This window comes from Paraburkholderia sp. MM5477-R1 (genome assembly GCF_050436385.1).
GTDB lineage: Bacteria > Pseudomonadota > Gammaproteobacteria > Burkholderiales > Burkholderiaceae > Paraburkholderia > Paraburkholderia tuberum.
In genome coordinates this window covers 1023165-1138256 of the sequence record NZ_JBNDMC010000007.1, presented here as the reverse complement: position 1 = coordinate 1138256, position 115092 = coordinate 1023165, and the positions used below count along the sequence as shown (strand labels likewise).

General features: G+C 64.3%; 97 protein-coding genes, 2 tRNA genes, 7 pseudogenes and 1 riboswitch (2 of these 107 running past the window's edge). Of the genes and pseudogenes, 46 read left to right on the top strand and 60 right to left on the bottom strand.

Features of this window, described 5'->3' with window-relative positions; translation table 11 throughout:
- The 7 genes from OKW35_RS34185 to OKW35_RS34155 all read right to left on the bottom strand — a co-directional run.
- Positions 1-1192 carry the 5' portion of an ABC transporter ATP-binding protein gene (locus OKW35_RS34185; RefSeq protein ID WP_429554405.1) on the bottom strand. Its footprint begins 455 nt before the window's first position, so 1192 of the gene's 1647 nt are visible here — the first part of the coding sequence; its start codon is at positions 1190-1192; its stop codon lies off the left edge, out of view.
- Positions 1192-2304 (bottom strand): ABC transporter permease, encoded by a 1113-nt coding sequence (locus OKW35_RS34180; RefSeq protein ID WP_184067482.1) that lies wholly within the window; start codon positions 2302-2304, stop codon positions 1192-1194. Before OKW35_RS34180 ends, OKW35_RS34185 begins: the two co-directional genes overlap by 1 nt.
- On the bottom strand, positions 2258-3310 hold the full coding sequence (locus OKW35_RS34175; protein ID WP_429405175.1) for a microcin C ABC transporter permease YejB: 1053 nt from the start codon (positions 3308-3310) through the stop codon (positions 2258-2260). Before OKW35_RS34175 ends, OKW35_RS34180 begins: the two co-directional genes overlap by 47 nt.
- A gap of 7 nt (positions 3311-3317) precedes the next feature.
- Positions 3318-5216, bottom strand: coding sequence for an extracellular solute-binding protein (locus tag OKW35_RS34170; RefSeq protein WP_184064147.1), 1899 nt, complete (start codon positions 5214-5216; stop codon positions 3318-3320).
- 175 nt (positions 5217-5391) lie between these two features.
- On the bottom strand, positions 5392-6135 hold the full coding sequence (locus OKW35_RS34165; protein ID WP_429405173.1) for an energy transducer TonB: 744 nt from the start codon (positions 6133-6135) through the stop codon (positions 5392-5394).
- The gene (locus OKW35_RS34160; protein WP_090800842.1) at positions 6132-6551 is read right to left on the bottom strand and encodes an ExbD/TolR family protein; all 420 of its coding nucleotides are present in this window, start codon (positions 6549-6551) and stop codon (positions 6132-6134) included. The genes OKW35_RS34165 and OKW35_RS34160 overlap by 4 nt, the downstream gene beginning before the upstream one ends.
- 24 nt (positions 6552-6575) lie before the next feature.
- Positions 6576-7187, bottom strand: coding sequence for a MotA/TolQ/ExbB proton channel family protein (locus tag OKW35_RS34155; protein ID WP_184063922.1), 612 nt, complete (start codon positions 7185-7187; stop codon positions 6576-6578).
- Between the two features lie 276 nt (positions 7188-7463).
- On the opposite strand from OKW35_RS34155, the pseudogene OKW35_RS34150 reads away from it, so the two are divergent.
- The 7 genes and pseudogenes from OKW35_RS34150 to xth all read left to right on the top strand — a co-directional run.
- Positions 7464-9194, top strand: a pseudogene (locus OKW35_RS34150) (TonB-dependent receptor); the annotation flags it as partial.
- 130 nt (positions 9195-9324) lie between these two features.
- On the top strand, positions 9325-10941 hold the full coding sequence (locus tag OKW35_RS34145) for a peptide ABC transporter substrate-binding protein (RefSeq protein WP_429554404.1): 1617 nt from the start codon (positions 9325-9327) through the stop codon (positions 10939-10941).
- Positions 10942-10958: 17 nt separating this feature from the next.
- Positions 10959-11894, top strand: a complete 936-nt coding sequence (locus tag OKW35_RS34140) for an ABC transporter permease subunit (protein ID WP_429489490.1) — start codon at positions 10959-10961, stop codon at positions 11892-11894.
- A 1-nt stretch (position 11895) separates the two neighbouring features.
- Positions 11896-12846, top strand: a complete 951-nt coding sequence (locus OKW35_RS34135) for an ABC transporter permease (RefSeq protein WP_409340029.1) — start codon at positions 11896-11898, stop codon at positions 12844-12846.
- A gap of 1 nt (position 12847) precedes the next feature.
- Positions 12848-13849 carry an ABC transporter ATP-binding protein gene (locus tag OKW35_RS34130; RefSeq protein ID WP_429554403.1) on the top strand — a complete coding sequence of 334 codons (1002 nt, stop codon included), beginning with the start codon at positions 12848-12850 and terminating at the stop codon, positions 13847-13849.
- Entirely contained in the window at positions 13846-14865 is a 1020-nt protein-coding gene (locus OKW35_RS34125) for an ABC transporter ATP-binding protein (protein ID WP_429554402.1), read from the top strand. The genes OKW35_RS34130 and OKW35_RS34125 overlap by 4 nt, the downstream gene beginning before the upstream one ends.
- Before the next feature lie 341 nt (positions 14866-15206).
- Positions 15207-15983 (top strand): exodeoxyribonuclease III, encoded by a 777-nt coding sequence (xth, locus tag OKW35_RS34120; protein WP_090800854.1) that lies wholly within the window; start codon positions 15207-15209, stop codon positions 15981-15983.
- Positions 15984-16034: 51 nt separating this feature from the next.
- On the opposite strand, the gene OKW35_RS34115 is transcribed toward xth, so the two are convergent.
- The 4 genes from OKW35_RS34115 to glnA all read right to left on the bottom strand — a co-directional run bounded on the left by OKW35_RS34115 (position 16035) and on the right by glnA (position 22637).
- Positions 16035-18152: a prolyl oligopeptidase family serine peptidase gene (locus OKW35_RS34115; RefSeq protein ID WP_429554401.1), complete on the bottom strand. Its 2118-nt coding sequence runs from the start codon at positions 18150-18152 to the stop codon at positions 16035-16037.
- Positions 18153-18304: 152 nt separating this feature from the next.
- Positions 18305-19843 carry a nitrogen regulation protein NR(I) gene (gene ntrC, locus OKW35_RS34110; protein ID WP_429489497.1) on the bottom strand — a complete coding sequence of 513 codons (1539 nt, stop codon included), beginning with the start codon at positions 19841-19843 and terminating at the stop codon, positions 18305-18307.
- A gap of 36 nt (positions 19844-19879) precedes the next feature.
- Positions 19880-21022, bottom strand: coding sequence for a nitrogen regulation protein NR(II) (glnL, locus tag OKW35_RS34105; protein ID WP_184048104.1), 1143 nt, complete (start codon positions 21020-21022; stop codon positions 19880-19882).
- 199 nt (positions 21023-21221) lie between these two features.
- Complete coding sequence (glnA, locus tag OKW35_RS34100; protein WP_184063875.1) at positions 21222-22637, bottom strand: type I glutamate--ammonia ligase; 1416 nt, start codon at positions 22635-22637, stop codon at positions 21222-21224.
- Positions 22638-23091: 454 nt separating this feature from the next.
- On the opposite strand from glnA, the gene OKW35_RS34095 reads away from it, so the two are divergent.
- Entirely contained in the window at positions 23092-23556 is a 465-nt protein-coding gene (locus tag OKW35_RS34095; RefSeq protein WP_184022229.1) for a rhodanese-like domain-containing protein, read from the top strand.
- A gap of 312 nt (positions 23557-23868) precedes the next feature.
- Here the strand turns inward: OKW35_RS34095 and OKW35_RS34090 are convergent.
- The 5 genes and pseudogenes from OKW35_RS34090 to OKW35_RS34070 all read right to left on the bottom strand — a co-directional run.
- Positions 23869-24816: pseudogene (locus OKW35_RS34090) on the bottom strand (glycoside hydrolase domain-containing protein); the annotation flags it as partial.
- A gap of 13 nt (positions 24817-24829) precedes the next feature.
- Positions 24830-25675 (bottom strand): competence/damage-inducible protein A, encoded by an 846-nt coding sequence (locus OKW35_RS34085; protein ID WP_429554400.1) that lies wholly within the window; start codon positions 25673-25675, stop codon positions 24830-24832.
- Between the two features lie 19 nt (positions 25676-25694).
- Positions 25695-26528 (bottom strand): EI24 domain-containing protein, encoded by an 834-nt coding sequence (locus OKW35_RS34080; RefSeq protein WP_184048089.1) that lies wholly within the window; start codon positions 26526-26528, stop codon positions 25695-25697.
- Positions 26529-26725: 197 nt separating this feature from the next.
- Positions 26726-27724 carry a sterol desaturase family protein gene (locus OKW35_RS34075; protein ID WP_429405155.1) on the bottom strand — a complete coding sequence of 333 codons (999 nt, stop codon included), beginning with the start codon at positions 27722-27724 and terminating at the stop codon, positions 26726-26728.
- Positions 27725-27814: 90 nt separating this feature from the next.
- Entirely contained in the window at positions 27815-28834 is a 1020-nt protein-coding gene (locus tag OKW35_RS34070; protein WP_184063866.1) for a beta-propeller fold lactonase family protein, read from the bottom strand.
- A 594-nt stretch (positions 28835-29428) separates the two neighbouring features.
- Between OKW35_RS34070 and OKW35_RS34065 the strand changes: the two genes are divergently transcribed.
- A complete protein-coding gene (locus OKW35_RS34065; protein ID WP_429554399.1) occupies positions 29429-31939 on the top strand; it encodes a YadA family autotransporter adhesin in 2511 nt (836 codons plus the stop codon).
- Positions 31940-32088: 149 nt separating this feature from the next.
- On the opposite strand, the gene hrpA is transcribed toward OKW35_RS34065, so the two are convergent.
- Positions 32089-36510 carry an ATP-dependent RNA helicase HrpA gene (hrpA, locus tag OKW35_RS34060; protein ID WP_429554398.1) on the bottom strand — a complete coding sequence of 1474 codons (4422 nt, stop codon included), beginning with the start codon at positions 36508-36510 and terminating at the stop codon, positions 32089-32091.
- 23 nt (positions 36511-36533) lie between these two features.
- Between hrpA and argA the strand changes: the two genes are divergently transcribed.
- The 3 genes from argA (at position 36534) to proP (ending at position 40481) form a co-directional block, all read left to right on the top strand.
- Positions 36534-37922, top strand: a complete 1389-nt coding sequence (gene argA, locus OKW35_RS34055) for an amino-acid N-acetyltransferase (protein WP_090800877.1) — start codon at positions 36534-36536, stop codon at positions 37920-37922.
- Positions 37923-37996: 74 nt separating this feature from the next.
- Complete coding sequence (locus OKW35_RS34050; RefSeq protein WP_026225286.1) at positions 37997-38269, top strand: oxidative damage protection protein; 273 nt, start codon at positions 37997-37999, stop codon at positions 38267-38269.
- A 742-nt stretch (positions 38270-39011) separates the two neighbouring features.
- Complete coding sequence (gene proP, locus OKW35_RS34045; protein ID WP_090800879.1) at positions 39012-40481, top strand: glycine betaine/L-proline transporter ProP; 1470 nt, start codon at positions 39012-39014, stop codon at positions 40479-40481.
- A 68-nt stretch (positions 40482-40549) separates the two neighbouring features.
- Here proP and OKW35_RS34040 read toward each other — a convergent pair whose 3' ends face one another.
- The 8 genes and pseudogenes from OKW35_RS34040 to OKW35_RS34005 all read right to left on the bottom strand — a co-directional run.
- Positions 40550-41038 (bottom strand): metallophosphoesterase family protein, encoded by a 489-nt coding sequence (locus OKW35_RS34040; RefSeq protein ID WP_184022172.1) that lies wholly within the window; start codon positions 41036-41038, stop codon positions 40550-40552.
- A gap of 8 nt (positions 41039-41046) precedes the next feature.
- Complete coding sequence (locus OKW35_RS34035; RefSeq protein WP_429554397.1) at positions 41047-41853, bottom strand: hypothetical protein; 807 nt, start codon at positions 41851-41853, stop codon at positions 41047-41049.
- A gap of 2 nt (positions 41854-41855) precedes the next feature.
- The gene (locus tag OKW35_RS34030) at positions 41856-42431 is read right to left on the bottom strand and encodes a TMEM175 family protein (protein WP_184022166.1); all 576 of its coding nucleotides are present in this window, start codon (positions 42429-42431) and stop codon (positions 41856-41858) included.
- A 144-nt stretch (positions 42432-42575) separates the two neighbouring features.
- Positions 42576-42929, bottom strand: coding sequence for a cupin domain-containing protein (locus tag OKW35_RS34025; RefSeq protein WP_429554396.1), 354 nt, complete (start codon positions 42927-42929; stop codon positions 42576-42578).
- Positions 42930-42957: 28 nt separating this feature from the next.
- The gene (locus OKW35_RS34020) at positions 42958-44355 is read right to left on the bottom strand and encodes an FAD-containing oxidoreductase (RefSeq protein WP_429554395.1); all 1398 of its coding nucleotides are present in this window, start codon (positions 44353-44355) and stop codon (positions 42958-42960) included.
- Between the two features lie 169 nt (positions 44356-44524).
- A complete protein-coding gene (locus OKW35_RS34015; RefSeq protein ID WP_184063847.1) occupies positions 44525-44713 on the bottom strand; it encodes a hypothetical protein in 189 nt (62 codons plus the stop codon).
- Positions 44714-44849: 136 nt separating this feature from the next.
- Positions 44850-47165, bottom strand: a complete 2316-nt coding sequence (locus OKW35_RS34010) for a putative bifunctional diguanylate cyclase/phosphodiesterase (protein ID WP_429554394.1) — start codon at positions 47163-47165, stop codon at positions 44850-44852.
- Positions 47166-47374: 209 nt separating this feature from the next.
- Positions 47375-47527 (bottom strand): annotated as a pseudogene (locus OKW35_RS34005) (SH3 domain-containing protein); the annotation flags it as partial.
- Positions 47528-47771: 244 nt separating this feature from the next.
- Here OKW35_RS34005 and OKW35_RS34000 point away from each other — a divergent pair.
- Positions 47772-48341 carry a lysozyme inhibitor LprI family protein gene (locus tag OKW35_RS34000; RefSeq protein ID WP_429554393.1) on the top strand — a complete coding sequence of 190 codons (570 nt, stop codon included), beginning with the start codon at positions 47772-47774 and terminating at the stop codon, positions 48339-48341.
- Positions 48342-48423: 82 nt separating this feature from the next.
- Here OKW35_RS34000 and OKW35_RS33995 read toward each other — a convergent pair whose 3' ends face one another.
- Positions 48424-48714 carry an ArsR family transcriptional regulator gene (locus OKW35_RS33995; RefSeq protein WP_429554392.1) on the bottom strand — a complete coding sequence of 97 codons (291 nt, stop codon included), beginning with the start codon at positions 48712-48714 and terminating at the stop codon, positions 48424-48426.
- Between the two features lie 48 nt (positions 48715-48762).
- A complete protein-coding gene (locus OKW35_RS33990) occupies positions 48763-50196 on the bottom strand; it encodes a PLP-dependent aminotransferase family protein (RefSeq protein ID WP_429554391.1) in 1434 nt (477 codons plus the stop codon).
- A gap of 151 nt (positions 50197-50347) precedes the next feature.
- Between OKW35_RS33990 and OKW35_RS33985 the strand changes: the two genes are divergently transcribed.
- Positions 50348-52684 carry an FdhF/YdeP family oxidoreductase gene (locus tag OKW35_RS33985; protein WP_429554390.1) on the top strand — a complete coding sequence of 779 codons (2337 nt, stop codon included), beginning with the start codon at positions 50348-50350 and terminating at the stop codon, positions 52682-52684.
- A gap of 47 nt (positions 52685-52731) precedes the next feature.
- On the opposite strand, the gene OKW35_RS33980 is transcribed toward OKW35_RS33985, so the two are convergent.
- The 4 genes from OKW35_RS33980 to OKW35_RS33965 form a co-directional block, all read right to left on the bottom strand.
- Entirely contained in the window at positions 52732-53235 is a 504-nt protein-coding gene (locus OKW35_RS33980; RefSeq protein ID WP_184063827.1) for a M48 metallopeptidase family protein, read from the bottom strand.
- Between the two features lie 77 nt (positions 53236-53312).
- Positions 53313-53435 (bottom strand): hypothetical protein, encoded by a 123-nt coding sequence (locus OKW35_RS33975; protein ID WP_429554389.1) that lies wholly within the window; start codon positions 53433-53435, stop codon positions 53313-53315.
- Positions 53436-53471: 36 nt separating this feature from the next.
- Positions 53472-53768: a hypothetical protein gene (locus OKW35_RS33970; RefSeq protein WP_429554388.1), complete on the bottom strand. Its 297-nt coding sequence runs from the start codon at positions 53766-53768 to the stop codon at positions 53472-53474.
- Complete coding sequence (locus OKW35_RS33965; RefSeq protein WP_184063821.1) at positions 53768-54211, bottom strand: hypothetical protein; 444 nt, start codon at positions 54209-54211, stop codon at positions 53768-53770. Before OKW35_RS33965 ends, OKW35_RS33970 begins: the two co-directional genes overlap by 1 nt.
- 352 nt (positions 54212-54563) lie before the next feature.
- Here OKW35_RS33965 and OKW35_RS33960 point away from each other — a divergent pair.
- Positions 54564-55565: pseudogene (locus tag OKW35_RS33960) on the top strand (DUF2515 family protein).
- Between the two features lie 40 nt (positions 55566-55605).
- On the opposite strand, the gene OKW35_RS33955 reads toward OKW35_RS33960, so the two are convergent.
- Positions 55606-56952 carry an IS4 family transposase gene (locus OKW35_RS33955; protein WP_090812277.1) on the bottom strand — a complete coding sequence of 449 codons (1347 nt, stop codon included), beginning with the start codon at positions 56950-56952 and terminating at the stop codon, positions 55606-55608.
- Positions 56953-57131: 179 nt separating this feature from the next.
- On the opposite strand from OKW35_RS33955, the gene OKW35_RS33950 reads away from it, so the two are divergent.
- Positions 57132-57677, top strand: coding sequence for a flagellar biosynthesis sigma factor (locus OKW35_RS33950; RefSeq protein ID WP_260321354.1), 546 nt, complete (start codon positions 57132-57134; stop codon positions 57675-57677).
- A gap of 152 nt (positions 57678-57829) precedes the next feature.
- Here OKW35_RS33950 and OKW35_RS33945 read toward each other — a convergent pair.
- Both OKW35_RS33945 and OKW35_RS33940 read right to left on the bottom strand, forming a co-directional pair.
- Positions 57830-58891, bottom strand: a pseudogene (locus tag OKW35_RS33945) (tyrosine-type recombinase/integrase).
- Positions 58892-59105: 214 nt separating this feature from the next.
- A tRNA-Leu gene (locus tag OKW35_RS33940) sits at positions 59106-59190 on the bottom strand.
- Between the two features lie 144 nt (positions 59191-59334).
- Between OKW35_RS33940 and OKW35_RS33935 the strand changes: the two genes are divergently transcribed.
- The 7 genes from OKW35_RS33935 to OKW35_RS33905 all read left to right on the top strand — a co-directional run bounded on the left by OKW35_RS33935 (position 59335) and on the right by OKW35_RS33905 (position 66654).
- Positions 59335-60429 (top strand): LacI family DNA-binding transcriptional regulator, encoded by a 1095-nt coding sequence (locus OKW35_RS33935; RefSeq protein ID WP_184063815.1) that lies wholly within the window; start codon positions 59335-59337, stop codon positions 60427-60429.
- Between the two features lie 84 nt (positions 60430-60513).
- Positions 60514-61596, top strand: a complete 1083-nt coding sequence (locus tag OKW35_RS33930; protein WP_429554387.1) for an ABC transporter substrate-binding protein — start codon at positions 60514-60516, stop codon at positions 61594-61596.
- Positions 61593-62417 (top strand): ABC transporter permease, encoded by an 825-nt coding sequence (locus tag OKW35_RS33925; protein ID WP_429334916.1) that lies wholly within the window; start codon positions 61593-61595, stop codon positions 62415-62417. Before OKW35_RS33930 ends, OKW35_RS33925 begins: the two co-directional genes overlap by 4 nt.
- A 50-nt stretch (positions 62418-62467) precedes the next feature.
- Positions 62468-63388, top strand: a complete 921-nt coding sequence (locus OKW35_RS33920; RefSeq protein WP_429334917.1) for an ABC transporter permease — start codon at positions 62468-62470, stop codon at positions 63386-63388.
- Positions 63385-64431 carry an ABC transporter ATP-binding protein gene (locus tag OKW35_RS33915; protein WP_184048017.1) on the top strand — a complete coding sequence of 349 codons (1047 nt, stop codon included), beginning with the start codon at positions 63385-63387 and terminating at the stop codon, positions 64429-64431. Before OKW35_RS33920 ends, OKW35_RS33915 begins: the two co-directional genes overlap by 4 nt.
- A 57-nt stretch (positions 64432-64488) precedes the next feature.
- Positions 64489-65313: a phosphodiesterase gene (locus OKW35_RS33910; RefSeq protein ID WP_429554386.1), complete on the top strand. Its 825-nt coding sequence runs from the start codon at positions 64489-64491 to the stop codon at positions 65311-65313.
- 141 nt (positions 65314-65454) lie between these two features.
- Entirely contained in the window at positions 65455-66654 is a 1200-nt protein-coding gene (locus tag OKW35_RS33905) for an MFS transporter (RefSeq protein ID WP_429355806.1), read from the top strand.
- A gap of 73 nt (positions 66655-66727) precedes the next feature.
- Here the strand turns inward: OKW35_RS33905 and OKW35_RS33900 are convergent, their stop codons facing one another.
- The 5 genes from OKW35_RS33900 to OKW35_RS33880 all read right to left on the bottom strand — a co-directional run bounded on the left by OKW35_RS33900 (position 66728) and on the right by OKW35_RS33880 (position 69159).
- Positions 66728-67159 (bottom strand): response regulator, encoded by a 432-nt coding sequence (locus OKW35_RS33900; RefSeq protein ID WP_090800917.1) that lies wholly within the window; start codon positions 67157-67159, stop codon positions 66728-66730.
- Positions 67160-67179: 20 nt separating this feature from the next.
- A complete protein-coding gene (locus tag OKW35_RS33895; protein WP_184063791.1) occupies positions 67180-67812 on the bottom strand; it encodes a response regulator in 633 nt (210 codons plus the stop codon).
- Positions 67813-67974: 162 nt separating this feature from the next.
- Positions 67975-68520 (bottom strand): ferritin-like domain-containing protein, encoded by a 546-nt coding sequence (locus tag OKW35_RS33890; protein ID WP_429363554.1) that lies wholly within the window; start codon positions 68518-68520, stop codon positions 67975-67977.
- A gap of 207 nt (positions 68521-68727) precedes the next feature.
- Positions 68728-68889: a DUF1328 domain-containing protein gene (locus OKW35_RS33885; protein WP_006052455.1), complete on the bottom strand. Its 162-nt coding sequence runs from the start codon at positions 68887-68889 to the stop codon at positions 68728-68730.
- A gap of 93 nt (positions 68890-68982) precedes the next feature.
- Complete coding sequence (locus OKW35_RS33880; protein WP_090805380.1) at positions 68983-69159, bottom strand: DUF1328 family protein; 177 nt, start codon at positions 69157-69159, stop codon at positions 68983-68985.
- A 24-nt stretch (positions 69160-69183) separates the two neighbouring features.
- On the opposite strand from OKW35_RS33880, the gene OKW35_RS33875 reads away from it, so the two are divergent.
- Both OKW35_RS33875 and OKW35_RS33870 read left to right on the top strand, forming a co-directional pair.
- Positions 69184-70839, top strand: a complete 1656-nt coding sequence (locus tag OKW35_RS33875) for a sensor histidine kinase (RefSeq protein ID WP_429554385.1) — start codon at positions 69184-69186, stop codon at positions 70837-70839.
- Between the two features lie 218 nt (positions 70840-71057).
- Entirely contained in the window at positions 71058-71195 is a 138-nt protein-coding gene (locus OKW35_RS33870; RefSeq protein ID WP_018421109.1) for an entericidin A/B family lipoprotein, read from the top strand.
- Between the two features lie 203 nt (positions 71196-71398).
- Here OKW35_RS33870 and OKW35_RS33865 read toward each other — a convergent pair whose 3' ends face one another.
- From OKW35_RS33865 to OKW35_RS33840, 6 genes are all read right to left on the bottom strand, one after another.
- Positions 71399-72328 carry an EamA family transporter gene (locus OKW35_RS33865; RefSeq protein WP_429554384.1) on the bottom strand — a complete coding sequence of 310 codons (930 nt, stop codon included), beginning with the start codon at positions 72326-72328 and terminating at the stop codon, positions 71399-71401.
- Positions 72329-72760: 432 nt separating this feature from the next.
- Complete coding sequence (locus tag OKW35_RS33860) at positions 72761-73003, bottom strand: pentapeptide MXKDX repeat protein (protein ID WP_184063782.1); 243 nt, start codon at positions 73001-73003, stop codon at positions 72761-72763.
- Positions 73004-73095: 92 nt separating this feature from the next.
- The gene (locus OKW35_RS33855; RefSeq protein ID WP_184063779.1) at positions 73096-73899 is read right to left on the bottom strand and encodes a molybdopterin-dependent oxidoreductase; all 804 of its coding nucleotides are present in this window, start codon (positions 73897-73899) and stop codon (positions 73096-73098) included.
- A gap of 70 nt (positions 73900-73969) precedes the next feature.
- The gene (locus tag OKW35_RS33850; RefSeq protein WP_184063776.1) at positions 73970-74614 is read right to left on the bottom strand and encodes a cytochrome b/b6 domain-containing protein; all 645 of its coding nucleotides are present in this window, start codon (positions 74612-74614) and stop codon (positions 73970-73972) included.
- Between the two features lie 48 nt (positions 74615-74662).
- Positions 74663-75526 (bottom strand): DUF1223 domain-containing protein, encoded by an 864-nt coding sequence (locus OKW35_RS33845; protein ID WP_184063773.1) that lies wholly within the window; start codon positions 75524-75526, stop codon positions 74663-74665.
- A gap of 111 nt (positions 75527-75637) precedes the next feature.
- A complete protein-coding gene (locus tag OKW35_RS33840) occupies positions 75638-76096 on the bottom strand; it encodes a hypothetical protein (RefSeq protein ID WP_429554383.1) in 459 nt (152 codons plus the stop codon).
- A 594-nt stretch (positions 76097-76690) separates the two neighbouring features.
- Here OKW35_RS33840 and OKW35_RS33835 point away from each other — a divergent pair.
- The 6 genes from OKW35_RS33835 (at position 76691) to OKW35_RS33810 (ending at position 83558) form a co-directional block, all read left to right on the top strand.
- Complete coding sequence (locus OKW35_RS33835; RefSeq protein WP_184071150.1) at positions 76691-77092, top strand: GreA/GreB family elongation factor; 402 nt, start codon at positions 76691-76693, stop codon at positions 77090-77092.
- Between the two features lie 142 nt (positions 77093-77234).
- Positions 77235-77352, top strand: a riboswitch (TPP riboswitch).
- Between the two features lie 88 nt (positions 77353-77440).
- On the top strand, positions 77441-79372 hold the full coding sequence (thiC, locus tag OKW35_RS33830) for a phosphomethylpyrimidine synthase ThiC (RefSeq protein ID WP_429405107.1): 1932 nt from the start codon (positions 77441-77443) through the stop codon (positions 79370-79372).
- 145 nt (positions 79373-79517) lie between these two features.
- Positions 79518-79742: a glycine zipper 2TM domain-containing protein gene (locus tag OKW35_RS33825; RefSeq protein WP_090800937.1), complete on the top strand. Its 225-nt coding sequence runs from the start codon at positions 79518-79520 to the stop codon at positions 79740-79742.
- A 234-nt stretch (positions 79743-79976) separates the two neighbouring features.
- Positions 79977-80447, top strand: coding sequence for a hypothetical protein (locus tag OKW35_RS33820; protein WP_429554382.1), 471 nt, complete (start codon positions 79977-79979; stop codon positions 80445-80447).
- A 294-nt stretch (positions 80448-80741) separates the two neighbouring features.
- Complete coding sequence (locus OKW35_RS33815; protein ID WP_429554381.1) at positions 80742-82340, top strand: L-lactate permease; 1599 nt, start codon at positions 80742-80744, stop codon at positions 82338-82340.
- A gap of 291 nt (positions 82341-82631) precedes the next feature.
- The gene (locus OKW35_RS33810) at positions 82632-83558 is read left to right on the top strand and encodes a DMT family transporter (RefSeq protein ID WP_260321352.1); all 927 of its coding nucleotides are present in this window, start codon (positions 82632-82634) and stop codon (positions 83556-83558) included.
- 170 nt (positions 83559-83728) lie between these two features.
- Here OKW35_RS33810 and bamC read toward each other — a convergent pair whose 3' ends face one another.
- Complete coding sequence (gene bamC / locus OKW35_RS33805; RefSeq protein ID WP_429554380.1) at positions 83729-84964, bottom strand: outer membrane protein assembly factor BamC; 1236 nt, start codon at positions 84962-84964, stop codon at positions 83729-83731.
- On the opposite strand from bamC, the gene OKW35_RS33800 reads away from it, so the two are divergent.
- From OKW35_RS33800 to OKW35_RS33790, 3 genes are all read left to right on the top strand, one after another.
- Positions 84963-85142, top strand: coding sequence for a hypothetical protein (locus OKW35_RS33800; protein ID WP_429554379.1), 180 nt, complete (start codon positions 84963-84965; stop codon positions 85140-85142). The two genes, bamC and OKW35_RS33800, sit on opposite strands and share 2 nt — an antisense overlap.
- Positions 85143-85363: 221 nt before the next feature.
- Positions 85364-85828 (top strand): DUF2844 domain-containing protein, encoded by a 465-nt coding sequence (locus OKW35_RS33795; RefSeq protein ID WP_429554378.1) that lies wholly within the window; start codon positions 85364-85366, stop codon positions 85826-85828.
- A 68-nt stretch (positions 85829-85896) separates the two neighbouring features.
- Complete coding sequence (locus OKW35_RS33790) at positions 85897-87165, top strand: DUF3443 domain-containing protein (RefSeq protein WP_429554377.1); 1269 nt, start codon at positions 85897-85899, stop codon at positions 87163-87165.
- Between the two features lie 49 nt (positions 87166-87214).
- Here OKW35_RS33790 and OKW35_RS33785 read toward each other — a convergent pair whose 3' ends face one another.
- Positions 87215-87658 (bottom strand): hypothetical protein, encoded by a 444-nt coding sequence (locus OKW35_RS33785; RefSeq protein WP_429554376.1) that lies wholly within the window; start codon positions 87656-87658, stop codon positions 87215-87217.
- 206 nt (positions 87659-87864) lie between these two features.
- Here OKW35_RS33785 and OKW35_RS33780 point away from each other — a divergent pair, with 206 nt between their 5' ends.
- Positions 87865-88491: a cadmium resistance transporter gene (locus OKW35_RS33780; RefSeq protein ID WP_429554375.1), complete on the top strand. Its 627-nt coding sequence runs from the start codon at positions 87865-87867 to the stop codon at positions 88489-88491.
- 99 nt (positions 88492-88590) lie between these two features.
- Here the strand turns inward: OKW35_RS33780 and OKW35_RS33775 are convergent, their stop codons facing one another.
- On the bottom strand, positions 88591-88923 hold the full coding sequence (locus OKW35_RS33775) for a hypothetical protein (protein WP_429554374.1): 333 nt from the start codon (positions 88921-88923) through the stop codon (positions 88591-88593).
- A 397-nt stretch (positions 88924-89320) separates the two neighbouring features.
- On the opposite strand from OKW35_RS33775, the gene leuA reads away from it, so the two are divergent.
- The gene (gene leuA, locus OKW35_RS33770) at positions 89321-91027 is read left to right on the top strand and encodes a 2-isopropylmalate synthase (RefSeq protein WP_429554373.1); all 1707 of its coding nucleotides are present in this window, start codon (positions 89321-89323) and stop codon (positions 91025-91027) included.
- 130 nt (positions 91028-91157) lie between these two features.
- On the opposite strand, the gene OKW35_RS33765 is transcribed toward leuA, so the two are convergent.
- From OKW35_RS33765 to OKW35_RS33745, 5 genes and pseudogenes are all read right to left on the bottom strand, one after another.
- Entirely contained in the window at positions 91158-91937 is a 780-nt protein-coding gene (locus OKW35_RS33765; protein WP_429554372.1) for an amino acid ABC transporter substrate-binding protein, read from the bottom strand.
- A gap of 278 nt (positions 91938-92215) precedes the next feature.
- Complete coding sequence (gene boxA / locus OKW35_RS33760; RefSeq protein WP_429554371.1) at positions 92216-93454, bottom strand: benzoyl-CoA 2,3-epoxidase subunit BoxA; 1239 nt, start codon at positions 93452-93454, stop codon at positions 92216-92218.
- 16 nt (positions 93455-93470) lie between these two features.
- Positions 93471-94899, bottom strand: a pseudogene (gene boxB, locus OKW35_RS33755) (benzoyl-CoA 2,3-epoxidase subunit BoxB).
- A gap of 98 nt (positions 94900-94997) precedes the next feature.
- Positions 94998-96677, bottom strand: a complete 1680-nt coding sequence (gene boxC, locus OKW35_RS33750; RefSeq protein WP_429554370.1) for a 2,3-epoxybenzoyl-CoA dihydrolase — start codon at positions 96675-96677, stop codon at positions 94998-95000.
- 115 nt (positions 96678-96792) lie between these two features.
- Entirely contained in the window at positions 96793-97794 is a 1002-nt protein-coding gene (locus OKW35_RS33745) for a helix-turn-helix transcriptional regulator (RefSeq protein WP_429554369.1), read from the bottom strand.
- 239 nt (positions 97795-98033) lie between these two features.
- Between OKW35_RS33745 and OKW35_RS33740 the strand changes: the two genes are divergently transcribed.
- The 5 genes from OKW35_RS33740 to OKW35_RS33720 all read left to right on the top strand — a co-directional run bounded on the left by OKW35_RS33740 (position 98034) and on the right by OKW35_RS33720 (position 103701).
- Positions 98034-98501 carry a DUF4863 family protein gene (locus tag OKW35_RS33740; protein ID WP_429554368.1) on the top strand — a complete coding sequence of 156 codons (468 nt, stop codon included), beginning with the start codon at positions 98034-98036 and terminating at the stop codon, positions 98499-98501.
- 59 nt (positions 98502-98560) lie between these two features.
- Entirely contained in the window at positions 98561-100150 is a 1590-nt protein-coding gene (locus OKW35_RS33735) for a benzoate-CoA ligase family protein (RefSeq protein WP_429554367.1), read from the top strand.
- Between the two features lie 11 nt (positions 100151-100161).
- The gene (locus OKW35_RS33730; protein ID WP_184063718.1) at positions 100162-101022 is read left to right on the top strand and encodes an alpha/beta fold hydrolase; all 861 of its coding nucleotides are present in this window, start codon (positions 100162-100164) and stop codon (positions 101020-101022) included.
- 120 nt (positions 101023-101142) lie between these two features.
- Positions 101143-101454, top strand: a complete 312-nt coding sequence (locus OKW35_RS33725) for a hypothetical protein (protein WP_184063715.1) — start codon at positions 101143-101145, stop codon at positions 101452-101454.
- 129 nt (positions 101455-101583) lie between these two features.
- Positions 101584-103701, top strand: coding sequence for a phosphocholine-specific phospholipase C (locus OKW35_RS33720; protein WP_429554366.1), 2118 nt, complete (start codon positions 101584-101586; stop codon positions 103699-103701).
- A gap of 108 nt (positions 103702-103809) precedes the next feature.
- Here OKW35_RS33720 and OKW35_RS33715 read toward each other — a convergent pair whose 3' ends face one another.
- Together OKW35_RS33715 and OKW35_RS33710 are read right to left on the bottom strand one after the other, a co-directional pair.
- A complete protein-coding gene (locus tag OKW35_RS33715) occupies positions 103810-104190 on the bottom strand; it encodes a DUF5594 family protein (protein WP_429554365.1) in 381 nt (126 codons plus the stop codon).
- A 49-nt stretch (positions 104191-104239) separates the two neighbouring features.
- Complete coding sequence (locus OKW35_RS33710) at positions 104240-105904, bottom strand: acyl-CoA synthetase (RefSeq protein ID WP_429554364.1); 1665 nt, start codon at positions 105902-105904, stop codon at positions 104240-104242.
- 321 nt (positions 105905-106225) lie between these two features.
- Here OKW35_RS33710 and OKW35_RS33705 point away from each other — a divergent pair, with 321 nt between their 5' ends.
- Positions 106226-107092, top strand: a complete 867-nt coding sequence (locus OKW35_RS33705) for a hypothetical protein (protein ID WP_429554363.1) — start codon at positions 106226-106228, stop codon at positions 107090-107092.
- A gap of 10 nt (positions 107093-107102) precedes the next feature.
- Here the strand turns inward: OKW35_RS33705 and OKW35_RS33700 are convergent, their stop codons facing one another.
- Positions 107103-108011 carry a LysR family transcriptional regulator gene (locus OKW35_RS33700; RefSeq protein WP_429554362.1) on the bottom strand — a complete coding sequence of 303 codons (909 nt, stop codon included), beginning with the start codon at positions 108009-108011 and terminating at the stop codon, positions 107103-107105.
- Between the two features lie 126 nt (positions 108012-108137).
- On the opposite strand from OKW35_RS33700, the pseudogene OKW35_RS33695 reads away from it, so the two are divergent.
- From OKW35_RS33695 to OKW35_RS33680, 4 genes and pseudogenes are all read left to right on the top strand, one after another.
- Positions 108138-110247: pseudogene (locus OKW35_RS33695) on the top strand (3-hydroxyacyl-CoA dehydrogenase NAD-binding domain-containing protein).
- A 30-nt stretch (positions 110248-110277) separates the two neighbouring features.
- Positions 110278-111486: an acyl-CoA dehydrogenase family protein gene (locus tag OKW35_RS33690; protein ID WP_429355837.1), complete on the top strand. Its 1209-nt coding sequence runs from the start codon at positions 110278-110280 to the stop codon at positions 111484-111486.
- A gap of 12 nt (positions 111487-111498) precedes the next feature.
- Positions 111499-112650: an acyl-CoA dehydrogenase family protein gene (locus tag OKW35_RS33685; RefSeq protein ID WP_429554361.1), complete on the top strand. Its 1152-nt coding sequence runs from the start codon at positions 111499-111501 to the stop codon at positions 112648-112650.
- Between the two features lie 17 nt (positions 112651-112667).
- Positions 112668-113303 carry a lysozyme inhibitor LprI family protein gene (locus OKW35_RS33680; protein WP_429554360.1) on the top strand — a complete coding sequence of 212 codons (636 nt, stop codon included), beginning with the start codon at positions 112668-112670 and terminating at the stop codon, positions 113301-113303.
- 95 nt (positions 113304-113398) lie between these two features.
- On the opposite strand, the gene OKW35_RS33675 is transcribed toward OKW35_RS33680, so the two are convergent.
- The 4 genes from OKW35_RS33675 to pheT form a co-directional block, all read right to left on the bottom strand.
- Positions 113399-113475, bottom strand: a tRNA-Pro gene (locus OKW35_RS33675).
- Between the two features lie 75 nt (positions 113476-113550).
- Complete coding sequence (locus tag OKW35_RS33670; protein ID WP_429554359.1) at positions 113551-113967, bottom strand: MerR family transcriptional regulator; 417 nt, start codon at positions 113965-113967, stop codon at positions 113551-113553.
- A 39-nt stretch (positions 113968-114006) separates the two neighbouring features.
- Entirely contained in the window at positions 114007-114423 is a 417-nt protein-coding gene (locus OKW35_RS33665) for an integration host factor subunit alpha (RefSeq protein WP_090800976.1), read from the bottom strand.
- Positions 114424-114492: 69 nt separating this feature from the next.
- Positions 114493-115092, bottom strand: the 3' portion of a protein-coding gene (gene pheT, locus OKW35_RS33660; RefSeq protein ID WP_429554358.1) for a phenylalanine--tRNA ligase subunit beta. 1836 nt of this gene lie beyond the right edge of the window; only the last 600 of its 2436 coding nucleotides appear in the window; its start codon lies beyond the right edge, outside the window — the gene reads right to left on this strand; its stop codon occupies positions 114493-114495.

The window sequence follows — 115092 nt, the reverse complement described above, 5'->3', positions numbered from 1 at the left end:
GCACCTCGATCCATTCCCCGACGATCTGCTCGACCGTCATACGCGGCGATAGCGACCCGAACGGGTCCTGAAACACCACCTGCATCCGCGAGTACAACGCGCGGCGCGAGTTCGCGCCACGCAAAGCCGACAACGGCGCGCCGTCGATATGGATATGACCGGCGGCGGGCCGTTGCAGACCGAGCAGCGTCGCCGCCAGCGTCGATTTTCCGGAGCCCGATTCGCCGACCACGCCGAGCGTCTCACCGCGACGCAGCGTCAGATCGACGTCGTGCACTGCGCGAAACGTCGAACCGCTGAACAGCGAGCGCCAGCCTTTCGCGGCCGTCCGGTAATCGACCGCGAGGCCTTGCACCTCGAGCACCCGACGCGCGTGCGGTTCGATCGGCCCGATCTCGCGATGCGGTTCGCTGTCGAGCAAGCGCTGCGTGTAAGGATGCTGCGGCGCTGCGAACAGCGCCTGGGTCGTATTGGTTTCGACCAGCACACCCTTTTCCATTACCGCCACGCGTTGGGCGAAGCGGCGCACGAGATTCAGGTCGTGCGTGATCAGCAGCACCGCCATGCCGCGATCGGCGGCTTCCTGTTCCTGCAACTCGATCAGCAGATCGACGATCTGCTGACGCACGGTGACGTCGAGCGCGGTAGTGGGTTCGTCGGCGAGCAGCAGGCGGGGACGGCACGCGAGCGCCATCGCGATCATCGCGCGCTGGCGTTGTCCGCCGGATAGTTGATGCGGGTAGCTGTCGATCCGCCGTTCCGGCTCGGGAATGCCGGTACGGCGCAGCAGTTCGATGCCGCGGGCGCGCGCCGCGTTCGACCACAAACCCTCGTGCAGACGCAGGCTTTCGGCGATCTGCTGACCGATCGTGAACAGCGGATTGAGCGCGGTCATCGGCTCCTGAAACACCATCGCGACGTCGGCGCCGCGAATCCCGCGCATCTGCTGCTCGGTTTTCTGTAATAGATCGACGCCGTCGAGACGGATCTGGCCGCTGGTCTGCGCATGTTCAACGAGGCGCAGGATCGACAGCGCCGTGACGCTCTTGCCCGAACCGGATTCGCCGACCAGCGCAACCCGCTCGCCGCGCCCGATCGTCAGATTCAGTTCGCGAACCGCGACCTTGTCGCCGAAACGGATCGAGAACGTGTCGATTTCCAGCAAAGGCTTGTGCAACGTTGCGTCGCCCATCACTTCCTCCCGCCGAACGCCGACCCGCGCGAACGCGTGTCGAGCGCATTGCGCAACGCGTCGCCCATGAACGTCAGCAGCAACAACGTGATCACCAGCGCGGCAAACGCAGATACCGAAATCCACCATGCGTCGAGGTTGTTCTTGCCTTCCTGAAGCAGTTCGCCCAGGCTCGGCGTGGGCGGTGCGACACCCAACCCCAGAAAGTCCAGACTCGTCAGCGACAGAATCGCGGCGCTCATCCGGAACGGCAGGAAGGTGATCACCGGCGTCATGCTGTTCGGCAGCAGATGACGCCAGATGATCTGCCAGTTGCTCAAACCCATCGTGCGCGCGGCGCGAACGTAATCGAGCGAACGGTTGCGCAGGAATTCGGCGCGCACATAGTCGGACAGCACCAGCCAGCCGAACATCGACAGCAGGATAAACAGCAGCCACAAACTCGGCTCGAAGATCGACGCGAAGATGATCAGCAGATACAGGTCCGGCATCGAACTCCATACTTCGATCAGGCGCTGCCCGATCAGGTCGGTGCGGCCGCCGTAAAAGCCTTGCAACGCACCCGCCAGCACGCCCAGCACGATACCCGACACCGTCAGCGCAAGCGCCATCAACACCGACAGCCTGAAGCCGTACAGCAATCGCGACAGCACGTCGCGGCCGTATTGATCGGTGCCGAGCCAGTTGGTCGCGGACGGCGACGCCGGAAACGGCCGCGTCGCGAAGTAATCGATCGTGTCGTAGTGGTAGTGATTCGGCGGGTAGATCGCGAAGTTGCCTTTCTCCGTCAACTGCTTGCGGATAAACGGATCGAGATAGTTCGCGCGGGTCGGAAAATCGCCGCCGAACATCGTTTCCGGATAGTCCTTCACGATCGGAAAATAGTCATGGCCGTCGTAACGGACCATGAGCGGCCGGTCATTCGCGAGCACTTCGCCGAGCAGGCTCAGCACGAACAGCGTCGCGAACACGATCAGGCTCCAGTAACCGAGCTTCTGCCGGCGGAAACGCTGCCACACGCGTCGCCCAGGCGACACGGACACCGGCAACGCGCCGGGCGGCAGCTTATCGGTCCAGGCTGTTGAACTGGATGCGGGGGTCGACGAGGACATAGCAGACGTCAGCAATGAGTTTGGTCACGAGACCAATCAGCGTGAACAGGAACAGCGAACCCAGCACGACCGGATAGTCGCGGCGGATCACCGAGTCATAAGACAGTTGGCCCATGCCGTCGAGCGAAAACAGCGTTTCGATCAGCAGGTTGCCGTTCAGGAAGGCGCCGATAAACGCGGCGGGCAACCCGGTCAGCAGCGGAATCGCGGCGTTGCGCAATACGTGCTTCCACAGCACGTCACGCTTGGGCGCGCCTTTCGCCCGCGCGGTCAGCACGTATTGACGACCAATCTCTTCGAGAAACGTATTCTTGGTCAGGATCGTGACGATCGCGAAGTTGCCAACCACCGACGCCGTCACCGGCAACACGATGTGCCATAGATAATCGAGCACCTTGCCGAACGCACTGAGTTCGTCGAAGTTATCGGACGTGAGGCCGCGCATCGGGAAGATCTGCCAGAACGTGCCGCCGCCAAACAGCATCAGCAGCAGCACGCCGAACACGAAGCCCGGAATCGCGTAGCCGGTCAGCACCATTACGCTGGTGGCGGTGTCGAAGCGCGAGCCATTGCGCACCGCTTTCGCGATCCCGAGCGGCACCGACACGATGTAGGTCAGCACGACCGTCCATAACCCGAGCGTGATCGACACCGGCAGTTTCGAGCGGATCACCGCCCACACGCTCTGATGGTGATAGTAGGACTGGCCGAGATCGAAACGCGCGTAGTCCCTCAGCATCTTCAGATAGCGCGTCAGCGGCGGTTTGTCGAAGCCGAACTGCTTCTTGATCTGCTCGATCTGCTGCGGATCGACGCCCTGGCTGCCGTGATACGCGTTGCCGCCGCCTCCGCCTTCGCCGCCGCGCTGCTGGCCGTGACGCAACTGCGTCATCATCTGTTCGACCGGGCCGCCCGGCACGAACTGCGTCACGAAGAAAGTCAGCGTAACGACGCCGATCAGCGTCGGGATCATCAGCAGCAGACGTTTGACGATGTAGATAAACATAAGCCCCTCACTTCGCCTCGGCGGTGTTGGCCGCAGCGGACGGCGGCTTGCGATACCAGTAGCTGACGATCCAGTCCTCGCCCTGGAAACTGACCGGCGTCACCGACGGGTAGCCGAGGGCGCTTTTGTACGCTATGCGCGTATCCGGCGCGAAATATTCGGGCACCAGGTAATAGCCGTTGATCAGCACGCGGTCGAGCGCATGGGTCGCGGTTTCGAGTTCGTTCAGCGTGCTCGCGCGCATCACCGCGCGCACCAGCGCGTCGACCGCCGGCGACCTCACGCCCGGATAGTTCTCCGAGCCGACCTGCGATGCCGATGCGCTGCTGAAACGACGCTCCAGTTCTGAACCGGGAATCGTCACGCGCAGATAGATGAACGTCGTCATATCGAACTCGAAGTTGTCGATCCGCTTCTGATACAACGCACTATCGATCTCGCGCATATGCGCATCGATGCCGAGCAGTTGCAGGTTGCGCATATACGCCAGCAGTACGCGATCCATGCCCGGCTGATCGTCGATGATTTCGATCGACATCGGGTTGCCGTGCGCGTCGCGCAACTGGCCGTCGCGCACCGTCCAACCCGCTTCGGCGAGCAGGCCGCGCGCTTCGCGCAGGTTCTCGCGCAACGTGTGCGGCGCAATCGTGTCGGCCTGCCTGACCATTGGACCGAACACGGCCGCCGGCAAACTCGCGCGATACGGGTCGAGCAGCGCGAGTTCGGCATCGGTCGGCGCGCCTTGCGCGGCGAACGGGCTATCGTCGAAGTAGCTGTTGGTGCGCCGGTACTGGCCGTAGAAGGTCATCCGGTTCAGCCAGTCGTAGTCGAACGCGAGTGCAAGGGCATGCCGCACCCGCACATCCGAAAACATCGGCCTGCGCGTGTTGAACATCAGCCCCTGCATCTGCGCGCCGTGATCCGGAAAGAGTTTGCGCTGTAACGCGCCGTTATCGAAGTTCTTGCCGATATAACGGCGCGCCCATTGCATCGAACTGTATTCGACCATCACGTCGGTATCGAGCGCTTTCAGCGATTCGAGCTGCGTGTAATGATCGTGATAGAGCTTGAACGCGACGCGCGCGAAATGGTACATGCCGCGCCGCGATGGCAAATCGGCCGCCCAGTAAGCCGGATTGCGACGGTAGACGATCTGCGTGTCGTTCTTGCGCTGCTCGATCAGATACGGGCCGCTCGACACCGGCGGCACGTTGGTCAACTGATCGAACGCGATGCGCGTGCCGTTGGCTTGCATTGCCCACTTGCGCGAGAAAACCGGCAGGTCGCCTGCGATCAACGGCGCGTCGCGTTCCACGTGCCTGAAGTCGAAGCGCACCCGCGATGGGTCGAGCACCGTGGCGCGGCTGATCACCGCGAACTGCGAGTTGAACAGCGGCGATGCCTGCGGGCTGGTCAGCGTATCGAACGAATACTTGACGTCGTCGGCGGTGATCGGATCGCCGTTCGAAAAGCGCGCTCGCGGGTCGATATGAAACACCGCTGATTTGCCATCCGGCGCCACCTCGACGTCGTCGGCGATCAATGCGTATTCCGACGCGAGCTCGTCCCAGCTGCGCTGCATCAGCGTATCGAACATCAGATGCAGGATGTCCGGCGCCGGCGCACCACGCGTCAGGAACGGATTCAGCGAATCGTAGCTTTGCCTTTCGTCGTAGTTCTGGAAAACCAGTGTGCCATCGGTCGGCGCATTCGGGTCCGCGTAATCGAAATGCGTGAACCCGGACGGATACTTCGGCGCGTCGTACTGCGCGATCGACGCCCTCGCCAACGCGGGCGCGGTCGTCAACGGCACGACCAGCAGCCCCGCGACGAGCGTCATCGCAACCCGCGCCGCGAACGCCGTAACGACGCGCGCGCGCGGGCCTCGAAACCTGTCGGTTGTCATCATGCGTGTCTGGACGCAATCGGCTCGTAGCCGATGCGCGATGCTTCGAAACCGCGCGGGCGGCGGCGGGTAGCCACCGCTCGCGCGGTTCCGGGTTGAAGGCCGGATGGGTATATTGCGAAGGCCGGAAGTTCGCGTCGAAGCTGAGCTTATTCGTCGTCGTTACTCGTCGTGGTTACTCGTCGTCGGACGGTGTGGTCTTGAACGAGAACTGAACTTCGCCGACATACGGCTCGGCATTCTTCTCGCACTTGTACGCCTTGCCTGCGGCAATCACGGCTTCGTTGAACACCGACGTCGGCGGCGTGACGCGCATGATCTTCACGTCGCTGACCTTGCCGTCCGTACCGATCGTCAGATGCGCGATCACGTCCGCCGAAATACCGTCCGTCAATGCCTTGCGCGGAATCACCGGCTGCACCGACTGACAATGACCGCGGCCGTCCACCACGCCATGCAGCGCGGGCGGCGCCGGCGGTGCGGCCGGTGCCGGAGCGGGTGCCGGCGCAGGCGTCGGCGAGGCGATCGCCGGAGCGTTCGGAGCCGGATTCGCCGTGGGCTGGATCACCGGCTGCGGCGTCGGTCGCGGCGGCGGCGGCGTCGGGGTCGGCTTCGGTATTTCGTGCTTCGGCTGCGCTTTGGGCGGCGCCGGCGGCGGCTCCAGCTTCTTCACCTCGGGCGGCGGCGGTGGCGGAGGCGGCGGCGCAATCTGCACGCGCATCTCCTTCGGCGGCGGAGGCGGCGGCGGCTGGAACTTCATGTGCGACACGCCCAGAATCACCAGCGCCTCGACCAGCACCGCAACGCCGATCGCCAGCTTCATGGGCATGCGACCGTGATGCGCCGGCGTCGTCGATGCCCAGAGTGCACCGTGCAGGCGGTTTTGCGGATCTTTCATGTCGATGGCCGGTGAACTCATGTCGTCGGGTTCGTGGCCAATGCAACCGAACTGATGCCCGCCGCGCGCACCAGGTCCATCACCTTGACGATATTCTTGTAGCTCGTGCCTTCGTCGCCGGCAATCGCGACATCTACTTTCTTCGAGTCGTGAACCAGACCTTGCAGACGCGCGGTCAGTTCGTCGGGCGTCACGGGCTTCGAATCCAGATAGATTTCATCCGTCTTCGTCACGCCGATCGATAGCTTGACGGTCTGCTGCAACTGCTCGGCGGTGCTCGATTGCGGCAGGTCGAGCTTGATGCCTGTGCCCTGGATCATCTTCAGCGTCGCGAGCATGAAGAACACCAGCAGGAACATCATGATGTCGATCATGGGGATGATCTCGATGCGCGCTTTCTCTTCACCGCCGAGGTAATGGCTGCGATGGTTTCGCATGGTCCGTCTCCTTGAGTGCGGGCGTCAGACTGCGAAGCGCGATACGAGCAGCGACTTGATGAGGTCGAACTGGTTGACCGTCATCCGGATACGCTTGTTGAAGTAGTTCAGGAAGATCACGCAGATGATCGCGATGGTCAGCCCGCACGCGGTGGCCGTCAGCGCGTGACCGATGCCGCCCGTCACACCGTTCGGGTTCGCGGTGCCGCTGGTGCCGAGCACGTTGAACGATTCGACCATGCCGATGATCGTGCCAAGCAGACCCAGCAACGGGCCGAGCGTCACGGCCGTATCGAGAATCCACAGGTTACGGTCGAGACGCGGCAACTGGAACATGATCGTTTCCTCGATCTCGCGTTCGACCACGGCTTCGCTCTTGCCCTTCACTTTCATCGCCGACTTCACGAGTTCGCCTTGCACGGTCTGCTTGTAGTGCTCGGCCACTTTGGCGGCATCGTCGGGATTGGCTGCATCGACGAGTTTCAGGTCATGTTCGAGGGTCTTGCCGGCACGCACGGCACGCGAGAAGAACATGAATCGTTCGATGATGATCGCGATGCCGAGCAGGAAGATGAACGCGAGGAGAGGGATCAGACCCATCGACTGGATCGAGTAGTTAATGAGGGTATTCAGCACTGCGGACTCCGGTTAGTACAGGCTCAAGCGGCCGTTGAATAACGGTGGGTATCGAGATGCCGGCTGCCTTATGGGTCGCCAGCTAAAAAGGCCTGTCACCCATGCAAAGCCCGTACCAGATCGAGCGCCTGATTGCTCCGTAAAGACGTCGCCAATCCCTTACATGGAACGCTTTGCCTTTTATTTCATAGCCTTACGTAGCGTAACAAAAACTCGCATCCCGAAGGCTTGCGTCGCGCTCGCGCACGCGTATAGCAAAACAAATTGATTTCGGTAATGAACGCGAAGGTGCGCGGCACCTTCAAGATCAACGACGACATACAGGCTTACGCCGACCTGTGGGCGAGCCGCAACGAGACGGTCCAGTATTTCGGCAGCCCGGCCATCAGCAGCACGTCGAACGTGTTCAATCCGCTGACCGGCTCGGTGTCGCAACTCGACCGCACGGTGTCGGCGCTGAATCCGTACAACCCGTACGGTGTCGATACGCCGATCAACCTGACCTTCCCGGGCGTTGCGCAGCGCGCAGACACGGTATCGACGTTCTGGAAGGCCTCGACGGGCGTGAAAGGTTCGTTCACCACGCCGAAGGTCGGCGACTGGGACTGGTCGGTGGACTATGGTCATTCGCAGAGCACGGTCGACACGACGTACTCGAACATGATCAACACGGCCGCGCTTGAAAACATCCTCGGCCCGAACGGCGGCTACAACTTCGCGAACCCGGCATCGACACCGAACGGTCTGAACGGCCTGTTCCAGGACGACAACCAGCAGGCGATCTCGAAGCTCGACAGCGTGACGGCGAAGACCTCGACCGGCAATCTGTTCAACCTTCCGGCTGGCCCGGTCGGCATTGGTTTCGGTACGGAATTCCGTCACGAAAGCTCGCTGATCAACCCGCGCACGTACTCGTCGCAAGGGATCGTCGTGCCGGCGAACGTTCAGTCCGTCGACGGCGAACGCAACATCGCGGCCGTGTATTACCAGATCGATATTCCGATCATCCACAACCTGACGTTCACGCAAGCGGGCCGCTACGACCACTATAGCGACTTCGGCGGCGCGTTCTCGCCGAACTTCGCACTGCGCTTCCAACCGGTCCAGATGCTGACGACGTACGCGTCGTACAGCCGCGGTTTCCGCGCGCCGACGCTGGTCGAAAACTCGCAGGCAACCTACCTCGCTCACCAGAACCTCGTCGATCCGAACGACCCGAGCGGCGTGCCGACCAAGCACTTCACGACGGAACAGATCAACGGCAATCCGAACCTCCAACCGGAGCACACCAAGAACTACAACATCGGCTTCGAACTGTCGCCGGATGCGTCGACCGATATCGGTGCAGCGTTCTACAAGATTCATATCGACGGCGTGATCGGTACCGACGATCCGAATGCCGTGCTGGATGCCAACGACCCGTCGAAGGTCGTGCGCAATCCTGACGGCACGATCCGCTACATCGCGCAACAGTTCGTCAACCTCGGCTCGCTGGATACCGACGGCTTCGACATGAACTTCCGCAAGTCGGTCGGCACGAAGTACGGCACGTTCACGCTGTCGGGCGACTGGGCGTACGTGTGGCACTTCAAGCTGAATAGCCCGGGCGCTGCAACGCAGGACTTCGCGGGTAACAACCTCGCGCTGCTGCAACCGTTCGGTGCGTCGAATCCCCGCTGGAAGGGCAACACGAGCCTGACCTGGGATTACCGCAAGATGACCACGACGCTGAGCTGGCAGTACACGGGTCCGTACACCAACGCAGTGGCAGCCGAGTTCGGCGACGGTGGCACGGGTTCGGTGGCGTCGTATAGCCAGTTCAACCTGATGATGACGTATCGCGGCTTCAAGAACTGGACGATCTATGGCGGCATCCAGAACATCTTCGACAGGGAGCCGCCGTTCGACGTCGAGTGGCAATCAACGCCGGACATCACCGGCTACGACCAGTCGCTGTACACGAATCTGGGCCGCTTCTTCCAGATCGGTGCGACCTACCGCTTCTGATCGTCGCAGCGGGCTTTATCGCAGGACCGTAGGTCTCCTCTTGCCTCTTCTTCGTTGTTGAAGAGGATTGGCGGCGGTGCCTCGCGCACCGCCAGCTTTTTTGCTATTCGGATGCCACTTGAAATACGCAATGAAACCGATTCACGCCACTCGGGCGGCGTTGGCCGCGTTGGCGCTCGCCCTTCTCTCTCCCGCCCACGCCGTGACGATTCCGCCCGGCGTCACGCTCGCAGCCACCCAGGAACTCACGCGGCAAACACCCGTCGAGGCAGAATCGATCGACCCCGCGCATATCGAATCCTGGGCCGCTAATACGATCGGCCTCGACCTGTTCGAAGGCTTGACGCGAATCGCCGCCGACGGTGCGGTCGTGCCGGGCGTCGCGCAATCGTGGAGCCGCAGCGCGCCCGATACATGGATCTTCAAGCTGCGCCACAATGCGCGCTGGAGTAACGGCGAGCCGGTCACGGCCGCCGATTTCGTCTATTCATGGCAACGCGTGGTCGATCCGAAGACCGGCTCGAAATACACGATCCTGGTCGAGTTCGTGAAGAACGCGAAGGCGATTCTGGCGGGCAAGGCGCCGCTCTCCAGTCTCGGCGTGCGCGCGGTCGATCCGTACACGGTAGAGGTCAAGACCGAAGACCCGACCGCGTTCTTTCCGCAACTGACCGCCATGTCGACGATGGCGCCGGTGAACCGCGCGACGGTCGCGAAGTACGGCGACGAATGGACCCGTCCCGGCCACATGGTCAGCGACGGTGCGTATGCGTTGAGCGACTGGCAACCGGGCAACCGTCTCGTGATGGTGAAGAACGACAAGTACTGGGATGCGAGCAAGGTCGCGATCACGAAAGTCACCTATCTGCCGATCGAAAGCGACGAAACGGCAATGCGGATGTATCAGGCCGGCCAGTTCGATTACACGTATTCGATTCCGTCCGGCATCTATAACCAGGTCAGCAAGCAGTTCGGCTCCGAACTGAAGACCGGGATGTTTATCGCCACCTACTACTACTCGCTGAACAACGCCGACCCGGCCTTCAGGGACAAGCGCGTGCGCGAGGCGCTGTCCATGGTGATCGACCGCAACCTGCTGACGTCCAAACTGACCGCAAGCGGCGAGTTGCCGCTGTACGGCCTGATTGCAAAAGGCACGCAAGGCGCGGCGCAATTCCAGCCCGACTGGGCCGCGTGGCCGATGGCGAAACGCATCGAAACCGCGCGAGACCTGCTGAAACAGGCGGGCTATTCCGCTGCCAAGCCGTTGACGTTCACGCTGACATACAACACCAACGACCTGCACAAGAAGGTCGCGCTATTCACGACGTCGGAATGGCGCACCAAGCTCGGCGTCAACGTGAAGCTCGAAAACGTCGAGAACCGCGTGCTGCTGAAAATGCGCCACGACGGCAAGGTGCAGGCGTCGCGCGACGGCTGGTTCGTCGACTACAACGACGCGATGTCGTTCTTCGACCTGATCCGCTGCAACAGCGTGCAGAACGACCAGCACTACTGCAATCCGAAGGTCGATGCGTTGATCGATCAGGCGAACCAGCAGATGGACGAAGCGAAGCGCACCGCGATGCTAACGCAGGCGCACGACATCGCGATGAACGACTATCCGCTGATTCCGATGTTCCAGTACTCGGCGGTGCGGCTCGTGAAATCGTATGTGGGCGGCTATTCGCCGACCAACTACGTCGATCAGCGGCAGTCGCAGGACATGTACATCATCAAGCACTGAGCGCAAGGAGCCTTGCCATGCTGGCTTATACATTGCGCCGCGCGTTATGGGCGATCCCGACGATTCTCGCCGTGATCACCGCGTGCTACCTGCTGCTGCACCTGACGCCCGGCGGCCCGTTCGATTCGGAGAAGCATCTGTCGGCGGCCGTGCTTGCCAATCTCGACGCGAAATACCACATCGATCAGCCGCTGTGGAAGCAGTATTTGCTGTACATCGACTCGCTGCTGCACGGCGATCTCGGCGCGTCGTTCCGTTACACGGACTGGTCGGTCAGCGAACTGGTGTGGAAAGCCCTACCGGTCAGCCTCGGCGTCGGCGGCATTTCGGTGCCGATCGCGCTGGTGATCGGTGTGGCGCTCGGCACGGTTGCGGCGGTGCGCCGCAATGGGGTGATCGACCACGGCGTGATGTTGCTCGGCAATCTCGGCAGTGTGGTGCCGCCATTCATCCTCGGCCCCGTGCTGGTGTGGGTCTTCGCGATCCTGATCAAGCGCGGCGAGCATGGTCTGCTGCCCGCTGGCGGTTGGGGTGATGGCGACTGGCACTACCGCGTATTGCCGATCGTACTGCTCGTGATCATCAACGTATCGACGATTGCGCGCGTGATGCGCGGCAGCATGATCGAAGTGCTGTCCGGCAACTTCATCCGGACCGCGCGCGCGAAAGGTCTGGCCGGCCGCACCATCGTCTTGCGTCATGCGCTGAAACCGGCGCTGATGCCGGTCGTATCGCTACTCGGCTCGCTGTGCATTTCGTCGATCACCGCTGCGGTCGTCACCGAATCCGTATTCGCGCTGCCCGGTCTCGGGCAACTGGTCGTGAACGGCGCGATCAATCGCGACTACACGCTGGTGCTCGGTCTGGTCGCATTGATCACGGCATTCGCGGTCCTGTTCAATCTGCTGGTCGATCTTGCTTACGCATGGCTCGATCCGCGCATCCGGTACTGACATGAAGATTCGTCGATTCAACCTGGCCGCGCGTGCGTTCGTCGCGCCGCCGGCCGATGCGGCGTCCGCAGGCGGCTGTCTGTCCGGCGGCATCGTCACGAAGGCTTCGCGCGGACCGTTCGCGATTGCCGGCATGCGCTTTTTGCGTAATCGCGCGGCATTTGCAAGTCTCGTGATCCTGCTGCTGATCGTCGTCGCATGCTTTGCGGGGCCGCTGTTTCTGCCCAACAATCCGGTCGACAGCGACTGGGGATCGATCAGTCTGCCGCCGTCGTGGCTCGGCATGCATCTGTTCGGTACCGACGAACTCGGTCGCGACCTGCTCGCGCGCACGCTGGTGGGCGGGCGCGTATCGCTCGAAGTCGGGTTGCTCGGCACGCTGGTGTCCGGACTGATCGGCGTCGCGTGGGGCGCGACAGCCGGCTTCATGGGCGGACGCGTCGATGCCGTTATGATGCGCGTCGTCGACGTGATGTACGCGATTCCGTACATGCTGATCGCGATCATGATGATGACGCTGTTCGGCCGCGCGTTCTATCTGGTCGTGCTGACCATCAGCGCGTTTTCGTGGCTCGATATGGCGCGCGTGGTGCGCGGTCAGACGCTGTCGCTGCGTTCGCGCGAATTCGTCGACGCGGCGCGTGCGACTGGCGTCAGCACCCGCGCCATCATCGCGCGGCATATCGTGCCGAACCTGATCGGCGTGGTGGTCGTGTATGCCACGGTCACAGTGCCGTCGATCGTGCTGACGGAATCGGTGCTGTCGTTTCTCGGACTCGGCGTCCAGGAGCCGATGACGAGTTGGGGCGTGCTGATCGAAGACGGCGCCCAAAAACTCGAATCGATGCCGTGGCTGCTGCTCTGCCCTGCCGTCATGCTGTGCGTGACGCTGTATTGCGTGAACTTCGTCGGCGACGGTTTGCGCGACGCTCTCGACCCCAAGGATCATTGACATGGCGCTACTCGAAGTGAAGGACCTGAGTGTGCGCTTCACACGCCGCGAAGGACCGCCGGTCGATGCGGTCCAACGCGTGTCGTTTTCGCTCGACGCGGGCAGCACGCTGGGCATCGTCGGCGAATCGGGGTCGGGCAAGAGTCAGACCGTGATGGCGCTGCTCGGTTTGCTGTCGTCGAACGGCAGCGTGTCGGGCACCGCACTGTATCGTGGCAAAGACGGCGGCGATCTGCTGACGATGAACAACGCAGCGCTGAACAGGATTCGCGGCAACCGGATCGGCATGGTGTTTCAGGACCCGATGACGGCGCTCAATCCGTTTTTGACCATTGAACGGCAGATGACGGAATCGCTGCAATTGCACAAGAAGCTGTCGCGTCGCGAAGCGCGTCGGCGTGCCATCGAGGTGCTCGACACGGTGCGGATTCCCGATGCCGCACGCCGCATCGGCATGTATCCGCATGAGTTTTCCGGTGGTATGCGGCAGCGCGTGATGATTGCGATGGCGTTGCTGTCCGAACCGGAAATTTTGATTGCCGACGAACCGACTACCGCGCTCGACGTCACCGTTCAGGCGCAAATCATCGAATTGCTGCGCGAACTGAATCGCGAGCGCGGCACGGCAATCGTCCTCATCACGCACGACATGGGCGTGGTCGCCGGTTTGTGCGATACGGTGATGGTGATGTATGCAGGGCGCACGGTCGAGCAGGCAGACGCACGTGCGCTGTTCGCCGCGCCGACCCATCCGTACACGATCGGCCTGCTGAACGCGCTGCCACGCATCACCGACGACGACGACCGCCCGTTGCAAACCATTCCGGGCAATCCGCCTTTGCCGGGGCAAATCGGCGCGGGTTGCGCGTTCGCACCGCGTTGTTCGTTTGCAGACGATACTTGCCGCACCACAGTGCCGTCGCTCGATGCGCGTAGCGATCTGGCGGGTGCATTGCGCGCGTGCCACCGTCCGGTTTCAGCCATTCTGGAGGCCGTTCGATGAACCAGCATTCCGCTTGCAACAGTACCGAACCGCTGCTGTCGGTGAACGAACTGAAGGTGCATTTCAGCGTGCCGCGCGGCAAATTACCGTGGTCCGGCAAGGCCACGCTGCGCGCTGTCGACGGCGTGTCGTTCGATGTACGGCGCGGCGAAACCGTCGGGCTGGTGGGTGAATCCGGCTGCGGCAAGTCCACGCTCGCGCGCGCGATCGTCGGTCTTGCGCCTGCGTCGGGCGGCAGCGTCAAGCTTCATGGCGTCGAAACCGTGCAAGGCGCGAAGCGCGATCTCGGCATCTTGCGGCGCGACGTGCAGATGATCTTTCAGGACCCGCTGGCGTCGCTCGATCCGCGCATGACGATCGAGCAGATCGTCGCGGAGCCGTTGATCACGCATCGGCCCGATGTCGCGCGCGCCGATGTGCGCGCTCGCGTGCTGGCCATCCTCGAACGCGTCGGCCTGAATGCGCAGCATCTGCGGCGCTATCCGCATGAGTTTTCGGGCGGGCAATGTCAGCGCGTCGGAATTGCACGGGCATTGATCAGCGAGCCGCAACTCGTGATCTGCGATGAACCGGTGTCCGCGCTCGACGTGTCGATTCAAGCGCAAATCGTTAATCTATTGCGCGACTTGCAACGCGAACTGGCGTTGTCGCTGCTGTTCGTCGCACACGATCTGGCCGTGGTGAAAGCAATCAGCCATCGCGTGATGGTGATGTATATGGGGCGCGTGATAGAGTTCGGCGAAAAACGCGCGCTGTACGCGGCACCTGCGCATCCCTATACCCGTGCATTGCTGTCGGCCGTACCGGTTCCCGACCCGACCGTCGAGCGCGCGCGACGGCATCTGCTGCTTCAAGGCGAGATTCCGTCGCCCTTGCAACCGCCGTCGGGATGCGCGTTCCGCACGCGCTGCCCCGCCGCGATCGACGCATGCGGCGATGCGCAACCGCAAGCGGTTTCCCAGCAAGGTGATGCACGGCGAGTTGCGTGCATCCTGGTTCCCGTTCCTACCGAATAGCGCCTGTTTCATGGGCGGGAGGGAGTTCAACAACCGGGACAGCGGCGAAAGCCCACGCTCGACCGGCCCGAGCTGATGGTCTGGTGATGGTCCAAAAGCAACAAGCCCGTTCAAGTTCCCATGAACGGGCTTTGTCTGGCGGAGTGGACGGGACACGAACCCGCGCCCCCCGGCGTGACAGGCCGTATCATATAGGCTGCGACGCCGGACTGGCATGGCGTGTGACTCCTGAGTAACGGAACACCACTCGCGGAACACCACTCGCGAAATGGTATATCGATACGTATATCACGACCACATCAAGTCAAATATTTATTGAAAATCAACAATTTGTGCAACTGATGAAAATCGCCACCTGGAACGTCAACTCCCTCAAAGTTCGCCAGCAACACGTCATCGACTGGCTCGCGAGCAGCGGCACCGACGTGCTGTGCCTGCAGGAACTGAAGCTTCCCGACGAAAAATTTCCGCGCGCCGAACTCGAGGCGGTCGGCTATCGAAGCTGGTACGCGGGTCAGAAAACCTATAACGGTGTCGGCATTCTGGTGCGCGAAGGTTTGAACGTCGACGAAAGCAGCATCGTGCGCAACATCCCCGGTTTCGAGGACCCGCAGCAACGCGTGATCGCGGCGACCATCGATGGCGTGCGCATCATCTCCGCGTATTTCCCCAACGGCCAGGCGCCCGGCACCGACAAGTTCGCGTACAAGCTGCGCTGGCTCGACGCGCTGCACGACTGGCTCGCAACCGAGATGACGCTGCATCCGAAGCTCGCCTTGCTCGGCGACTACAACATCGCGCCCGACGATCGCGACGTGCACGATCCAAAGGCATGGGAAGGTCAGAATCTGGTGTCGCCCGAGGAACGCGCGGCGTTCGTGCGACTGATCGGCCTCGGCCTGCTCGACGCGTTCCGCCAGTTCGAGCAGCAGGAAAAAATCTATTCGTGGTGGGACTACCGGATGATGGCGTTCCGTCGCAACGCGGGACTGCGCATCGATCACATCCTGCTGTCGAAGGCATTGGCCGACATCTGCTCAGCGTGCGACATCGACAAGGTGCCGCGCAAGTGGGAGCAGCCGTCGGATCACGCGCCAGTGTTCGCGCAGCTGGGCTGATCCGGAATACAGCGACGAAACGAGGCAGCGCTGCCTCGCGTCCCTATTGCTTCAAGCGCCGCCCAGCACACCCCACAGGAACCCGAACACCATCGCATCATGCTCGGCCTGCTCCAGCTCATCGGAGCCGCCGTGGCCGCCTTCCGTATTCTCCCGATACCACACGTGCTGCGCGCCCAGCGCCTGCATGCGCGCGGCCATTTTGCGCGCGTGGCCGGGATGCACGCGATCGTCGGCGGTCGACGTCGTGAATAGCACCGGCGGATACGCGACACCCGCCGCGAGGTTGTGATACGGCGAATACGCGGCGAGCGCACGCGCTTCATCGGGTTCGTCGGGGTCGCCGTACTCGTCGATCCACGAGGCGCCCGCATGCAGCAAGTGATAGCGGCTCATATCGAGCAACGGCACCTCGCAGACGACCGCGCCGAATAGCTGCGGCCACTGCACCATGCAGGCGGCCACGAGCAAACCGCCGTTGCTGCCGCCCTGAATGCCGAGCTGTGCGGCGCTCGTCACGCCGGTCGCGATCAGCGCCTCGGCGACCGCGATGAAATCATCGAACGCGCGCTGGCGATACTCGCCTTGCGCCGCCGTGTGCCAGCGCGTGCCGAACTCGCCGCCGCCGCGAATATGCGCGACCACGTACACGCCGCCGCGTTCGAGCCAGCCGATGCCCTGCCCCGTCAGATAGCTCGGCAGCAGCGGAATCGCGAAGCCGCCGTAGCCGCTCAGCAGACAGGGGCGCGTCGGGCTTTCATCGCCCGGCGATGATTGCGCTTCCTTCGGCCCAATCACCGTGTAGGGTACGCGCGTGCCATCGGCCGATACCGCATGTCCGCGCGTCACCGCAACGCGCGTCGCGTCGAACTGCGTCGGCCAACGGTCGAGCAACTCCCATTCGCCGGGCTCCTCGAGCGCGAGATCGGAGAGCCAGTAGGCGGGCGGTTGCAGATAATCGTCGGTGTCGACGAACACTTCGTCGTTCAATGTCGACTCGACGGGCGACACGTCGACCTGCGCATCGCCGCGCGACGCGAACACGCGCTCACGCCACTGCCAGGTGCCGTCCTCGCGCTGCGACGGCGTCCAGATCAGCGTCTTGCCGCGCACGTCGTCGAGATACGACACGATCAGATGATGGCGCGTATGCGACCACTCGCAGGCCGAGGTCAGCGGCGTCGGCGTGAAGAGCGGCGTCACGTCGCGCTCGCCGCGCAAAAACGCGTCCTCGCGAATCGCGAGCAGCGCGCCGCCCGGATAGCGCGCGAGATTGCCGTCCCACTCGCATTCCCAATCGAGCCGCGGCTCGAGCAACAGCCAGCCCTGCCAAGCCCCCACCGCGACGTGCGACGGCACTTCGTAACGATGCCAGGCGTCGCTAGCGTCGTCGAGGTAATACGTGTGCGAATCGAAAAAGTCGACGCTGCTCGTCACCGTATGCCGGCGATCGACCGGATCGTAATGCGCCTCCACGCCGATGTCGCCAAACTCGCCGCGAAACACGACGGGCGCATCGGCGAGCGCCGTACCGCGGGTCCAGCGCCGCACGTCGCGCGGATAACCGGAGCGCGTCAGCGTCTTGCGCCCATTGTCCCAGCCGACGTACAGCGTATCGCGATCGATCCACGACACCGTGTGCTTGCCCGCCTTCGCAATCGCGAAGCCATCGTCGACGAAACGCCGCGCGTCGAGATCGAACTCGCGCACGACGAGCGCATCCGAACCGCCCGGCGACATCGTGATCAGCGCGCGGTCGCCGTCCGGATAAAGGATGTCGAGATCGACGCAGACCCACGGCGTGCCGTCGGCCGCGCCGAGCGCGTCGAAGTCGAGCAGGTTCTGCCACACCGGCGCGCCGTTGCGCCATGCGGCCCACGAAGTGCGTCGCCAGATACCGCGCGGATTGCGCTCGTCCTGCCACAAATCGTAGGCCCAGTCCTTCCAGCGATCCGGAATCACCGGACGCTCGCGCGGCAGATAGGCATCGGCGAGCCGCCGTCTGAGCGTGTCGAACGACTCGCCGCTGCACCACGCCACGCGGGTGCGCGCATTCTGCGCGTCGACCCATGCGAGTGCGTCAGCGTCGTACAGCTCTTCGAGCGACAGGAAAGGATCGGGGGAAAGCGGCCACTCGAACGGGGCGGGAGAAGCTGAAGAAGCTGGCATCGTCGGCTGTTGGATCGGAACAGCGTTGATTATGCCTCGTGCGCGGTGGTTGACGGTTTGCCGCGGGGCGCGATGCAACAACGACGAAGGCGGCCTGAGCCGCCCCCGCCTGCCATGGAGCATCGCTCAGAACGAGCGCGTCAAGGCTCCAGTCAAGGCTCCAGATTGAGCTCCTGAATCTTGCGCGTAATCGTATTGCGCCCGATGCCGAGCCGCTCGGCCGCCTCGACCTTGCGGCCGCGCGTGAAGTCGAGCGCTTCGCGGATCACGGCCGCTTCGAAGCGGCGCGCGAGTTCGTCCATCACGTCGGCCGCGTTTTCGCGCAGCATACGCGCGACTTCGGTGCGCAAGCCGCCTTCCCATGCGCTCAGCGCGGTGGCGACCGACGCGCCGGCCGCCCCACCCGGATGCACGAGCGCGCCGCCGTTCGTGCCAGCGAGCGGCACGCCGCCCGCGATTCCCGCATTGGTCGCCACGGTGCCATCCGTCGTCGCGCCGGCAGCGGCGCCCGCACCAAGCTCGCTCCCGGCGCCGTGCGCGGGACCGAGATCGGGCGGCAGATCCTTGGTTTCGATCGTCTGCGCGGGCGCCATCACCGTGAGCCAGTTCGCGAGGTTCTCGAGTTGCCGCACGTTGCCCGGAAACGGCAGCGACGCGAGATACGCGAGCGCCTCCTCGGACACGCGCTTCGGTTCGACGCCGAGATCGCGCGCACTCTTTTGCAGGAAATGCCGCGTCAGCAGCGGGATATCCTCGTTGCGCTCGCGCAACGCGGGCAAACGCAGACGGATCACGTTCAGACGGTGATACAGGTCCTCGCGAAACAGTCCCTGCCGCACGCGCGATTCGAGATTCTGGTGCGTCGCCGCGATCACCCGCACATTCGCGCGCAACGGATTGTGGCCGCCCACGCGATAGAACTGCCCGTCCGACAGCACGCGCAACAGACGCGTCTGCAGATCGAACGGCATGTCGCCGATTTCGTCGAGAAACAGCGTGCCGTTCTCGGCCTGCTCGAAGCGTCCCTGGCGCATCGCCTGCGCGCCGGTGAACGCCCCGCGCTCATGACCGAACAGTTCGGACTCCAGCAAATCCTTCGGAATCGCGGCCGTGTTCAACGCGATGAAGGGGCCGTTCGCGCGTGGGCTATGTCGGTGCAGCGCACGCGCGACCAGTTCCTTCCCGGTGCCTGATTCGCCGGTAATGAGCACGGTGGCCGCCGAATGCGACAGGCGGCCGATCGCGCGAAACATGTCCTGCATCGCGGGCGCCTGGCCGAGCATCTCGGGCGCTTCGGCGACGCGGTCGTCCCACGTCTGCTCGCCGCGCATGCTTTCGTCGACCGCGCGGCGAATCAGCTCGACGGCCTTGTCGACGTCGAACGGCTTCGCCAGATACTCGAACGCGCCGCCCTGGAATGCGGCGACCGCGCTATCGAGATCCGAGAACGCAGTCATGATGATGACCGGCAAGCCCGGCACCTTGTCGCGTACGGTTTGCAGCAGCTCCAGCCCGGAGCCGCCAGGCATGCGGATATCGGAGACCAGCACCTGCGGGCTGTCGTGATCGAGCGCGGCCGACGCTTCGCGCACGTTCGCGAAGCTGCGCGTCGCGAAGTTCTCGCGCGCCAGCGCTTTCTCGAGCACCCAGCGAATTGATTGATCGTCGTCTACTATCCAGATCGGCTTCATATAGGTCGGTCAGAAGTCTTGAGGTGCTTGTGTTATCTAGAGGTCGAGCGGCAGCAGAATCTGAAACTCGGTATGGCCCGGCCGGCTGTCCACCTCGATCAGACCTTCGTGCTGCTGCACGAAGGTCTGCGCTAGCGTGAGACCGAGACCGCTGCCGTCCTCGCGCCCCGACACGAGCGGATAGAAAATGCGGTCGCGAATCTCTTCGGGAATGCCTGGGCCGTTGTCGATGATATGCAAGTCCAATGCCAGCTTGCACAGGCGTTTTGAAATCGTGACCTTGCGCGCGATGCGCGTGCGCAATTCGATGCGCGCATCGCCCTGCGAGATCCGCTCGCGCAACGCCTCGGCCGCATTGCGCACGATGTTCAGCAGCGCCTGGATCAGTTGCTCCTTGTCGCCGCGCAGATCCGGCACGCTGACGTCGTAGTCGCGCTCGATCGTCAGGCCGCGCGGAAACTCCGCGAGAATCACCTGACGCACGCGCTCGCACACCTCGTGAACATTCACGTCGCCGACGATATGCGGATGCCGGTGCGGTTCGAGCAAGCGGTCGACCAGCGTCTGCAGACGGTCCGACTCCTTGATGATGACCTGGGTGTACTCGCGCAACTCGTCGCGCTCACGTTCGCCGAGTTCGAACTCGAGCAGTTGCGCGGCGCCGCGAATGCCGCCCAGCGGATTCTTGATTTCGTGCGCGAGATTGCGGATCAGATGCTTGTTGACGGCGGTCAGGTCGTTGATGCGCTCTTCGCGGTCGGTGCGCAGATGCCGCTCGTTCTCGAACAGTTCGAGCAACACGTAGTCCTGCGCGCTTTCCAGAAAACCGACGATCGCATGCACGTGCAGCGGCTCGTGGCCGGGACGCTCGAGCACGGCGTCCAGATGCGTCGCGTGAAAGCGGTGCGCGGCGATCGCGGTGATCGTCGCGACCAGTTCGTCCGCGTTCGAGAAGATGTCTGGCCACGCCATCTGCGTGAGTTGCTTGCGAGACATCTCCAGCATCGACTCCGCCGACGGATTCGCGAACGCGACGCGCAGCGTGCGCTTCTCGAGCACCAGCAAGACGGTCGGCAGCGCCTCGAAGCCTGGCAGCAAGCCGGAACTCACGAGTTGCATGTCGTCCGACAGCGTCTGTTCGTGTCCTTTCCTTGCCTTGATCAGATTCTTGAGAACCATCTTGCAGTCTGGCCGGTAGGAGATGGTGATAAATCAGGAGTGCTGCTTTATTGTGCTTCACCGAATGCCGTGTTGCCCGCGCGCGGCCGGCCGTGCGTACGGCCTAACGAAAAAGGGACGGCGCCGCCGTCCCTTTGTGACCGATCGCGAGCGTCGGGCAAAGCGCTTCGCCGGGTGAAGGGCGAAGCGCCATGGCCGCTTACAGCGAGTAATACATTTCGAATTCGATCGGGTGCACCGCCTGACGATAACGCTGCAGTTCCGTCGTCTTCAGTTCGATGTACGCGTCGAGCATCGCATCCGTGAACACGCCGCCGCGCGTCAGGAACTCGCGGTCCGCGTCGAGCGAGTCGAGAGCCTGGTCGAGGCCCGCGCACACGGTCGGGATCTTTGCATCCTCTTCCGGCGGCAGGTCGTACAGGTTCTTGTCGGCGGCTTCGCCCGGGTGAATCTTGTTCTGCACGCCGTCCAGACCCGCCATCATCAGCGCGGAGAAGCACAGGTACGGATTCGCCAGCGGATCCGGGAAGCGCGTTTCGATACGGCGGCCCTTCGGGTTCGACACGTGCGGAATTCGGATCGATGCCGAACGGTTGCGAGCCGAGTAAGCGAGCTTGACCGGCGCTTCGAAGTGCGGCACGAGACGCTTGTACGAGTTCGTACCCGGGTTCGTGATCGCGTTCAGCGCGCGAGCGTGCTTGATGATGCCGCCGATGTAGAAGAGCGCGAATTCCGACAGACCTGCGTAGCCGTTGCCTGCGAACAGGTTCGTGCCGTCCTTCCAGATCGACTGGTGAACGTGCATGCCCGAACCGTTATCGCCGACGACCGGCTTCGGCATGAACGTTGCCGTCTTGCCGTACGTGTGCGCGACGTTTTGGATGATGTACTTCAGTTGCTGCGTCCAGTCGGCGCGCTGCACCAGCGTCGAGAACTTCGTGCCGATTTCATTCTGGCCCATGCCCCCCACTTCGTGGTGATGCACTTCGACCGGAATGCCGATCTGTTCGAGCAGCAGACACATTTCCGAACGGATGTCCTGGAAGGAATCGACCGGCGCGACCGGGAAGTAGCCGCCCTTGGTGCCCGGACGGTGGCCGGTGTTGCCGCCTTCGAATTCCTTCGCCGACGACCACGGTGCTTCTTCCGAACCGATCTTCACGAAGCAGCCCGACTGGTCCGTGTTCCACTGGACCGAGTCGAAAATGAAGAATTCCGGTTCCGGACCGAAGTACGCGGTGTCGCCGAGCCCCGAGCTCTTCAGGTACGCTTCGGCGCGCTTCGCGAGCGAGCGCGGGTCGCGCTCGTAGCCCTTGCCGTCAGCCGGTTCGACGACGTCACAGGTCAGCACGAGGGTCGATTCTTCGTAGAACGGGTCGATGAAGGCCGTGTTCGCGTCCGGGACCAGCAACATGTCCGATGCTTCGATGCCCTTCCAGCCGGCAATCGACGATCCGTCAAACGCATGGCCGCTTTCGAACTTGTCTTCATCGAATGCCGACACCGGCACCGAAACGTGTTGTTCCTTGCCGCGCGTGTCGGTGAAACGGAAGTCGACAAACTTGACGTCTTCGTCCTTGACGAGTTGAATGACGTCGGCCACGGATTTACTCATAACCTATCTCCTGATTAACAATTTCGGCGGATTCAGCCGCCGCCCAATCTAGCTGACCCATCCCGGAACGTCCACTTATATGGCGTCGCGGGCGGAAAATTCTGCCGGGATAAATCGATCGGCACCAATAAAGCAGATAGTGTGCCACCTCTGGGCCTCGCATGGGCAAATCCGGCGCACACCATTACGCCGCTTACGTTTGCCGGCCACGCACGAGGCGCGAGCAGACTCGCAAACAAACGTGCGGGCATTGCAACGCACCAATTTCGCGCATTCACCGCTTTGGAAACGACGGTCCCTACCATTGTGGTGCATTCAGCAGGAAATGCACCAAATTTGCGCATCGAGGTTGGGACGGCGCCCGCGACTGCCCGGCGTCGTCCAGTCTACACAGGTCTGTGCGCTGCCTGCAGCGCGCTAGAATGATCATTTGGTCCGAAGGAGATTGACGCTCATGAGCACGCTCGAACAGCTTTACGCGAAGGCGGACGCCCGCCGCACCGAGAACCAACTGCCCTACGCGGGCGCGGTATCGCCGGCCGAGGCGTTCGAACTGCTGGAACTCGATCCGCGCACGCGTCTCGTCGACGTGCGTACCCGCGCCGAGCTCGACTGGGTCGGCCGGCCGGTGATCGGTGATGGCCAATACGCGCATGTCGAATGGACGCGCTATCCGGGCGCGGTGCCCAATCAGGAGTTCGTGCAGCAACTCGCGCAGGTCGCCTCGCCCGACACGCCGGTGCTGTTCCTGTGCCGCAGCGCCGCACGCTCGAAGCTCGCCGCGATCGCCGCGACCCAGGCCGGCTTCACGAAGGCGTATGACCTGCTGGAAGGCTTCGAAGGCGACAAGGACGGCCAGGGGCATCGGAAGACGGTGTCGGGATGGTGTTTTCGCGGCTTGCCGTGGATCGGAGCCTGATGGCGCGTGGCGCACTGCCCGCATCTGCGGAAGCCCGTGGCGCGGCGCTGAAGCACGCCGATTGAAACGGTTCGCGCCGACCACGGATTGATTGCATCGTCGGCGCGGGTTGTGACACTGCGATGTCGCGGTTCGCGCCAACCTGACCCTCAGGCGCGGACCGCTTGTTTTGTCGAGCGCCGCGCGCGCGCGGCGCTCCATTGTGTTCAGGGCGCGGCCGAAATCCCGAACACGTGCAACTTGCCCGCGCTGACCTGTTTCGGCAGCGTGACGCTCGCCACGAGCTCGCCCGGCGGCATCGCCATGGTCTGCCCCACCGCCATCGCTCGCCCAGTTATATAGCCATGGCACCTCGAAGGTCGGTTCGTCGCCCATATAGAAATTGGGCAGGCTCATCCCCGCGTTCAACACCGTAAAGAACGCGTTCAGGCGCGACACCGCCGCCGCGTTGCCGCCCAGTTGCGCAAACAGTCCGACCGGGTTGAACGGCACCATCCACGTGTACTGCCCGGCATTGCCTTCGACGTAGTTGTCGGTGCTGCTCTGCGTCTGCGCAATCCAGCTTCCGTCCGAGTTGCGCGCGGCGATCAGAGGCGGCGGCAGCGACGTGTTGAGCAGGTTCTGCCAATAGGCCGAGCGGCTCAGCAGCATCTTCTGGATCGTTGAATTGCCCAGTTGGCCGGCAAACTGCGAAATGGCGAAATCGCTGCTCGCGTATTCGAGCGTCGACGATGCCTGCCCCCATTCGCCATTCGTGATGTAGCCGAACTGCAGATAACTGGCGCGGCCGCCGTTCGTGGTCACGCCATTGCACGCCGTTCCGGGAACGTTGGCCATCTTGATCATGTGCTTCAGCGCGCCCGAGGTATCGAACGCTCGCGCGCCGAATGCATAGGCGCCCGCCACGATCAGCGAGCCGGCGTCGCCGGGCATCACGCCATCCTCGACGTTGTCGTTGACCCAATGCGGAATCGCGCCGCACTGATCCGCATCGTTGACTAGCGACTGCACCATATCGCTGGTTTCCTGAGGAAACAGCGTGGCTTTGAGCGCAATCAGCGAGCGATAGATGTCCCAGCCCGAAAAGCTGGTGTACTGCGCCGCGTGGCCCGCGCTAACCGTATGGACCTGCTGGTCGAAGCCGATATATTGGCCGTTGGAATCGCTGAATACGCTCGGCGCCCACAGCGCGTGATAGAACGCCGTATAAAACTTCGTCAGCGCAGTCGTGTCCTGACTACTTACCTGAATCGTATTGAGGGCCCGCTCAGCTTCACGGCTTACCCGTGGCCGCTGCCGAAGCCGCTGCCGCCGCTTCAGGCTCGACGATATCGCCACCGAGCAGATGCACCCCCTCTCGCAGCTTCACGAACGCCGCGGCGACGGCTTCCGGTTCACCCTTCACACCCAGATCGATGTGATGCCGCGCATACACGCCGCCGCGCTCCGCATCCCCGACGCTCGGCAGGCTGAACACCCGCACGCCCGGAAAATCGCGCTCGATTTTCTCCATCAGCGGCGTCACGCGCGACTCCGGCAACTCGAACACCAGCAGCGATTTTTCAGCGTGCGGCGTCGTGTGATGCAGATGCGCGTACCGCGTGTCGAGCACCCACTCGATCATCGGCCAGGCCATCACCGGGAAACCCGGCACGAAATGGTGTTGGCGGATCGAAAAGCCCGGAATCTTGTTGTAGCCGTTCGGAATGATGTCGGCGCCCTGCGGGTACGTGCCCATATTCAGGCGATGCCGGTTCTCGGGCGAGTTCAGATCGAGCGGCGCCGGCGAGTTCGCCGGATACATGTCGCGGATACGCTCCTGAATCAGCTTCGCGGCTTCCGGATGCAGCTCGAGCGGCACGCCGAGCGCGGCCGCCGCGCACTGGCGCGTGTGGTCGTCCGGTGTCGCACCGATACCGCCCGTCGAGAACACGACGTCGCCCGACGCGAACGTGCGCCGCAGCGTCGCCGTGATGCGCTCCGGATCGTCGCCGATGTACTCCGCCCAGCCGAGCGACAGCCCGCGCCCGCGGAGCAACTCGATGACCTTCGGCAGATGCTTGTCGACGCGTCTGCCCGAGAGGATTTCATCGCCGATGATGATGACGCCAAATGCCATTGCCGCCTCTTTCGTTTGATCAATAGGGAACCGGCGCGACCTCGCGCGCGCCACCAGGCGCTTCCGCCCGCATGCGCTGCAGCGCGCGCAGGCAGTAGTTGCCGAACCATAGCGCCGAGAACACGAGGATGAACGCGTAAATCCAGATCGTCACCGTCGTGATCACCGGGAACAGCACAATCAGCCATACCGACGACGCCCACAACAGCGTCGGCAGCGAACCTAGCAGGCCGCTCACGATACCGATCAGCAGCAACGGCAGCCGGTGGCGCCGCACCAGTTCGCGCCGCTCGTCGCGCGTCGCATGCAACGAGAGCGCGTCGTAGGTCATCACGCGATACGTGAGCCATCCCCACAGCAGCGGCGGAATCAACGCGAAGAACGGCGGCACGAGCCACAGCGGCAACGTGACGATCAGCAGCGCCAGACACAGCAGCGTGGTCCAGAGCGCCTGACCGAGGCTACCGTACCACGTTCCGCCGTGGCGCATCTCCAGCCCGGCGAACTGGCGGGCCGCGAGAAAGCGGATCACGGCCGGCATCGACAGCATGGCGATCAGCAGCAGCACCGTGACGACGATCAGCGGGATCGCCATCGCAATCACGATGAACGGCGCGATGACCGCGTGCAGCGTCGAAAAACCGAGCACGTCGAACAGATGATAAAGCGTGGCGGTGAAAGACCAGTCGTCGAGCCAGGTGCGGGTCGCGCCGGTCAGCGTCTGCCAGAAGAACCACAGGAGTACGCCCCAGCCGACCGTCGCGACGATAAACGGTTTGAAGGTCAGCCAGAGCATGCGCGGATGCAACGCGCTTGCGAGTGCGCGCCCAAACGAGCGCAACAGATCATTCATGCGAGCCAGTGCCTGCGAACGAAACGATGGACGGGAGAATCGCGCCGCGCCCGGGCCAGGCATGCTGGGGCACTGGAGGGTGCGCTCGAACGTGCACAGCATAAACCAAGGAACGCGCCGCCGGCGGAAGCGAGCAGCGCGGCGGAGTGCGCGCTCGAATGGATCCGCAATGGACTCAGAACGGACTCTGAACCGACTCAAACGGCAGCGGTGTCGTTGCCGGGTGCGCGGCGCTTCGATACGAGGCGATGCGCGATGCGCACGAAGGCGAACCAGTGCTGCGCCCAGAATCCATCGCCATAGCGGCGGCCTTCGAGCTGATCGCTGATACCGGTCGGCTCCATATCGCGGCTCCACGACACGCTGCGGAACAACATGTCCCACCACGGGAACAGCACGCCGAAATTGCAACCGTAATTGAGCCCTTCATGACCGTACCCGATCGCGTGGTGACGGCGGTGGAACGCCGGGCTGACGAGCAGCCGCTCGCCGAGCCAGCCGTAATACAGGCGGATGTTCGCGTGCTGCACGCTTTGCGCGAGATTCGTGATCGCAACCAGCACGACGAACTGCGACGGCGGCACACCGATCGCGAGCGCGATCATCGCGAAGAACGACGCCTGCAGCAGATCGTCGAGCAGATGGTTGCGATCGTCGGACCACAGCGACATCTGCCGCTGACTATGGTGTACCGCATGCAGCTCCCACCACACGCCGACGCGGTGCTGCCAGCGGTGATACCAGTAGCCGGCGAAATCGAGTACGAGCAGATACATGACGAACGTGACGAGCGGCTGCGTGGTCACGCCGGGCCACAGGTTGTCGAAGTTCAGGTTCGCGATGCCGTGCAGCCGCAGCCAGCCTTGCACGTTGTCGAAGAACGGTTGCAGCGCGAAGAAAAAGAACAGGTTCAGAATGCCGAGCTTGGCGATCCACGTGTACAGCACGTCGACGCGCACGGCCTTGCGGTTCTCCCATTGCTCGACCGGGCGCAGCGCCTCGAGCGGACGCAGGATCGCGTACATCGCGAGCACCTCGAGCACACCGACGATGACCCAGTACAGGCTGTCGTAGGTGTCCTCGTCGTAGTCCATCAGATCGAACCGGAACAGCAGCGGCTGCACCACGTCGACGTACAGCCACGTCTGCGCGGCTGAAACGAAGCTGTCGAGTGAGGAGAAAATCAGATGGAACATGATGCTGGCCTGTTACTTCATCCTTGGTGGCTCGTGGCGTCCTGGCTCTGCCCTGTTGCCCTCAGGCACTGTCGGGCGCCCTCAGGCCCCTCAAGCGCCGTTCGGCGCCGTCACCGGCGCGCGGTCGAAGAAATAGATGCCGTGCGGCGAGCGGCCCACCGCAATGGTCTGGATCAGCTTGCGCGTGTTGAGATCGATGATGCCAACATGCTTCGCGAAGCGGAAGGTCACCCACAGATAGCGTTTGTCGGCGGAAAGTTCCATATCGTCCGGTCCCGGCATCAGGCCGGTGATGTCGCCGACGTTGGTGAGCGTGTCTTCGTCGATGATGCTGATCGTGCTAGCGACGCGGTTCGACACCGCGACATGCTTGCCGTCGGCGAGCGAGCGGAAATTGTGAGCGCCCTTGCCCGTGTGAATTGTCTTGACGACCTTCTGGTTGCGCCAGTCCACCACGGCGACGCAGTCCTCGCCGGTCATGCCGACGAGCAGGTACTTTTCCCCCGGCGTCATCCACAGACCCGCGGGCACCTTGCCGACCTTCATCTTCCATTTGACGGTTTGCGTGGGCAGGTCGATGGCGGCGAGCTCGCCCGAGATCTGCAGCGAGACGAACACCGTCTTGCTGTCATTCGAGAACGCCATGTGGCTCGGCATCACCGCGAGCGGCAGCCGTGAAGCCAGCGTCATCTGGTTTTTCTGGTTGTCGTAGTGATAGATGTCGAGTCGATCGAGCCGCAGTCCCGTAGTGACGAGCCACTTGCGATCAGGCGAAAAACCGATCTGATAGGGATCTTCGATGTTCTCGACCCAGCGCTGTAACTGCCCCGTTTTCGGATCGACGAACATCAGGCTGTTCGACACCGAATTGGCGACGATCAGCGAGGAATTGTCCGGCGTGGCCATCAGGTGATGCGGTTCCTTGCCCGTGGGCACGGTGCCGATGACCTGGTGGCTGTTCTCGTCGATCAGGCTCAGCGTGGCCTCGCCAGAATTGAGCACGATCACGTTATTGGCGTGCGCCGCTGGAGAAAAAAAGCCTGCGGCGGCGACCAGCACCGCGGTCGCGGCGAACGTGGCACTCAAGCCGGGAAGAAAAAATTGACGCATGAAAACTCGCTTCGGAGAACAACGGTCATTGTAGAACGTTTGCCGGTCCGGGCGGTTGACGTAAGTCACTGGCGACGACCGAAAAATGACGGGTGCGATGAAGCGCGGCCGCGTGCGGGAGGTTTCGTCTGCCACGTCCGGTTTGATGCTCGCGCCGCGGGTTTTCGAGTGAGGAATCAATGTGCTCTCCCTGTCAGGGTCAATCATGCATCAGCCACACGTTAAAATCGCGCAAATGATTAGCGGGAACAATAAGAATACTCCTCTTTCCTTATCAATAAAAACCTAGCCGTATTAATATATTTTTTAGCCCGATTGAATTTCGGAGTTTGCTGATATCTGAATTGCACGCGGACATCGGAGAATTCTCCATACGCGCCGCCCCGGTAGCGCCTCCCCCATGAATCCCGAGCGTACATCGCCGGGCTGACGCGCGCTCGGCCAAATAACGCAAGCCTTACCAATGACCGGCGTTTTTGTATTTTCAATATTTTCAAACCCACCAGGCAATAACTTCACGTCAAAGTCGGAATACGCGCTGCGCGCCACTAACTACGTGCCACTAACTACAATAATGCGGAGGATTTTTAATTGATGAACAAGAATATTTCGATAATTCGCCATACCACGTCTCAAATAAAAGTCGCAGCGCCGCGAACTGCCTGCCTGCAAACACACCGTGCTTCCGCGCGCCAGAAAAGCATCGCACGGGCGGTTCGAAGTACCGCGGGTGTTGCAATAGCGGCGGCGGCCCTTTACGTCACGGAAGCGACAGGCGCCGGCGTCGATTCCGTCGAGGTAGGCACGGCCAGCGCGCCCGGCGACATCGCGGTCGCGATAGGCGCACAGGCCACCGCAAGCGGCGACTCATCGCTGGCGGTCGGCTCGCAGGCGAACGCGCAAAACGACGGCACGATCGCGTTAGGGGCGAACGCCACGGCGCACGGCGATAGCGCCGTCGCCATGGGCCTCTCCTCTTCCGCACAAGGCGAAGGCGCGAGCGCCTTCGGGCCTTATGCGAATGCGCAAGCGGAACGCGCGACCGCGCTCGGTCTGAACGCGTCGGCGCTTGGCGTCGACTCGGTCGCAGCGGGCTCCGGTTCAATAGCGGCGGACTCGGCCGCCTCCGCGTTTGGCTCCCTATCCACGGCAACCAGCGTCGGATCGACCGCGCTCGGCTATGTCGCGCAGGCCGGAGGCGCCAACTCGCTCGCCGCCGGAGCATGGGCCTCGGCGCTCGCGGACTCGAGCGTCGCGCTTGGCAGTAATGCCGTCGTCAGCGGCGTCGGCGCCATCGCCCTCGGCGTTGCCGCGCAGGCACGCGGCGCCTACGCCAGCGCAATCGGCTTCGGCGCAACGGCCGCGGGAGCCGGCGCGATCGCGCTCGGCAGCAACGCAAACGCGAGCGCCGACAATAGCGTCGCGCTAGGCGCCAACGCCAGCACCACGACGGATCTGTCGCAAAGCGCGTTTGTGCCCGTGGGAACGGGCGCCACCCCGATCGCGGCCTCCAGCGCGACGGGCGAAGTCTCGCTCGGCTCGGCGAACAACGAGCGTCGCCTGACCAACGTCGCCGCGGGCGCCGCGCCCACCGACGCGGTCAACGTGAGCCAGTTGAGCGCGGTCGACAACAAGGTCGATGCACTCGCTCAAAGCAGCGCGCTGCATTACTTCAGCGCCGCTGACCCGGTCGACGGCTCCAACGAGGCGCTCGCAGACGGCACGCACGCGCTTGCCGCGGGCAGCAACGCCAGCGCTATGGGCAGCAACGCAACCGCATTCGGCACCAGCGCCCGCGCCAGCGCAACCGACTCGACCGCGATCGGCGCGGGCGCCGTCGCCGGCACGGCCGACGCGACCTCGCTGGGCGCCTCAGCGTCGGCCTACGGCTCCGGTGCGACGGCGCTCGGCTCCAACGCCACGGCGAACGGCGCCGGCGCCCTCGCGCTCGGCTCCGGTGCCAGCGCAGCCGCCGACAACGCACTTTCGCTCGGATCTAACTCGAGCGCGCTAGTTGCAAACTCCGTCGCGCTCGGCCAGGGCTCGATCGCCGATCGCGCGGGTACCGTGTCGGTCGGTTCAACGGGCAACGAGCGCCAGATCACCAACGTCGCGGCTGGCACCGCCGACACCGATGCGGTCAACGTCGCCCAGCTGAAAGCGGTGAGCGACCAGAGCAGCGCGACCGCAGCGAAGCTCGACGGCGCGGTCATGTACGACACGAACGCCGACGGCAGCATCAACCGGAACAGCGTTACGCTCGGCGGCGATACCACGGAGGGCACCGTCATCCACAACGTCGCGGACGGCGTACAGGCGTCCGACGCGGTCAACCTCGGTCAGCTGAACGCGGCGCTCGAAGGCGCGATCAATAACGCGACGATCGGCACGGCCGACGCGTTGTTCAGCGCGGCAGGCGATAGCGCGACTGAGAGCGCGCATGCGTCCGGCGCGCACGCGATTGCGGCCGGGGCGAACGCGCGGGCGAGCGGCGTCAACACGGTCGCCGAGGGTGCGAACGCAGAGGCGGCCGGCACGAACGCGATTGCCGTCGGAGCGAATGCACAAGCAAGCGGCGCCAACGCGGCAAGCATCGGAGCGAACGCCATCGCCAGCGGCAACAACGCGACGGCGGTCGGTGCCGCAGCCAGCGCGAGCGCCGACAACTCGGTGGCGTTAGGCCAGGGCTCCGTCGCCGACCGAGCGAACACGGTATCGGTTGGCGCGGCGGGCCAGGAACGCCAGATCGCCAACGTCGCGGCCGGCGTGCGAGGCACCGACGCGGTCAACGTCAATCAGTTGCAGCAAAGCGTGAGCGGCGCGATCAGCGCGTCGAATCGCTATACCGACGACCAGATCCGCTCCGCCCGTCGGGACAGCTACGGGGGCACGGCATCGGCGCTCGCGATGGCAGCTTTGCCGCAAGCGGTGCTGCCGGGACACGGCATGGTCGCCATGGCGGGTGGCACGTACGGCGGTCAATCTGCGCTCGCAATCAGCGTGTCGCAGTTGTCGGACACCGGCAAATGGATCTACAAGGTCCAAGGCAGCACCGACTCTCGCCGACAGTTCGGCGCATCGATCGGCGCGGGGATGCATTGGTGAAATCAGCTCGAGTGAACGTATCGGACCGAGTCCGGCCGCGACGGCGCTCAGAGGACGCTCGGTGTACCCCGCGCGCACCGGTGCGCGGGCCCGCTCATCGGCCGCGGTGCACACCCAGTGTCCAGCGTCCGCGAGCGAGCGCCCAGGCTTTAGCGCTGCATCGACTCCCACACCTTGTGCAGGCGCTTCACCGAAACCGGCATCGGGGTGCGCAACTCCTGCGCAAACAGCGAGATGCGCAATTCTTCGAGGAGCCAGCGGAATTCCGCAAGCCGCGGATCCACGACGCCGCCGCGCTGCGACACCGCGCGCTGATAGTGCTGCAGCAGCGGCTGGAATTCGGCGAACTGGCGCGCGTCGCGTATGGCGTCCGCGCGCAGCTTGTCGATACGCAGCGCCATCCCCTTCAGATAACGCGGGAAATGTGCGAGTTGGGCATACGGCGTATCGACGACAAAACGCTTGCCGATCAGCGCATCGAGCTGATTCTGCAGATCGGTGTACGCGGCCACGAATGGCTTCGCCTGCAGGAGCTTCTTCGTCAGGCTCGCGTATTCGCCAAGAATCTGACCGACCAGCCGCGAAATTTCCTGCGCGAGCAACGTGAGGCGGCTACGCCCTTCGTCGCGGCGGACATGGAAGCTCGCATCGTCGTCGGGCAGCGGATCCTGCAGACACGCGCGGTCGAGTGCGGTGTCGATCAGCTGATCGCGCAGTTCCTCCTGCGTGCCGCGCGGCATGAACTGCATGGCCATTTCGCGCAGGCCGGGCAGATTCTTCTCCAGATACTTGATCGGCTCCTTCAACTGCAGCGCGAAGAGCCGACGCAAGCCCGCCCGATGAATCCGCGCGGCTTCTTCCGGCGAATCGAACACCTCGACGTCGCAATGGGTGCCACGGTCCACGAGCGCCGGGTAGCCAAACAGAGTCTGACCACCACGGCGAATTTCGAGCAACTCGGGCAACTTGCCGAAATTCCACGTGGTCAGGTTTTCATACAGTGCGGTGGCTGGTGCGCCTTCGGGTGTCGCGGGTTGCGGCGTGGCCGCGCCCTTGCCGCGCGACGCGCCGCTCTGAGCCAAATCTGGAGAGCGTGCAGGTGCCGCAACACCGCCGCCGCCCGCGTCGGCCAAGGCGGCGCCCGCCGCGCCCGAAACGAGCTTCTGGAAATGCTGCTGCGCCTGAGCGCCGAGCTCGGCGCGCAGTTGCGACAAATTGCGCCCCATCGCGAGCTGCCGGCCATGTTCGTCGATGACCTTGAAGTTCATGAACAGATGCGCGGGCAGCGTCTCGAGCTTGAAGTCGGACTGCTTCATCGTGACCTGGGTCTGCTCGCGCAGGTCGGCGATCAGCGCCTCGAGCAAGCCTCCTCCTCCGAAGCGCTGTGCGCCGTGCCGTTCGGCGAAGCCCGCCGCGTACTCGGGGAGCGGCACGCAATGCCGACGCAGCTTTTGCGGCAGCGACTTCAGCAGCAACTGCGCCTTTTCTTTCAGCATCCCGGGCACGAGCCACTCACAGCGGCGCGCGTCGACCTGGTTCAGCGCGTACAGCGGTACTGCGAGCGTCACGCCGTCGCGCGGCGTGCCCGGCTCGAAGTGGTAGGTCAGCGCCATCTCGATGCCCGCCATCGTCAGCCGCTTAGGGAACAGATCCGTCGTGACACCCGCCGCCTCGTGCCGCATCAGATCGTCTCGGGACAAATACAACAGCCGCAGCTTGTCCTCCGCCTGGCCGCTCTTTTCGACCTCGTCGCGATACCAGCGCTCGAACGCGGCGCCGGTATGGATGCCGTCCGGCAGCGCCTGATCGTAGAACGCGTAGATCAATTCGTCGTCGACCAACACGTCCTGGCGGCGCGACTTGTGCTCGAGCTGCTCGATGTCGGCGAGCAGCTTGCGGTTGTGCGCGAAGAACGCAAGCTTCGTGTCGAACTCGCCTTCGACGAGCGCACCGCGAATGAACAGCTCGCGCGCCCGCGCCGGGTCCTGCTTGCCGAATGCAACGCGCCGCCGGTGATAGATCGGCAGGCCGTACAGCATCGCGCGCTCGAACGCGGACACCTGCGCCGCGCGCTTTTCCCAATGCGGCTCGGACAACGACTTCTTGAGCAGATGCGCGCCGACCTTCTCGACCCACTCCGGCTCGATTTTCGCGATACAGCGCGCGTACAGACGGCTCGTTTCAACGAGCTCGGCGGCCATCACCCACTTGCCTGCTTTTTTCACGAGCGCCGAGCCGGGCCACAAATAGAACTTGATGCCGCGCGCGCCGAGGTAGTACGGCTCGTCGTCGGCTTTCAGGCCGATGTTGCCGAGCAGACCGGTCAGCAGCGCCAGATGGATCTGCTCGAATGTCGCCTCCGCTTCGTTCAGCCGCCAGCCGTGCTCGCGCACCACCGTCAGCAGCTGCGAGTGGACGTCGCGCCATTCGCGCAGCCGCAGTTGCGACAGGAAGTTCTTGCGGCACTCGTCCTGCAGCTGCCGGTTCGATTTCTTGTGCGCGATCGCTTCGTCGAACCAGTTCCAGATCTTCAGCCACTGCAGGAATTCGGAGCGCTCGTCGGCGAACCGGCGATGCGCCTGGTCCGCCTGCTCCTGCGCTTCGATCGGGCGATCGCGCGGGTCCTGCACGGACAGCGCACTCGCGATGATCAGCACTTCCTTCAGCGCCTGCTGGTCGCGCGCGGCGAGGATCATGCGGCCAACGCGCGGATCGAGCGGCAGTCGCGCGAGTTCGCGGCCGAGCGGCGTCAGGTGGGTGTCGTCGTCGACGGCGCCGAGCTCGTTGAGCAACTGGTAGCCATCGGAAATCGCACGGCCCGGCGGCGGTTCGATAAACGGGAAGGTTTCGATCGCCGTCAGATGCAGCGACTTCATGCGCAGAATCACCGAAGCAAGCGACGAGCGCAGAATTTCCGGATCGGTGAAGCGCGCGCGGCCCTGGAAGTCGCTGTCCTCATACAGACGAATGCAGATGCCATCGGCGACCCGGCCGCAACGCCCTGCGCGCTGGTTCGCGGCGGCCTGCGAAATCGACTCGACCTGCAACTGCTCGACCTTGTTGCGATACGAGTAGCGCTTCACGCGCGCAAGGCCGGTGTCGACCACGTAGCGGATGCCGGGTACCGTCAGCGAAGTTTCGGCGACGTTGGTCGCGAGCACGATGCGGCGCGCGTTCGACGCGCGGAACACGCGCTCCTGCTCGGCGGCCGAGAGCCGCGCGAACAGCGGCAGGATCTCCGTGTGGGGCGGATGATGTTTGCGCAGCGCCTCGGCGGCGTCGCGAATCTCGCGCTCGCCGGGCAGGAACACCAGTACGTCGCCGGGGCCTTCGCGGCACAGTTCGTCGACAGCGTCGACGATCGCCTCCATCAGATCACGATCAGTCTCGCGCTGCGTCTTCGGGCGCTCGCGGCCAGACGAGGTTGCACCCGAGGTCCCTTGCGCCGCCTTGACCGCCGGGCTGTCCTCGACGACCGGACGGTAACGTACCTCGACCGGATACATCCGGCCGCTCACTTCGATCACCGGCGCGGGTTTGTCGTCGCTGCCGAAATGACGCGCAAAACGGTCGGCGTCGATCGTCGCCGAGGTGACGATCAGCTTCAGGTCGGGACGCTTGGGAAGAATCTCCTTCAGGTAGCCGAGCAGAAAATCGATGTTGAGGCTGCGCTCGTGTGCTTCGTCGATGATCAGCGTGTCGTAGGCATTCAGCAGCGGATCGGTCTGCGTTTCCGCAAGCAGAATGCCGTCGGTCATCAGCTTGACCGATGCGCCCGGCGCGAGGTTGTCGTTGAAGCGCACCTTATAGCCGACCACTTCGCCGAACGGCGTGCCGAGTTCCTCGGCGATACGGCGCCCGGTCGCCGACGCAGCGATCCGGCGCGGCTGCGTATGGCCGATCAGACCATTGCCGCCGGCACCGAAACCACGGCCAAGCGCGAGGCAGATTTTCGGCAACTGCGTGGTCTTGCCCGAGCCGGTTTCGCCCGACACGATCACGACCTGATTCTCCGCGATCGCCCGCGCGATCTCGTCGCGACGACCGGAGACAGGAAGCGCTTCGGGAAACGTGACCGGTGGAATCGGATTCGGCTCGACGACCCGCGACGGCCGCGCTTCGCGCGGCGCGCGAGGTTGTTCCTTGCGCGGCTCGCCCGATTGTTTGTCGCGCGATCCGTGACGTTGCTCGCCTCGGGTCGATCCGCGTTGTTGCTCGCTACGTGGCCCGCGATCTCCCTGTTCGTTGCGAGACGCACGACGCTGTTCAACACGAGGCGTGTCCGAGCGCGCGTCGCGGATTTCATTGCGCTGCTCGCTTTGCCGCGCATCACCTCCCTCGTCGCGAGCCTGCTTGCCATGCTCACCGCGAGGCGCGGCCGAAGGCGTATTGCGGCTCCCTTCAGGCGGCACCTTTCGCGCAGACGCGCCCGCCCCCCGACGCGCGTCACGCGCCTGATCGGGTTTCGCATCCTGCGCTGGCCGGCGCATCGTGTCGCCGGGGTTGGCCGGCTCGCCGGCCGACGCCGGTTTCTCGTTCGCCCCAGCGGGACTTTTGGGTACATTCGACATGGGGGCGCATTATAATCCCCGGCATGAATTCCCAAACCGACCTCGTCCCCGCGCCCGCGAGCGTCCCGGCCCCCGCCGACTCGCCGGAAACCCTCGCCCAGCACGCGCAATTCGTCGACTGGATGCGTTCCGTCGCCCCGTATATCCACGCGTTCCGAAACAAGACATTCGTCGTGGGTTTCGGCGGCGAAGTGGTGCATCAGGGGCTGCTGAATGCGCTCGTGTCCGACATCGCGCTGCTGCAGGCAATGGGCATCCAGATCGTGCTCGTGCATGGCTCGCGCCCGCAGGTCGAGGAGCAGATGAGCCTGCACGGCGTCGAATCGGAGTTTTCACACGGCATGCGCATCACCGACGCGCGCGCGCTCGAGTCCGCGAAGGAGGCGGCCGGCGAAGTGCGTCTCGACATCGAAGCCGCGATCAGCCAGGGTCTGCCGAACACGCCAATGGCGCACGCGCACATCAGCGTCGTATCGGGCAACTTCGTGACGGCGCGCCCCGTCGGCATTCTGGACGGCGTCGACTTCCAGCACACGGGCCTCGTGCGCAAGATCGACGCGGATTCGATCCGACACTCGCTTGCGAGCCGCAAGCTCGTGCTGCTGTCGCCGCTCGGCTTCTCGCCCACCGGTGAGGCATTCAATCTGTCGATGGAAGACGTGGCCTCGGCCGCGGCGATCGCGCTGCGCGCCGACAAGATCGTGTTCCTGACCGAAACGCCGGGCCTGATGGAAACCGGCGAAAGCGGCACCGAGCTGATCCGCGAACTGTCGCTCGACGACGCCTACAAGCTGCACGAAAGCGGCGAAGTGACTGGCGACGCCGCGTTCTACCTGAAGCATTCGATCCGCGGCTGCCGCGGCGGCGTGCCGCGTGCGCACATCATCCCGTACGCGCTCGACGGCAGCCTGCTGCTCGAACTGTTCCTGCACGATGGCGTCGGCACGATGATTTCGTACGAGAACCTCGAAAGCCTGCGCGAAGCAACGCCGGACGACGTCGGCGGCATTCTCGCCCTGATCGAGCCGCTCGAAACAGACGGCACGCTGGTACGGCGCGGCCGTCACCAGATCGAACGCGATATCGACCATTTCTCGGTAATCGAGCACGACGGCGTGCTGTTCGGCTGCGCGGCGCTGTATCCGTATCCGCAGGAGCGCATCGGCGAAATGGCGTGCCTGACCGTCGCGCCCGAAGCTCAAGGCACCGGCGACGGCGAGCGCCTGCTCAAGCGCATCGAACAGCGCGCGCGGGCACGCGGCCTCACGCGCATTTTCGTGCTCACCACGCGCACCGAACACTGGTTCCTGAAGCGCGGCTTCGTCAAGGTTACGGTCGACGACTTGCCCGAAGACCGCCGCCGACTCTATAACTGGCAGCGCAAATCGCTCGTGCTGATGAAACAGCTTTGAGTACTTCGTGATCGCCCCCATCTGATCCGAACCGGCGTCTGCCCGCCCCACATCGATTACAGGAGAAGCACAGCATGACTCGTATGGTTCAATGCGCGAAGCTCGGCAAGGAAGCCGAAGGCCTCGATTTCCCGCCGCTGCCGGGCGAACTCGGCAAGCGGATCTACGAAAGTATCTCGAAGGAAGCCTGGCAGAGCTGGTTGAAGCAGCAGACCATGTTGATCAACGAAAACCGCCTGAACATGGCCGATCCGCGCGCGCGGCAGTATCTGATGAAGCAGACCGAAAAGTTCTTCTTCGGCGAAGGCGCGGATACCGCGTCGGGCTACGTGCCGCCGTCGGCCTGAGCTTGCCTCGTCGAGGACGACACGACACAACGCGTCGCCCAAACCGAGCAAACACACGCCTGAAAGTCCGCGCCGCAAGCGCGGATTTTTTTCGCACCAACATCGGCCGCGCATCGCGCCCGCCGCTCGCGTCGTCTTCGCCTCAAAAAGCGCTCGCCAATGTTCTAAGCGGTCCGTTTTTCAGGGCCGTTCCGACCCCGCCAGATCTCCCGTCCCGCAACGGATCGAGTCCCATTGGCGGCCCTGCCTCGCACTGCCGATTTGCATGATCCTCTGGCATCGTGCTAACATGTGCCCTCGTTTCAGCCGCAATTCACCTTCATTCGTGTTCTTTCAAGTTGGTTCATCGTGTGTTTTTCCGCGCACGCGCCATCCTGAATTGAACTGTTTTTAAACAAGAAGGCTCGTCGGTCGTTTCCCCGCCTAAAGCGGAAAATTCAAGACCGGCCTTTTTCGTTTCAAGCCTTCAGTGGCGCATGGGTCAGTTTCCCGCCAGCCCCGCGTCCCTCATGCATCTGCCCCCCTTCCACGGCCACGCAGGTGCAACAGTCAGCACAATCTAGTCGAGTGTTTTTTCGCGAACTTACCGCGAGGCACGGGCGTTTGCTTCTTTTCGCCATCCGTTGCGCCGCCGGATAACCGGTGCCGCGAATAGTCTCGCCTTGCTCACGAAATTACACTTCCCAGCAAAACCGTGGCGGAACGCATCACGAGTTTCGTCGCAGTCATTGGAGTTTCAACCTTGACCGCTTCCAGCAACGGCTTCTGGCGACATCACAAACCGGAACAGCGTCTTTCCCTCGACGACATCACCGTCGTCGATCACTCCCTCCTGAAACGGGCCGTCGGCGCCATGGCGCTCGGCAACGCGATGGAATGGTTCGATTTCGGCGTGTACAGCTACATCGCGGTCACGCTCGGCAAGGTGTTCTTCCCCTCGTCGAGCCCTTCGGCGCAACTCATTGCGACCTTCGGCACGTTTGCCGCGGCGTTTCTCGTGCGGCCGATCGGCGGCATGGTATTCGGGCCGCTCGGTGACCGCATCGGCCGTCAGCGCGTGCTGGCAATGACGATGATCATGATGGCCGCGGGCACCTTCGCGATCGGCCTGATCCCCAACTACGCGACGATCGGCATTCTCGCGCCGGCGCTGTTGCTGCTTGCGCGCCTCGTGCAGGGCTTCTCGACCGGCGGCGAATACGGCGGCGCCGCGACCTTCATCGCCGAATTCTCGACCGACAAGCGCCGCGGCTTCATGGGCAGCTTTCTCGAGTTCGGCACGCTGATCGGCTACGTGCTCGGCGCGGGCACGGTCGCGCTGCTGACGGCGACGCTGTCGAATGACGCGCTGCTGTCCTGGGGCTGGCGCGTACCGTTCCTGATCGCCGGACCGCTCGGCCTGGTGGGTCTCTACATCCGCATGAAGCTCGAGGAAACGCCCGCGTTCAAGAAACAGGCCGAAGAGCGCGAAGCCGAAGACCGCGCGCTGCCCAGCCAGTCGTTGCGCCAGCTGCTCGTGCAGCAGTGGAAGCCGCTGCTGCTGTGTGTCGGCCTCGTGCTGATTTTCAACGTAACCGACTATATGGCGCTGTCGTATCTGCCGAGCTATCTGTCCGCCACGCTGCACTTCAACGAAACACACGGTCTGTTCCTCGTGCTGCTCGTGATGATCCTGATGATGCCGATGACGCTCGCCGCCGGCCGTCTGTCCGATGCGATCGGCCGCAAGCCCGTGATGCTGCTCGGCTGCGTTGGTCTGTTCGCGCTGTCGATTCCCGCGCTGCTGCTGATTCGGATGGGCACGGTGCTGCCGGTGTTCGGCGGTCTGATGATTCTCGGCGTGCTGCTGTCGTGCTTCACCGGGGTGATGCCGTCGGCGCTGCCGGCGCTGTTCCCGACCCGGATCCGCTACGGCGCGCTCGCGATCGGCTTCAATATCTCGGTGTCGCTGTTCGGCGGCACGACGCCGCTCGTGACCGCATGGCTCGTCGACCGGACCGGCAATCTGATGATGCCCGCGTACTACCTGATGGGCGCATCGCTGATCGGCATCGTGTCGGTACTCGCGCTGCGCGAAACCGCGCGCAAGCCGCTGCTCGGCTCGGGTCCGTGCGTCGCGACGCGCGCTGAAGCGCACGCGGTGCTGCGCGGTGAGCGCGAGGCCGAGGAGATGGATGAACGGTTCGCGGCGGCGGCGACCGCGCGTGCCTGACCTTGCGCAGTCATCACGCCAGGCGTAGTTTCTGAAGCGGGCCGGCGACATTCGTCGGCCCGCTTTTTTTACGTCAGCAGCGAATCGAACGTCGCGCCAACCTGCGCGCCTTCGACGGTCAGCGTGCCCGCGCACACCGGCAGCCTGAAGCGCCGCGGTCCCGCGCTGCCAGGATTGACGTACAGCACGCCGTCGCGCTCGGCGATCGACGGCTTGTGCGAGTGGCCGCTCACCACGACGCGAATGCCATCGTGCTGCGGCACGCAGCCCAGCTCGGCGATGTCGTGCACGACCAGAATCGTCACCTGCTGGATCGTCAGCCGCGCATGCGTCGGTAGAGACGCGGCCCAGTCACCGGTATCGTTGTTGCCGCGCACCGCGGTCAGCGGCGCGATCCGCGCGAGCGCGTCGAGCACGTCCGGGTTGCAGATATCGCCCGCGTGAATGATCGCGTCGCAGCCGTCGAGATAGCGCAACGCTTCCGGACGCACGAGGTTGTGCGTATCCGAGATGAGCCCGATGCGGGTAGCGGTCGAAGGTGAGCGATGTGAAGCCATGCGCAGCCTTACTCCGTCTGCGGCTGCGCCAACTCTCGCGCCGCCGCCTGGGCACGGCGCTGCCCAGCCAGCATGCGCCGCGTCAACCCCTGCACGACGACCGACACCACCGCCGCGCACGCAAACCCCGTCGCCACACCGTACTGCGGCAGCGGCATCGCCGTCACCGCGAAGAACGCCGCGAACGAGCCGCGCCCGACCACCATGCCGCGCATCAAGAGCGCCACGAAGTCCGCGCCATGCGCACGCTGCGCCGACACCGCGAGCACGATGCCGAGCAGCGGGAACACCGACACCACGCCACTCCACGCCGCGCCCATCGATGCCGAGGCAGCCGTCACCGCGAGCGTCAGCAATGCGCCCGCGAGCATCCGCACGGCCAGATCCGCGCGCCCAACGCGCGCCGCCGGCACATGGCCCGTCGCGCGCGGCAAGCAGCTCTGCGACACCGCGACGGCCACGCACGCCGCCGCCAGCGCCCACCCAAGCGAGCCGGGCATCCGCACGATCAGCAGTCCCGCGCCGAGCCAGCCGGCCATGCCCGCGACCAGTGCGAGCGGCCAGTCGAAGCGTCGGCAGCTCCATCCATAAGCAAGATTGAATGCCTCGGATGCGGCGATCGCCGCAACCGACGCCGCCGACGCCTGCGCCGCGAACGCCGGCCCACGCCCGACTGCGAGCAGCAGCATGATCGGTCCGGCGACGACCGGCAGTCCCGCGAGCCATCCCGCGACCGACGGCCCCCAGACGCGCGCGGCCGCCGTCAGCGCGGCGAGAAAGGCCGGCACCAGCACGAGCTTCAGCGCGAGCAGCATGCTCAGGCCTCCAGCACGTGTTCGATGCGACGGTCCGGTACGAACCACCACGCGGCGGCGAGCGCGTACAGCACGGCCGACGCCCACGGCACGACGAACGCGAGCCCGATGCCGGTCAGGTAAATGACGACGGAGACCTTGCCCTTGAAGTCGTTGCCGAGCGCCTTGGCCAGCGTCGAGTCGTGTCCATGCTGCGAAATCAGCGTGCGCGTCAGAATGAAATACGCGATCGCCGCCATGAACAGCACGATGCCGTACATCGCGGTCGGCCACGCGGCCAGATGGTTTTCGCCGACCCAGTGCGTCACGGCCGGCAAGAGGGATAGCCAGAACAGCAGATGCAGGTTCGCCCACAACACCTTGCCGTTGACCTTCTGCACCGCATGGAACATGTGATGGTGATTGTTCCAGTAAATGCCGACGTAGACGAAGCTCAGCACGTATGCGCAGAACACCGGTACGACCGGGCGCAGCGCCGCGAGATCGTGGCCTTCGGGCACCTTCAGCTCGAGCACCATGATCGTGATGATGATGGCGATTACGCCATCGCTGAAGGCTTCGACGCGTCCCTTGCCCATGCGAGTCCCGAAGATCAATGCGGTGGGGCGCACAGCCCGCCTTCGCCTTGCGCGCGGGCCGCGCCGCTGCCGATTATCGGTGATGGTGTGAGGATTTGTCGATGCGCGAGAGCCGGACGCGCGGATGGCTCGATCCGCCGCGGCTCACGGGTAATGGACGGCGAGCCACACGCTCGGCTCGGTGTCGCTCGTCCATGCGACGCGGTGGCGGCAATGCGCCTCGATCAGCACGTGATCGCCGGGCTTCATCCGATGCGGCTCGGGGTCGCCGTCGAATTCCAGCATCGCCGCGCCGGTGAGCAGCACGACCCATTCGGCGCGCGGGCTGTCGTACCAGAAGCCGGGCGGACTCGCCTGCCCGGTCGAGACGATCCGCTCGATCGTCACGTCGCCCCGCTCGACGAGCGCGTCGACCTGCTCCTCGGGCGTCGTCCCCAACTGCGCGACGAGGTCGAACAGATTGCCGCTGTTACGTGCGGGTTTGAGCGAGCTTGTCATCAGCGTGTCGCGCCAGCGTCAAGGCAGTTCATTGCATCGGCTTGAGCCCATCGAGCAGCGTCGGCACCAGTTCGCTGATGGTCGGATGCACGTGCATGGCGTATTGCAAAGTCGGATACGGCGCGCCTGCCGTCATGATGTCGACGAACGTATGGATCGCCTCGTCGCCCTCGATGCCGTGAATTGCCGCGCCGAGTATCTGTTTGCTGTTCGCATCGACGAGCGCCTTCATGAAGCCGTCGGTCTCGCCACGCTCGCGCGCACGGCCCACGCGCGACATCGGCATCGTCGCGATCAGCGCTTCGCGGCCGCTGTTGCGCACCTCCTCCTCCGACATGCCGACGCGCGCGAGCGGCGGATCGACGAACACCGCATACGTCATGATCCGCGTGTCGACGCTGCGCGCGCCGCCGTCGAGCAGGTTCGCCGCGACGATCTGGTAGTCGTCGTAGGACGTGTGCGTGAACGCGCCGCGACCGTTCACGTCGCCGATCGCCCAAACGCCCGGCACGCTGGTGCGCAACTGGCCGTCGACGATGATCGTGCCGTGCCGGTCGGTCTCGATGCCGGCGACGTCGAGGCCGAGATCGTCGGTATTCGGCCGGCGGCCGGTGGCCAACAGCAGGTGCGACGCCTCCATGGCCGGGATGTTCTGCTCGAAGCCGATGCACACGTCGTTCGCGTGATGCGCATGCGGCTCGACGCGCGTCGGCTGCACGCCGAAATGAAACTCGACGCCCTCGCGCGCGAGCACCTTCTGCACCGACTCCGCGAAATCGGCATCCTCGCGGTTCAACACGCGCTCGCCGCGCACCAGCACGCTGACGCGGCTCCCGAAGCGGCGAAACACCTGCGCGAATTCGAGCGCGATATAACTGCCGCCGACGATCACCAGATGATCCGGCAACGCGGTCAGTTCGAGCAGCGTCGAGTTCGTGTAGTACGGAATCCGCTGGATGCCTTCGAGCGGCGGCACGACGGCGCGTGTGCCGGTGTTGATGAAGATTTCGAACGCGCTGAGCTCGTTCAGCAATTCCCCGTCGCGCCCGCAGATAGCGAGCGTGCGCGCGCCGGTGAAGCGCGCGTGGCCGTTGAACACCGTGATGTTTTCCGTGCCGCGCAGCCATTTTTCGACGCCGCTGCGCGACTCTCCGATGATCCGGTCCTTGCGCGCCTTCACGGCCGCCAGATCGACGCCGACCGAGCCCACCTGCACGCCGAGCTCCGCCGCATGGCGCGCCACGTGCGCCGCGCGGGCGCTCGCCACATAGGATTTGGTCGGCGTGCAGCCGACGTTCACGCAAGTGCCGCCAAACTCCGCGCGTTCGATCACCGCGGTGCGGCGCCCGCTTTGAGCGAGGCGCACGGCGAGCGGCGAACCGCCTTGTCCGGTACCGATCACGACTGCGTCGAAGTGCTGTGGCATGGCAACTCTCCCCGGCTGGGTGCAGGTCGTAGCATCTTACGCTTAGTGCCACGCGCTGCCATGTCATGTCTGGTTGTGCGGGCGCTTTGGCGACGGCCCGTCTTCCCACGCGCCGCGCGCGAGCCGGCGCCAATCAGTTGGGATTACTGCGTATGCTGCGCGGGAAATCTCAGGCGTGGCAATGAACCGCGCAAATCAACTCGCGCGAACGTTGCAGTGCGGCCTGCGCGCCGCGCGCCGCGAACACCCAGCCGACCTGGCCGAGATTGAAGTCCTGCGACACCATCACCTGCATCAGCGCGACCATCGGCAGTACGACCGCTGGCCGGTAAAACTGGTTTCTGATCAACTCTGACATGACGACCCCCAAACGCGGGGCGCCGCTTCGGCACCGCGCACCAATAATGTTTCGATGGGGGAATTTTAGGGAGTGCGTCGCCGCCGATAAATAGCGGCAACGCGAAGTCACTTGTTCGGCAATCTGAACAATCGCGTCAGGACGCCTTCGCCATGCCGATCAGCTGCGCGTCGTACAGCGTGCGCGCATACGCGCTCGCGCCGACCGGCCGGCTGTACAGGTAGCCCTGCTGCTTGTCGCAATCGATCGCGCGCAGGAACGCCGCCTGCTCGGCGGTCTCGACGCCCTCGGCGGTGACGTTCATGCCGAGCGAGTGCGCCATCGCGACGACCGCCTGCGTGATCGCGACCGAATCGCGATGATCGGGCAGCCCCGCGACGAACGAGCGGTCGATCTTCAGGTTATGCAGCGGAAAGCGCTTCAGGTACGACAGCGACGAATAACCGGTGCCGAAATCGTCGACCGAGACGCGCACGCCCATTGCGTTCAGCGCGCTCAGCATCGGCAGCACGGTATCGCTGTCGCTCATCAGCAATCGCTCGGTGATCTCGAGTTCGAGCGCGGCCGGTTCGAGCCCGGACTGCGCAAGAGAACGTTCGATGCGCTCGAGCAGCCCGTCGTTGAACTGCCGCGGCGACAGATTGACCGCGACGATCAGATGCGGCGCGAGCGAGCGCCGCCACTGCGCGACCTGCTGGCAGGCGTGCTCGAGCACCCAGTCGCCGATCTCGACGATCAGCCCGGCATCCTCGGCGACCGGAATGAATTCGCCCGGCGACACGTTGCCCAGCTCGCTGTTGTACCAGCGCAGCAGTGCTTCCGCACCGATCGTGCGGCCGCTCTGGCTATCGACGATCGGCTGGTACACGAGGCTCAGCTCGTTGGCCGCAAGCGCGCGCCGCAGCGACTGTTCGATCGTGAAACGCCGCTGCAGATGCTGGTTCAGCTCGGCGGTGAAGAACTGGAAGTTGTTGCGGCCGCGCTGCTTCGCGTGATACATCGCCGAATCGGCGTTGCGCATCAGCGTCGCGACGTCCTGGCCGTCTTCGGGAAACAGGCTGATGCCGATCGACGCGCCCAGGTAGTACTCGTTGCCCGCCACCGCGAATGGCACCGCGATCATGTCCAGAATGCGGTGCGCGAGGCCGATCAGCTCGCCGGTATTGCCGTACGCACTGGCGACGATCACGAACTCGTCGCCGCCGACGCGCGCCAGCGTGTCGCCGCACCCGACGCAGGCCGACAGCCGTTCGGCGACGCTGCACAGCAAGGCGTCGCCGGCTTCGTGACCGGCGGTGTCGTTGACCTTCTTGAAGCTGTCGAGATCGACGAACAGCACGGCGACGCTGGTGAGCTCGCCGTCATGGTCGCCGGCGGCGCACGGCGCGAACAGGTCGCGCATCCGCTCGGTCAGGTAGGCGCGGTTGTAGAGGCCGGTCAGCGAATCGCGCGTGGCGAGGTACTTCAGCTGGCGCTGCGCCTCGCGCACCGGCCCGATGTCGGAAAACGAAATCAGCACGGAGTCCGGCTCGCTGTCGCCGGGCCGCAGGATCGGCACGACGTTCTGCGTGATCCACACGACCTCGCCGCCGATCAGTTCGAGGCCGACCGTCACGCCGAGCATCGGCTTGCCGGTCGCAAAGACCTGCGAGACCGGACGGTTGACTTCGCCGATGACCGAGCCGTCCTCGCCGAACGCGCGTGTCATCACGGTCCGCATGCTGCTGCCGACGACCTCCGGTGTCACGTGCAGCATGCGCTGCGCACTCGGATTGCAGGCGAGCACGATGCCGGTGCGCGACTGCACGACGATGCCCTCGCTGAGATGATCGACGACCAGCCGGTGACGCTCCTCGCTATGCGCGAGGCGCTGCGCCATCGCGTCCTGATGGACTGCGAGGCCGACGCTGCCGCCGATGTCGCGCAGCATCGCCTCTTCCTCGGGGGTCGGACAGCGGGTGGCGCGGTAGTAAACGGCGAACGCGCCGAGCACGATGCCCGCGTCGTTTTCGAAGGGCACGGACCAGCATGCGCGCAAGCCGTGCGGCAACGCGAAATCGCGGAAGTTTTCCCACAGCGGATCGGATTCGATGTCGTCGACGATCACCAGACGCCGCTCGAACATCGCCGTGCCGCACGAGCCGACGCCCGGACCGATCGCCGCGCCCTCGATAGCGGCGCTGTACGCGGGCGGCAGCGACGGCGCGCCGCCGACGCGCACATGCACGCCGTCCGGGTCGAGCAGCAGGATCGAGCAGCACGCGCCGTCGCCGAGCAGCGCCTCGGCGCGACGGCAGACTTCGTCGAGCAGTTCGGGCAGCGGCGTGTTGCGGGTGATCAGCCGCAACACGCCGCGCTCGGACGCGAGTACCTCCTCGGCCCGTTCCGGCCGATAGCGGCCGCCCTCCGGCGCAGCTGTCGTTGTGCCACGTGATGTTGCTTCGCAAATCATAGTTGCGCCCCCCAACCCAACATCGGCAAGTTAGTGTACGCGGCACACCGGGGTTTACGCTAAGTCCAGCGTGAAAATCTGCCATGCATCGCGTGCGGACGGCTCCGGTGTGGCGTGCCAGCATCGGTTGATGCCGGTACGACGGGCGACGGCAGTGCGGGCGCCGTCTGTTCGTGGCCCGCAGGCGCCGCGGCGGCTCGACGCTGGGCCGGCAGTTGCGCGACGACCGGGTAGTCGGCCGCAGGGCCCGCGCGCAGGTTGGACCCGCTGTTCGTATAGGCCTGTGACTGCGCGCTGGCCGCGCCGGGTAAAGTCAGAAGGCCCGCTGCCATGCAAAGACCGATCACGAGTCGTCGTTGCATTCGTTCTCCCTCTTTCGATGGCCGCCTTTGACCACGCCGGCCCAAGTGCCCCCACTTCCATCATATAGACGTTGCGCCTACTTCATGACACGCGAAGGTGCGCGAGCGCCGACCTGGGCCGGCAGCCCGCGCGGCAACATCTGGTAACGACCCGCCCGAATTCCCGCGTTGTTCGGACGTCCGCGAGGCGCGCGACCGGTCGATCATCGGCGGCATGATCAACCGATGCACCGCCCGGACCCTGATGACCCTCTTCCGCTCCCTCCTGATCGCCGGACTGCTGCTCGCGCATCCGTACGCCAACGCTGCGAGTTTCGATTGCCAGCGCGGCCGCTCGCCGGCCGAGCGCATGATTTGCGGTGACGCCGCCCTGTCGACGCTCGACGACACGTTGGGCCAACTCTACTGGAAGGCACGTCGGCGAGTCGCCCAGCGCCGCGCGTTCATCGACGACAGCGACAGCAAGTGGGCCTGGCGCGAAGCGAACTGCCGCGACGCCGCGTGTCTGCGGACGTGGTACGCGACGCGTATCGACGAATTGCAGCGACTGCTGGCGAGCCTGCCGAGCGGCGCGCGGCACGCGGCGTCCGTGGATGCGGATGCGCACTCCGACCCGTCGACGCTGCAATGCACGGCCGCGCAGTCCGACCTTATGGTGAACGAGCAGTGTGCGAGCGTGATCGGGCAGTCCAGCAAGCGGTGGAAGTATCAGCCAGGCGATGCCGACTGGTTCTGCGGCGTCGCCACACTCGAGGCGGCGGACATGGCGACATCGCGATCACAACCGCAGGTGCAGGCGAGCGTCGGGCAATGAGACGGCGGAGCGCGCTGACTACGACAACAATCAACCCGTGCGCCGGATCATTTGCGCGCCGGTGGCAGTTGTGCCGGGACGCTCAGCCGGCGGCCGACGGCTCGCCGCCCTCGCTCGTGCCGAACAGCTCCGCGCAAAGCTGCGCGCCGATTTCACTCAGCGACGCGGCTCGGGTGCCATCGTCGTGGCACATCGTATCGACGAGACCGCTTCCCGAGAGCGCCGTCAATTGCCGCCGCAAGCTGCTCATCGGCACGCCGGCCTGCTTCGACAGCTTCGCGAGCGACCACGCGCGCCAGGGTGTCTCGCGATGCGCGCGCCATAGCTGCGCGAGTATCGCGGCGAGTTGCGGGTCGATGTCGTCGTCATCCATGTCGGTCTACCTGTCGTGATGTGTCGTTTGGCATCGCCGTAGCGCCTGTCACGCCATCGCCGTAGCCAGCTCACCGAGCGTCTTCAACGCCGCTTCGGCCTGCGCGGTCCACGGATAGCTGTAGTTGAGCCGGATGAAGTGCCGAAAATCGTTGCGCGTCGAAAACATCATCCCCGGCCCGACCGTGATCCCGCGTTCGAGCGCCGCCTGATAAAGCCGCATCGAATCGATCGCAACGGGCAACTCGACCCACAGCACGTAGCCGCCCTGCGGCGTCGACACGCGCGTGCCGACCGGGAAAAAGCGCAGCACCAGCGCGCTCATGATGCTCGCCTGCTGCCGGTACACGCGGCGCAGGTGCCGCAGATGGCGGTCGTAGCCGTCCTGACGCAAATAATCGGCGACCGCGATCTGGGGCACCGACGGCGTCGTCAGCGTATTCAGGAACTTGAGCTTCTCGACCTGCGCGCGATAGCGCCCCGGCAGCGCCCAGCCGATCCGGTACGACGCCGTCAGGCTTTTCGAAAACGACGCACAGTGCAGCACGAGCCCCTGGGTGTCGAAGGTCTTCAGCGTCGACGGCCGCGTGTCACCGAAATACAGCTCCTGGTAGACATCGTTCTCGATCGCCGGAATCTCGTGCGCGGCCAGCAGTTCGACCAGTTGCCGCTTGCGCTCGTCGGACATGCAGAAACCGAGCGGATTCTGGAAATTCGGCATCACCATGCACGCGGCGATCTTCTGCCGCGCGATCGCCTTCGCGAGCGCGTCGATGTCGATGCCGTCGACCGGATGCGTCGCCACCTCGATCGCGCGCATGCCGAGGCGCTCGATGGCGTGCAGCATCGCGTAGTAGGTCGGCGACTCGACCGCGACGGTATCGCCCGGCTTGGCGACCGCCTGCAGGCTCAGGTTGATCGCCTCGGTCGCGCCGAGCGTGATCACGATTTCGCCCGGATCGACCGGCAGACCGTTTTCCGCATAGCGCCGCGCGATCTGCCGGATCAGCTCGGGGTTGCCCGGCGGCAGATCGTCGATCAGATTCCAGCTCGCGTGCCGCCGCGCGATCGCGTTGGCGTACTGGTTGATACGCCGCCACGGGTACAGCGACGGATCGGGATACGGCGAGCCGAACGGCACGGCGTCGTGCGCGCGGATGCTGCGTAGCGTCGACAGCACGAGCCGGCTCACGTCGACCGTCGCGGGCACCGGCGGCGGCGCGGACTTGCGGCCCGCGCGGGCCGCGGCGGGCGCCGGCGCGAGCGCCCGCGCGGCCGCGTCGCGCACGAAATAGCCCGACTGCGGCCGGCTCTCGACGATGCCGCGGCTCTCCAGCAGCGCATACGCGTGCAGCACCGTCTTGATGCTGACGCCGTGCTGCTGGCTCGCCTGACGCACCGACGCAACCCGCTCGCCGGCCGCGAACACGCCGCGGCGCACGGCTTCGGTGATTTCGTCGGCGAGTTTTTCGTAGAGCTTCATGCGATTCGGGTGGATTCGGGCGGCTTCAGGCATCGTCGCGCAACTGTACTCCTGTTCTTTCCAATTTTCTGTACCCGACGTAGTTTATGGAACACAGTACGCTCTCCGGCATTGGTCTGCAAACCCTGTCGAATCTTTCCACCGCCACGTCATGAAGAAGAACGAAACACAAGCCGAAGCCCGCATCGAGCCGTACAAGCACCCCGCCGCTGGCTGGGGCGCGCTGAAGTATGTCGCCATCAACTTGCTCAAGGAGAAGGTCGCGGGCGGCAACTACCGCACGCTGCTCAAGCAGAACCAGCCTGACGGCTTCGACTGCCCCGGCTGCGCGTGGCCGGATCGCGAGCACGCGTCGACATTCGAGTTCTGCGAAAACGGCGTGAAGGCCGTGGCCGCCGAGGCCACCGGCAAGCGCGTGACGCCCGCGTTCTTCGAGCGGCACAGCGTCACGGAGCTGATGATGCAATCCGACTTCGAACTCGAGCAGCACGGCCGCCTGACCGATCCGCTCGTCTACGACGCCGCGCGCGACCGCTATGTGCCGATCGGCTGGGACGACGCATTCGCGCTGATCGCGAGCCATCTGAAGCGTCTCGACGATCCTGACCGCGCCGCGTTCTATACCTCGGGCCGCGCGAGCAACGAAGCCGCGTTCCTGTACCAGCTGTTCGTGCGCATGTACGGCACCAACAATTTTCCCGATTGCTCGAACATGTGCCACGAGGCGACGAGCCGTGGCCTGCCGCACACGGTCGGCATCGGCAAGGGCACGGTCACGCTCGATGACTTCGAACACGCGGATACGCTGCTGATCTTCGGCCAGAATCCGGCCACCAACCATCCGCGCATGCTCGGCGAGCTGCGCGAATGCGCGAAGCGCGGCGCCACGATCGTGTCGATCAATCCGCTGAGGGAGCGCGGCCTCGAACGCTTCGCGAGCCCGCAGCATCCGGTCGAAATGCTGACGATGGGCAGCACGAAAATCAGCTCGGTATTCATCCGTCCGAAGGTCGGCGGCGATTTCGCGCTGATCAAGGGCGTCGCCAAACGCGTGCTCGAACTGGATGACGAAGCGCTCGTGTCGGGCCTCGAGCGCGTGCTCGACTTCGGCTTCATCGCCCAGCACACAGTCGGCTTCGCTGCCTTCGCCGACGATCTGCGCGCCGAGCGCTGGGACACGATCGTCGCCGAGGCAGGCGTGCCGCTCGATGAGGTGCTGAAGCTCGCCGATATCTACGTGAAGGGCCGCGCGGTGATTTCGACCTGGGGCATGGGTCTCACGCAGCACAAGAACTCGGTCGCGACGGTACAGCTGCTGTCGAATCTGATGATGATGCGCGGCAATATCGGCCGGCGCGGCGCGGGGCTGTGCCCGGTGCGCGGCCACTCGAACGTGCAGGGCGACCGCACGGTCGGTATCGAAGAAAAGCCTACTGAAGCGTTTCTCGACAAGCTCGGCGCAGCATACGACTTCGCGCCGCCGCGCGAGCACGGACTCGACGTCGTCAACACGATTCAGGCGATGCTCGACGGCAAGGTGAAGGTCTTCATCGGGCTGGGCGGCAATTTCTCGATCGCGACGCCGGACACGCCGCGCACGTGGGACGCGATGCGCGCATGCGATCTGACCGTGCACGTGACGACGAAGCTCAATCGCAGCCACCTCGTGCATGGCCGCGACGCGCTGATCCTGCCGACGCTCGGACGCACCGAGATCGATGTTCAGAACGGCGTGGCGCAAGGCGTCAGCGTCGAGGATTCGATGAGCATGGTGCACATCTCGTATGGGATGAACAAACCGGCGTCGGACAATCTGCTTTCCGAAGTGGCGATCGTCGCGCGCATGGCGCATGCAACTTTGGGCAGCGGCAAGGTGGACTGGCTCGCCCATGCGGCCGACTACGCGCTGATTCGCGAGGGCATCGCGAAGGTGATCGACGGTTTCGACGACTACAACGAGCGTCTGAAGAAGCCGGGCGGCTTCCATCTCGGCGTCGCATCGCGCGATCGCATCTGGAAAACGCCGAGCGGCAAGGCACAGTTCATCGTCCACGCGATCGCGCTCGACACGCCGATTCATCAGGCGAAGAAGCAACATGGCGAACGCCTGATGACGTTGATGACCACCCGCTCACATGATCAGTACAACACGACGATTTACGGTCTCGACGATCGCTATCGCGGCGTCTACGGACAGCGGCGCGTGCTGTTCGCCAACAAGGACGATCTCGCGATGCTCGGGTTCGCGGCTGGTCAGCGCGTCGATATCACGAGCGTGTGGGCCGATGGCATCGAGCGACGCGTGGACGGTTTTCTGCTCGTCGAGTACGACATTCCGCGCGGCTGCCTCGGCGCTTATTATCCGGAGACGAATCCGCTGGTGCCGCTCTCCTCGGTCGCAGATGGCGCGGGTACGCCGACGTCGAAGTCGATTCCGGTGTTGTTGACGGCGTCGATGGTGGAGGATGCCGCGGAAATGGCGGCTTGAAGTCAGCTCCGTTTGTCACGTCTGCCGCGCCCGCCGCGCGGCGTACCTCACACGGTCTTCTTCGCCAGATCGCGATGTGTCAGATACAGACGTAGATCGAATTCGATCTGTTGGTAACCCGGCTGCATGAACTCGCACAGACGATAGAACGCTTTGTTGTGGTCGCTTTCTTTCAGATGAGCGAGTTCGTGCACGACGATCATCTTCAGAAACTCCGGCGCCGCGGCCTTGAATAACGACGCGATGCGGATTTCCTTCTTCGCTTTCAGCTTGCTGCCCTGCACCCGCGAAACGCTCGTGTGCAGGCCGAGCGCGTGACGCATCACGTCGAGTTTGCTGTCGTAAGTGACCTTGTCGATCTGCTCGGCGTTGCGCAGGTGTTCGCGTTTGAGTTCCGCGCAGTACTCGTAGAGCGCGCGGTCGGTTTGCACCTCGTGCGTGCTCGGGTACTTCTGCGCGACGTAGGAGCCGAGCTGATCGGCGGCGATCAGCTTTCTCACCTTGTCTTGCAACGGTGCGGGGTAGCCGGTGAGGTATTTGAGGGGGGACATGAAGGCGGAGTGAGGTTGGCGGGGGTGATGTTACGCATGGTCCGGCCTGGCGACAAGTTTGATTCTTTCCGGACGACTTAAGGCGCGTAGGCGTGCATGTTGTCGATGATTTCACCGCCTGATTCAACGCCTCCATCGTCGTGCAAGATGGCGTTGTCGTCACCGCGCAATTGATTCGCTCGCTTCATCGCATCAATCACCCTGCATGCTTGACGTCGAGCGACTACAAGAATGCACTATTCGCCAGACGGCTTCGCTCTTGTCCAGACCATCGGGGCTTCAGTCGTGATCTGCAAGCGAGACCTCAAGTCAGGATTCGAAGCGGCAAGGCTCAGGACCGCCAAGCCCCCCAGCTTCCGCGCGTCCTCGTCTGTAAATGGAGCGTCGGAGTGTTCAGCGGCATCCGGCGGCACGCTGATTGCCATGACGCGATCAATCGCGGTTTGAACGAACTGTCGCGGCACAACGCAGAATTTCACCTGTCCCGTGTGTTCGTCGAAAAAACTGATAAACGCGGTTTGTCGTTGACTCATCAATAACCTCTACAGGTCTGGTAATTCGCGAATGCCCGTTGCGCGCACAGCGCATAAGTGCGCGGGTCTTGGAATATTGCGCCAGCAGCAGAACAGGCTGTCATTTCCGCATGATATATCGCGTCGCACTCAGTTTCCTCGGCCGCGCTGACTCCGCGCGCCGCGATCTGCTGCACATCGCCGCTCGGCGCGTCCGGTGCGTACTCCAACGGCTTTGCATTGCCGAGATTCTGCGGCACGCGCGGACTGTTGCCATGGAGCGAGCTTGCGATGTCCGCCTCGGCCGGTTGTTGTGTGCGGGCAGGCGCTGGACCCGAACCTTTTTCCCGCTGCTTGCGTATCGCCTCCACACACTTGCGCATGTCGTCCCGCTCGGGCACAAACAGCAGGTTGCCGTTCTTTACTTCGTCGTACAGGGCTTTGGCGACCTGATGGTTGGTCATCCTGTACATATGAAAGCGGTTGTCACTCCCCCCGACAACGGCGACAGCGACCGCTGGCTCCTTGTTATCGCGCCGCCGCTCACAACTCACTAAACCCGATGGTCACCATCACCATTGTTTTGACAATCGTTAAACAAAATATCGACCCTGTCCTATTGAATGCCCCCTCCTGTTTGCGCTAGCTTGGCGCAGGGTGATCCACAGCGCTCACCCGTCGAAGGTGAGGCCATTTTATGATTCGCTCACGAAGCGGAGAGCCGAGAGAGTCGGCATGCCCTCACCCAGAACTGCGCGCCGAAATATGGCATCGGCCTTGCGCGGCGTCAGTACAACACCAACGCGAATAACGAAGATGCAAAAGTGCGATAACCCAAGGTGTCCGGTCTGTTACCCGAACTGGAAAGAGGAAGAGGCCGCGGCAAAAAAGCGAGCGGAAGAGGACAAGTAGGACTGTATCGACTGCTGGCGCTTCTATCAGAAGAAGGCCGAGGCCATCGTATCCGTTGACGATCCGATTGCGCGTAACCGCAGCATCAATGCGGCGTATGCACAACTCTGGTGGGATGACCGACGTTTCCAGTGGGCCGGACTCGCGGCGTTCGCGTCGAAGCAGGTAGGATGCGGGCTGCTCAATGCCGCCGAGATGATCGGCAAATCGGCTTCGGACAGCGTTGCCAATTTGCGCAAGGTAGCGAGTGTTGGCCCGGCTGCATGGATGACGGCCTACGGGGCACAGTCGGCGGTGAGTGCTGCGACCGCCGAAAGCGGTGCCAAGGTCTATCAGATGCTGGCAAAGGGCAACACGTCGCTGTTTCTCGACGTTTGGCCGCTGCATATGTTCTACAAGAAGTTTGGGCTTGCGCGATTAAAGCGATGCTTACCCGAACGCAAACTCTTGCGCAGTTCCGTCCTGTGGCCGATTGAGAACAGTGTTCCGTTCGCGGAGGAAAGGCCTCAGATTTTGAGCGCCTTCTCCGCAATTGATAGTGGCCACATTGCAGATGGTGTCAAAGACTTGGCAATACACGAGCAAATCAACATCTTGCAACCGGCCATGTACAACGATCCAACATTCGCGTTGCTGATGCGCGCCAACCAGTTCGCATGGGCATTGCATATTCCGACTGGATCGGCGCGGGAAATCCAGCTTGCCTTTGCGAATCAGTGTACGGTGACGGGGGCCAACGCCAAGAACGAGAGATTCAGCAAGGAGCCTCTCGCAAATCTTGCCGATCCACAGCAGCGCATGACATTTGTTTTGCGAGCCGCACAGCGTTTCGATCAACTGCTACACGATCCGCTTAAGAAATATGACGTAGAAAATTCCCTTTATCTCATCGCGCATGCAAGGTAAACATGCTGAGTCGAAAAATCAGGTGGTTTAGATCATCTCCTTATACAGAAGTATCGTAGCCGTCGCGCAGGATCTGGATGGTGATCACCGCATCCATGACACGCTGCATGCCAATCCACAGTGTCTTCGCGCCGGGTTCACCATCACCCTTGCGTCCGAGGAATCCGCCCAGTGATGCAATCATCCGTATCATCTGGTTAAGCGTCGGTGGCTTTTTCGGGCGGGGTTTCTTGGAGAGCACGTGAGCGCCGTGTATCTCGTCAGCCTCAAAGAACAGCGAAGCATCCAGCTCCGGGCAGGTCCTGCCCAGCCGCATAAGCCGTGCGATACGCCAGGACACCACCATATACAGCACAAGCGCCTTCTCCACGCGCTCCATCTGCGAGAGCTGCAACGTTTCAACCCGGCAGGCGTTCTTCAGCACGTTGAAGAACATCTCGATCTCCCACCTCGCGCGGTACCAGTCGATCAGTTCGGTGAGCGCATGTGTATCGTGCACTTCGCGGTTGCTCAGCAGGCGCCAGACGACGGGCTTCACGTCAGTGGGCGCATCCACTTCACATGCCTCAATGCAGCTCAGCTCGACGCCGCCGCGCCCGGGTAACGTCACGCGCTGTGCACGCAGCTCCTGCTTCACTTCACGCGCCTTCTGGCCACCCCGCCCGGGCAGCACGAAGCTGATATGACCGAGCACCTCGCTCGCGTGTACCGTTTCCCACAGTTTTGCTTCATCCTTGAGTGCGCGGTTGTGCTGGGAGCGGATCAGCCAGTCGGCCGGTTCGCCCAACTCCTGCGCACGCTGCATGAGCGCCGCGATATCACCCTCGCGATCGGCCACATATACCAGCCGCGTGCCCGGCAGGGTTGCTGCCTGCTGCGCCACGATCTCATAACTTTCGATCCATCGAACGCTCTCGCACACGCCGCCACGCTGGCCGTTTTCGTCGCGCGGCTCGCGTGCCCACATCCAGGCGTTCATGACACCCAGCGCCTCGCGATCCGGTGTGACCGCATAGGTCGCGTGAAGATACATGCCAACCTGCGCTTCATAACTGAGCGGGCCGGCCCCCTCGATGTCCTGGCCGTTGAAGTTCAGCTCCGTTGTGTCAGCCACGCACAGGACTACCGGTAACTCGCCCATGCGCGCAGCGGTGCGCTCCCAGTGCGGCTGCATCATGTCGCGCCAGTCGATGTGCTCATTGCCCAGAAAGCGGTACGCCGCCATGGTCTCGGCCCAGCCCTCACAGGCACCCGGAATACTCGCAGTGGGACGCGCGGCAAACCGCTTCAGCAATTCCTTCGCCCGACGGTCCCGCCGCGGGTCACCAAGATCCAATGTTTCAAATTCCTCGTCCACCCACGCTCCCGGCTCATTACGAATCTGCATTCGAAAAGTCGAGAGTAAACGCGAAATTCAGGCCGTTAACAACCCCCATCACGCATGTTCATTGCTCAATGCGCTTTCGGACAAACGTCTGCTACTGCGCCACTTCTGTATAACGAGATGGGTTTAGATATCTCGTTTGCACCGTAGTTGGCTGCGCTGCCTTATGGGGACTGCTCGCAATGGCAAAGCCTGTTGATGAGGTCGTGCTGACGCTAGGGGAACCCTATGAACAGGTGCGTAAGCAATCGCACTCGACGTTACCGCCGATTGAACCCAATACAAGCTGGGCTGGGGTGCTGATACGCCCTGCAAAACTCCGATTTGTTGATCCACACTATGATTTCGTAACGCCGGCCGCGAAGTTTTTCATGGTTCAGTACGACCAGAAAGGCAAGGTCGAATCGCTTGTACTCTCGCCGCAAGTCGAAACATTACCGCTTGATGAATCAATGGCGATCCTTACGGACCTACAGAACCAATTCAGGCGGGGCGGGTGGAAACCTTTTCACTCTTCGGCCAATCGCCCCATCGAAGACACTCAGGCGACACGCAATACAATTCGGGCGTGCGACGCACCCACGACACGATGGCAGGCCGGCAACAAATATCAGGTTTCCCTCAATATCCGATGCTTTCGGACAGACGGCCGACCAAACGACGAGCGCTACCTGATTACCCTCGACCTTAATTTTCCGGTGTTTGAGGATAACCGCGACGACTATTAACCGGTAGTTCGCGAAGCCGATGAGTACAAGTGGTCCCGCTTCGGCGGGACTTTCTGTTTAACGTCACGTAGGTCTCAGTGAGCAAAGACATGCGCCGCCCACGCTTCCATCATCGGGAGGTGCTGTTCCAAAAGATTGTCCCGCTGAGGTAGTCAGGCGACCGTCCCGCCTTTGATCGGAATGACTTCGGCCCCGGCCTTGATCCGGTCACGGTAATCGGCCCACTCCTGCATCATCTCGCGGCGCTCGCGAATGAATTTTGTGCGGTTGTACGCCGAACCAAGGTTATCCGGTACGGCGTGCGCGTCGCGCGCGCCTGGGAACACGTAGCGGCCGCTACCCGTCAGCGCCCGCAGTTCGCGCAGGATCGCGACGGCCTGTGCCGCCAGTGGCACAAGATGATCCGTGTTGGTTTTCGTGACGCGGTAGCGCCATTCCCCCTTGTCCAGATCGATCTGCGCCCATTCAGCCTGTCTCAGTTCGCCGGGACGCACAAACAGCATGGGCGCGAGCCTGAGCGCGCACAAAACCGGGAACGTGCCGGAAAAGGCATCGAAGGCCCGCAACATCTCCGAGACCTTGGCGGGCTCGGTGATCGAGGCGAAATGCGTTGTCTGTGCAGGCGGTATTGCGCCAACCAGATCGCGTGCCGGATCGGTTTTGCAATAGCCCTCCTTGATCGCGAAACGGAACACGGGGCTTGTTTCGCTGCGCAGACGGTGAGCCGTAAAGCGGGCGCCCCGGCTATCCACGCGTTTAAGGACTGCCAGAATCTCGGGTGCGTCAATTTCCGCGATGGGTCGCTTGCCAAGCTAGGAAAACGCGTCATTCCTGAAACGCGCAAGCGTTTTTTCACACTGCCCGCTTTCAACGGACTGACCGCGCTCTTCCATCCAGGCGAGCGCAACGGCTTCGAATGAATTGGCTGCAGCAAGGCGGGCGGCGCGTTTCCCGGCCTTTTTGGCTTCCCCCGGATCGATGTTTGCTGCCAGTTTTTCGCGGGCGTCGTCCCGACGCTTGCGGGCATCGGCAAGCGGCACGTCTGGATAGACGCCAAGTGCGGGGCTCTTTTCCTTTCCGGCAAAACGGTACTTGAAAATCCATCGCTTGCTGCCCGTTGGCGTGACAAGCAGCAGCAGGCCGCCACCGTCGTACAGCTTCTGCTGTTTTTCACCCGGCTTCGTGTTACGGATCGTGGCATCGGTCAGCGCCATGTCTGCGTCTCCGGTTGTCGCGCCGCTGCGGGGGTCGTTTTCCATCCGACGGGCGCTTGAAATCCGACGGGCGCTTGAATCGTGGCAACCCCCGAAACGACCCCCTGGGTTGTAATCGCTGGTGAACCCTTGGAGACTACAGCAAACAAAAGCCCCGCTCAGCGCTAGCTGTCGGGGCTTCGTGGTGAACCGTTGAAATCCGTTGGCGAGTATTTGGTGCCGGGGACCGGACTTGAACCGGCAAGCCCGAAGGCGGCGGATTTTAAGTCCGCTATGTTTACCAATTTCATCACCCCGGCAGAGGTGGCAATCGCGCGTGGTCGCGAATTCTACCATCGCCTCGCGGCAGCCCCAAAAAAGCGCCCGACACCCGCATTCATCCCCAAGTCACAAACGTTGCCGATAATCCGCTCACGAAAACGATTACAGCGGGCCGAAAACCGATGACGCCGACGATCAAGGATGTCGCCGCCCACGCGGGCTTTTCCATCGCCACGGTATCGCGCGCGATCAACGCGCCGCACACCGTGAACCCCGTCACGCTCGACAAGGTACGTCAGTCGATCGACGCGCTGAACTTCCGCCCGAGCCCGCTCGGCCGGCAATTGCGCGGCGAGCGCACGCGCCTCGTCGGCGTCGTTCTGCCGACGCTCGCGAACCCGGTGTTCGCCGAATGCCTGCAAGGCATCGACGATCTCGCGTCAGCGCAAGGCTATCGGCTGATGCTGATGACCACGCAGTACGACGTGGACCGTGAACGTCACGCAATCGAAACGCTGCGCGAGCATCGCGTCGAAGGACTGATCCTGACCGTCGCCGATGCCGACACCCATCCGCTGCTCGACGAACTCGACCGCGACGGCCTGCTATACGTGCTGATGCACAACGACACAGTGCGCCGACCGTCGGTGTCGGTCGACAATCGCCTCGCCGCCTACGACGGCGTGCGCCGGCTCATCGCGCACGGCCATCGCCGCATTCTGATGCTGGCCGGCTCGTTCGCGGCCTCGGATCGCGCGCGTCAGCGGCATCTCGGCTACACGCAGGCGATGCAGCAGGCCGGCCTCACGGCCGCGCCCGCGCTCGAAGTCGATTTCAACGCCGACGAACTCGCGCCGTCCGTGCTCGCGCACCTGACGCACGGCGCAAACCGTCCGACCGCCCTCTTCTGCAGCAACGATCTGCTCGCGATGGTCGTGATGCGCGGCCTGCGCCGCGCGTGTCTGAGGATTCCGCAGGACATGTCGATTCTCGGCTTCGACGGCCTCGCAATGGGCGAACTGCTGTCGCCGGCGCTCGCGAGCATCTGCGCGCCGAATCGCGAAATCGGCTGTGCGGCGTGGCAGCGCTTGCTCGCACGCATCGGCGGCGCGCGCGACGAGCGCGCGTTCTGCGCAACCTCGCGCGCGTTGACGCTGCCGCACAGCCTGCGCGAAGGCGCGACGATCGCGGCACTCGGCTCGCACGCGAATCTCGACGGAGCGTCGCCGACCCACGTCCCGAGCGCTGCGGCCGCCACCGAAAAACCGCTCGCATAAGAAGCCCAATGAAGGCACGCGCATACGCGCGCCCTGGCTGTCATTCCCAACCCGCGCAACCCATCCGACACAGGGAGACCCGCAGTGCCCCGCTCAACCTCACGCTTCGCATCCCCGCTCATACCGCTGTGGCAGAAACTCTCGCGCGCCGCCGCGACCGCACTGCCGGCGAGCCTGCTCGTCGCTGGCGCGGCGCTCGTCGCGCTCGCGCCGCAAGCCGCGCGCGCCGACGAAACCGCGATCTGCTACAACTGCCCGCCCGAATGGGCCGACTGGGCGAGCCAGATCAAGGCGATCCAGCAAAAGACCGGCATTCGCGTGCCGTTCGACAACAAGAACTCAGGACAATCGATCGCGCAACTGATGGCCGAGCAGAAAAGCCCGGTCGCCGACGTCGTGTATCTCGGCGTATCGTCGGCGTTCCAGGCCAAGGACAAGGGCGTGATCCAGCCGTACAAGCCCGCGCACTGGGACGACATTCCCGCCGGCCTGAAAGACCCGCAAGGCTACTGGTTCACGATCCACTCGGGCACGCTCGGCTTCTTCGTCAACAAGGACGCGCTCGAAGGCAAGCCGGTGCCGCGCTCGTGGGCCGATCTGCTGAAGCCCGAATACAAAGGCATGATCGGTTATCTCGATCCGTCGAGCGCGTTCGTCGGCTATGCGGGCGCGGTCGCGGTAAACCAGGCGCTCGGCGGCACGCTCGACAACTTCGAGCCGGGTCTCGACTGGTTCAGAAAGCTCAAGGCGAACGCGCCGATCGTGCCGAAGCAAACCGCGTACGCGCGCGTGCTGTCCGGCGAAATTCCGATCCTGCTCGACTACGACTTCGACGCGTACCGCGCGAAGTATAAGGATCACGCGAACGTCGAGTTCGTGATTCCGCAGGAAGGCACGATCTCGGTGCCGTACGTGATGAGCCTCGTGAAAGGCGCGCCGCACGAAGCGAACGGCAAGAAGGTGCTCGATTTCGTACTGTCCGACGAAGGCCAGAAGCTGTGGGCGCAGGCGTATCTGCGGCCGGTGCGCGCGAGCGCGATGAGCGCCGAGACGGCTGCGCAGTTCCTGCCCGCGAGCGAATACGCGCGCGCGAAGCCGGTCGACTTCGCGAAGATGGCCGACAAGCAGTCGAGCTTCGGCGAGCGCTATCTACAGGTGATGCATTGAACGAAGTCACGTTCCCGCTGCGCTGGCGCATCGCCTTGCTCGCGCCCGCGCTCGCGGTCTTCATCGCGTTCTGGCTGCTGCCGATGGTCGCGCTCGCGCAGCTCTCCGGCGGCGGCCATGCGTTCGCGACCTATCGCGCAATGCTGACGAATGCGCGTTACATGTCGAGCCTCGGCGCGACCGTCGTGCTGTCGGCGGGGGTCACGGCGGCCACGCTGGTGCTGTCGGTGATCGCGGGGCTGCTGCTCGCGCGTCGAGAGTTCGCCGGCAAGCGCCCGCTGCTCGCGCTGCTGACGTTTCCGCTCGCGTTTCCGGGCGTCGTCGTGGGCTTCATGGTCATCATGCTCGCGGGACGTCAAGGGTTGATCGGCGCGCTGTCGCTGAAACTCGCGGGCGATCGCTGGGTGTTCGCGTATTCGATGAGCGGCCTGTTTCTGGGCTATCTGTACTTCTCGATTCCGCGCGTGATCGTCACCGTGATGGCTTCGGCGACCAAGCTCGATGCATCGCTCGAAGAGGCCGCGCGCTCGCTCGGCGCATCGCCGTGGCGCATCATGCGCGACATCGTGTTGCCGGCGCTGTCGCCCGGACTGATCGCGGCGGGCGCCGTGTGCTTCGCGACCGCGATGGGCGCGTTCGGCACGGCGTTCACGCTCGCCACCGACATCGACGTGCTGCCGATGACCATCTATACCGAGTTCACGCTGAACGCGAACATGGTGACGGCCGCGGGCCTGTCGATCGTGCTGGGCATCGTCACGTGGGCGGTGCTGGCGATCGCGCGCAGCGCGAGCGGTTCGGGCGTGGCGGCGAGCGCGTGAACGGCGCGTCGCTTGAAGCCAGCATGAGCGCACACAACGACAACCTATCCATGAACTCAGTCACGGCCCCTTCGCCCTCATCTCCGTCGCAACCGGCAGCGGGACCGCGCGCGCGACGCGCGTGGCCTTCCACACGAACATGGCTCGCCGCGGGTCAATGGTTCGTCACACTGCTGCTGTGCGCGTTCCTGATCGTGCCGGTCGTCATGTCGATCGTCGCCGGGCTGACGGTCAACTACTTCAAGGGCGTGTCGAGCGGACTCACGCTGCGCTGGCTCGTCGAAGTGTGGACCCAGTATCACGACTCGGTGTGGCTGTCGCTCGAAGTGGCCGCGGCGACGCTCGTCGTCACGCTGCTGACCGGCGTGCCCGCGGGCTATGTGCTCGCGCGCAGCAAGACGCGCTTCGCACGCATCGTCGAAGAGTTTCTGGTGCTGCCGATCGCGCTGCCCGGCCTCGCATCGGCACTCGCGCTGCTGGTGATCTACGGCGGCTTCACGGCGTTTCGGATGAGCGCGGCGTTCATCGTCGTCGGGCATGTGGTGTTCACGCTGCCGTTCATGGTGCGCGCGGTCGCGGCGGTCTGCGCGAGCAGCGATCTGCGTACGCTCGAAGAAGGCGCGGCGAGCCTCGGCGCGAGCTTCTTCACGCGCTTCGTCACGATCGTGCTGCCGAACGCGCGGCCAGGCATCGTCGCGGGCGCGCTCGCGGTGCTCACGCTGTCGATCGGCGAATTCAACCTCACGTGGATGCTGCACACGCCCGACACGAAGACGCTGCCGGTCGGCCTCGCCGACACCTACGCGTCGATGCGCATCGAGATCGGCAGCGCGTACACGATCCTGTTCTTCATCATGACGATGCCGCTGCTCGTCGCGATGCAATGGCTCGGCGTCGATGCGACCGGCCAGCGCAGCGCGTCGAAGAAGCGCGGCGCCGCCTCTTCCGCGAAGCCCATCGACACGCCATGAAACTGACCTCGGTTCCCATCACGCTCACGCAGTGCGCCAAAACGTTTCGCGGCACGCGCGTGCTCGAACCGCTCGACCTGACGATCGGCGCGGGCGAAACCCTCGTGCTGCTCGGACCGTCGGGCTGCGGCAAGACGACGACGCTGCGCCTGATCGCGGGCCTCGAAACACCTGACGCGGGCGGCCGCATCGCATTCGGCGACGACGACGTGACCACGCTGCCGATCGAAAAACGCGCGGTCGGCATGGTGTTCCAGAGCTACGCGCTGTTTCCGAACCTGACCGTGCGCGGCAACATCGGCTACGGTCTGAAGATCAAACGCGTGCCGGCCGCAGTCGCGCGACAACGCGTCGACGAACTGCTCGGCATGATGCGGCTCAACGCGCACGCCGACAAACCGATCGATCAACTGTCGGGCGGCCAGCGTCAACGTGTGGCGCTCGCGCGCGCACTCGCGGTGCAGCCGCGCGTGCTGCTGCTCGACGAACCGCTGACCGCGCTCGACGCGCGTCTGCGCGACGCATTGCGCAGCGAGATGAACGCGCTGTTGCGCGAACTCGGCATCACGACCGTCTACGTGACGCACGATCAGGCCGAAGCGATGGAGCTCGGCGATCGCATCGTCGTGATGAGCGCGGGACGCATCGAGCAGATCGGTTCGCCGCGCGACATCTACTATCGTCCGGCCAATCGCACGGTCGCGCAGTTCGTCGGCACGATCAACCGTGTCGCGGGCGAGCCGCGCGACGGCATGCTGGCGACGAGCGGCGGCGCAGTGCCGTTGCCCGCGCATGCGTCGAACGCACGCGGCGCGCACGAAATCTTCTTTCGCCCCGAGGATGCCCGGCTCACCGACCCCGCGCTCGCGCAGCTGCGCGGCCAGATCGAAAGCACCGCGTTCCTCGGCGAACGCACGCGTCTGACGATTGGCGGTGCCGCGCCCGAGCCGCTCTTCGTCGACGTCGCGGGCCGCATCGAGCTTGCGCGCGGCACGCCGGTCGGCATCTCGATCGAGCCGGACGCACTGATTGCGCTATCGTAGGTAAAAACAGCGCCGCATCCTGGCGCCCGACACGAAGCAACCCGAAGGACCTCTGTCATGCTGCTGGCTCAAATTAGCGACCTGCATATCAAGCAACCCGGCGCACTCGCGTATCGCCGCGTCGATACCGCCCCCTACCTCGCGCGCTGCGTCGACGCGCTCAACGCGCTCACCCCGCGCCCCGACGCGGTGCTGATCACCGGCGACCTCGTCGATCAGGGCGCCCCCCAGCAGTACGCGCGCCTGAAAACACTGCTCGCGCCGCTCGCGATCCCCTACTTCCTGATGGTCGGCAATCACGACGAACGCAACGCGCTGCGCGCGGCGTTTCCCGAGCGCGAGGAATTGCTGAGCGGCGGCGAGTTCGTGCAGTACGCGCTCGACGTCGGCCCGCTGCGCGTGATCGCGCTCGATTCGCTAGTGCCCGGTTCGAGCGCCGGCATGCTGTGCGACACGCGGCTCGCGTGGCTCGAGCGGCAGCTCGATGCGGCGCGCGGCAAGCCGGTCGTGGTCGCGCTGCATCACCCGCCGTTCGCGTGCGGCATCGGGCATATGGACGAGATCCGGCTCGACCGGGCGGCGTCGCACAAGCTCGCGGCGTTGATCGCTCAGCATCCCAACGTCGAGCGCGTGCTCTGCGGGCACGTGCATCGGTCGATGTTCGTGCGCTTCGGCGGCACGATCGCGAGCGCGATTCCAGCGCCCGCGCACCAGGTGGCGCTCGATTTTCGCGAGGACGGACCGTCGGCGTTCGTGATGGAGCCGCCCGCGTATGCGCTCCATTACTACGATCCCGCGACGGGCATCGTCACGCATCATGCGTATGTCGACGCGGCCGACGGCCCGTATCCGTTCTACGACGCCGGCGCGTTGATCGACTGAACCGCCGGACACACTTCGCAACCGCCTGATACCGGATGCGCGGGCGAGCCTCGCGCGGCCGTCAGCACGAACACCGCCGCTCCGGTATGATCGGCACGCTTGAGGACCGCGCATGGGCCGGTCCGTCGATCCGCCCCTGTCATGTCCACTTCCGACGCTTCCACTTCCGCTTCCTCCGCCCGGTCGTTGCGCGGCGTGTTGCTGCTGCTCGCGACGATCGCCGGTGTCTCGGTCGCAAACATCTATTTCAACCAGCCGCTGCTCGATAACTTCCGCCAGTCGTTTCCGGGCAGCGCGTCATGGGTCGGCGCGGTGCCGGCCGTCACGCAGCTCGGCTACGCCGCCGGCATGCTGTTGCTCGCGCCGCTCGGCGATCGCTTCGACCGGCGTCTGTTGATCCTGCTGCAGATCGCCGGCCTGTGCGTCGCGCTCGTCATTGCGGCGTCGGCACCGACGCTCGCGGTGCTGATCGTCACGAGTCTCGCGATCGGCGTGCTCGCGACGATCGCGCAACAGGCGGTACCGTTCGCGGCCGAACTCGCGCCGCCGTCCGAGCGCGGCCACGCGGTCGGCACCGTGATGAGCGGCCTGCTGCTCGGCATCCTGCTCGCCCGGACCGCGGCGGGCATCGTCGCCGAATACTTCGGCTGGCGCGCGGTGTTTGGCGCATCGGTCGTCGCGCTGCTCGCACTCGCGGTCGTCATCATTTTGCGTTTGCCGAAGAGTCAGCCGACCTCGACGTTGCCGTACGGCAAGCTGCTCGTGTCGATGTGGCACCTGGTCACCGAGCATCGCGCGCTGCGCGAGGCGTCGCTGACCGGTGCGGCGTTGTTCGGCGCGTTCAGCATTTTCTGGTCGGTGCTCGCGCTGCTGCTCGCGGGCGCGCCGTTTCATCTCGGGCCGCAGGCGGCAGGGCTGTTCGGTATCGTCGGCGCGGCCGGCGCGCTGGCCGCGCCGCTCGCCGGCAAGTTCGCCGACCGGCGTGGACCGCGCGCGATCATCACCGTGTCGCTCGTGCTGGTCGTGATCGCGTTCGTGATCTTCGGTGCGTCGGCGAAGAGCATCGCGGGCCTCGTGGTCGGCGTGATCATTCTCGACATCGGCGTGCAGGCCGCGCAGATTTCGAATCAGTCGCGCATCTACGCATTGAAGCCCGATGCGCGCAGCCGCGTGAATACCGTGTACATGGTCGCGTATTTCATCGGCGGGGCGCTGGGCTCGGGTGTCGGCGCGATCGTGTGGCCGGTGTTCGGGTGGATTGGCGTGACTATCGCGGGGATCGCGTTTGCCGGGCTCGGCGCGTGGAATCATTTGCGGTTGCCGGCGCGGGCTGGGCATTGAGCGTCCGCTTCGATCTCTGATCGATGCCGGCGCCACTCGGAGGCCGCACAATTTGGGCCCACGCGGGAAACGTTCACACCCCGCCACCCCGCCCCAACGCATACTCATGCAGCGCATCGAGCACGCGATCGAACTCGAACGATTTGTCGTAAAAGTGCCGCACGCCATACTGCTCGCAGCGCTCGCGGTACGCGGGCAACGCGTGATTGGTCAGCACCGCCGCGAACATCGAATCGATCAGCCCCTCGCGCTGCAGATATGCGAGCACCGGCACGCCCGAGCCCAGCTTCAGCTGCAAATCAACGATCACCGCGTCGAACGCTTCGTCGCCGAGCAGCGCGATCGCCTGATCGGCGGAATCGGCATAAGCGGCCACGCGCAGCAGGCCCGACGCATCGATCGCCTCCACGAGGCTGCGGCGGATCAGCGGCGAATCCTCGATCAGCAGCACGCGCAACGGCGCGCGGCTGGCTGACTCGGTAGCGGGGTTCGGTTCGCTGTTCATCGGGATATCTCGATCGTCCGTCATTCGATCAGGCCATTCTTGATCGCGTAATACGTGAGGTCCGCGTTGTTCGCGAGACGCATCTTCTCGAGCACCCGCGCGCGATACGTGCTCACCGTTTTGACCGACAGATGCAGCTCTTCGGCAATCTCGGTCGGCAACTGGCCGGCCGCGAGCTTGCAGAAGATCTGGAATTCGCGCTCCGACAGCGCTTCATGCGGACGCCCGGCGGCAGGCTTGTCGAGATTGTCGGCAAGCGTATCGGCGACCGCCTCCGACAGATAGCGATGCCCACGCGCGACCGAGCGGATCGCGCGCACGATTTCTTCCGGCTCGCAGTCCTTGTTCAGATAGCCGCTCGCGCCCGCGCGCAGCAGATTGATCGCGTACTGGCTCTCGGGATAGCCCGATAGAATCAGCACGCCCTGCTCGGGACGCACCTGCTTGATCACACGCAACGTATCGATGCCGTTCTTGTCAGGCATCGCGATGTCGAGCAGCACGACGTCGAATGCCTGCTCGCGCACGAGGCCGATCGCTTCCTCGCCGGTGGCGGCCTCGGCGGCGACGCACATGTCCGGCTCGTCGGCGACGAACTGTCTGAATCCACCTCGAACGATCGCATGATCGTCAGCTATCAGCACTCGAATCATCGGTTGGGTTCCGTGCAAAGGGAGTCGCTCCGATGCGGACATGGTAATGATCCGGGGCCACGGCCGGACGCGCAATGCGAGGGCGGCTTCGCACCGCAGCCGCCGGCATTCCCGAGTTCGCCCGCGACCCGGTCCTTCGACGCCTCCCTGTCGCCTGCTGCGCTACTCGCGCCCCGCGAGCAGATCCGCCATATCGTCGGCATGCTCTTCTTCGACCGCGAGAATCTCCTCGAACAGCCGGCGCGTGGTCACGTCCTTCTCGCCGAGATACCGTACGATCTCGCGGTACGTGTCGATCGCGATGCGCTCCGCGATCAGGTTCTCGCGAATCATGTCGGTCAGATCGGTGCCTTCCTTGTATTCCGAATGCGCGCGTGCCTTGATGCCGTCCGGCGCGAAATCCGGTTCGCCGCCAAGCTGCACGATGCGCTCGGCGATGCGATCGGCGTGCTCCTGCTCCTCGGTTGCGTGCTCGGCAAATTCCCTCGCGACCGCTTCGGAATTGATGCCCTTCGCCATGAAGTAATGGCGCTTGTAGCGCAGCGTGCAGACGATCTCGGTGGCGAGCGCGTCGTTGAGCAGCTTGAGCACCGTCTCGCGATTCGCGCCATAGCTCTGCGTGACCGGACCATCCGACATATGCTTGCGCGCGTCCTCCCGGATCTTCGTGATGTCCATCACGAACGTGTCGCCAGATTGCTTCGTCATCGAACTTCTCCTTTATCCGGTATTGGGTGAATCGCGCATCAGCACGAATCGCGCCTGATGCGCCCAGGGTGGAATGACAGCGCGCTTCGAACGCGGGCGGCTCATCGGGGATTCAAACGCCGCGCGTTCACGCGCCTTGTTGACTACCTGTTCCTACATTGCGTACTTCGCTGCCTACCTCATGTTGCGTTCATCCGGCTCGCGCGGCTAGGTTCGAAACACGCCGAGCAGCAACGTGACCACGAACACGACGAGGAAGATGTAGAACAGGATCTTCGCGATTTCGGCCGCGCCGGCCGCGATGCCGGTAAAGCCGAACACGGCTGCGATGATCGCAATCACGAAGAAAACGATGGCATAGTGAAGCATGGCATTTCTCCCTTTTGTTGGCCTTCCAATCGACTACCAGCAAATCGCTCGCCTGCTGTGAGGGCGCGGCTTGCCGCCACTGCGATGGCCGCGCTAATCGATCATTTTCTTCGTCACGACGAAGCCCAGCACGAGGAACACCACGCACAGCACGACAAAGACGAAGAACAGGAACTTCGCGATCGCCGCCGCGCCGGCCGCGATGCCGGTGAAGCCGAGAAGACCGGCGATCACCGCGACGATCGCGAAGAACAGTGCCCACTTCAACATGATGGTTTCCTCCCGAAACATTGCATGAACGATCGGGTCCATGCTATCGATGCGCGGCGCCGCGCGCATTCCGACGCTCGCCGTTTTTCGTGTGAGAATCCGCTTACATTGGGTTACGACGACATTACGCGCGCGGCTTCGCGCGATGCCGGAGCCGATGCCGGTGTCGATGCCCTCTTTCCGGAGCCGAAAGTGTCGAATCTGCAGAACCCGCCGGAACAAGCTGGCGCGCGCGCCACGGCGCGGCTCGCCGAGTGGATGCGCAATCGCAGCTGGGCGATCGCGATGACGGTGGCGATCGTGATCACGGTGGGAGGCCTCGTGATTCTGGAGACCGCGCGTCAGCGCATCACCGCCGAGTATGAGACCGCGCTTGAAGCGCGCGACGTCACCGTGCGACTGAGCACACTCGCGAGCGAGCTGTCGCGCCTCACCGCGCAACAAAACCAGTTTCTTCTGACGAAGGACGACGCGTCCGGCCACGCGTTCTGCGCGAGCGCCGCGCGCATCCGCGACACCACCCAGCAGTTGGACCACTTCTATCGCGGCGGCCGCGCGGACAGCGCGGAACTCGCGAGCTTCACGCAGATTCTCGCGCTGATCGACGCGCGCATCGGCGCGGGCGCCGCCGCCATGCAGCACGCCGCGCCGCATCCGCTCGATCTCGGCGCATGCGGGAGCGCGAGCGACATCAACCCGGCGGACGCGTCGTTGATCGACAGTACGCTCGCGCTGCTGCGCGACAACGAGGAGCGCCGCGCTCAGCACGCGCTGGCCGCGAGCCGCGCCGACCAGCGGCTGTCGACGCTGTGCGCGGCGGGTCTGTCGGCGCTGAACATCGTGCTGTTCATCCTGCTGTTTCGCAATCTCGGCATCCAGATCGACCGGCAGGCGCGCGCGCAGCGTCAGTTGATCACGCAGCAGGAGGAACTCGACCAGCTCGTCAACGAGCGCACGCGGCAGCTCGAAGCGCTCGGCTGGCATCTGCAGGCGGTCAGCGAAAACGAAAAGACCCAGCTCGCGCGCGAGTTGCACGACGAACTCGGCGCGATTCTGACCGCATGCCGGATGGACGTCGCATGGGCGCGCCGCAAGCTGAAGGACAGCGAGCCGGACATCGCCGACAAGCTGCAGCGCGCGCTCGCCAATCTCGACCAGGGCATCGCGTTGAAGCGGCGCATCATCGAGGACATGCGACCGACCGTGCTGGCCAATTTCGGGCTCGTTACCGCGCTGCGCACGCTCGCCGACGAAGCCGCGCAGCGCAACAACTGGACGCTCGAGCTGCACCTGCCCGCCGACGATATCCAGCTCGACGAGCAGACCGAAATCGCGCTGTTTCGGGTCGCACAGGAATCGCTGACGAACGCCGCCAAGTACGCGTGGGCCTCGAAGGTCGGAATCGCATTGCGGGTCGGCGACGGCGAGGTCGCCCTGCATATCGCGGACAACGGCGTCGGCATCATGCCGGCCGACCTGAAGCGCACACATACGCACGGCCTGCTCGGCATGCGTCAGCGCGTGGCCGCGCACGGCGGGCGCTTCGACATCCGCCGTGGCGCGCAAAACGGCACCGACATCGACGTCGTGATGCCGAGCGCGAGCGCCGCGACGCCTTCGGTCGATCAGCCGCTGACCTCGCCGGCCACGCCGCCCACTTCGTCGCAAAGCCCCGTCTGACAGATGCTCGCCGCAGCACCCCCAAGCCGTTGTAGGAGTGCGCCGACGCAAACACCGGAGCACGCCTACGACAAAATCGCGGCACGGCCGACAGCGCCGCCCCCGCCCTTTTTTTACCATGCAAACAGGCCGGTTCGAAACCGGATCGAGACCTGATCGACTGGCATGGCCCCGGTCGGACGACATCAACCGATGCATTCTCGACAAGGAGAAGTTTCATGACTCGACTGATCGCTTTGCTTGTGCTCGCAGGAACTGCCATGCTTGTCACCGGCTGCAACACGATGGCGGGCGCCGGCGAAGATATTTCGAAGGGCGGCCACGCCATCACGAACGAGGCGGATAAGGCGAAATAAGCCGGCACATGGCAGCAGGATTTGCAAAGCCCGTCGCGGGATGCCGCTGCGGGCTTTTTTTTCGTGAATGATTGCGTGCTGGCTGGCACTCGACGCGACGCGTTTTCAGAACGCGATGAAACGGCACGGCGATCCGCGAGGGCGCGGAGCTTGCGGCAAGGCTTTGACAGCGGGCGCGCGGTTCGACGAGAACCGCGCCGCTATCAGGCGCTGCGCTTGTTCCGGTAATCGAACCAGAAAGACAGGCCGACGCTGATCAGAATCACGATCGTCGCGATTACCGTCGAGCGGGTGACCGGCTCGCCGAGCAGCAGCGCGCCCAGCGCGACCGCGACGACCGGATTCACGTACATGCAGCTGCTCGCGATGATCGGGCTCGTGTGGCGAATCAGATAACCGTAGGCGACGTACGCCGCCATCGTCCCAATCAACATCAGATACAGGAACGCGACGAGAGGCAGAAAATGCAGCTCGAGCATCCGCTCGCCCGACGCCCATGCGACCAGCGTCGACATCGCGCCGCCGAGGCCGATCTGCAGCGAGGTCGACAGAAACAGGTCCGACGGCAGCTTCAGCTGCCCGGCCAGATGCGCGCCGCCGGCCCAGAACAGCGCGCCGCACAGAATCGCGAGACTGCCGCCCGTCGAGCCCGGCGTGCTGTCGCCGTGACTCAGAATCACGATGCCGGCGAGCCCCAGCCCGACCGCGAACCATTCGCCGCGGCCGATCTTGCGTCCGGCGACGACCGCGATCACGGTCGCGAACAGCGGCACGGTCGCGACCATCACGGCCGCGGTGCCGGTGCCGACCGTGCGCATGCCGTAGGCGAGCATGCCGCTCGACAGACCCACCAGCATGGTGCCGACGAGGCCCGCGTTGCGGATTTCGGCGAAGCTCGGCCAGATCGGCTTGCGGCGCGCGGCGAACACGAACAGACCGATGCCGGCGAACAGGTTGCGCAAGCCCGACATCAGCAGCGGCGGGAACGAGCCGAGCGCGACGTGCACGCCGAGGTACGTCGAGCCCCACACCAGATAAACGACGGCAAGCGCGAGCGCGATCCGCCCGTTGCGCGACTGCGGCAGACGCAGCGGCCAGCCGCGCGGAGAAAAAGCTGAACGTTGCAGCGACATGCTTCAGTCCGCCGTCGCCACTCGACCCGCGCGATGCGCTCGATGCCCGCGAGGCGCCGAGCCTGCGTCGATACCTTTCGGGCGGGATGGCGGGCACCGCATCGGCGATGCGGTCGGACGGGCGAGGCTGGCGGACATGTCGGTGGAACGGGAAGACGATGGGCGGCGCCGGAAGCGCCAGAAACGGCGGTGGCGGCCGCGCCGGTCAGAACGACACGATGCAACGCGGCCGCGCTGCGCGGCCGCAAGCTTGGCAAAGCCCCGGCGCGCACCGCATTATGCAGTAAGCGCCGAGAACGCCACGCGAGAGAATCGTAACTTTTGGGTTTCCTGCAACAGAAAAGCCGGGGACGCATCCCCGGCTTGCGGTGTCGGATCCGTTCGATGCGCGGCCGTGCATCGGCAGGATCGCTAAGCGCCCTCGGCGCCGACTCAGTTGCCCATCGCGCCCGACGCCTCGTGTTTCATCGCGTCGCCGCCCTTTTTCATCGAGCCGTGCTTCATCGTGTCCTTTTTCATGCCGTCCTTCGACATGCTGTCTTTGGACATCGAATCTTTCGACATCGCATTCTTCGACATCTCATCGTTCGACATCGCGCCGCTCGCCTGCGCGAAGGCCGCGCCGCCGCTTGCCAGCATCAACAACGCGATCGTGGTAACTGCAATCTTCTTCATGGGATGACTCCTTGGTGGTGGATGAATCGAAGCCGGCGAGAGCCGGCGTGCTTCCGAAGCCGCTGCCGCAAGCGCGCGTGCGCCCGCATGCGTCAGGAGCCTCCGAACCAGTTGTAGCCCTGGTCGACCCAATAGCCGCCGGGATACGTGTTGGTGACGAATATTTCGACGATGTGCTTCGGATTCTTGTAGCCGAGCTTGGTCGGCATGCGCAGCTTCATCGGGTAGCCGTATTTCGCGGGCAGCCGTTCGCCGTCGTAGGAAAACGTCAGCAGCGTTTGCGGATGCAAAGCGGTCGGCATGTCGATGCTTTCGTAGTAGTCGTCCGCGCATTTGAAGCCGACGTACTTCGCCGTCGTGTCCGCGCCGACGCGCCGCAGAAAATCGCCGAATGGCGTGCCGCCCCAGCGGCCGATCGCGCTCCAGCCTTCGACGCAGATATGTCGCGTGATCTGCTCGCCATGTGGCAGCGCGTACAGCTCGGGCAGCGTCCACACGCGCTGGCCGGTCACGAGACCGCTCAGCTTCAATTGATAATCTGAGCCGTCGACGTGCGGCACGTCGTCGATGCCGTAGTACGCGTTGAAGGGAAACGGCCGCGTGATCTGCGCTTCGGTGTAGGTCGGCGCGAGCTGCTTCGGATCGAACAGCGCGGCCTGCGCGCGATCGTTCAGCCGCGACACGGCTGTCAGGAAACGGTTCACGGAAGCGTCGTCGGTCAACGAGCAGCCGGTCAGCATCGACAGGCCGCCGAGCGTCAAGAGCTGCTTGCCGAACAGGCGTCGCGACGGCATCGCCAGTTCGCGCTTCGCATCGAGCAGGATCGATGCGCGGTCGAGCTTGTGGCTCACACGATGTGTGGATGGGTCCGCTGGTTTCTCTATCGGCTTGTTCATGATTCGGTATCCGTTTGGAATTCGCGTTGCGATTTCATGAGCGTGAGCATGCGCATGGGTAGCCGCGGGCTCAACGTCCGCGCAACATCGCGAGCAACGAGCGCGGCACGAGCGCGACCATCGCCAGATGCACGGCGAGAAACGCGGCCAGCAGCGACATCGCGCTGAAGTGCACGATGCGCGCGTTGTCGTAGCCGCCCATCAGTTCGCGCAGCAGCGGAAACTGCACCGACTTCCAGATCGCGAGCCCCGATAGCACGAGCACGATCAGATCGGCGATCGCGAACAGGTAGGCGAATTTCTGCACCGCGTTGTAGACGCGCAGATCGCCATGCGAAAGCTTCCCGCGCAACGCGGCGACGAAATCGCGCAGTACCGCGCGCGGCGTCAGCGGCAGGAACTTGCGCACGAAACGCCCGCTCGCGAGATTCAGCGCGACATACATGAGGCCGTTGAACACCAGCAGCCACATCGCCGCGAAGTGCCATTGCAGCGCCCCGCCGAGCCAGCCGCCCAGCGTGATCGCGGTCGGGAAGGTGAACGCCGGGAAGATCGGCGACGCGTCGTAGATGCGCCAGCCCGACAGCATCATCACGATCGCCGCGAGCGCATTCAGCCAATGCGTGATGCGCAGCCACAGCGGATGAATGGCGCCGCGCTTCGGCGCGGTGGGCGCGGCGGGTGCGCTGGGGCGCAAGGCGTGGGGTGTGGACATGGGGCTCTCCTCGAGCAGCGGTAGTGAATGCGGCGCGCGCGAGGTCGATCAACGGCACGCGGGAAGGTCGGTCGCTTGTAGCACGTCGCCGCTCGCGTCGCTTTCGACGAACGCGACCACGCCGAAGCGGCCGGCGGCGTTGGCGCTCGGATCGGCTTGCGCATCGACGCTCGCAGCGTGTACATCGATGTCCTGATGGATCCGCGCGTGACCGGAGACGAGCGGCACGGGCCCGAACCAGGCGCGCACGACGCGCTCGTGATGCAGCGTCGCGCCGCGGTTTTCGCCCGCGCCGACCTGCGTCGTCAGCGCGTTCTCGTAGATCGCGAGATAGGCGCTCAACGCACCCGTGGCGGCGGCTGCCGTCGTGCTGAACTGCGCATCGACATCGAACGCGCCGGGCGCACGCGGGCTCAGCGCAAGTGCGACGCTCGCCTGGGCGGGTTCGGCGACGAGCTCGTCGATGCGGCGCTCGAAACTGTCGCGTTGCGACCAGTCGCGCAGCTCGCGGCCCGCGACGAACACTTCCGGCGTATAGAGCGTGTGCGCGCCCGCGAGACGCGTCAGCGTCTGCTGACGTTCGGTGAAGCGATGCTGGGAAAAGCGGTCGGTCCAGCCGAGGCTGTTCCAGTAGTCGACGTGCAGCGCGAGCGGCACGATGCCGTGCGCGGCGCCGTCGCTTTTCCATTGACTGAGCCAGCGGTCGGCGGGCGGGCAGCTATCGCAGCCCTCGCTGCTGTACAGCTCGACGAGCGCGACGCGGTGCGCGGGGCTGTGCGTGGCGCATAGGGGCCCGGCCGCGTCGGCCGCACTGATGCCGGAACCGCTCAGCAGAAAAAGCGCGAGGCCGACGGCGGGCGTCGAAAAAGTCGTAAAGCGCTGAAGTATCGAGCGATTGTGCGCGGTCGACATGACGTGCTCCGATCGTAATCTGCACGTTTGTCGAGCCGCGCGGCCGGTTATGACAAGCCTCTTTTAATTTTTTTCCGGCGCGGGACGAGCCAGCCAAAGCTCGCCCGCGACTCAGTCGTAACTGACCACCACCGTCACGCGCGTGTCCATATCGGTGCGCTTCGCGCTCAGCGACAGCACGCCGCCCGCGCGATCGACCGCGTAGTGGCCGTCGCGGGCCGTCGCGACGCGCCCGGTGCCATCGACGAACCGCGCCGCCACCAGATCGCGCGACTGCGTGCCGCCGCTCACTTCGAGCGCGACATCGGCCCCGCTGACGACGCCCGGCGGCGCGCTGAACGTCACCGTGCGCGAGAAGCGCTGACCCGCCACGCTCGCGCTACCGACGGCGACGCCAATGGGCGCCGTATCCACGCTGATCTGCATCGGCGGTGCAACGATCATCCCCACGAACCGGATCACGCCGCCCGTCACCGTCGATGCCGCCGGCGCCGCCAGCGGCGCGGCAAGCAATGCCACCACCGCGACTGTGCGACCGAACGTTCGCCACCGCCTGCTTTCCGCTTTCATGTGCACCTCTTTGTCAATCGGCGCGAGTCGCCTCGCGCCATTCACGCGCCATCCCGCGAATCGCTTCGCTGGAGTGCGGCCTTCGCTGCACTTTGTTTAACGGCAATCCTCTGACTGGCTTGAACGCAATGCGGACCACCCCGCTTTCTTCTCGCACCGCACAAAAACGGTCAATCGACGGGCGCGACGTCGCAAACGGAGCTGCGTGAGACAGCGTGCTAACATCGAACTTTCGTCTCGCTGCTGCCGCGCGGCCTCACGCTTTGTCGCCCGGCACCTCTCGATCGCTTTTCCCCAACACCTGGTCGTTTTGCCCGTGACTTCTCTGCGTCGTCCGACTTTCCGTGCTCTCGCCCGCTTGCGCCCATGCCGCGCAGGCGAGTGCGCGCGCGCGGACGTCGCGTCGCACGGCCCCGGCGAGACGTCCCGAACGGTCCCGCTTCACGCCGCCCGGCGCCCTCGCTGACGCAGCCCGCCAATACCCAGGGCCGCGTCGCCGGGCACCGGGCTCTCCCATTCGTCCACTCATCCGCCGACCACCCCATGGGTCGTTGCATGCGGCCATCCATGACCGCCTTATCCGGAGTCCTGATGATGAAGAAGATCAAAACCTGCTACCTGACCGAACTCGACGTAACCCGCCTCGAGAAATACGCGGCCACCGACGCCAAGTTGCAGCACATGCTCGACGATGTGCTCGAACGCGCGGTAATCGTCGACTCGCACGACATCCCCGCCGACGTCGTCACGATGAACTCGCAAGCGACGCTGATCGACGCAGCGAGCGGCGAACAGATGACGTGGACTGTCGTCTATCCGCCCAACGCCGATTTCGCGCAAGGGCGCCTGAATGTGTTCTCGCCGGCTGGCCTCGCGCTGCTCGGCGCGCGCCGCGGCGAGAGCATCCGTTTCACGCCACCCAGCGGCGATCAGAAAGTGCTCAAGCTCGACAAAATCCTGTATCAGCCTGAAGCCGCCGACGATTTTTCACTGTAAGGCGGCCGTTCCCTCGCTGTAAGTTGCCTTGTCTGATGCGGTCTCGAATCAAGCATAGGAGATGTCTGGTTTCATCCGGACCAGTTTTTTTGAGTCATTCAGACAGGTTGCCAAACCGCGGGCGGGCGGTGTATCGTGTGCGCTGCTAACGCGGGGGTCCTGCGTAGCGCGGAGCTGGAGGTCCGTGTTGCGTGGGTGAGAAATACCCTTTGAACCTGATCTGGATAATGCCAGCGCAGGGAAGCGTACGGATTTCGCTCCAGCCTCAAGGGCCTCACCTCTCCGCGATTTCCGACTACTTCCATCTCGGTCTCCTGCTTAGCCGCCCCACTTTGTACGGAGACTTACATGAACGCCAATCCGAAGTTTATTTCCGCCGAAGCCCATGTGGACGAGGCCGCCGTCGCGCCGTTGCCGAATTCGCGCAAGGTCTACGTGACCGGCTCGCGCCCGGACATCCGCGTGCCGATGCGCGAAATCTCGCAGGCCGACACGCCCGACAGCTTCGGCGGCGAAAAGAATCCGCCGATCTACGTGTACGACACGTCGGGCCCCTACTCCGACCCGGACGCGGAGATCGACATCCGCGCGGGTCTGCCCGCACTGCGCGAGGCGTGGATCGAGGAGCGCGGCGACACCGAGCCGCTGACCGGTCTGTCGAGCAGCTTCAGCCGCGAGCGCGCCGCCGATCCGGCCACCGCGCAGCTGCGCTTTCCGGGACTGCATCGCACGCCGCGCCGTGCAATTGCCGGCAGGAACGTGACGCAGATGCACTACGCGAAGCAAGGCCTCATCACGCCGGAAATGGAATACATCGCGATTCGCGAAAACCAGCGCCGTGCCGAGTACCTCGAGACCCTGAAGACGAGCGGCCCGAACGGCGCCAAGCTCGCCGCGATGATGGGCCGTCAGCACCCCGGCCAGGCATTCGGCGCGAGCGCGTTCGGTCCGAACGGCCTCACCGAAATCACCGCGGAATTCGTGCGCGAGGAAATCGCGCGCGGCCGGGCGATCATCCCGAACAACATCAATCACCCGGAAAGCGAGCCGATGATCATCGGCCGCAACTTCCTCGTGAAGGTCAATGCGAACATCGGCAACTCGGCGGTGACATCGTCGATCGGCGAGGAAGTCGACAAGATGACGTGGGCGATCCGCTGGGGCGGCGACACGGTGATGGATCTGTCGACCGGCAAGCACATTCATGAAACGCGCGAATGGATCATCCGCAACAGCCCGGTGCCGATCGGCACGGTGCCGATCTATCAGGCGCTCGAAAAGGTCAACGGCAAGGCTGAAGACCTCACCTGGGAAATCTTCCGCGACACGCTGATCGAGCAGGCCGAGCAAGGCGTCGACTACTTCACGATCCACGCGGGCGTGCGTCTGCAATATGTGCCGCTCACGGCGAACCGGATGACCGGCATCGTGTCGCGCGGCGGCTCGATCATGGCGAAGTGGTGTCTCGCGCATCACAAGGAAAGCTTCCTGTACGAGCATTTCGAAGAGATCTGCGAAATCATGAAGGCCTACGACGTGGCCTTCTCGCTCGGCGACGGCCTGCGTCCCGGCTCGATCTACGACGCGAACGACGAAGCGCAACTGGGCGAGCTGAAGACGCTCGGGGAACTCACGCAGATCGCGTGGAAGCACGACGTGCAGGTGATGATCGAAGGTCCGGGCCATGTGCCGATGCAGCTGATCAAGGAAAACATGGACCTGCAGCTCGACTGGTGCGACGAGGCGCCGTTCTACACGCTCGGGCCGCTGACCACCGACATCGCGCCGGGCTACGACCACATCACGTCGGGCATTGGCGCCGCGATGATCGGCTGGTTCGGCACCGCGATGCTGTGCTACGTGACGCCGAAGGAACACCTCGGTCTGCCGAACAAGGACGACGTGAAGACCGGCATCATCACGTACAAGCTCGCCGCGCATGCCGCCGATCTCGCGAAGGGTCATCCGGGTGCGCAGGTGCGCGACAACGCGCTGTCGAAGGCGCGCTTCGAATTCCGCTGGGAAGACCAGTTCAATCTCGGTCTCGACCCGGACAAGGCGCGCGAATTCCACGACGAAACGCTGCCGAAGGATTCGGCCAAGGTCGCGCATTTCTGCTCGATGTGCGGCCCGCACTTCTGCTCGATGAAGATCACCCAGGACGTACGCGAGTTCGCCGCGCAACAAGGCGTCACCGACGACGAAGCGCTGAAGAAAGGCATGGAAGTAAAGTCGATCGAGTTCATGAAGCAAGGCGCGGAGATTTATCAGCGGCAATGAGCGGGTTGCGCGATTCGCGCGAACCAGCACTGCAGTATCGAAGCCCGCCGGCATGGCGGGCTTTTCTTTTCCACCGCATCGAGCAGGCACGTTGCGTGCTGAGAGAAGGAAACATCTGTTTCCAACAACGAGCGGAGTCAGCATCATGAAATCGATCCGTCATCTCGGTACTCGTCTTGGTACGGTCGCAGCCGCCCTTTCACTTGTCGCGGGTCTCGCGGCATGCGGCGACATGTCCCCACGCACACGCGACACCGCGATCGGCGCGGGTGTCGGCGGCGCCGCTGGCGCGGCAATCGGCGGCAACGGCTTGTCGACGTTGGGCGGCGCGGCGGTAGGCGGTGTCATCGGTAACCAGGTCGGCAAGTGAGCGTTGCGTCCGATGACGCGTCCAACGATTCATACAGGACAGCAAACGATTTTTTTCGGACCACGATCCGGACTGCCGAGGGCGGCGGATGCAGTGCGCCCTCGTCCCGACAGCGCGCGTGGAAATAGGCTGAAATATGCGGTTGCGGTTTTGCCACAGCGCTGCCGCGGCAAGAGCGTAAGCTCCTCATAACGACGTCGCGCAAGGCGGCATCGGTTCATCGAGGAGCGCGCCATGAAGTCCCGCGTCGTCACCCATCTTTGCGTGGTGCGCCTCTCGACGCCACGCGATTCGTCCAGTTTTTCCGCGAGGTTCGCGCGGCCCGCCACCGCGATTTGCGTGCTCGCCTCGAGTCTCTTTTTTGCAGGCTGTTATTACCCGGCCGGCTACTATCCCGCCGGCTATTATCCGTCGTACTATTCGACCGCGCCCGCGACCACAGCCGACCAAACCGCGCCGGCGACCGATCAACAGCAGCCGCCTCAAGCCCAGGCGCAAATGCAGGTCGCACCGCAAGACATGCCGCCCGGTTATGCGGTCCCCGCGCCCGTGTATGCGGCGCCGCCGGTTTATCCCGCCTACTATCCGCCGCCTTATCCCGCTTATTACGGCTACCCCGCCTACTACGGACCGTCGATTGCGATCGGCATTGGCGGTTATTGGGGCGGCCATTGGGGTGGCCATTGGGGCGGCCACTCGCATTGACCTGTCCTCTTTCGTCGCGGAGCGTGCACGCGCCGGCACTTCAACTGCCGGCGCGCGCGCTTCTTCATGAGTCGTTTTTCCGCGCGTATCGCCCTCCACCGCGCATACCCCGCCCGTACTTTCCCGGCTTGACGCGCCGGTAAGGCGCTCTATCCTTGGAAGGTTTCATGCAGCACCCGCTTAAATCGGGCGACGCCGCTTTGTCGAGGCCAGTTGCGAGCGTCCGCCGAATCAGAGCGACGCGCCGTCATGCGCAATCCCCGCGTCGAATTACACAACAACGAAGGAGACGTGATGTTTCATCAACTACTCACGCCGGTTGGCAATTCGCTTTTTCCGTCGTTCATCGTCGCCGCGCTGCCGATCATCGCCGTGCTCGCGCTGCTCGGCTGGGCGCGCAGGCCCGCGTGGCAAGCGTCGCTCGCGGGACTGATCATCGGTTTGATCGTGGCGATTTTCGTCTGGCAGTTTCCGCTCGGGCTCGCGTTCAACTCGGTCGCGGCTGGCGTCGTGTTCGCGATCTGGCCAGTGATGTGGATCGTGTTCACCGCGATCCTGCTGTACAACATCGCGCAGCGCTCGGGACGCTTCGAGGCCTTCCGCCTGTGGATGATCGACAACCTGCCGAACGACCGGCGCATCGTGCTCGTCGTGGTCGGCTTTTCGTTCGGCGCGCTGCTCGAGGGCATTTCGGGTTTCGGCACGCCGGTCGCGATCACGAGCTCGCTGCTGATCATGCTCGGCTTTCCGACGCTCGAAGCGCTGACCTTCACGCTGATCTTCAACACCGCGCCGGTCGCGTTCGGCGCGCTCGGCGTGCCGATCACGGTGCTCGGCGCGGTCACGCATCTGCCGTCCGATGTGCTCGGCAAGATGGTCGGGCGGCAATTGCCTTTCTTCGCGGTCCTGCTGCCCTTCTATGTGATCGCCGTGTACGCGGGCTTTCGCAACATGCTGCGGATCTGGCCGGTGCTGCTGGTCTCGGGCCTGAGCTTCGCGCTGACCCAGTTCGTCGTCTCGAACTTCATCAACTACAGCCTGACCGACGTGCTGTCGTCGCTGGTTTCGCTGATCCTCACCGTTGCGTTCCTGCGCGTCTGGAAGCCCGCCGTCGATCCGAAATTCGCGATCAACGTCGATCGCATCAGCGAGGTGCGCGGCAAGATCGGCGGCGCACAGGGCTGGTATCCGTGGATCATCGTGTCGGTCGTCGTGATCATCTGGACGATCGCGAGGATCTTCACGATCGGCGACATCAAGTTGTCGTGGCCCGGTCTCGACAAGGTCGTGTTCATCACGCTCTACAACACGCCGTACGGCGCGGTCTGGGACTTCCAGCCGCTCGCGACCGGTACCGCGATCCTCGTCGCCGCGCTCATCACCGCGTTCGTCGTACGGCTCTCGCCCGCCGAGTTCGGCAAGGCGATCTCCGATACGTGGGTGCAAACGCGCATCGCGATCCTGACCGTGGCAACGATCGTCGGCCTCGCTTACCTGATGAACTACTCGGGACTCACCTACACGCTCGGTCTCGGCGTTGCGTCGGTCGGGCCGCTGTTTCCGCTCGTGTCGGCGTTCCTCGGCTGGGTGGCGGTGTTCCTGTCGGGCAGCGATACGTCGGGCAATGCGCTGTTCGGCAATCTGCAGGTGGTCGCGGCCAACCAGCTCAATCTGAATCCGGTGCTGATGGCGGCGACCAACTCGTCGGGCGGCGTGATGGGCAAGATGATCTCGCCGCAGAACATCGCGACCGGCGTCGCGACCACCGAATTGAAGGGCAAGGAAGGCGTCGTGTTCGCCAAGACCTTCAAACATTCGATTCTGCTGACGGTGCTGCTTGGCGTGCTCGTCTGGGCGCAGCAGAACGTCCTGCAATGGATGATTCCGCATTGAGGTCGCGCCAGTAACGGCGCAATGCAATTCACATCTTTTCGGACGGCCGCCCGCGCATCGCGGGCGCCGTTTCCGATCCCATCCCACTGCCGTTCCGCCTGATCGCAATTTTTCTCACATATCGGCGAGAATTGCTCGTTTGGCGCGCGCCCTCGCAGCGCTTACCATCGACCTCATCGGACGCGGCTGTCTCCCGGATCTTGCCGTTTCATCCTGTACTGAAACGATTCGCGCGATCGCACTGTTACGATGAGCTGGCGTCCCGACTCAACTGCGCGCGGCGCCATTCCAATGAAAACCAGAAACCTGCTGCAACTGCTGATCCTCGCTGCCCTGTGGGGCGCATCGTTCCTGTTCATCCGCGTCGGCGTGACCGACTTCGGCGTCGCGCCGCTGATGGCGCTGCGCGTCGGCATCGGCGCCCTCTTTCTCGCGATCGTGCTGATCGCGCGACGGCCGCTGCAACAGTCCGCCACCGTGTTGCGCACGCACGCAGTGCCGCTGCTCGTGGTCGGTATCGTCAATTCGGCGGCACCGTTCTGCCTGTTCGCGTATGCCGAGCTGACACTGTCGGCGGGCGTCACGTCGGTGATCAATGCGTGCGCGCCGCTGTGGGGCGCGCTGGTCGGCTTCCTGTGGCTGCGCGACCGGCTCAGCGCACTGCGCACGCTCGGTCTCGTGGTCGGCTTTCTCGGCGTGCTGATGCTCGTGTGGGATCAGATCGCGGCGCCGGCCGGCTCGGCCGCCTCGCCGCTGAGCGTCGCGCTTGCGGCCGGCGCCGCGCTCGGCGCCACGCTGCTCTACGGCATCGCCGCCAACTACACGAAGCGTCACCTGACTGGCGTCGACGCGCTGACCGTCGCGACCGGCACGATGATCGGCGCGACGATCGTGCTGCTGCCGCTCGCGGTCATCTACTGGCCCGCCGCGCCGATCTCGCTGCGCGCGTGGGGCGCGGTGATCGCGCTCGGCGTCGCCTGTACCGGCATCGCGTACATGCTGTTCTTCCATCTGATCGCGGTCGCCGGGCCGACGCGCGCGATCACCGTGACCTTCGTGATTCCGATCTTCGGCATTCTGTGGGGCGCGTTGTTTCTCGGCGAGACGGTGTCGCCCGGCATGCTCGAAGGGTGCGCTGTGATTCTGGTCGGCACCGCGTTGGCGACCGGCGTAGTCAAGCGCTTGCCGTGGATGGGGACGCGGCGCGCGGATACCTGAGCGCACGGAGTCAATCGGCAACCGCGCCGGGTCGCGGCTTGCCGATCCGGTCACGTTACATCGGCTCACGCGCGCGCCGTTCGCGCGTCAAATGCATAGTCAAAAAAAACCGCCCGAATTTCTCCGGGCGGTTTCGTCGAACCGGCGGCGTCGGCCGCGAGCCTCTCGTATCAGTGCAGCTGGTCGGCCATCAGGCTCATGATCTGCTTGGCCTGCGAGCTTTCGTCGAGTTGCCCCTTGTCGTCGACCACGGCCACGCGGGTCTGGTTCGGCGTCACCGCGCGCACGTTCACGCGATACTGCCTGGCGACCTTCTCCTTCTTGCCGTGGAAGACCTGGCTCCAGAAGCCCTGCTCGGCCGACGACATATCCTTCGGATCGACGTAGCGCACGAAATAGAGGCCGCGGCTCATGTCGCGATCGTCGACCGTGAAATTGCTGCGATCGAGTGCGAGGCCCACGCGCAGCCACGCGCGGTCATACGGCTCGCCGAGCGTGAGTTCGGTCGATGAGAGCTGCGCCGACGTGTTGTTGGCCGAATCCGCGTCCGGCATAGGCGGTTGCGCCGCGAGCGCGACGTTCTGCGCGACAACGGCGGCCGTCGCCGACTTCGCACCCGCCGTCGCCGCGTTCGGCGCGATCTGCGTGCCCGCGGGCGACAGCTCGGCGTTCTGCGTGCCACCCGCGTTGCCACCCGAATCGGCCCGCGCCAGCGAGACCATCAGGCGCTTCAGGTATTCCTGCTCGAGCGCCGGGTCGTTCGGCTTGGGTTGCCACTGGGTCGACTCGTTGTTCGTACCGGTGATCGCCTCACGCATGCCTTTCTGGCTGACGAACACGTAGGTGCCGCCGTTCGGCGCCGCTTCGAGACGCGTGCGGAACTTGTTGCGCTCCGAACTCACGTAGCTGTTGCCCATCGCCTTCGACAGCGTGTTGCGGATAAAGCCGTCGTTGATCTGCGCGTGGGTTTCGTTCCAGTCGGTTTCCATCACGCCCTTGTCGCGCTGGTCGACGACGAGCAGGAAGCCCTGCTCCTGCCAGAAGCGGCGGATTTGCGGCCAGGCCTGATCGGGCGTTTTGTTGTCGATCACGAGCCAGCTCTCGGTGCCGTCGCGCTGGATGTGGATGCCCTGGACGGGCGGCACGACCGCGACCGCGTCGCCGGCCGGCGCCTGTGCCTGCACCTGTTTCAGCGTGGACAGCGAGGTTTCGCCGCCCTGCGGCGGCAGCGAACGCTGATCGGCCGTCTCGTCGATCATGTTCGGCGGTACGGCAAGCGATACCTGCTTCGAACGGGAGTCGCTCCTATAGTCGATTTTGGTCGGCGACGAGGTGCCGCAGCCGGCGACCAGCCCGCCTGCCATGAGCATTACTGCAAACCGCTTGGTGAGACGAAAATCAGTCATGTTCGAGGAATCCTTCCGCTACGCCACGGCAAGTTTCCGTGGATCAACCCAACATTTTACCGGTCCCGGCGAGGCCTGTGCAAAAACTGGGGTTTGCCCGCGAATCGCCGCATGCCACGGCTATGAAGCGACCACGGGAAAAAAGTCCGCGCCCATCATGCTATTTGCCTTCTTATGAGGTAAATTTAACACTAAATAACACTTTCGAGTTGACCTTGGGAGTATTCCAAAGTCTTTGCCGGAGGCCCGCCGAATAAGGGCTTCCGGTCTGCATGCGGCTTGTTTTTAAACATGGCGCGCGGTCCTGTCCGCCGCGATGTGCAAAGACCAGAAAAAAACCAGCGCTAGATTAATCGAGTTATCTCAATAAAAAATCCGGCGCCAAACGAGGAAGGCCTCATGTCCCAGTCCTGTCTCAATCCATCCGCGATCGCCTCGGCGATCGCCATCGTCGCGTGCTGCGCGAGCTTCGGCGCGCATGCCGAATTGGGCGGCACGATGCCGAGCCAGGCGGTGTCGGGCGCGAGCGCGCCGCGCACGCTGCTCAATGGCGCACTGCGCGAGCGCACGTGGACCGACGCTGGCAATACGACCATCAACGAATACGCGACCAGCACCGGCCTGATCGTCGCCTACGCGTGGCAAGGCCCGACGATGCCGGATCTGCACGCGCTACTCGGCAAATACGGCGACTCGTACAAGACAGGCGCCGCGGCGGCGGCCGGCAGCGGCAATCTGCATTCGTCGCGGGTCACGGGCGCCGACGTGATCGTCGAGTCCGGCGGACCGATGCGCGGCTACGTCGGCCGCGCGTGGCTGCCGGCGGCTTTGCCCGCCGGCGTCACCTCCGACGACATCCAGTAACGCGTGCGCCCCGCACGCGTCGCTCGCGCCCCTTCACGTCTAAGTTCCACCCGACGGATCGCCACGCCATGAAATCCGCCTTGCGTTTCCATGCCCTGCTTCTGATCGTCTGCGCGGCCCTCGTCGGCTGCGGCGGCGGAGGCGGCAGTTCCTCGTCCAGCTCGTCCGGCTCGGGCTCGACGCCGTCCGCGACCGCGCCGACCTCGTCGACCAGTTCCACGAGCGCGTCGAACACGACGCAGAGCGCGAACGTGCCGCAATCGACCACGCCCAACGTGCAGCTGGTCACGGTCGGCGTATCGCCCGGCAGTACGCGCAACATGCTGACGACGAGCGTCACCGTCTGCCAGGCCGGCACCAGCAACTGCGCGACGATCGACGACATCCAGGTCGACACCGGCTCGAACGGCCTGCGCATCCTCGCATCGGCGCTGCCGACGACCCTGTCGCTGCCGACCATCGCCGCGGGCGGCGGCGTGAGCGCCGAATGCGCGGTGTTCGGCAGCGGTTATGCGTGGGGCTCGATCCGCAACGCGGACGTACGCATGGCTGGCCAACAGGCGTCATCGATTCCGATCCAGGTAATCGCCGACAGTGCGCTGCCCGCCGCACCCACCGACTGCGCGAACTCCGGCGCGTCGCTGCTGACGGTGTCGAGCCTGCACTCGAACGGGATCCTCGGCGTGGGCCTGTTCCCGGTCGACTGCGGCAACGGCTGCTCGAACTCCGCACTGCCGCGCTGGTACTACAGCTGCACGACGAGCGGCTGCACCGCAACCGCGCAGCCGCTCGCACAGCAGGTGACCAACCCGGTCAGCAGCTTCCCGCTCGACAACAACGGCGTCGTGATCGAGCTGCCGGCCGTCGCCGATGCGGGCGCGGCCAGCGTGTCGGGCTCGTTGATCTTCGGCATCGGCACCCAGTCGAACAACACGCTGACGAGCCCGAACGTCCTGAAGGCGAACGCCGCGACCGGCTACGTGACGACGAACTCGGGCGGTCAGACCTATGCGGTGAGCTATCTCGACAGCGGCTCGAACGGCCTGTTCTTCCACTCGACGCAGTTCCCGTTGTGCGGCTTGTGGTACTGCCCGACTTCGACGCAGTCGGCGAGCGCGTCGATCACCGGCATCGATGGCGTGTCGAGCACGGTGTCATTCGACATAGCCAATTCGAGCACGCTGTTCTCATCGTCGAACAACGCGTTCGACAATCTCGCCGGCAATTCGAGTCAGGGCTTCGGCTGGGGCTTGCCGTTCTTTTACGGCAAACGCATTTACACGGCGATTGCGGCGCGCAATACGTCGGCCGGCCAGGGGCCGTATTACGCGTTCTGAGGTTGATTGGGTTGGATGCGCAGCGATGGCGCGAGACGCGGACGGGAACTCAGCCCGCCGCGCTGGCGGGTTGCGCAGCCGGCGCGGCCAGCTTTGCCGGCGCGAGCCAGCGGAATACGTCCAGCTCTTCGCCGTGGAACGTGCACTCGGCGGCGGCCGGCGTGCTGACCCTCTTCGGCTCGGCCTGCTTCGCGGCCACGTTGACGTCCATCGCCGCTTGCGATGCCGATGCCGCGAGCGGCGCGGAGACCGCCACCTCGGACGCGCTTACCCGATGCTCGATCGTCCCCTCCACCACGACGCGCGAGCCGCGAATCGCGGCCCCGCGATGCGTGACCCGCAGCGTATCCGACGACATCCCCGACGGCGCCTCGGCCAGCTTGCTGCGCATCAATTGTTCGCATGCGCTCGAGTTGCGGGTACCGATCGTGCAGGCCGCCAGCAGCGCCGCGGCGCTCGCGACACAGGCGATAGAGAGAAGGCGAATCTTCATCGATGTTCCGTTGTTCCAAGCCTCGGTCATTGTAGCTTACGACCCCGTCGCCCGGCTTCGCGGCCGCCTGCCGCTTGACCTTGACCCAGTGCATCGGCATTGTGTTGACCGGTCGCGCCCTCGATGGCGCAGCCGGCAGCCCGGTTGCCCACATTGCGCGGCGAATTCAAAACGACTCTACCCCCGGTAACGATCTCGGCTTCTTCATGCTCAGCCTCGTCCTGCTCGCGATCGTCGCCTACGCCGCGACCAATATCGACAACCTGTTCGTGCTGCTCGGCTTTCTGACCGAAACGGGCGTGGAGCGGCGCCGCGTGGTCGCGGGACAGTACGCGGGCTCTTTGATCCTCGTCGCCGCGGCGCTCGTGCTCGCGTCCTTGCTCACGCGCCTGCCGGCCGGTTATGTGGGCCTGCTCGGCTTGCTGCCGATCGTCGTGGGCCTGCACAAGGCCTGGCAGCGCTTCGGTCCCGGCCACGCGCGGCGCAACGCCAGCGAAGATGGCGAGGACAGCCGCGCAAGCGCCCCGCCATCCGTTCGCGGCTCATCGAGCTGGACCGTCGCGAGCGTCGCCATCGCCAACGGCTCGGACAACCTCGCCGTCTACGTGCCGCTGTACGCGAGTCGTACGCCCGCCGAGAACGCGCTGGTTTCGCTCGTGTTCGTCGTGATGATCGGGCTCTGGTGCGCGGGCGCGGCATGGCTGGTCGACCACCCGTTGCTCGGCGCGCCGATCCGGCGCTACGGCTCGGCGCTGCTGCCGCTGATCCTGCTCGCGATAGGCGTATCGGTGATGGTGAACGGCGATACGTTGCGACTTTGGTCCGGCGCGTGATCAACGCGGGGCGTCGACGAAGACTGCGCGGCACGCAACGGCTTCGGCTTGCCGCCTTCAGCGTCGTAGTCTTCGTCTGCCGATCCTGCTTCGCCAGTCTCAATTCGCCGGCTGGGGCGGTTGCACGTAAGTACGCACGCCCGCCAGCGGCGCGCCATAGCCGCCCGCGGTCGCGTTGTTCGGCAAGCCGTTGACCAGTTGCGCACGCGGATCGGTCGGATTCAGATTCAGCTCGCCCGCCTGCTGGTTGCCATGCGTCGGATACTCGCTGCCGCGCGCCGCCTGCGGCATCAGACGCGTACTGTTTTGCGGCGCGTTCATGTCGTTCTGCGCACTGAGCCCCTGCGCGCCGGCCTGCCCGACGAACCCACATGCCAACGCCGCGCACGCGCAGATCCTCGCGAGGCCGGATATCTTCGCTACCCTTTTCATGTTCACCTCCTGCTCTGTGAATTGACGACGCCTCGTGAGCTCACCCCTGAATCGAGTGCCGCGCGAGCGTCCCACGGCACCTTTCATGCGAGCGGCCGCTCGCCCCCTTCTGCAGCCGAGCAGGCCGCGGCCCACTCCACCTCGGCCCTTGACGCTTTCTCAATAATATGTTCCCATTGCGCACTATGTACCGCGCCCAGACCACCCTATCGCTACTACTAGCCCGCTCTACCGGGCTAGGTCTGCTGCTGCGCGCGTCCGCTTCTCTCTGATACACCGAAGCATCGCTTGAATCCCCAGTAACTGACCCAGCCCCGGTTTCCGACCGGCGGCCCAGTATCGCGTTTTCGTCGTCCGGTCGACACCCATTCCACGGTCTCTCCCCCGGATGATGAAAATGTTGAAAAACCCTGCTACCAAGTACCGTTCGTTCAAGCCGATCAATTTGACGGATCGCCAGTGGCCGTCGCGCACCATCACGCGCGCGCCGATCTGGATGAGCACCGATCTGCGCGACGGCAACCAGGCGCTGTTCGAGCCGATGAACGCCGAGCGCAAGATGCGCATGTTCAAGACGCTGGTGCAGATCGGCTTCAAGGAAATCGAAGTCGCGTTTCCGTCGGCGTCGCAGACCGATTTCAACTTCGTGCGCGAGTTGATCGAGGGCGGCCATATTCCCGACGACGTGACGATCGAAGTGCTCACGCAGGCGCGCGACGATCTGATCGAGCGTACTTTCGAATCGTTGCGCGGCGCCCCGCGCGCGATCGTCCACCTGTACAACGCGACCGCGCCGGAATTCCGCAAGATCGTGTTCGGCCTCGAAAAGAGCGGCGTGATCGAACTCGCGCAGAAGGCCGCGCGCACGATGAAACGCCTCGCCGACGCGCAACCGGACACGCACTTCACGCTGCAATACAGCCCGGAAGTGTTCAGCGGCACCGAACTCGAATTCGCGAAGGAAGTCTGCGACGCGGTGTTCGACATCTGGCGACCGACGCCCGAGCACAAGGCGATCGTCAATCTGCCGGCCACCGTCGAAATGGCCACGCCGAACGTCTACGCCGACCAGATCGAATGGATGCACCGCAATCTCGCGCGTCGCGACTCGCTGATCGTCTCCGTCCACCCGCATAACGACCGCGGCACGGCCGTCGCGGCCGCGGAGCTCGCGGTGATGGCGGGCGCGGATCGCGTCGAAGGTTGTCTGTTCGGCAACGGCGAGCGCACCGGCAACGTCGACCTCGTCACGCTCGCGTTGAACCTGTACACGCAGGGCGTCGACCCCGAGCTCGATTTCTCGAACATCAACGAAGTCGCGCGCACGGCCGAGGAATGCACGCAGTTGCCGGTGCATCCGCGTCATCCGTATGTCGGCGATCTCGTCTTCACCGCGTTCTCGGGCTCGCACCAGGATGCGATCAAGAAAGGCTTCGCCGCGCAGAAACCGGACGCGATCTGGGAAGTGCCGTACATGCCGATCGATCCGAGCGACCTCGGCCGAACCTACGACTCCGTGATTCGCGTGAACAGCCAGTCGGGCAAGGGCGGCATCGCGTACCTGCTCGAGCAGAGCTACGGCGTCGTGTTGCCGCGCCGTCTGCAGGTCGATTTCAGCTCGGCCGTGCAGCGTTTCACCGACCAGAGCGGCCAGGAAGTCACGCCCGCGCAGATCTGGGAACTGTTCCAGCAGGAATACGTGCGCACGGCCGAGCCGGTCCGCTATATCAGCCACAGCCTGTCCGAGCATGACGGCCGCGAGCACATCAAGCTCAACGTCGAAATCAACGGCACGCCGCGCGTGCTGGGCGGCTCCGGCAACGGCCCGCTCGACGCGCTGATGCACGCCTTCGACGTGCCCGTGCGCATCCAGCACTACGAGGAACGCGCGCTCACGCAGGGCGCCGATGCGCGCGCGATCGCGATCGCCGAAATGGCCGGCACCGATGTGGCCGGCAGCGCGTTCGGCGTCGGTGTCGATGCGAACCTGATCACCGCGTCGATCCGCGCGGTGATCAGCGGCGTGAACCGCGCGTATGCACGCGTGAACACGGATGCCCAGGAGCGCTTCTTCGACGCCGCGCTGAGCGACGCGACGGTGTGAGGCCAGCGTCTGACGCGTTGAACGTGCGGCACGCCGCATGTTCGACGGGCTGACGACAACCAAGAAGGGGCGTTTCGACGCCCCTTCTTTTTTAATGTGGATTTATCCGCGTCAACGTTTCGGCCGACGGTCAATGAAACACGTCCCGGCCGAAGTACTTCAGCGAAATCCGCTGATACGTACCGTCTTTTCTCATGCCGGCGAGCGCGTCGTCGATCGCCAGGCGCAGCTTCGGATTGCCCTTGCGGATCAGTACGGCCGACTTGTCGCTGCTATCGGGCGACGTATCGACCGCGACGACCTTGATCCTCGCCTCGGGCTCGCGCTTCCTGTAGTCGAGAAACGACAATGAATCGTTGACGGTCGCGTCGACGCGGCCCGCGAGGAGCAGCTCGATCGATTCGTCGAAGCCCTGCGCCGGAATCACCTGCGCGCCGTGCGCGGCCGCGATCCTGCCGACGTTGCTGGTCAGCGTATTGGCCGATTTGCGGCCGTTCAGGTCGTCGAAAGATTTGATCGTCGTGTTCTCCGATGCGACGATCAGCACCGCGTGCGACGTGATGTACGGGTCCGAGTAATCGTATTTGAGCTTGCGCTCGTCGGTGATCGCGACCTCGTTGATCACCGCGTCGTAGCGATTGACGTCGAGACCGGCGATCAGTCCTTCCCATTTGCCTTCGATGAATTGCGGCTTGACGCCGAGACGCTGCGCGATCGCGCTCCCAAGCTCGACGTCGAAGCCGGTCAGCTTGCCCGCGTCGTCGTGGTAGGTGAACGGGGCGTACGTACCTTCGGTGCCGATCCGGAACACGCCCGATGCCTTGATCCGCGCGAGATCGTCGGCACTAGCCGGATGCGCGAGTGCTGCCTGCAACAGCGCAATCATCGCAAGTGAACGAATCGGCTTCATCGGACGGCTCCGTCTGAGTGCCTGCGCGGGTGGCGGACTGCCGCGTTTGGCGGGGAGTGCCGGCGTGCGACCGGCTGTGTGGGCCGACTGTAGCAAACCGTCCGCGATTTTCAAAGCGCTTCGCGCGCGGTGCATCGATCCGCACAGGTCAGCCGCGGCGCTCTGCCGTCAAGCATATGGCGCAGGCAAAAAGGCCCCGCAAGCGCTCATGCTTTCACGAGCCTTTGCGGAGCCTTTTCGCGCAGCTTTCGGTGTGGGTCGGCGTGTCGGCGCGCCGCTCAGTACGTCTCCAGATGCAGCCGCCCTTCCCGCTTCAGCTTCGCCCACAACGCTTCCCAATCGAGCTGATGCTGCTCGCCGATATCCTTGAGCGCCTGCAGCACACCGTCCTCCATGCCCTTGAGGCCGCACACGTAGATATAGGTGTTGTCGTCCTTCAGCAGGTTCGCGACGTCGGCCGAACGTTCGCGCATTGCGTCCTGCACGTAGCGCTTCGCCTGTCCCGGGGTGCGCGAGAACGCGAGCGTGGTGTCGATGAAATCCTTCGGCAGATTCGTCAGCGGTCCAAAGTACGGCAGCTCCTCCTTGGTACGCGCGCCGAAGAACAGCATCAGCTTGCCGGTCGCGCCTTTGAGGCGCTTGCGGCGGCGATACTCGGTCATCGCGCGCATCGGCGCGGAACCGGTGCCCGTGCAGATCATCAGCAGATGCGAGTTCGGATGATTCGGCATCAGGAAGGTGCTGCCGAACGGACCGATCACGTTGACCACGTCGCCCTTCTTCAGATCGCACAGATAGTTCGAGCACACGCCGTCGATCGCGTCGCCGTGCTGCTGCGACACCCGCTTCACCGTCAGCGACACGTTGTTATAGCCGGGCCGCTCGCCATCGCGCGGACTCGCGATCGAGTACTGGCGCGCGTGATGCACGCGGCCGTCGGCGGCAGCTCCGGGCGGCAGAATGCCGATCGACTGGCCTTCGAGCACCGGAAACGGCATCGAGCCGAAATCGAGCACGATGTGATGGATGTCGCTCGACGTCGCGCTGTCGGTGAGCCGGTAGTTGCCGACCACCGTCGCGGTGGTCGGCGCCTTATGCGTGTAGAGATTCACGTACGGCTTCGCGGCCGACCACGGCGGCACGAGCGCGCCGCGCACGGTATCCACTTCGAGGCCGTCTGCTTCGGCGGCGCTGTCGTCCGCGGTGGACGCGGCCACCGGTTCTTCAGCCGGCACCGCCATCGTGTTCTGCTCCGGCAACAGGTCCCACGTAAACTGCTCGTCGATCGAATAGGCGTCGGCCTTCAGCACGGTGCGCCAGTTGTCGATCGCGCCGGTCGGGCACGGCGGCACGCAGGCCATGCAGCCGTTGCAGACGTCGGCCTTCACGACGTAGTTGTTGGCGTCGTGCGTGATCGCATCGACCGGACAGGTCTCTTCGCAGGTATTGCAGCGAATGCAGATCTCCGGATCGATCAGATGCTGCCGCAGAACTTCGACCGATACTGGCCCGTTCATGACTTCCTCGCCTGCTTCAGTTGAAGCGCACGTATTCGAAATCGACTGGCTGACGGTTCACGCCCATCGCGGGCGGCGCGATCCAGTTCGCGAACTTGCCCGGCTCGGCGACGCGGCCCATCAGCGAAGCGACGAACGCGCGGTCTTCCGGCGTGGCGAGCCAGTTCGCTTCGTTCGCGGCCCATTCGGCTTCGCTGACGACGCGGCCGTCGGGCGACACGCGCGTGCCCGCGAACGTGCCGATCTGCCGGTTGAACGCCTTGTGCGGCACCGTCATGCGAAAGTCGATGCCGGCCTTCTCGAGCACTTTGTTCCAGCGCCCAACGCCCGCAACCGAGTCCTTGATGTAATCGTCGCGCAGCACTTCGTTCATCGCGTTGAGCATCGGCACTTCGCGCTCGACGAGCTTGCCGTCCTGCACGTCGAGCAGCTTGTAAGCATGCTCGTTCAGGCGATGATCGTCGTCGCGCTTGCCTTCCTCGTAGCGGCCCTTCAGGCCCGAGCTATAGAACGTCGCCGCGTTCGACGAATGATCGGCGCCGAACAGGTCGATCGTGACCGAGTAATGGAAGTTCAGATAGCGCTGGATGGTCGGCAGATCGATCACGCCGGCCGCGCGGATCTTCGCGACGTCGCCGGTGCCGAGTTCGTTCATCACCTGAGCGGTGCGCTGGATCACGCGCGACACGCCCGATTCGCCGACGAACATATGATGCGCTTCCTCGGTCAGCATGAACTTCGTCGTGCGCGCGAGCGGATCGAAACCCGACTCCGCAAGCGCCCGACAACTGGAACTTGCCGTCGCGGTCGGTGAAGTACGTGAACATGTAGAACGCGAGCCAGTCCGGCGTTTTCTCGTTGAACGCGCCGAGAATGCGCGGGTTGTCCTCGTCGCCCGAGCGACGGCCGAGCAAGGCTTCGGCTTCCTCACGACCGTCGCGGCCGAAGTAGCGATGCAGCAGGTACACCATCGCCCACAAGTGGCGGCCTTCCTCGACGTTGACCTGGAACAGGTTGCGAAGATCGTACAGCGACGGCGCGGTCAAACCGAGGTGACGCTGCTGCTCGACCGAGGCCGGTTCCGTATCGCCCTGCGTGACGATGATGCGGCGCAGGTTCGCGCGATGCTCGCCGGGCACGTCCTGCCACGCGGCTTCGCCCTTGTGCTCGCCGAATTGGATCTTGCGATCCTGCTCGCCCGGCGTGAGGAAAATGCCCCAGCGGTACTCGGGCATCTTCACGTAGTCGAAGTGCGCCCAGCCGCCCGCATCGACGCTGACCGCGGTGCGCAGATACACGTCGTAACCGTGCGAGCCTTCCGGGCCCATGTCGCCCCACCATGACAGAAAGTTCGGCTGCCATTGTTCGAGCGCGCGTTGCAGCGCGCGGTCGTCGGCGAGGTTGACGTTGTTCGGAATCTTTTCGCTGTAGTTGATCGAGGACATGGTCGGTTCCCTGGGTCAATTCCCTGTTCGGAAGCTGCAGTCGCGAGAGGCGCGTATCGGCAGGCGGCGTCGTTTAGTCGGAGTGAGCGCGGCGCATCTCACACGCGCGACACATCGAATTGCGCCTTGCTGCCCTTGCCGTACACCTTGAGCGCACCCTTCTCGCCCACTGCGTTCGGCCGGTTGAAGATCCAGTTCTGCCAGGCGGTGAGACGGCCGAAAATGCGCGTCTCCATCGTCTCCGGCCCATTGAAGCGCAGATTCGCTTCGAGGCCGCTCAAGGCATCGGGCGACATCGCCGCGCGTTCTTCGAGCGCGATGCGGATTTCGTCGGCCCAATCGATATCGTCAGGCGACGCGGTGACGAGACCAAAGCGCTCCGCGTCGAGCGCCTTGACCGGCTGGCCGACCAGCGCGCGCGCCGCGTCGAGCGGCTCGGCTTCTTCGTAGAAGCGCCGCGCGAGCCGCGACTGATGCGTCACCATCGGATACAGGCCGAAGTTGACTTCCGACAGCGTGATCGCCGGCTCCTCGTCCTCGTTGTCGGGCAGCGCGGCCATGTAGGTGCGATCGGCGGCGAACGCGAGTTCCGCGAACGTGCCGGCGAAGCATGAACCCGGCTCGATCAGCGTGAAGATGGAGCGCGACGACACGTCGAGGCGCGCGAGCGTGCGGCGCAGCATGCCGATCGTTTCGCGCACGAACCAGTGATCCCGGTGCTGCAGCAGCGTCGCATCGACCGCGAGCAGGTGGCGCGCGTCGCCTTCGGTCTTGAACACCCAGGTGCCGATGTCGAGCGCGTTGGTGCGCATCGAGAGGATCGCGTCGTCGAGTTCGCGCGCGAATTGCAGCGGCCACCAGTTGGCGCCCGCCGCGACGATCGCGGCGATGCCGGTCGGTTGCGCGGTCTGTGGCGCGCGCGCGGTGAAGGTCGCCACACGTTTCGCGCGATCGATCGTGACCTCGACCGTCTGATAGCTGAGGCCAGCTTCGCGATCCGTGCGTTCGATGCGCGTGAGCGCGACGCCCGGCGCTCCGGCCGGACGATCGCTGTGCGCGCCGAGTTCGAGCGCGCGCGCCTGAATGGCCTGCTCGAACTGGTTCGGCTTCACGACTTCGTCGACGAGACGCCAGGCCTTCGCGCGTTCGCCGCGCACGCCCTCGACCACCGTGCAGAAGATATCCGCGCGATCGTGGCGCACCTTGCGCTTGTCGGTCACGCGCGTGAGTCCGCCGGTGCCGGGCAGCACGCCGAGCAGCGGCACTTCCGGCAGCGACACCGAAGAGGAACGATCGTCGATCAGATAGATTTCATCGCAGGCCAGCGCGAGTTCATAACCGCCGCCCGCGCACGCGCCGTTCACCGCGGCGAGAAACTTCAGCCCCGAATGGCGCGACGAATCTTCGAGCCCGTTGCGCGTTTCGTTCGTGAATTTGCAGAAGTTGACCTTCCACGCGTGCGATGACAGCCCCAGCATGAAGATATTCGCGCCCGAGCAGAACACCCGGTCCTTCAGGCTCGTCACCACCACCGTGCGGACTTCCGGATGCTCGAAGCGAATGCGCTGAATCGCGTCGTGCAGCTCGATGTCGACGCCGAGATCATACGAATTGAGCTTCAGCTTGTAGCCGTCGCGAATGCCGCCGTCCTCGGCGACGTCGAGGCCGAGCGTCGCAACCGGACCGTTGAAGCTGAGCTTCCAATGCTTGTACTGCGACGGCTCGGTGCGATAGTCGACCGGCGCGGCCTGAGCAACGGCGGTGGGTGCTGTGGACATGGGGCGTCTCCTGACTGGACGATGCAATCTGTTTTTTGAACAATAGTGCATCGTCATACCAGCGTAAAGCACTTTAGTGCATTTTTACGGGGAAACCCTGGCCGCCCGCGATCGGTCAGTTCACGCGCGCCTCGTCGGGGGCTTCCGCCGCGAGACGCGCGGCGAGACGGTCGCGCAACTGCAGGTACGCATCGGCGAGCGTCTTTTCGCTGGTGTCGAACGACATGTCCGCGCGTCCGTACAGCTCGGCGCGCCCGGCGAGGATGCGCTTCAGGTCGTCCATCGCCTCGCGGTTGCCGGACATCGGCCGCAGATCGCCTTGCGCGACGACGCGGCGCATATGTTCCTCGGGCGTCGCCTGCAACCACACGGTGAAGCAGTGCGACAGCAGCACGTTGAACGTGCCCGATTCCGACACGAGCCCGCCCGGCGACGCGATCACCGCGTGCGAATGCTCGTGGATCACCGCCTCGAGCGCGCGTTGCTCGTAGCGTCGATACGCGCTCGCGCCGTACAGCGAATGAATCTCCGACGGCGGACAGCCCGCGAGCTGTTCGATCACGCGCGTGAGCTCGATGAACGGCACCTTGCGCTCCTGCGCGAGCATGCGCCCGAGCGTCGACTTACCCGCGCCGCGCAGGCCGATCAGCGCGATGCGGTCCTTGCGGTGCGGGTCGCGCGGCGCCTGCGCGAACATCTCGGCGAGCGCGATGCGCGCGCGCTGCAGTGCCGCCTGGTCGCGCCCCTGCAGCAGCTCGCGGATCAGCAGCCATTCGGCGGACGCGGTGGTTTCGTCGCCGATCACCTCGGCGAGCGAGCAGTTCAGCGTGGCCGCGAGCTGCCGCAGCACCAGCACCGACGCATTGCCGACGCCCGATTCGAGGTTCGCCAGATGCCGCTCCGACAAACCGGTTTCGGCCGCCAGCGTCTTGCGTGTCATGCCGCGGCGCGCGCGCAGCAGACGCACACGCTCGCCCATCGCGGTCAGGAACGGATCGCGTTCTTCGCGCTCGCCGCCGCGTTCGGCCGTGCGTTCACCCGCGCGCTCGGTGCGTTCGGCGCGGGCCGCGTCGTCGTCGGTTTCGTCCAACGGTGCGGGAGGGTACTTTTGATTCATGTTTTGCGACCTCGTGACTACGATACATGTACTATAGTGCTTGACACGCACCAGGTGAACGGTTTAATTTTCGCCAAAAGCTGATCCAATCACAAACACAGTCGCGCGCCGCCTTGGCATTCCGGCCGCGTCACGGAGACGGCGCCGCAATACGCATGCACCCAAGTTCCGGCGGCCGGCGATCCGGCGGCCGGCGACCCGGCGGCCGGCCTGCGTGAGGCGCGCTTCTGGAGGCTCGCATGTCCCCACAGGAATTCCGGCGCCTGATCGCAGGCGTCACTGGGCAACTCGCCGGGCGGCCGCTCGACGCCGCGCTCGCGGACTGGCTGAACGACACCTGGCCTGCCGGCAGCCCCACCTTTCACGAACTCGCGAACGCATGCCGCAGCGGCGTCGCCGAAGGCTGGCTGTGCAACCGCGAGGCCGGCGGCATCCGCTACGGCCGCATCTTCAAAGCGCTGCCCGACACGCACGGCTTTTCCGTCGACGTCGTCGACATGCAGGACATTGCCGGTCCGCACCACGTCCATCCGCACGGCGAGATCGATCTGATCATGCCCCTCACCGACGGCGCGACGTTCGACGGCCATCCGGCCGGCTGGTGCGTGTACAGCCCCGGCTCGGCGCATCGTCCGAGCGTCGCGAACGGCCGGGCGCTGGTGCTGTATCTGCTGCCGCAAGGGGCGATCGAATTCACGCGCGCGTGAGCCGCGAGCAGGTCACGATCACACAAGAGCCGGACCGTGTCCACGGATGGAGGAGACATATGGAAGCCCTGCTGGAAACGAGCGCACGCGAGCCGGTTGCGCCGCCGCCCCCGCTGTTCAACTTCGCGAGGCATCTGTTCCAGTTGAACGAAGCGCGCGCGAGCAAAGTCGCCTATATCGACGACTACGGCGCGATGACCTACGGCGAACTCGAACAGCGCGCGCGGCGCTGCGCCAGCGCACTGCGTGCGCTCGGCGTGCATCCCGAGGAACGCGTGCTGCTCGTGATGCTCGACACCGTATCGCTGCCGGTCGCATTTCTCGGCGCGCTTTACGCCGGCATCGTGCCGGTCGTCGCGAACACCTTGCTGAGCGCCGCCGACTATACGTACATGCTGACGCACAGCCACGCGCGAGCGGTGATCGTATCGGAACCGTTGCTACCTAACGTGACCGAGGCGCTGAGCAGCATCGACGACGACGGCTGCCAACCGATCGTCTCGCAGCCTCACGCCTGCACCGAAGCGCCGCTTGCGGCGCCCCGCTTCGAAACGCTGGTCGACACCGCGCTACCCGCCGTCAAAGGCTGTGCAGGCAACGCGGACGACATCGCGTTCTGGCTCTATTCGTCGGGCTCGACCGGCAAGCCGAAAGGCACCGTCCATACGCACGCGAATCTGTACTGGACCGCCGAGCTGTATGCGAAGCCGGTGCTCGGCATCGTCGAGAGCGACGTGGTGTTTTCGGCGGCGAAACTGTTCTTTGCATATGGGCTCGGCAACGCGCTGACGTTTCCGCTGTCGGTCGGCGCGACCGCGATCCTGATGGCCGAGCGCCCGACCGCCGAGGCGATTTTCGCGCGCCTCGTGCAGCACCGCCCGACCGTGTTCTACGGCGTGCCGACCTTGTACGCGAACATGCTGGTGTCGCCCAACCTGCCCGCGCGCGCCGACGTCGCGATCCGCGTGTGCGCGTCGGCCGGCGAGGCGTTGCCACGCGACGTCGGCGAACGCTTCACCGCGCACTTCGGCGCCGAGATTCTCGATGGGATCGGCTCGACGGAAATGCTGCACATCTTCCTGTCGAATCGCGCGGGCGAAGTCGAATACGGCACGACCGGGCGCCCCGTGCCGGGCTACGAAGTCGAGTTGCGCGACGAAGCCGGGCGGCCGGTGCCCGATGGCGAAGTCGGCGATCTGTTCATCAAGGGGCCGAGCGCGGCGCTGATGTACTGGAGCAATCGCGAGAAAACGCGCGCGACGTTTCTCGGCGAATGGATCAGAAGCGGCGACAAATATCGACGTATCACGAACGGCTGCTATGTCTACGCGGGCCGCAGCGACGACATGCTGAAAGTGAGCGGCCAATATGTGTCGCCGGTCGAGGTCGAGATGGTGCTCGTCGCGCATCCGGCGGTGCTCGAAGCGGCGGTGGTCGGCGTCGATCATGGCGGGCTCGTGAAAACGCGCGCGTTCGTCGTGCTCAAGCGCGACTTCATGCCGTCCGACCTGCTCGCTGAGGAACTGAAGACCTTCGTCAAGGAACGGCTCGCGCCGCACAAGTACCCGCGCGATATCGTGTTCACCGACGATCTGCCGAAGACCGCCACCGGCAAGATTCAACGCTTCAAGCTACGCGAACAGTCATAGGTGATTCATTGATGCAGAACCGAGGTACCGCCCCTGCCACTTCCTCCGCGGTTGCCGCCAGCCGCTTTGCCGCACTGCCGGCGAGCGCGTCGCATGGACCGCTGCGCATCGAGTACCGCTGGGTCAACGAGCAGGCGAATGCTCAGCAGGACGATTCGCCGATGGCGGTATTCCTGCACGAAGGTCTCGGCTCGATCGCGATGTGGCGCGACTGGCCGCAGACGTTGTGCGCGCGACTCGGCATGCGCGGGCTCGTCTATTCGCGGCCAGGCTACGGACTCTCGACAGCGCGTGCGCCTGACGACAAATGGCCGGTCGATTTCATGACCGCCCAGGCGCGCGACATCCTCCCCACCCTGCTCGACGCGCTCGATATCGACCTGCGGCAACGCCAACGCATGTGGGTGATCGGTCATAGCGACGGCGGCTCGATCGCGCTGCTGTATGCGGCGCTGTACCCCGATGCGCTCGCGGGCGCGGTCGTGATCGCGCCGCACGTATTCGTCGAAGACATCTCGGTGCAAAGCATCGCCCAAACGAAGCAGCTTTACGAAACCACCGATCTTCGCGCGAAGCTCGCCCGCTATCACGCGGACGTCGATTCCGCGTTCTACGGCTGGAACGATATCTGGCTCGACCCTGGGTTCAGGCGGTGGTCGATCGTCGAGGCGCTCGCGCCGATCCGTCGACCGCTACTCGCGATCCAGGGCAACGACGACAACTACGGCACGATGGCGCAGATCGACACGATCGCCGCGCGCGTGCCGCACGCCCAACTCGTGAAGCTCGACGCATGCGGACACTCGCCGCATCGCGACGCGCCCGCCGCGCTCAACGACGCCATCGCGGCGTTCGTGCGCGCACAACGATAAGCGGCGCCCGTCTGTTACCGATACTTCATAAAAATTACACGGATCGGCGATTATGCTGCTGCATCGCTGACCTCGGCACATCGATTGCGAGGCATCCCTTCCCCGCCCGGAGACAGTGCCATGCCCTTCGTGTCGAAGCCGGTTCGTGCGCCCCATCGCAAACGTTTGACGGGCGCCATCGCGGTGATCGCGCTGTGCGCGCTAGCGGGAGCGTGCAGCGACGACGCCCCGCCCGCCGGCACGAATACGATCAGTTCAACCGACCATTTCGCCGCTAACCCCGGCGACCCATCGATCGCCCCGCCGCCGGCCGACTCCGCGCCGCCGACGCTGACGATCCAGACACCGGCGGCACCCGCATCCGAAGCCGGCACGGCGCTGTCCGCCACCTCGCCGCCGCTGGCCAGCCCCGTCATCCATACCGTTGATTGAGAATCGCACCGCGCGCGGCGGCTAGCCCGCCTTCGCGCGTCCGACGCAGCATCGCCGTTTCAGTACCGCAATTTGTCGTCCCCGTGCCTTTTTCCTCCACCGAAGATCAAAGCCACCACCGCCCCAACCATGACCTCAAACAATCGTCGTGATTTTCTGCGCTCGGCCGCGCAAGCCGCCGGTTCCTTCACCGCGCTGAGCATGCTGCCGCCGGGCATCCGCAATGCGCTCGCGATTCCGGCCAACAACCGGACCGGCACGCTCCGCGACGTCGAGCACATCGTCGTGCTGATGCAGGAGAACCGTTCGTTCGACCACTACTTTGGCACGCTCAAAGGCGTGCGCGGCTTCGGCGACACGCGCGCGATCAACCTCGCGAACGGCCAGCCGGTGTGGTATCAGCCGCAAACCGCCGATGCCAGCGGTGCCAGCTACGTGCTGCCGTTCCGTCCGAGCGCGCCGAACCTCGGCCTGCAATTCCTGCAGGATCTCGCGCACGACTGGAGCTCCACGCACGCCGCATGGAACGGCGGCCGCAACGATCAGTGGGTACCGTCGAAAGGCGCGACCACGATGGCCTACCTGACGCGCGACGACATCCCGTTCCACTATCAGCTCGCCGACGCATTCACGATCTGCGACGCCTACCACTGCTCGCTGATGGGCCCGACCGATCCGAATCGCTACTACATGTGGAGTGGCTGGGTCGGCAACGACAGCAGCGGCGGCGGTCCGGTAATCGACAATTCGGAACTCGGCTACGGCTGGTCGACCTACCCCGAAGTGCTGCAGAACGCGGGCATCTCGTGGAAGATCTATCAGGACATCGGCACCGGGCTCGACGCGAACGGCTCGTGGGGCTGGACGCAGAACGCGTACATCGGCAACTACGGTGACAACTCGCTGCTGTATTTCAATCAGTACCGCAACGCGCAGCCGGGCAACCCGCTGTACGACAACGCGCGGACCGGCACCAACGCGGCCAACGGCGACGGCTACTTCGACATTCTGAAGCGCGACGTGCAGAACGGCACGCTGCCGCAGGTGTCATGGATCGTCGCGCCCGAAGCGTACAGCGAGCATCCGAACTGGCCGACCAACTACGGCGCGTGGTACATCGATCAGGTGCTGCAGATCCTCACGTCGAACCCGGACGTGTGGAGCAAGACCGTGCTGCTGATCAACTACGACGAAAACGACGGCTTCTTCGATCACATCGCCGCACCGTTCGCGGCCGCGTCGAGCGCGAACGGTTTGTCGAGCGTCGACATCACGCACGAAATCTATGCGGGCGACGCGAAGAACGTCGCCGGGCCGTACGGGCTCGGACCGCGCGTGCCGATGCTGGTGGTCTCGCCGTGGTCCAAAGGCGGCTACGTGTGCTCGGAAGTGTTCGACCATACGTCGGTGATCCGCTTCATCGAAAAGCGCTTCGGCCAGCAGCACAATCTCGGCGAATCGAACATCACGCCGTGGCGTCGCGCGGTGTGCGGCGATCTGACCTCCGCGTTCAACTTCGCGAATCCGAACGCGTCGGTGCCGTCGCTGCCGGGCACGAGCGGCTACGTGCCGGCCGACCGGAACCGTCACCCGGACTACGTGCCGCAACCGCCGACGGTGCAGACGGTGCCGAAGCAGGAAGCGGGCGTGCGCCCGGCGCGCGCGTTGCCGTACGAACTGTTCGTGCGCGTCGACGAAGGCTCGAACGGCAAGCTGACGATGCGCTTCGTCAACACGGGCCGCGCGGGCGCGGTATTCCTCGTGTACGCGGCCAATAGCGCCGACGCGCCGCGCAGCTATACCGTCGAAGCGGGCAAGCATCTGCAGGACGCGCTGCTGCTCAACGCCGACGGCAGCTACGACTTCAGCGTGCACGGGCCGAACGGCTTCCTGCGCCGCTTCGCGGGCAAGGTGGTCGCACGGAACTGGTGGAATGGTTCGGATACCGCACGGCCGGCCGTCGCCGAAGGCTACGATGTCGCGAACGGCAATCTGCAACTGCGGCTCGAGAACGTCGGCAGCGCGCGTTGCCAGTTCACGATCGTCAACGCGTACGACGCGAGCCATGTGATCAAGCGTTCGGTACGCGGCGGCGACACCGACAATCTGTACCTCGATCTGCGCAACGCATACGGCTGGTACGATCTCGCGATCACCGTCGATACGGACCCGACGTTCGCGCGCCGCATCGCCGGTCATGTCGAGACGGCAAACAACAGCATGAGCGATCCGGCGCTAGGCGGCTGAGCGTCGCTGTAACCCAACGCTGCAAAAGCAACGGCCGCTGGCTCTTCGGGCACAGCGGCCGTTTTTTATCCAGCTCCCGAACGCAAGCCCGCAATCGCGCGCGAGCGTCTACGATTCGAAATCGAGCCCGCCGATCAACGTGACCGGCTCACCCTGCGTGTGCGTGGAGAAATCGAGTTCGCGCGCCTGGGTCCACGCATTGAGCTTGCGCGGCAGCGCGGCCAGATATCTGGCGAAACGCGTCGCTCCCTGCTCGCCCATCAGCCTTTCTATTTCGTCGCTGTCCCAGGTCAGATACAGATTCAACGGATGCGGGTAATAACCGAGCTCATCGAGCGGCGTGGCGTGAATCCGCACGCGGGTGGGCTGACCCTGTTCGCCATGCGGCAACACGTCGGTGTGCACGGTCTTTGCGATACACGCGGCGATCGCCTCGGCAATGCGCGGCGCGAACTCCTGATCGAAACGCATTGCACTCTCGGGGCGCATCCAATCTCTCCGCTGTGATTCCCATCGTGGGTTGGTCATCGTAGCAGACTCAGTTTTTCGCCGGTGAGATCGCGTCCGGACCGTGCGTCACCGCCTCGCGCAGCGTCTTGCGGATCACCTTGCCGGTGGCCGTCATCGGCAGGCTTTCGACGAAGCGAATCTCGCGCGGATATTCGTGCGCGGCCAGACGCGTCTTCACGTGCTGCTGGATCTCGCGCACGAGTGCATCGTCGCCGACGAAACCCGCTTTCAGCACGACGAACGCCATCACGATTTCGGTGCGCTCGCGATCGGGGGCGCCGACCACGGCCGCCATCGCGACGGCCGGATGACGCAGCAGCGAATCCTCGATCGACGCCGGCCCAATCCGGTAACCGGCGCTCGTGATCACGTCGTCGCCACGACCGACGAAGCGAATGAAGCCGTCCGCGTCGCACGTGCCGAGATCGCCGGTCAGCAGAAACCTGCCGCGGAATTTGTCGTTGGTGGCCGCAACGTTCCGCCAGTAGCCGAGAAACATCACCGGATCGGGCGCGGCCACCGCGATATCGCCGATCGCGCCGGGCGGCAGCTCGTTGCCGGCGGCATCGACGATCGCGACATGGTGCCCCGGCACCGCGCGCCCGATCGCGCCGAAGCGCGGCTCGAACAGCGCCGCGCACGACGACACCACGACGTTGCACTCGGTCTGCCCGTAGAACTCGTTGATCGTCACGCCGAGTGCGTCGCGCCCCCAGCCGATCAGTTCCTCGCCCAGCGATTCGCCGCCGCTCGCGACCGCTTGCAACGCGAGACGCAGATGGGCGGGCCGCTCGACGCCGCGCATCATCTTCAGCGCGGTCGGCGGTAGAAACGCATGGGAGACCGCGTGACGCGCGAGCAGATCGAACGCGGCGTGGCCGTCGAATTTCGCAAAACGGCGCGCCAGCACCGCGACACCGTGATGCCACGATGGCAGCAGCACGTCGAACAGACCGCCGATCCACGCCCAGTCCGCGGGCGTCCACATCAGCGTCGCGCGCGCGGGAAAGCCCTGCTGCGACATCTCCACGCCGGGCAGATGCCCGAGCAATACGCGATGCCCGTGCAACGCGCCCTTCGGTTTTCCGGTCGTGCCCGACGTATAGATGATGATCGCCGGATCGTCCGCGGCGGTGGCGGCCGGCGTGAACTCGGCGCAAGCGCCATTCAACGCCTGCCAGAACGACCGCACGGGCGCGTCCGATGCTTCGTCATCCTGCTCGATATCGACACTGAACACGTGTCGCAACCCGGGCAGCGCGCCGCGAATTTCGGCGATCTTTTGCACGCCGGCGTGATCGGTGATCAGCGCGAGCGCGCCGCTGTCGCCGAGCCGATGCTCGATCGCGTCCACGCCGAACAGCGCGAACAGCGGCACCGCGACCATGCCGGCCTTGTAGGCCGCGAGATGCGCGATGGCCGTTTCGATCGATTGCGACAGAAAGATGCCGATGCGCTCGCCGCGCCGCGCGCCCGCCGCGAGCAGCGCATTGGCGAAGCGGTCGGACAGGGCTTTCAGTTCGTCGAACGTATAGCGGGTCGCGCGGCCGTCGGCGTCTTCGTAGATCAGCGCGAGACGCCCCGAGCCATCGGCCCACTTGTCGCATGTGTCGACGCCGATGTTGTAGCGCGGTGGAATACGCCACGCGAATCTGGCCGTGAGCGAATCGTAAGTCTCGCCGTCGAGGTTCATCGGGTCTCCTGGATATCGTCGTTGCCGCTGCATGGCGTGATGCATGGTCCGTCGCTTGCTGCCTCTGCGCGCATGGCCGGTGTTCCGCAGTTTAGCCCACGACCTCGCGCACTCGGTTTGATGCATTGCCGTGCGCAACTGAATTCGCCAGATACGACATAGTCCCGCTCATAATCGCCGACTCGTGGCGCTGAACTCAACGTTTTGCGACAACTCCTGTGCGATTCAAGCCCTTTACATCTGACCTGTGCCGCGCCCGTCTAGGATCGTTACACAGGTTCGGCGCGCATGTTGCGCCGCACGATCGCTACCGGATGACATATGCGCAAGGCAAGGTTTGCATCGTTCTGGCATGGCCCGGAACTTTCTCCCTACGAGATCGCCTGTCTGAATTCGTTCACGCTGTACGGCAGCGAGGTCGCGCTCTATAGCTACGAGCCGATCGACACTCTGCCGCCCGGCGTGATCGCGAAGGACGCGACCACGATACTGCCGCGCGACTCGCTGAACGACTTCCCGATTCACGGCGTGCCGTCGATGCAGCATTTCACCGACTATTTCCGCTTCGTGATGTTCACGAAGACCGATGAGATCTGGGTCGATACCGACATGCTGCTGCTACGCGATTTCGATCTCAACGCCAAGGGCGACCTGATCGGGCGAGAGACCTCATCGAGCATCTGCACGGCGATGCTGCGGCTCGACCCGGATCAGCCGCGCTTGCACGAATTAATCGAACGTGTCGAAGCAATGAAGGGCACGGCACTGAAGTGGGGCGACACGGGCCGGCGTCTGTTGACCGCCGTCTACGGCGTGAAGGCGGGTCTTCCCGAAAGTCTGTTCTATCCGGTGCATTTCAACGATTACTACAAGGTGTTCCTGCCGCGCTATTTCGACGAGTGCGCGGCGCTCTGTTCCAATGCGTACACGCTGCATCTGTGGAACAACCGGGTGGTCAAGATGGGCCTGTTCAAGCGCATCGGCCCCCCCGTTGGGTCGTTCCTGCACCACGTGTTCGAGCAAACCGGCGCCAACACGCTGTTTCGCGAGTTTTATCCGGCGAGCGTGATGCAGGCGATGATCGACAACGCGGTGGGCAAAGTCGGTAGCGACGAAGGTGTGCGCAAGCTGCTGCGCGTCGGCGTGCCGATGGTCACGACGGCCATCGCGCGCAGACTCGGCGCCTGAGTTCGCAGCTTCAGTTCGCGCCGCCCCTGCCCGAGCCCTGCGCCTGCTCCAGCACGAAGTCGATGAAAGTCGCCGCCGCGCGCGTGTGATGCCGATTCGGCATGTACAGCATGTACATGTGCGTGCCGAAGATGCTGAGCCGCCAGGCATCGAGCGCGGTCAGCACGGCGCCGAGCTTCAGATCGTCCTGCACCACGTAGTCGGGCACGAGTCCGACACCGAGACCGGCCAGCACCGCCTGGCGCAAAAATAGAAAGTTTTCCGAAATAATCGTCGGTTCGAGCAGGACTTCATGACGCTCGTCGCGCAGATACGCGGCGAGCCGCAACTGCTTGCCGATCACGGCCGCGGTAATCAGCGGCGCGGTGCGCAGGTCGTCGAGCGTCGCGGGCAGGCCGTGTGTCCGCGCGAATTCGGGGGATGCGCAGGCCACGTACCGGACTGGCCCCATATCCCGCGCGACGAGGTTTTGCGGCGGCTCCGACATCACGCGCACCGCGATGTCGATCTCGTCGCGCATCAGATCCTCGACACGGTTCTCGAACATCACATCGAGCACGATACCCGGATACAGCCGCTTGAACGCGATCAGCCAGTCGGACATCACGAGCTGGCCATAGCCGCTCGGCACGCTGAGCCGCACGCGCCCCTGCAGGCTCTGGCCCAGTGTCGTCACCGACTCGCGCGCGGCCAGCAGCGCGTTGCGGATCGTGCGGCCGTGCTCGTAGAGCCGCAGACCGATCTCGGTCGGCTCGACGCGACGCGTGGTGCGTCGCACCAATTGCAGGCCGAGCGAACGCTCGAGCTGATTCAGGTGATAGCTGACGTTCGCGCGGCTCATCTTGAGCCGGCGTGCCGCTTCGCTCAGATTGCCGGCGTCGAGGATGTCGACGAGCAGGGTCAGCGAGTTGACGTCCATCGCCCAGTCTTTGTCAAAATAATTTTGACAGTCTGTCAATCAACGGTGTAATTGTCAATGAACGCTGACCACTCCAGAATGGGACGATCCGGCGCGCCTCGCCATCCTCGAATGGAGACACCTACGATGACCCTTTCTTCCTCAGCCGAGGTCGTCACGCGCGAATTGCACGGCAAGGTCCTGCTCGTCACGATCGACCACGCGCCGGTCAACGCGCTATCCGCCGACGTGCGACGCGGCCTGCTGGCCGCGATCGAAGCCGCCGACGCCGACCGCGCGGTCGAAGCCGTGCTGATCGTCGGCGCGGGGCGCAACTTCATCGCCGGTGCCGAGATTCGCGAGTTCGGCAAGCCGCCGGTGCCGCCTTCGCTGCCGGACGTGTGCAACCGCATCGAGGCATGCACGAAACCCGTGATTGCCGCGCTGCATGGCGCCGCGCTCGGCGGCGGGCTCGAAGTGGCGCTCGCCGCGCATTACCGGATCGCCGTCGACGGCGCGAAGCTCGGCCTGCCCGAAGTGCAGCTGGGTCTGCTGCCTGGCGCGGGCGGCACGCAACGCACGCCGCGTCTGATCGGCGCGCCGGCGGCGCTCGACCTGATGCTGAGCGGCCGTCACGCGAGCGCGAAGGAGGCGCTCGCGCTCGGCCTCGTCGACCGTCTCGGCGACAGCGGCGACATCCTCGCCGAAGGGCTCGCCTACGCGCACGAGCTGCTCGCCGCGCACGCGCCGGTACGCCGCACGCGCGACGCCGCCGCATTGATCGATCGCGCCGCCGTCGCGAAAGCGCGTGACGAAACCGCGAAGAAAGCGCGCGGCCTGTTCTCGCCGCTGAAAATCGTCGATGCCGTCGAAGCCGCGATCGAACAGCCCTTCGAGGAGGGCTTGAAGCTCGAACGCAAGCTGTTCCTGCAATGCCTCGACAGCCCGCAGCGCGCCGGCCTGGTTCACGCATTCTTCGCCGAGCGCGAAGTGCTGAAGGCGCCCGAAACGCGCGACGCGAAACCGCGCGCGCTCGAGGCGATCGGCGTGATCGGCGGCGGCACGATGGGCGCGGGCATTGCGGTCGCAGTGCTCGACGCGGGGCTGCCCGTCACGCTGATCGAACGCGACGAAGCGGCGCTCGCGCGTGGCCGCGCGCACATCGACAAGGTCTACGACGGGCTGATCGCCAGGGGCCGCCTCACCGCTGAGAAGAAAGCCGCGACCATGGCGCGCTGGAGCGGCAGCACGTCGTACGATGCGCTTGCTCACGCCGACCTCGTGATCGAAGCCGTGTTCGAAGATCTCGACGTCAAAAAGGCCGTATTCGCCGAGCTCGATCGCGTCTGCAAGTCCGGTGCGGTGCTCGCGACCAACACGTCGTATCTGGACATCGACGCGATCGCAGCCAGCATCTCGCGCCCCGCCGACGTAATCGGCCTGCACTTCTTCTCGCCCGCCAACATCATGAAGCTGCTCGAAGTCGTGGTGCCGAAGCAGGTCAGCGCCGACGTCGTCGCGACCGCGTTCGAGTTCGCGAAGAAGCTGCGCAAGACGCCGGTGCGCGCCGGCGTGTGCGACGGCTTCATCGGCAATCGCCTGCTTGCCGTGTACCGCGCCGCCGCGGACGCGCTGATGGAAGACGGTGCATCGCCGTATCAGATCGACGCGGCGGTGCGGGCGTTCGGCTTGCCGATGGGCCCGTTTCAGGTGGTCGATCTCGCGGGCGGCGACATCGGCTGGGCGGGCGCGCAAACGCCGCGCGGCCACGCGCGACCCGAACGCGCGCTACGTGCAGATCGCCGACCGCCTGTGCGAGCGCGGCTGGTTCGGCCAGAAGACCGGCCGCGGATTCTATCTGTACCCCGAAGGATCGCGCGGCGGCATGCCCGATCCCGAAGTCGAGGCGATCATCGACGCCGAGCGTGCGCGCGCGGGCATCACGCCGCGCAGCTTCACCGACGAGCAGATCATGCGCCGCTATCTGGCCGCGATGATCAACGAAGGCGCGAACGTCGTCCACGAAGGTATCGCGCTGCGCCCGCTCGACGTCGACGTGACCCTGCTGTACGGCTACGGCTTTCCGCGCTACCGCGGCGGTCCGATGAAATACGCGGATAGCGTCGGCCTGCCGACGATTCTCGCCGACATCCGCGAGTTCGCGAAGGAAGACCCGCTGTTCTGGCGGCCGTCGCCGCTGCTCGTCGATCTGGTCGAGCGCGGCGCGGATTTCGCGAGCCTGAACACGACGGCCTGAACCACCACGAACACTGACGGAACGACTGCGATGGATCTGAACTTCACCTCCGAGGAAGAAGCTTTTCGCGCCAGCGTGCTGGCGTTTCTGCGCGACAAGCTCCCGCGACGTCTCGCCGGCAAGGTGCACGGCGGGCGGCGTCTGACGCGCGGCGACATGGCCGAGTGGCACGCGATTCTGAACGCGCAAGGCTGGCTCGCGAATCACTGGCCGAAAGAGTACGGCGGCCCGGGTTGGAGCGCAGTGCAGAAATTCATCTTCGAAAACGAATGCGCACTCGCCGGCGCGCCACGCGTCGTGCCGTTCGGCGTCAACATGCTCGGGCCGGTGCTGATCAAGTACGGCAGCGAGGCGCAGAAGCGTCACTGGCTGCCGCGCATTCTCGATGGTTCCGACTGGTGGTGCCAGGGCTATTCGGAGCCGGGCGCGGGCTCCGATCTCGCTTCGGTCAAGACGACGGCAGTGCGCGGCAAGGACGCGCAGGGCGAGCACTACCTCGTCAATGGCCAGAAGACGTGGACCACACTCGGTCATTACGCGAACATGATCTTCTGCCTCGTGCGCACCGCGACCGACGTGCGCAAACAGGAAGGCATCAGCTTTCTGCTGATCGACATGAACACGCCGGGCGTCGAAGTCCGGCCGATCATCACGCTCGACGGCGAGCACGAGGTCAATGAAGTGTTCTTCACCGACGTGCGCGTGCCGGTCGGAAATCTCGTCGGCGAAGAAAACAAGGGCTGGACCTACGCGAAATATCTGCTTACGTACGAGCGCACCAATATCGCCGGCGTCGGCTTTTCCGTCGCCGCCTTCAACCGTCTGCGCAAGATCGCCGCGACACAGCTGCGCAATGGCCGGCCGCTCGCCGAGGATCCGGCGTTCGCGGCACGCATGGCGCGCGTCGAGATCGATCTCGAGAACATGAAGACGACCAATCTTCGGGTGATCGCGGCCGTGGCGGGCGGCGGCGTGCCCGGTGCCGAGAGTTCGATGCTGAAGATTCGCGGCACCGAGATCCGTCAGGAGATCTCGTCGCTGACGCGGCGTGCGATGGGCGCTTATGCGCAGCCATTCGTCGAGCAAGCGCTGCACGAAGGCTTCGACGGCGTGCCGGTCGGCCCCGACGAAGCCGCGAGTGCCGCGTCGCAGTACTTCAATAATCGCAAGCTGTCGATCTTCGGCGGCTCGAACGAAATCCAGAAGAACATCATTTCCAAAATGATCCTCGGACTGTAAGAGGCGCACGTCATGAATTTCCAGCACACCGAAGAGCGCCGCATGCTGGCGGATACGCTGAATCGGTTTATCAGCGAGCAGTACGGCTTCGCGACGCGCGATGAAATCGCACGCTCGACGCAAGGCTTCAGCACCGAATTATGGGCACGCTTCGCGGAGCTTGGCGTGATCGGCGCACTGTTCGACGAAGCGAGCGGCGGTTTTGGCGGCGGCGGGTTCGATATTTCCGTGGTGTTCGAGAGTATCGGCCGCGGGCTCGTCGTCGAGCCGTTTCTCGATGCGCTGGTCGTCGGCCGGGCGATCGCTCGCAGCGGCGGTGACGTGCAGAATGCGGCGCTGGGTTCGTTGATCGACGGCTCGCGGATCGTTGCGCTCGCGCATGGCGAACCGGACAGTCATTACGAGCTTGCCCGGGTCGCGACGACGCGCGCGCGCCGCAGCGTAAATGGCAACAGCGGCGTGTGGACGTTGCACGGCGCAAAGGCCGTCGTTCAGCATGGCGAGCATGCTCAGGTGTTCCTCGTCTCGGCACGCACGAGCGGCGAGGACGATGCCGAAGCCGGCATCACGCTGTTTCTGGTGCCGAGGGACGCGACGGGTGTGAGCGTGCGCGGCTACCGCAAGATCGACGGAGGACGCGCGGCCGAAGTGACGTTCGACGACGTCACGCTCCGCGACGACACCGTGCTCGGCTCAGTGGATCACGGCTTTGCGACGCTCGAATATGCGCTGAGTTGCGGCGTGCTCGCGCTGTGCGCGGAAGCGGTCGGCGCAATGGACGTCGCGAAAGACTACACGCTCGACTATCTGCGCACGCGCAAGCAGTTCGGCGTGCCGATCGGCAGCTTCCAGGCGTTGCAGCATCGCATGGCCGATTTGCTGCTCGAAATCGAGCAGGCGCGCTCGGCGGTGATCAACGCGGCGGCGGCGCTCGACGGTGAACGAAACGCGCGCGAGCGCGCGGTGTCGGCGGCGAAGTACAGCATCGGCCGGATCGGCACGCGAGTCGCGGAGGAATGCATCCAGTTGCACGGCGGGATCGGTATGACGTGGGAACTGCCGCTCGCGCATTACGCGAAGCGGCTCGTGATGATCGATCATCAGCTTGGGGATGAGGATCATCATCTGGAGCGGTTTGTGGCGTTGGGGGCTCAAGGGCGGTGATTCGTGTGCGCTTGCGAATGCGAACCCGTGCCGGTGACAAGTCTGCCAGATTGCACTCGCCTATTCTTGAGGAGCTGAGCCTGCCAAACGAATCAAAAAAGTTGACCGATGCCGGATGGACTGCATTGCGGATGCACGAGGGCGCTGTCCTTCGCTACGACAACGACGTAGCGAACAATTGCACCTTCGGGATAGGCACGCCTGCGTACTTTGGCCGATGCACCAATGACGAAATGCGGCGACCGGTGACCTTGGCAGATGTCAACGCTCAACTCGCAGCAAGGGCAACCGCATCCAATCCAGCCCACGTCATCGCAACCCGCAGTGGACCGCCCGCCAGTGAGGTCGACGCGGCCCTGTCGCATTGCGACGCGAATCAGATGAGCATGAATCTGTGCGCGTGGCGCGATCAGATCGTCGCGGAGCAGAAGCTGGAGCAGGTCGTCAAGGGCAAGGCCGCGGTGTCGGCGAGTTGCAAAGCGGCGATCGAGAAGAGGCTCACCGCGTGGAAAACGCGGCGTGACGCCAACTGCAAAAAATCGGCTTCTCGAGAATGGGGCGGCGGGTCGATGCTGCCCACGGCGGTCGCGATGTGCAAGACAGCCGAAACCGAGCGCATAAGCAAAGCAATCGAGGCTTCGGGATGCAGATGAGCGTGGGCGAAGCGTTGACAGAGGGAAACGCTGCCCCGCGCGACGGGCAAGAAAAAAGGACTTACGGCTTTCACCGTAAGTCCTTTTGATCTTTTTGGTCGGGGCGAGAGGATTTGAACCTCCGACCACCTGCACCCCATGCAGGTACGCTACCAGGCTGCGCTACGCCCCGAACAGAAGAAAATTATAACAGACACTTCATTCGATTAGAACCGCTCGACACGAACAAAGCGAACAAGTCCATGAACTAGTGGCCCAGCAGATCGATTACGTTCTGCAGTTCCTTGCGCAACTTCTCGACATCGACCGCAACCGTTGCCGCCGATGCCTGCACCTGACCCGCGACTCCGGCGGTAGCCTCACCCTCTTCGAGCACCGCATCCGGCCCACCGCCGCCATGCGAATCGAGCCGGTTGCGCGCCCCGTTGATCGTAAAACCCTGCTCGTACAGCAACTCTCGAATCCGCCGGATCAGCAGCACCTCGTGATGCTGATAATACCGACGATTGCCGCGCCGCTTGACCGGCCTCAACTGGGTGAACTCCTGCTCCCAGTAACGCAGCACGTGAGGCTTTACCCCACAAAGTTCGCTGACCTCACCAATCGTGAAGTACCGCTTCGCCGGAATCGGAGGCAAGACGACTTTTTCGATCGTCGCTGTCATCGTCAGTTAGCCGTGATGGGTTGCCCGAAAGCGCGCCAGTCAATCAGCGCGCGAGAAGCTCGCTTCGGCGCCGTTTTCGACGAGCGCCTTCAGTTTTTGACTTGCATGAAACGTCACCACGCGACGTGCCGCAATCGGAATCGCCTCGCCCGTCTTCGGATTTCTGCCGGGACGCTGCGGCTTGTCGCGCAACTGGAAGTTGCCGAAGCCCGACAGCTTCACGCTGTCGCCGCTCTCGAGCGCATCGCGGATCACCTCGAAGAACGCCTCGACCATGTCCTTCGCTTCCCGCTTGTTGAGCCCGACATTGTCGAACAGCAACTCGGCAAGTTCCGCCTTGGTGAGTGTCGGCGTTTCATTGGAAACGACGGCGGATGATGTCGGAATATCTCGAATCATGGCGCTGCGTTGCGCCGTAAGAAGGGCTTCGAAATCACTCGAGTTCATTTCATTCATATCTATCAAATGGCGCGCCAAGCGTAAAACAATGGATGCGGAAACAGCCGTGCAATTGTTAAATGCGGGTTATCCGCGCAACCGTGCGCCATATACTCGAGCTAGACGTTCCACCAGAGTTTGAATAGCCAGATCGACCGTTTCATCCTGAAGGGTTCCGCCAGTATCTTGCAAGGTCACCCGGAACGCAAGGCTTTTCTCGTGCGCGGCCAGACCACCGGAAGTGTTTGATTTTGGACGAAATTCGTCGAAAAGTGCAACCTTCTGGACAGCCTTGCAGGCCGGTTCGGACTGGGCCTTCTGAAGCTCGTCGAGCAGCGCCTGAACCTCGATTTTCTGATCGACGACCACCGCGATATCACGTCGTACCGGCGGGAATTTTGAAACTTCCGACGGAATCGGCAATACCCGTTGCATTAATGCTTCCGCTTCGATTTCAAACAGAATCGGCGCATGCGGCAAATCATATTTTTGCATCCAGCGCGGATGCAATTCGCCAATCCAGCCCACTGCGCGACCATTCAATTCGATCCGCGCGCTGCGTCCCGGATGCAGCGCCGGATGCTCGGCCTGTACGAACCGCGCGAGCGCCGGTGCGACCAGCGCTTCGAGGTCGCCCTTCACGTCGAAGAAGTCGACGGCACGCGTCGGTGCGCCCCACTGCTCGTC

Excerpts from the sequence above, each read along its gene's own strand:
- OKW35_RS33915 (WP_184048017.1), top strand. The coding sequence starts at position 63,385 with ATGAAACTGACCTCGGTTCCCATCACGCTCACGCAGTGCGCCAAAACG.
- OKW35_RS33880 (WP_090805380.1), bottom strand. The coding sequence starts at position 69,159 with ATGTTGAAGTGGGCACTGTTCTTCGCGATCGTCGCGGTGATCGCCGGT.
- OKW35_RS34125 (WP_429554402.1), top strand. The coding sequence starts at position 13,846 with ATGAACCAGCATTCCGCTTGCAACAGTACCGAACCGCTGCTGTCGGTG.
- OKW35_RS33850 (WP_184063776.1), bottom strand. The coding sequence starts at position 74,614 with ATGTCCACACCCCACGCCTTGCGCCCCAGCGCACCCGCCGCGCCCACC.
- OKW35_RS33825 (WP_090800937.1), top strand. The coding sequence starts at position 79,518 with ATGAAATCGATCCGTCATCTCGGTACTCGTCTTGGTACGGTCGCAGCC.
- argA (WP_090800877.1), top strand. The coding sequence starts at position 36,534 with ATGAATTCCCAAACCGACCTCGTCCCCGCGCCCGCGAGCGTCCCGGCC.
- OKW35_RS33735 (WP_429554367.1), top strand. The coding sequence starts at position 98,561 with ATGGAAGCCCTGCTGGAAACGAGCGCACGCGAGCCGGTTGCGCCGCCG.
- ntrC (WP_429489497.1), bottom strand. The coding sequence starts at position 19,843 with ATGAAGCCGATCTGGATAGTAGACGACGATCAATCAATTCGCTGGGTG.
- OKW35_RS33670 (WP_429554359.1), bottom strand. The coding sequence starts at position 113,967 with ATGACAGCGACGATCGAAAAAGTCGTCTTGCCTCCGATTCCGGCGAAG.
- OKW35_RS33970 (WP_429554388.1), bottom strand. The coding sequence starts at position 53,768 with ATGAGTCAACGACAAACCGCGTTTATCAGTTTTTTCGACGAACACACG.
- OKW35_RS33680 (WP_429554360.1), top strand. The coding sequence starts at position 112,668 with ATGCGAACCCGTGCCGGTGACAAGTCTGCCAGATTGCACTCGCCTATT.
- OKW35_RS33855 (WP_184063779.1), bottom strand. The coding sequence starts at position 73,899 with ATGAACAAGCCGATAGAGAAACCAGCGGACCCATCCACACATCGTGTG.
- OKW35_RS33905 (WP_429355806.1), top strand. The coding sequence starts at position 65,455 with ATGTCCACTTCCGACGCTTCCACTTCCGCTTCCTCCGCCCGGTCGTTG.
- OKW35_RS34115 (WP_429554401.1), bottom strand. The coding sequence starts at position 18,152 with ATGCCAGCTTCTTCAGCTTCTCCCGCCCCGTTCGAGTGGCCGCTTTCC.
- OKW35_RS34160 (WP_090800842.1), bottom strand. The coding sequence starts at position 6,551 with ATGCGAAACCATCGCAGCCATTACCTCGGCGGTGAAGAGAAAGCGCGC.
- OKW35_RS34065 (WP_429554399.1), top strand. The coding sequence starts at position 29,429 with ATGAACAAGAATATTTCGATAATTCGCCATACCACGTCTCAAATAAAA.
- OKW35_RS33745 (WP_429554369.1), bottom strand. The coding sequence starts at position 97,794 with ATGAATCAAAAGTACCCTCCCGCACCGTTGGACGAAACCGACGACGAC.
- OKW35_RS34040 (WP_184022172.1), bottom strand. The coding sequence starts at position 41,038 with ATGGCTTCACATCGCTCACCTTCGACCGCTACCCGCATCGGGCTCATC.
- OKW35_RS34015 (WP_184063847.1), bottom strand. The coding sequence starts at position 44,713 with ATGTCAGAGTTGATCAGAAACCAGTTTTACCGGCCAGCGGTCGTACTG.
- OKW35_RS34180 (WP_184067482.1), bottom strand. The coding sequence starts at position 2,304 with ATGTCCTCGTCGACCCCCGCATCCAGTTCAACAGCCTGGACCGATAAG.
- boxC (WP_429554370.1), bottom strand. The coding sequence starts at position 96,677 with ATGTCCACAGCACCCACCGCCGTTGCTCAGGCCGCGCCGGTCGACTAT.
- OKW35_RS33950 (WP_260321354.1), top strand. The coding sequence starts at position 57,132 with ATGGCAAAGCCTGTTGATGAGGTCGTGCTGACGCTAGGGGAACCCTAT.
- OKW35_RS33890 (WP_429363554.1), bottom strand. The coding sequence starts at position 68,520 with ATGACGAAGCAATCTGGCGACACGTTCGTGATGGACATCACGAAGATC.
- OKW35_RS33810 (WP_260321352.1), top strand. The coding sequence starts at position 82,632 with ATGAAAACCAGAAACCTGCTGCAACTGCTGATCCTCGCTGCCCTGTGG.
- OKW35_RS34130 (WP_429554403.1), top strand. The coding sequence starts at position 12,848 with ATGGCGCTACTCGAAGTGAAGGACCTGAGTGTGCGCTTCACACGCCGC.
- OKW35_RS34135 (WP_409340029.1), top strand. The coding sequence starts at position 11,896 with ATGAAGATTCGTCGATTCAACCTGGCCGCGCGTGCGTTCGTCGCGCCG.
- OKW35_RS34175 (WP_429405175.1), bottom strand. The coding sequence starts at position 3,310 with ATGTTTATCTACATCGTCAAACGTCTGCTGCTGATGATCCCGACGCTG.
- bamC (WP_429554380.1), bottom strand. The coding sequence starts at position 84,964 with ATGACTGATTTTCGTCTCACCAAGCGGTTTGCAGTAATGCTCATGGCA.
- thiC (WP_429405107.1), top strand. The coding sequence starts at position 77,441 with ATGAACGCCAATCCGAAGTTTATTTCCGCCGAAGCCCATGTGGACGAG.
- OKW35_RS34085 (WP_429554400.1), bottom strand. The coding sequence starts at position 25,675 with ATGGCATTTGGCGTCATCATCATCGGCGATGAAATCCTCTCGGGCAGA.
- OKW35_RS33715 (WP_429554365.1), bottom strand. The coding sequence starts at position 104,190 with ATGCGCCCCGAGAGTGCAATGCGTTTCGATCAGGAGTTCGCGCCGCGC.
- OKW35_RS34080 (WP_184048089.1), bottom strand. The coding sequence starts at position 26,528 with ATGAATGATCTGTTGCGCTCGTTTGGGCGCGCACTCGCAAGCGCGTTG.
- OKW35_RS33780 (WP_429554375.1), top strand. The coding sequence starts at position 87,865 with ATGCTCAGCCTCGTCCTGCTCGCGATCGTCGCCTACGCCGCGACCAAT.
- OKW35_RS33935 (WP_184063815.1), top strand. The coding sequence starts at position 59,335 with ATGACGCCGACGATCAAGGATGTCGCCGCCCACGCGGGCTTTTCCATC.
- OKW35_RS33835 (WP_184071150.1), top strand. The coding sequence starts at position 76,691 with ATGAAGAAGATCAAAACCTGCTACCTGACCGAACTCGACGTAACCCGC.
- OKW35_RS34025 (WP_429554396.1), bottom strand. The coding sequence starts at position 42,929 with ATGACAAGCTCGCTCAAACCCGCACGTAACAGCGGCAATCTGTTCGAC.
- glnA (WP_184063875.1), bottom strand. The coding sequence starts at position 22,637 with ATGAGTAAATCCGTGGCCGACGTCATTCAACTCGTCAAGGACGAAGAC.
- OKW35_RS33990 (WP_429554391.1), bottom strand. The coding sequence starts at position 50,196 with ATGAAGCTCTACGAAAAACTCGCCGACGAAATCACCGAAGCCGTGCGC.
- OKW35_RS34000 (WP_429554393.1), top strand. The coding sequence starts at position 47,772 with ATGACCCTCTTCCGCTCCCTCCTGATCGCCGGACTGCTGCTCGCGCAT.
- OKW35_RS33875 (WP_429554385.1), top strand. The coding sequence starts at position 69,184 with ATGAACGATCGGGTCCATGCTATCGATGCGCGGCGCCGCGCGCATTCC.
- OKW35_RS33765 (WP_429554372.1), bottom strand. The coding sequence starts at position 91,937 with ATGAAGCCGATTCGTTCACTTGCGATGATTGCGCTGTTGCAGGCAGCA.
- OKW35_RS34165 (WP_429405173.1), bottom strand. The coding sequence starts at position 6,135 with ATGAGTTCACCGGCCATCGACATGAAAGATCCGCAAAACCGCCTGCAC.
- OKW35_RS33845 (WP_184063773.1), bottom strand. The coding sequence starts at position 75,526 with ATGTCGACCGCGCACAATCGCTCGATACTTCAGCGCTTTACGACTTTT.
- OKW35_RS34010 (WP_429554394.1), bottom strand. The coding sequence starts at position 47,165 with ATGATTTGCGAAGCAACATCACGTGGCACAACGACAGCTGCGCCGGAG.
- OKW35_RS33795 (WP_429554378.1), top strand. The coding sequence starts at position 85,364 with ATGTCCCAGTCCTGTCTCAATCCATCCGCGATCGCCTCGGCGATCGCC.
- hrpA (WP_429554398.1), bottom strand. The coding sequence starts at position 36,510 with ATGTCGAATGTACCCAAAAGTCCCGCTGGGGCGAACGAGAAACCGGCG.
- OKW35_RS34075 (WP_429405155.1), bottom strand. The coding sequence starts at position 27,724 with ATGTTCCATCTGATTTTCTCCTCACTCGACAGCTTCGTTTCAGCCGCG.
- OKW35_RS33800 (WP_429554379.1), top strand. The coding sequence starts at position 84,963 with ATGTTCGAGGAATCCTTCCGCTACGCCACGGCAAGTTTCCGTGGATCA.
- OKW35_RS33790 (WP_429554377.1), top strand. The coding sequence starts at position 85,897 with ATGAAATCCGCCTTGCGTTTCCATGCCCTGCTTCTGATCGTCTGCGCG.
- OKW35_RS33820 (WP_429554382.1), top strand. The coding sequence starts at position 79,977 with ATGAAGTCCCGCGTCGTCACCCATCTTTGCGTGGTGCGCCTCTCGACG.
- OKW35_RS33700 (WP_429554362.1), bottom strand. The coding sequence starts at position 108,011 with ATGGACGTCAACTCGCTGACCCTGCTCGTCGACATCCTCGACGCCGGC.
- OKW35_RS33910 (WP_429554386.1), top strand. The coding sequence starts at position 64,489 with ATGCTGCTGGCTCAAATTAGCGACCTGCATATCAAGCAACCCGGCGCA.
- OKW35_RS34020 (WP_429554395.1), bottom strand. The coding sequence starts at position 44,355 with ATGCCACAGCACTTCGACGCAGTCGTGATCGGTACCGGACAAGGCGGT.
- OKW35_RS34030 (WP_184022166.1), bottom strand. The coding sequence starts at position 42,431 with ATGGGCAAGGGACGCGTCGAAGCCTTCAGCGATGGCGTAATCGCCATC.
- OKW35_RS33895 (WP_184063791.1), bottom strand. The coding sequence starts at position 67,812 with ATGATTCGAGTGCTGATAGCTGACGATCATGCGATCGTTCGAGGTGGA.
- OKW35_RS34095 (WP_184022229.1), top strand. The coding sequence starts at position 23,092 with ATGAGCACGCTCGAACAGCTTTACGCGAAGGCGGACGCCCGCCGCACC.
- OKW35_RS34050 (WP_026225286.1), top strand. The coding sequence starts at position 37,997 with ATGACTCGTATGGTTCAATGCGCGAAGCTCGGCAAGGAAGCCGAAGGC.
- OKW35_RS33840 (WP_429554383.1), bottom strand. The coding sequence starts at position 76,096 with ATGAAAGCGGAAAGCAGGCGGTGGCGAACGTTCGGTCGCACAGTCGCG.
- OKW35_RS33705 (WP_429554363.1), top strand. The coding sequence starts at position 106,226 with ATGCGCAAGGCAAGGTTTGCATCGTTCTGGCATGGCCCGGAACTTTCT.
- OKW35_RS33710 (WP_429554364.1), bottom strand. The coding sequence starts at position 105,904 with ATGAACCTCGACGGCGAGACTTACGATTCGCTCACGGCCAGATTCGCG.
- OKW35_RS33775 (WP_429554374.1), bottom strand. The coding sequence starts at position 88,923 with ATGAAAAGGGTAGCGAAGATATCCGGCCTCGCGAGGATCTGCGCGTGC.
- OKW35_RS33815 (WP_429554381.1), top strand. The coding sequence starts at position 80,742 with ATGTTTCATCAACTACTCACGCCGGTTGGCAATTCGCTTTTTCCGTCG.
- OKW35_RS33885 (WP_006052455.1), bottom strand. The coding sequence starts at position 68,889 with ATGCTTCACTATGCCATCGTTTTCTTCGTGATTGCGATCATCGCAGCC.
- OKW35_RS33865 (WP_429554384.1), bottom strand. The coding sequence starts at position 72,328 with ATGTCGCTGCAACGTTCAGCTTTTTCTCCGCGCGGCTGGCCGCTGCGT.
- OKW35_RS33690 (WP_429355837.1), top strand. The coding sequence starts at position 110,278 with ATGGATCTGAACTTCACCTCCGAGGAAGAAGCTTTTCGCGCCAGCGTG.
- glnL (WP_184048104.1), bottom strand. The coding sequence starts at position 21,022 with ATGGTTCTCAAGAATCTGATCAAGGCAAGGAAAGGACACGAACAGACG.
- OKW35_RS34145 (WP_429554404.1), top strand. The coding sequence starts at position 9,325 with ATGAAACCGATTCACGCCACTCGGGCGGCGTTGGCCGCGTTGGCGCTC.
- boxA (WP_429554371.1), bottom strand. The coding sequence starts at position 93,454 with ATGAACGGGCCAGTATCGGTCGAAGTTCTGCGGCAGCATCTGATCGAT.
- OKW35_RS34035 (WP_429554397.1), bottom strand. The coding sequence starts at position 41,853 with ATGCTGCTCGCGCTGAAGCTCGTGCTGGTGCCGGCCTTTCTCGCCGCG.
- OKW35_RS34140 (WP_429489490.1), top strand. The coding sequence starts at position 10,959 with ATGCTGGCTTATACATTGCGCCGCGCGTTATGGGCGATCCCGACGATT.
- OKW35_RS33995 (WP_429554392.1), bottom strand. The coding sequence starts at position 48,714 with ATGGATGACGACGACATCGACCCGCAACTCGCCGCGATACTCGCGCAG.
- xth (WP_090800854.1), top strand. The coding sequence starts at position 15,207 with ATGAAAATCGCCACCTGGAACGTCAACTCCCTCAAAGTTCGCCAGCAA.
- OKW35_RS33740 (WP_429554368.1), top strand. The coding sequence starts at position 98,034 with ATGTCCCCACAGGAATTCCGGCGCCTGATCGCAGGCGTCACTGGGCAA.
- OKW35_RS33985 (WP_429554390.1), top strand. The coding sequence starts at position 50,348 with ATGAAGAAGAACGAAACACAAGCCGAAGCCCGCATCGAGCCGTACAAG.
- OKW35_RS33955 (WP_090812277.1), bottom strand. The coding sequence starts at position 56,952 with ATGCAGATTCGTAATGAGCCGGGAGCGTGGGTGGACGAGGAATTTGAA.
- OKW35_RS33900 (WP_090800917.1), bottom strand. The coding sequence starts at position 67,159 with ATGAACAGCGAACCGAACCCCGCTACCGAGTCAGCCAGCCGCGCGCCG.
- OKW35_RS33720 (WP_429554366.1), top strand. The coding sequence starts at position 101,584 with ATGACCTCAAACAATCGTCGTGATTTTCTGCGCTCGGCCGCGCAAGCC.
- OKW35_RS33870 (WP_018421109.1), top strand. The coding sequence starts at position 71,058 with ATGACTCGACTGATCGCTTTGCTTGTGCTCGCAGGAACTGCCATGCTT.
- OKW35_RS33980 (WP_184063827.1), bottom strand. The coding sequence starts at position 53,235 with ATGTCCCCCCTCAAATACCTCACCGGCTACCCCGCACCGTTGCAAGAC.
- OKW35_RS34170 (WP_184064147.1), bottom strand. The coding sequence starts at position 5,216 with ATGACAACCGACAGGTTTCGAGGCCCGCGCGCGCGCGTCGTTACGGCG.
- OKW35_RS34070 (WP_184063866.1), bottom strand. The coding sequence starts at position 28,834 with ATGCGTCAATTTTTTCTTCCCGGCTTGAGTGCCACGTTCGCCGCGACC.
- OKW35_RS33685 (WP_429554361.1), top strand. The coding sequence starts at position 111,499 with ATGAATTTCCAGCACACCGAAGAGCGCCGCATGCTGGCGGATACGCTG.
- OKW35_RS33860 (WP_184063782.1), bottom strand. The coding sequence starts at position 73,003 with ATGAAGAAGATTGCAGTTACCACGATCGCGTTGTTGATGCTGGCAAGC.
- OKW35_RS33725 (WP_184063715.1), top strand. The coding sequence starts at position 101,143 with ATGCCCTTCGTGTCGAAGCCGGTTCGTGCGCCCCATCGCAAACGTTTG.
- OKW35_RS33965 (WP_184063821.1), bottom strand. The coding sequence starts at position 54,211 with ATGACCAACCATCAGGTCGCCAAAGCCCTGTACGACGAAGTAAAGAAC.
- OKW35_RS33665 (WP_090800976.1), bottom strand. The coding sequence starts at position 114,423 with ATGAATGAAATGAACTCGAGTGATTTCGAAGCCCTTCTTACGGCGCAA.
- OKW35_RS33920 (WP_429334917.1), top strand. The coding sequence starts at position 62,468 with ATGAACTCAGTCACGGCCCCTTCGCCCTCATCTCCGTCGCAACCGGCA.
- OKW35_RS33785 (WP_429554376.1), bottom strand. The coding sequence starts at position 87,658 with ATGAAGATTCGCCTTCTCTCTATCGCCTGTGTCGCGAGCGCCGCGGCG.
- leuA (WP_429554373.1), top strand. The coding sequence starts at position 89,321 with ATGTTGAAAAACCCTGCTACCAAGTACCGTTCGTTCAAGCCGATCAAT.
- OKW35_RS33730 (WP_184063718.1), top strand. The coding sequence starts at position 100,162 with ATGCAGAACCGAGGTACCGCCCCTGCCACTTCCTCCGCGGTTGCCGCC.